The sequence below is a fragment of the Enterobacter sp. WI-ESBL-E8 genome, from assembly GCF_053364895.1.
In genome coordinates this window covers 1,602,275-1,717,617 of the sequence record NZ_JBRWXJ010000001.1, presented here as the reverse complement: position 1 = coordinate 1,717,617, position 115,343 = coordinate 1,602,275, and the positions used below count along the sequence as shown (strand labels likewise).

Genomic DNA, 115,343 nt, shown 5'->3' with positions numbered 1-115,343 from the left:
GCGCTTCGGTGATAACAGATTTGGTCATAACAACTCCTGAATTAATGTTTGGCCGGTTCAACCGGGGCGGTATCTAAAGCCGGAGCAAAGGGTCGTGAAACATCGCGCGTCGACTGGCAGCGCGACAGCGTAAAGGCGGAAATCAGCGTAAATATCAGGGCGCAGCAGCCCATCAGCAGATAGGTATGCTCAAAGCCTATCCTGTCGTACAGGTAGCCGGCTGGCGGAGCGACCACAATTGAGCCAACGTAAATCATCGCCTGGTAGCCCAGCAGGTACATCGTGGCATTAACCCGACGATGGAAATGTTCGGCGATGTATTTGAAGACCGAAATCAGCAGCAGCGCGATCTCGACGCCATAAAACGGTTTGATGATGGAGATAACAATCGGGTCGCTGGTCAGTCCGGAGGCGATCAGCCTTGCCCCTACCACGCAGCCACAGAACAGCAGGCCCCGCTTGGCGCCGTAGTGGTTCACCAGCCACGGGATAAACATCATCATCACGAACTCCATCCCCGACTGGACGGTGCTCAGGTAGCCGTACCAGGCATTCCCCTGCTCTTTGGTGGCGAAGAACGACACGAAGTAGCGCGGGAACTGCTGTTCGGCGATAAACATCATCCACGCCACCCCGGCGACGTAGAGGCTGAACATCCAGAATTTGCGGTTTTTCAGCAGCATCAGCACATCGGCAAAGACGATCTTATTGGCGGAAATAACGCTGTTATTGCGCAGCTGCTCGTCGCCGATTTTGAGGCTCATCAGCACCAGCAGCATCAGCACCGAGGTACCGCTGCTGAGCAGAAAGTTGGCCAGCGGCGTGAAGTTAAACAACAGCCCGGAGACCGAGGCCGCCATCGCCCAGCCCAGCGAACCCCACATTCTGATGCGGCCAAACTCCAGCCCGTACAGGCGGCTAAAGCGGTCGGCGTAGGATTCAGACGCCGCCACGCCGGCGTACCAGCCCAGGCTCAGATACAGCGCGCCGATGATAATCCCCGCCATCGCATGGCTTTGCAGCAGCGGCTGGTACACCAGCGCGAAGAACGGCGCCATCAGCGCAGAAATGGCGCAGACAAAATAGAGCAGCCACTTGCTCATGCCGATTTTGTCCATGATGTAGCCGTACACCGGCTTCAGGACCACCGCGAAGACGCCGTTGATGGCGAACACGCTGCCGATGGTGACGCTGTCGAGCCCCACTTTCTGGCTCAGCCACAGGGCGTACAGGCCAAAGCTGGATGACCAGGTGAAGAAGTAAAGAAAAATAAAGGTACTCATTTTGTACTGCGCGGCGCGTACGGACGATGATGTGCTCATAGGGATGCCTCCGGGGCCAGAACGAGCGTCGTTTCCTGTCGCGCCGTCACGAAGCGTACCGCGTCATCGCTCCTGAAGGCCTGCGGGCAGCATTGCGGATCGAAGTCGGCGGCGTTTCCCGCCCACACCGCGCTTATCAGCAAATGCGTGCCGGGGTCGAGCTCGCCGCGCAACAGCGGCACCGCTGCGCGATCGGCGAACAGCAGATTACTGTTTGGCGGCGTCAACACCGTCTCGCCGCGGCGGGCGTGCGGATGTAAACAGAAGATGGCCGAGACGTCCTGAGCACTGCGTAACCAGCAGGCGCCGTCACTCTCGTGTGCCTGCGGCTGCGGGCGGTTTGCCAGGCTAAAGCCCCCCTCCGCGCAGTCCAGCGCGCGCCGGGTATTGATGCGATGGACGCGCAGCTGCCAGTCGCCCAGCGCCAGCAGCCAGCTATCAATCACCACGTCACGCCACGGCAGCCAGCGGCTGTAAATGGTGCCGTCAGCGGTGACCACGCGCTGGCATTCGCGGCGGCCGCGCCAGTAGTTGTCCTTTTCGGCCAGCAGCAGCATCGAATCGGGCGCAGCATGGTTCAGGCCGTAGCGCCCGCGTTCAATGGTGAAGCCAAAGCGGGTGGAATAGGCAAACTTGCAGTATTTCGCTTCGGTATTCACAAAGTTGTTCAGCTCCAGCTGGCCGGAAGTCAGCATCCACAGGTGATCGGCCTGATGCACCACCACCTGATCCGCGTGGGCTATCGTGTGCTGCGCGGGCAGCGGTGGCAGCGGCAGCTCAGCCGCCTGCCAGAAGGCATCACCCTCATCTAATGCCAGCACCAGCAGGGTCTTCAGGCCCCAGTACGGCGAACCCGGCGCGTTGTAGTCTTCCGCCATCGCCAGATTGGGGTAGCTGTAGCCAACGCTCAGCACGCCGTCGCGGTCGAATATCGGCTGCTTCAGCCACCAGCGCAGATGGCGCAAAACGATGCCCTTGATCACGCCGGGAGAAAAGACCTCCAGCCCGGCGAAGGCCGCCGCGCTCCAGAACGCAGCTTCGGCAAAGCGGTAGGTCAGGCTACGGCCAAACGGGATCGCCGCGCCGTCTTCGGCAAAGAAATGGATGAAGTCAGAGGAGAAACGCGCGGCCCGGTGACGCAGCGTTGCGCAACGCGTTGGATCGACATCGACCATGAGCTTCGCGTAAATCAGGCCATAGAAATGGAAGCCCATCGAGATGTAATAGTCGCGCGGCCGGCCCGGGCCATCGGAATACCAGCCGTCGCCAAGATAGTAGTGCTCCATGGCAGCAAAATGGTCTTCCAGCGCCTGTTGGTTGGTGGGCATGCCGCAATAATGGAAGCCGACCTGAACCAGAATCGGAAAGAAGTGCCAGTTGTTATCGGGGATCTCCTGGGTCTCGCACTGCTTTAGCCAGCGCCATAAATTCGCTTTTTCCGCCTCAGTGAAGTGTGCCAGTACGGTTTCGCCCGCCAGCGCCAGCAGCAGCCCGTAGGCCGCCATCTCGACGATTCGCTGATCGTAGGGCGCGACGTCACCCCAGTAATCGGCGTGCTGCGGATTAGTGCCGTTTTTTATCGCCTGTAAGTAGAAAGTGAAGCGTTGCGGCTCACTGCCGCCGGCCAACAGCGGCGTCACGCCCCACAGCAGGCGGGAAAAGGTTTCCATACTCGCGACCTGCTGGCCGTAGTGAGCGGTAAAGTTCGCTAAATCAATGCGGCTGGCGTCATTTTTAAAATAAGGCGCCACCGCGTTCAGCATGTCGTTGACCAGCCGTTGCACCTCTTCCCGGCTTTTCAGTGGGTTATCAAGCTTAATGTTTTCAGGTTGCACAGGGTCCTCCCGCATTACACGAGGGTAGAGATAAGTTATTGTTATTAGGCTTTTTTAAAGCCACGCGTGCGACGTCTGAATGAAGAGTAACTGCTTTTATTCCCGGCGCTGAGTGAGCAGACTCACAAAATTAAACCGCCATTTCATTTTCTCTGGATTTTGTCGATGGGGAGGGGGATAAATTACAAATGATGGCCTAAAAATTTAAATCTGTTGTCCTGGAGGCAAAATGGGTGAAACGCAGCTGCTGGAACGCATTACGCTCGATCGACAGGCCATTTCTTTTAACCGCATGTATACCACCAGCGCGATTTACTACCACTGGCATCAATGCGTTGAATTGCTCTATATTTCCAGCGGCTACGGCATCGTGGTGGTGGATAATCAGCACTACACCGCCCGTCCGGGGCGATTATTTATCTTCCCGCCCTTCCGTTTGCACAAAGTGCAGGTCGATCATAGCGATAAAAACCCCTATCACCGCACCACCATGCACATTGAGCAATCGGTCGTCGAAAGTGCGCTCAGCGCCTTCCCGCGCCATCAGGCCCGGTTCGCCGCGCTGGCCGCCAGCAATCTGCCGGCGCAAATCTACGATCTCAGCGAGCACGCGGCGTTTATCGAGAGGATCCTTGAACAGTTTCAGCGCCTGGAGGGCAACGAACAGACCGTAGCCTGCGAGGTGGCATTTCTGGTGATGCAGCTCATGACGTTTCTGCCCGAGCAGCCGCAGCCCTACCCGCCGCGCCAGCAGACCGTCGCCTCGCGGATTATGAGCTGGGTCGAAGCCCACTATGCCAGCAAGTTTTCGCTCGACCAGCTAGCCCACGACCTGGGGCTTTCGCGCAGCTATACCTCACGAATTTTCCGCCAGCAGACCGGCGGTAGCATCCACGAATATTTGCTGACCCGGCGGATAAAAAGCAGCTGCGATCTCTTGCGGTACAGCGATGAGAGTATTGACGCCATTGCGCTGGCCGTCGGGTTTAGCGAGGTAACCTATTTCATTACCTGCTTTAAAAAGATGATGCGCCAGACGCCGCTGCAGTATCGGCGAAGTCACCTCAGCGTCAGAACGTCCTTTTCCCGTATTTGAACGTCATTAACAGATCGAAAGGGGTTTTCTGCGCATAAAAAAACCCAGGTCGTATAACGACCTGGGTTTCGAATTTGGCGGAAGCGTAGAGATTCGAACTCTAGAACCCTTTCGGGTCGCCGGTTTTCAAGACCGGTGCCTTCAACCGCTCGGCCACGCTTCCAAAGTGAGGCGCACTATAAACATCTATTAGCGCCTTGTAAAGCAGGAATTTTTCTATTTTAACCCACAGGCGTTTGACTGCGCAAAAAGTCACCCGGTCGCTTCCCCGGCCCGCGCATCTGACTCTTGTACATACCGTAACACAGCAACGCTCATCCTTTTAAATCGCTCTGGTATAGAATGCCCAAAAAAATAAACGGCCATTTGTTGTGTAATTGTTATAAACCTGATTACCCACAGATTGTAGAAATTACTGCCATGTAGTCTTACTGGTTGATGATGAAAATCAAAAATACGCTTTGCTTACATATCCTGATGGCGACCCTGGCCATATTGTTTCTCTGTGTTCATCCGTTAGTGTCGAGCTTCAACCCGCCGCTCACCTTCCAGCCGCTGATTAAATCAATGGCGGGCACGCCTAAAGAACAGGCGGAAAAAATTGCTACCATTTCTCATGCCCTGGAAGGGAATGCTATTTTCTTTATTGGCGCCTCCGAGGTTGCGACCTCAGAAGATGAACATTACGCAGTCTATAATTACTTTAATGAGCAATTGCATAAACCCGTTGTGGCTTATGGCGATGCGTTTGTTGATGACGAAACGCAATTTTTACTGTTCTCACGTTTTAAAAATAGCCTTACCGCAAACAGTAAAGTTGTTTTACTTCTGGCGCCCGACAGTTTTTATTCAAAAGGTCTCCCCCCTGCTATCTATGCAGATAATTTCCCGGGCTCTGTGTTTAATCCTCTAATGAAGGATCCGCAGGCGCGCCCGTTACTGGTTAATTATTTAAAACATATTGATGCGAAAGAGATTAGCCATTTAACCTTTGGTCAAATGCGCGTCTTTGGCTGGCACCCCGGTCTGATGTGGGACGAACTGAGTTTCCAGTTTGCCAACGTCTGCACCCTGATCAAAAACGACTGGCTGGCCCTGCTCCACGTGACGCCCGAGGCGGTACGGCCGTGGCCGCAGCAGCCAACAGCCCACATTGCGCCTGACTGGGATAAAGAGCTGGCGAACGCGCGCGCGTTAAATAAAAAACGCCAGCAGAGCGCGGCCACCCTGTGGATGGACAAAACGATTTACGAAGAGGACGGTAAGCCGCAGCAGTGGGATGACACGCCGGTGGTACCTGCGCAAATCGCCGCGTTCCGGAAAACCGTCCAGCTGCTGAAAGATCGTCACGTACAGGTCATTGCTATCGTCGACCCGGTCAACCCCTGGGCGCTTTACAATACCGATACCTTCCGCCCGGTGGATAAGCAAATTAAAACCATTCTGGAAGAGAGCCAGATCCCTTATTTAGATATGTACGCAATGCCTTATCAGAATGGCTGGAACTGGGATCGTCTGCACCCTTCCGAACTGGCCTGGGTTCCTATGATTCGCTTTATTGCACAGAGCTTTAAATAATGAAAATTGCGATCCGTCTTTTTTTCCTTTATCTCCTGCTGGCGATCACCATCGTCGCGTGGACCTCTGTCGATGTCAGCATGAGCATGCAGCTGCATTTTGAATATCAAAAGTTCTGAGGCCGAATGATGTACAGCTCAGGCATGTTTTTTGTCTATTTATTTTCATCCGCTCTGGCGTTTGCGCTGGTTAATCGCGTATTGCGCCATCGCCTGACCGGACTGTCAGCGCTGTCGGTACTCACGGCGGTCGGCTGGGGCTATATATTTCAGGGGGACTATATTGTCCCCGCGGCCGTTTTTATCACCTTTTATATGCTCGCGACCTTTAAAGAGAAAGGCTGGTTAAAAACCTGGCAGGCAATCATTTTAACGCTGCTGCCCTTATTTTTAGTGAAGCTGCATTTAAATAACCACTGGGGAATGATCGGCCTCTCATTTATGACGTTCCGCGCGGTGGACGTATTGCTCTATCGCAGTAAAAAAGAGGGGCAGAATTTCCTGCACTATTTCTGCTATCTGTTTATGCCCTTTATTATCCTGGCCGGTCCCATGTACCGCTGGCGGACATGGATGAGCGACGTCAGCAAGCCCGTATTTTCTCTTAACCGCGAGCAGTTTTTGGTGGCGCTAGAGCAGATCGTTACCGGCATTATCCAGAAGTTCCTGTTTGCCATGCTTGTCGATACGTTCGTTGTGCAACCGTGGAGCCACAAGCCGTTTACGCTGACCGTCGGCGTGGTGATGTCGATTGCCTATAGCGCCTACCTCTACTTTGATTTTGCGGGTTACAGCAATATGGCCATCGGTGCAGGCCGCTTATTCGGCCTGAACATTCCGGCAAACTTCAATATGCCGCTTCTGGCAAAGAACCCGCAGGATTTCTGGCGCCGCTTCCACATCAGCCTGTCTGAATGGCTGCGCGATGTGGTCTTTATGCCGGTGTACATGAACCTGATGAAGTTCAACTTTTTCCGCCAGAACAAAACGCTGGCGCAAAATATCGGTATTTTTTGCACCCTGTTCTGCATGGGCGCGTGGAATGGCCTGGAGCGCCATTACGTCATCAGCGGCGCGCTGTTCGGCGCGATTTCCGTCGCGCATAACATGCTGCTGTGGTCAGCCAAACGCAGCCCGACGTTACACCGTGGATTGCAGTATCCGGCTGTCGCATTTTTGGGGCGAATTCTGACGCTGGGAAGCGCCGCGGGCTCCCTTTACATCTTCAGTGGAATGTCACCTCTATGAAAAATCACTCCGATCTTCAGGAACTGCAGGATTTCTTGCGTGCGGCATTATGCGACCCGGCCTGCCCGCAGCAGTTGGCCATCAGCGGCAGCGACGACGCCTTAAGCTGGCTACAGCTTTCTGCTGCCGTGACGGACTGGGCGCAGCGCTATCGGCGTTGCCAGCCTGCTGCAGGTACGCCGGTTGTATTGTATGGACACCAGCAGGCCGAGTTCGCCGTGGCGATTTATAGCTGTCTGCTGCACAACATTCCATACATCCCGGTGGACTGCATTTACCCGCAGGAGCGCCTTCGCGAGATCTGCCATCTGGCCAGTGCCCCTTACTATTACGACGTCGCGACCCGGCAGTTCATCGCCACCGGCGAAGCGGGCAAGGTGCTTGAGGAGCAGGATCTGGCCTACATCATGTTTACCTCAGGCAGCACCGGCAAGCCTAAAGGCGTGCAGATTGGGCGTGAAAGCGTTTGGCACTTTATGAAATGGGTCAGCCGGGACTTTTCACTGCCGGAAAAACCGGTGCTGATGAACCACGCGGTGTTCAGTTTTGATCTTTCCCTTATCCCTTTACTGGCGAACCTGGCGATGGGTGGACACATCGTGCTGAACGCCAAAGAGGATATTCATAAAGAGAACTGGCTGGCGCGACTGAAGGCCAACGCGGTCTCCGCCTGGGTTTCTACCCCCTCTTTTGCTTACCAGCAGCTGCTTTCCCCGCAGTTCAACAGTGAGTATTTGCCTGCGCTCAACGTCTTTATCTTCATTGGTGAAGTGCTCAATAAGGCGCTGGTTAAACAGTTACGCCGCCGTTTCCCACAGGCCAAAATCATTAACTCCTATGGCCCAACGGAAGCGACTGTCGCGACAACCGTGGTTGAGATAACGGATGAGATCCTCAACAGCGACAGCGCCGTGCTGCCGGTGGGGGTCATGATGCCCGAAAGCAAAATGGAAATTTCTCCCGAGGGCGAGCTGATTATCTGGGGTAAAAACGTCATGCGCGGCTACCTCGGCCTGCCGCAGGAGAAAGCGGAAAAATTACTCCGTCGGGAAAATGAAGCGTTTCGCGGCTACCGGACCGGCGACCTGGGGTATGACGCAGGGCTCATCTATTGCCAGGGGCGCAACGATAGTCAGGTCAAGCTGAATGGCTACCGTATTGAAATCAACGAGATTGAAAACCGCCTGCTGGCCATGTCCGGCATCAGCGAAGCGGTGGTTCTGCCGCTGATGAAATCCTGCGGCAGCGTGCTGCGCATTGCCGCGTTTTGCGTGACGGAGCTGCCACCGGATGCGATTAAAACCTCGCTGTCGAAGGTGGTTCCGCACTACATGGTGCCTTCACAAATTATCGTAAAAGACGCTTTGCCGCTGAATCCTAACGGCAAAATTGACCGCAAGCTGCTGGACGCTTACGCCCGCACAAATTAATGACCCCAGGAAAAATTATGGAACAAGAAATTCTCGCCCTGTTCGAAAAAGTGTTATCCCGTAAGGTGGGCTTTCACGATGAACTGATTGAATCCGATATTCTCGACTCCATCCTGGCAGTCGATATGGTGCTGGAAGTGCAGGACGTTTATGGCTGTATGATCCCACCAACCGACGTGGCGACGGTGCTGAAAACCCCGGCGGACCTGGCCCGCTATATCGAAGAAAACCGCTAACCCGGCAGGCTCTGGAGGTATGCTCCAGAGCCCGTTTCATATCTATTGCCCAAATTACCTGCAAGCCTCCTGCCGTTGTCCAGCCATAATCCGGGTACAAAAAGTTATCTAAAGCACCATAATTGACAGGTGCTTAACCCTTTTGTCAGGAATTCATTATGCCGCCACGTACCGCCAGCGACCTCTATTCAGAAATGAAAAATATGTCCGTTGAAGAGCGGATCCGCTTCTTCTCCCTTTCGCTGGCGGAAATACACCGCGAACTGCAGGAAAGCATCAGCCAGATAGAGTCGATGAAGCAGGCGCTGGAAGAGAGTGAAGAGTACCATCGCCAGCTGGTTGAGACCGCACAGGACGCGGTGATCACCATCGATCACGCTGGGATCGTCGTGAACTGGAACCAGGCAGCAGAACGCATGTTCGGCTGGTCAGCCGAAGAAGCGACAGGCAACAGTCTTGGCGATATGATCGTGCCCGAGGAATTTCGCGAGCAGCACGCGCGCGGCCTGATGCGCTTTAAGGCCGCCCAGCCGTCGAATATTCTCAACCGCACTATCGAGATCGCTGCGCTACATCGCACCAAGGGCGAGTTCCCTATTGAGCTGTCGATATGGCCGCACCAGCAAGCGGGTAAGCAAATCTTTTCGGCATTCATCCGCGATATTACCGATCGCAAACAGCGTGAACATATCGCCTGGCTGCACGCCAACTTTGATGCCCTGACCGGGTTACCGAACCGGAGATTATTCGTTAACCGTCTTGAGCAGGCCATCACACAGGCTATCGCTAGCGACCGGGAAGTGGCGCTGCTGTTTATCGACCTCGACCGGTTTAAACCGGTGAACGATCTCCACGGCCATGCCGTCGGTGATGAATTGCTGCGGCTCGTCGCATTTCGTCTGCAAAGCGTACTGCGCGAAGGCGACACGGTTGCCCGCCTCGGCGGCGATGAGTTTGTCGCCCTGCTCCCCGATTTAACGACCAGCGATCCATTACCCCTGCAAACGGCGGAAAAGGTCAGCGCTGCACTGGCACAGTCATTTTTGATTAACGAGCTTGTGATTGCCATCTCCGGCAGTATCGGCATCGCACGCTTTCCTCATGACGCTGCCGATGCCGATACGTTGCTCAATAGCGCTGACAAGGCGATGTATACGCGTAAGCGGTCATCGCCGGGGGAACGCTGACGGGGTTGAGGAATGCCTTTAACCAAAATGAAACCAACCGCTTTAACTATTTCACCTACACTTTAGGGGTACTGTCGGTACGGGAAATAGAAAAAAGTCAACTTAATTAAGGCATTAATGATTCGCTGCGCGGTCAGCCGGCGATCGTTTTGTCTTTAACAGAGGAGTCTGCGGTATGGCATTCGTAACAACGAAAGACGGCGTCAACATTTACTACAAAGACTGGGGCCCTAAAGAGGCTCAGCCTATTGTCTTCCACCACGGCTGGCCGCTGAGTGCCGATGACTGGGATAACCAGATGCTCTTCTTCCTTGCGGAAGGCTATCGCGTTATCGCTATCGATCGCCGCGGTCATGGACGTTCGGATCAGGTGAGCGAAGGGCATGATATGGATCACTATGCGTCCGATGCGTCGGCCGTTGTTGAAAGCCTGGACTTACGCAATGCGGTGCACGTCGGCCACTCCACCGGCGGCGGCCAGGTCGCCCGCTACGTAGCCAGGTACGGCCAGCCGCAGGGGCGCGTCGCCAAAGCGGTGCTCGTGAGTTCCGTCCCGCCTCTGATGGTAAAAACGGACGCTAACCCCGGCGGAACGCCCGTCGAGGTTTTCGACGGCTTCCGCAAAGCGCTGGCGGCTAACCGCGCCCAGTTTTACCTCGACGTCGCCAGCGGTCCTTTCTACGGGTTTAATCGGGATGGGGCAGACGTTTCGCAGGGTACGATCCAGAACTGGTGGCGTCAGGGAATGATCGGCAGCGCCAAGGCCCACTATGAGGGGATCAAGGCGTTTTCAGAAACCGACCAGACTGAAGATTTGAAAACCATCACGATTCCCGTTCTGGTGATGCAGGGCGACGACGATCAGGTCGTGCCGTATAAGAACGCCGCCCTTCTGCAGGACAAACTGCTGGCGAACAGCGTACTGAAAATTTATCCGGGCTTCCCACACGGGATGCATACCACCCATGCGGATACCATTAACGCCGACATTCTGGCCTTTATCCGCTCATAGACGTTACGTTCAACGCCACCCTGGGGTGGCGTTGTTTATTACCTCTTAACGCTTCTGCGCAACCAGTTGGATCATGTTGAAATAGGCCCCGGCGCCCGCGTCCATAATGGGCACCATCATCTCCTGGGCTATCTCGCATTGCATAAACTCATCCCACGCCTGCTGGCAGGTGTCCATTTCCCGCACGGTGGTCAGAATCGCACCGGGCTCTTTTTCCCACAGCGCTTTCCACCAGCAGAGCGGATAGAAATACCACTCGGGGGTCCAGAAAGGTTTAACCACCTCCGGGAGATGCGTTTCGCTGTACTCTCCGATAAACCCGGGAACGGCAACCGCAATATGTCCTCCGGGTTTCAGGAAAGGTAGCAGCGTGCCCAGCATGGCGTCATTGTTGCCAAAGTATTGATAAGCATCCACGCTGACGATCAGGTCAAAGTAGTCATGCGCAAAAGGGATCGCTTTTGTGGCATCAACCAGAAGCGGAAAGATTTTCCCGTCCAGACCCCGTTCACTGAAGCGCGCCGCATTTTCACCCGGCGTAATCCACAGATCGGCGGCAAACACCGTGGCGTCATATTTTTCGGCGAGCAGGATAGAAGAGATCCCTTTCCCGCAGCCGAGATCGAGAATGCGCATCCCGGGAGTAATTTGCAGTTGAGCAACCAGCTCCTCGGTAAGCCGCATGGCGTTTGGGCCCATCATGGTGTCGAGCAAAAAAGCGCGGTCATAGCTATCTGTGTAAGGTGTATTCATCACTGCTCCTTAGCGATTATCCAGCTGGGCGCGAACGTTGTTCAGCCCGGTGGTGTTGATGCGGTAAGGCTGCCCGTTCACGGATCGGATCAGCTTTTTAGTACGGAGTTTTTTGAAGACGTTAAGCGTGCAGTCGCTCAGCACCACCCCTTCTCGGGTATAGCACTCAACGGACGTGATGCGGCCAGAACTGTCGCGGACGTGCACAATACGTCCACCTTTGGCGAGAACGTGTAAGGTACGTTGTTCCTGACGGGATAAATTCATACTGGAAAACCTGTGTAATCATCATGCGTAAAAACGAGCCCACACCCAAAGGTGCGTGCGTAAGGTTTAAGCGCAGCGATAACCAGTCCGTCCTGAAGAGGGCGGGAAACTGATTATCTGATGAAAACATTCTCCAGCATCAAAGCCTCGGTAAGAGATAAATAGGTATTTACGAGGTGAATGATAACGCCTGGTTTTTACAGGGGAATAGCGGGAGGTTAAAAGTGTGATCTGGATCGGTCCGTGAAATCGTCATTAGTCCCTTTTACTGCCAGACTGGGGCATCTTACTGAACGCTGACTGGAGCTTGTTAATGCCTGACTATACCGTGATTGAAACCGTCCCCGCTGCGGAGGACTTTTGCCGCCTGCGCGAAATCTCGGGTCTTAGCCCTCGCCCGCTGGAGGCGGCCCGAAAAGCGCTGCCCGGCAGCTGTTATGGCATGCATATTCTGTGTGAGGGTAAACCGGTGGGTATGGGGCGAATCGTGGGGGACGGTGCGTTGAATTTCGATATTGTCGACGTCGCCGTCGATCCCCTTCATCAGGGGAAAGGGCTCGGCAGAGCGATCATGGAAACGCTGGTTGCCTGGCTGGATGACCATGCCTGTAAAGGGGCGTACGTTTGTTTAATGGCAGATGTGCCCGAGCTTTATGCCAAATTTGGTTTTACGCTCGTTCGCCCGGCAAGCGAAGGAATGGCCAGAGTCTGGTGAAGGGGAAATCCGCGGTAGGACAAAAAGAAAAACCCCAGGTTCACGAGTAACCTGGGGTTTATATCTGGCGGAAGCGCAGAGATTCGAACTCTGGAACCCTTTCGGGTCGCCGGTTTTCAAGACCGGTGCCTTCAACCGCTCGGCCACACTTCCTAAGTGAGGCGAACTATAAACACCTCACCGCGCGCTGTAAAGAGTCGCACCATTCGTTCGCTGTAAAAATAGTCAAAACGTGTTTAATCGGTTGAACTGACGACACATCGACGATTTTATCAGCACAGGCTTAGTGCTTTTTAATGTACATGTCCTTCGTGAAATAGTACCCCAGCTTATCCGGCGTAAATCCGCCCACCCACGGTTTCACCAGGTGCGTACGCACGTAGTGATAAACCGGAATGGCCGGCACATCGCGTCCCAGCAGATCTTCCGCCTGCTGGTAGAACTTACCCCGTTCCTCGGCTGTTTTGGCTTTTGCAGCATTCACCAGCGCCCCGTCGTATTCCGGGTTGCTGTACTGGCTGGTATTTTCGCTGTCGCCGGTGCGGAAGTTGTTCAGGAAGGTCGCCGCGTCGTCATAATCGGCAATCCAGGCGTAGCGCACCGCATCGAAGTTGTGGGTATGCATGGTGTCCAGCATGGTTTTCCACTCCTGGTTCTGCAGCTTTGCCTCCACGCCAAGGTTTTTCTTCCACATGGAGCTGGCAGCAATGGCGATACGCTGGTGCGATTCAGAGGTGTTATAGAGCAGGTTGAAGCTCAGAGGATGGCTGGCGTTATACCCGGCCTCGTTCAGCAGCTTTTTCGCCTCAGCGATACGCTTGTCCAGCGGCCAGCTGGCGTAATCCGGGTTCTGTAGCTTAACGCCGCCGATATCCGGCTGGCTGATGAGCCACGCCGGGCGCTGCCCCTGCCCTAAGACTTTCCCGGCAATGATGTCTTTATCCAGCGCCATGTTCAGCGCCTTACGCACGCGCGCGTCGTTGAACGGCGGCCGGGTAGTATTGAATTCGTAGTAATAGGTCGCCAGCTGCGGAGAGACATCCAGCTGGCTGCCCAGGGTTTTCTTCAGCTGAGCAAACTGGTTAATCGGCACCGTATACACAATATCAATCTCGCCCGCTTTGAAGCGGTTCACGTCCGAGGCCTCGGACGTGATGGGCAGATAAGTGACCTTGTTAATCACGGTATGCGCGTTATCCCAGTAGCGCGGGTTACGTTCCGCCACGATGCGTTCGTTAACCACCCACTGCGACAGCTTGTACGCCCCACTGCTGACGAAATGCTCCGGCTTGGTCCACTTATCGCCGAAACGACCAATCAGCACTTTATCCACCGGCACCAGCGACGGGTGCGCCAGCATCGCGAGGAACGCGGCGTTTGGCTGGGTGAGCGTCACTTCCAGCGTGGTGTCGTTAATCGCTTTTACGCCCAGCGTGTCGGGCGCTTTTTTCCCCTGAGCGATATCGGCCGCGTTGACGATATGCATATTGCCCGGATAGCTCGCGTACGGCGAAGCGGTTTTCGGGTCAATCAGGCGCTGCCAGCTCCAGACCACATCTTCTGCGGTAATCGCCGTGCCGTCGCTCCAGGTGATGCCCGGGCGCAAATGGAACGTCCAGACGGTGTTGTCCTTGTTCTCCCATTTTTCTGCCAGCCTCGGCTGGACTTCGCCTGCCGGGGATACGCTCACCAGCCCTTCGAATAAATCACTGATAATATTGAATTCGACATCGCTTTCGACTTTGTGCGGGTCGAGCGAAGCCGGTTCACTGCCGTTATTCCTGACCAGCTCCTGCTTATCGGCCAGCGCGGTTCCTGCCGGCACGTTAGCCGCCCAGGCTGCCGTGCTGGCGCACAGGATCCCGGCGGTAAGTAAAGAGAGCGTAAAGTGCGTGCGTGCTTGTGGTTTCATTTCCTTCGCCTTATTGTCTGTTTTATGACGATCCGGAAATAACTCTTAGCGCCCGAACGGTAATAACGCAATATTTTTCAGTAACCTATAAGAGCTTGATCTGGTAAATACTTTTAAACCGCTGTTCATCCTGGTGAAATGAACTTTCGCAGAAGAAACCACCACCTCCGGCGCTAAGGTGCTGAGTAAAGATGGGTAAAACCACTTTGAGACTGACGCGCCGTTTCCTATTCTTTCCGTTAATTACATCTGTCATAAGAGAGTGACTCATGGATCGTATAATTACTTCTTCGCGCGACCGCACATCGCTACTCAGCACCCACAAGGTGCTGCGCAATACCTATTTCATGCTCAGCCTGACGCTGGCATTTTCAGCGATCACCGCAACCGCCAGCACCGTGCTGATGCTGCCATCCCCGGGGCTGATCCTGACGCTGGTGGGCATGTACGGTCTGATGTTCCTGACCTACAAAACCGCTGACAAACCGGTCGGTATTCTGTCTGCGTTTGCCTTCACCGGCTTCCTGGGCTACATCCTGGGGCCAATGCTGAACGCGTATCTGTCTGCCGGAATGGGCGACCTTATCGGTATGGCGCTGGGCGGTACCGCGCTGGTGTTCTTCTGCTGCTCGGCCTACGTGCTGACCACACGTAAGGACATGTCCTTCCTCGGCGGTATGCTAATGGCGGGTGTCGTGGTGGTGCTGGTGGGTATGGTGGCAAACATCTTCCTGCAGCTGCCGGCCCTGCATCTGGCGATTAGCGCCGTGTTTATTCTGATTTCTTCCGGCGCGATCCTGTTCGAAACCAGCAACATCATTCGCGGCGGTGAGACGAACTATATCCGCGCCACCGTGAGCCTGTACGTGTCGCTGTACAACATCTTCGTCAGCCTGTTGAGCATCCTGGGCTTCGCCAGCCGCGACTAAGCCGACCTGCTGAAACATTAAGGAGAATGCCGCTGGCATTCTCCTTTTTTTATGCCCTACTCACCCCGGCAAATATAGGTCGGGTATCGCCGGTCCTGTATTAGCCACACGGAAGGCGCGAGCTCAGAGATGGTCAGGTAGTAGCGTGCGGTCGGATACGCGAAGCTACCCCACTGTTCATCCGGCGTATTGTCATTGTGCCGCCGCCAGGTTTTGGTGTAGCTCAACACAATGACCTTATCATCGTCCCGCTGCTCCCAGGTAAAGTCCACATCCCGGTCAACGATCAAATTTTGCCCGCCGGCCCTTGCCGCGCCTTTATAGGTGGTCACTCCTGTTCCATCGCGATGAAAATAGAACTGGGCAACGGCATTGACCTTCACTTCACTGGCTTCTCCCTCATTGCGCGTAAAGTTAAATTCCGTGCCGCAGGCCAGCACATCCTTTTTAACCGCACAGCCGGAATAGTAAAACAGCGCCAGGGCACCACCGACCAGCGCACCGCCCAGCCCAAAAAGAAGTTTTATTTTCATTTTTGTGCCCCGCTTTTATAACGTATGGTCTTACACAGGCTGGATTGGCTGACCGGACAGGCGCCAATGAACACCTCATCTGCAGCGGAAAGAGAAAAACGGGCGCTGAAATAATAAATGTCGTACTCCTCGCGTTCGCACGCCACGTTACTGGCCTCCAGCCGCTCCGCTAACGTCGATAACACCAGCGGTCTTCCGTGATCGTTAATAATCCAGATGCTGCAACGCGCGATTTTATCCTTAACCGGCTTGAGTTTCGCCGGAACGAAAATCTCCTGCTGTCGGCTAAAATAGAGGGTCGCCCCCAGCGCAGCGACGATCAATACGGCCACAATCGCCCATTTTTTCATGGACGCGCGTCGAGGCTTTACCTCATGCGGTACGGACGAGGGATGAGGAGCGGTGGATTTATTTTCTCCGGGCTGAAAAATCACATCGGCCTCAAAACGAAACCCGTAACGGGGCACGGTCACGATAAATTCGTGCCCTTCTCCCAGTGACTGGAAGCTTTTACGTAATTCGCTAACCGCTTTATTAAGGTTATTTCCCGATGGCGTAAAGCCAAATTCCTCCCACACCCGAGCGATCAATTCCTCCCGACTCAGGTCGCGTCCTTTGTGTTTAATAAATTCCTGCAAAAGCCGAACGGCTGGCGCCGAAAGCGTTAATACAGTTTCTGGTTGTCCAACAAGACTTATTGCATGTGCTTCAGGATCGAATAACAACGAATTATTGCATATAAAAAACATCTTTTATTCTCGGCTGTTACCGCATGCTTTTTTATCCCTGGTACATCGACATGAAAAACGCCTCCTGAACTGCTTATTTTTTCATCAGAAGGAATTTTCTTCCCATCCCTGGCCGCGGTATTTTCGCTTAACTATACAACCTTAATGCCAGAAAATCAGGATAAAAAACTGTATTTAACGAGTTAATTAATACAAATTTTCACAAACTGCTGTTCTGGTTAAAGTTTCCCTGCCCTGAAGCGATACGAAAGCAGACGGTGACCTGGTGTTAACGCGCCGCCGAAGAACTCAGAGCAGGCAGACTGAATGTGAAACAGAAAAATAGAGTGAACGTGAAAACAGCCTTTTATGTCGCCGCGCTGTCATTGCCATTTTTCTCAGAAATGACACTGGCCAATATGAGCGTGTACCCCATGGAACTTAACGTGGATAAGTCCGGTGCGGCGCAAATTAAGGTGGCTTCGAAAACGGATGATATTCAGTTCATTCGGGTGAGGCAAAAGAAAATTCTTAATCCCGGCACCGCCCAGGAAAAAGAGATTGATGTGGCCTCGTGGAAAGAAGGCGGCGTTGTTGTCACGCCCGAAAAATTTGCCCTTGCGGCAGGCGCAATGCGCGTGGTGCGCCTGGTATCGCTAACGCCACCGGAAAAAGAGACCACCTGGCGCGTCTATTTTGAAGGGGTTAAGCAACCTGACAGCATTATTCCGGGCAAGGCAGAAAACCCTGCAGCGACGGCGACGCTGGGGGTCAATGTCATTTGGGGTGCCTTGATCCACCTTGCGCCAGAAAAAAGCGTGGTTTCACTGTCGATTGACCCTCTCAGGGGAACGATTAAAAACAACGGCTCGCTGCGGGTGCCGCTGAGAGAGATTGGTATTTGTGATGCAAATTCATCGTGTAAATGGATTAAAGAGGACGCGACGATTTATCCGGACACCGAACGGAAATTAAAAACGCTCACGGCGATACACGGCCAGAAATATAAATTCCGCTACTTCAACTGGGTGAATAAAACCGCTGAAGAAGCTGATTTACCCGTCGTGCAATAACACGACGTCACTGTAAAACCCCATGTGGGTTGTTTAAAGAGCCAGGGTGCTCATTTGTAAATATGGAGATATCAATGCGTAAGTATTTTAAACCCCTGATGATTGTTGCCGCGATGACCACGTCCTTTAGCGCGCTGGCAATTCAAAAAGACATTACCGTTAACGCCAGCGTTGATTCACAGCTGGATATGACCCAGGCCGATAACACCCCGCTGCCGGCAAGCATCGATATGCAGTACCTGCCGGGTCGTGGTCTGGAAAGCTACCGCCTGAATACCAAGGTATGGTCTAACTCCGCCACCAGCAACGTGAAAGTCCGTCTGGTTAGCGCAGCGCAGCTGGCGAACGCCGACGGCGCTGAGACCATCCCTATGACGGTGAAGCTGGGCGATAAAACCCTCACCACCGCAGATGTTGAATATACCGGTACTGAACTCTTCCCGGGGAGCATTGAAAACGGCTCAGCGGTACTGCCGCTGACCATTTCTCAGACCACCAAAGGCATTCTGAAAACAGGTCAGTACAGCGGCGTAGTCAGCCTGATGCTGACGCAGGCGACCACCACGGAAGGCGGTGCATAACACCACAGCACCTAAGGAATAACGTCAGAGGGTGCCCACCCTCTGACGTCAGGATGATGTCGAGGCTCGTTCATGGCGTTTCACAGAAATACTCTCCTCTTTGTTGCTTTGTTACCCGCATCCATCCAACTCGCCTGTGCCGGGATGGCCGTCCCGCCAGGTTTTGAAGATCTGGCGAAAACGCAGCGCCTGTGGACAGAGGTGAACCTCTACGGCGAGTCGCTTGGCCTTTTTGAAACGGATATTACGCTTGAAACGGTGAGCTTTGTCGCGCCTGACACCGTGGTTGCGGCCATCAAACGCCGCTTCAATGACGATCCTGCCCTCGTTGCCACCGTGTCGGCCGCGCTGGCCGTTCCGCTTGCCCGTAACGGCAACCTGGCGTGCAGCAGCAACGGCTCCGCAGCGGGATGCGATTACATAGATACCGACCGCGCGGCCATTATCTATGACGAGAATAACGCCCGCATTGGCCTGTTTCTGGACAAGAAATTTCTGCCTAAGCCGACATCGGACAACCAGTGGTATCAGCCCACGCAGGACACCGAAAATGCGCTGATCCATCAGCAGAATATTAATTTTGTTGCCGACAGGGATTATCAGTCAGCCACCGTGCAGGGCAATGGCGCGCTGGCGCTCACGCAGGACGGCTATGTTAACCTCGACTGGACGTGGCTGGGGCAGCGTTCAAGGCACCAGCAGGAACAGGAGATCACCGTCAACAACGCCTGGTTCCGCCAGGATATTCTGCGTCAGTACTACGTCCAGGCCGGCGAGATGGATACCCGCGATCTGTTCAGTAATGCCGGCGGAAATATCAACCTCAGCCAGCTGCCGCTGGGCAAGATTCGCGGTCTGCGCACGGGTTCTACGCGGGCGTGGATCAATCCGGTGCAGCAGTCGAAGGGAACCCCTGTCACCGTGCTGCTGTCCCATGACGCGCGTATTGACGCCCGCCGGGGCAATCAGCTGCTGGCGAGCTTCTACCTGAATGCCGGGGCGCAAACCCTGGACACGCGCTCGTTCCCGGACGGGAGCTACACCGTGACGCTCTCCATCTATGAAAATAACCGGCTGACGCGCACCGAGCAGGTGCCGTTTACCCGAACCGGCATTACGCCATTCGACCGCGTCGAGTGGTTCCTGCAGGCGGGCGAAACCGACAATAGCGATCGGAACGAAGAACGCAGCGCGGTTGCGCAGGCGGGCGTACGTGTGCCCGTCACCCCGACGCTGGCGCTGACCAGCGGCGCAACGTTCAAGAAAAACCAGCATTTTCTGGAGAATGCGCTCGACTGGAGCCGGGGCTTCAACGCGGGCCCGATCGACGGCGTGCTGAGTACCCGGTTTAGCTACCTTTACGGCAGCGAAGGTCAACGCGGCAATATTCAGCAAATCAGCTACAACGACGGTTTTTCACTGAGCCTTTATCGCAACGCGCTCTCAGCGGAAAACTGCAACACCCAAAGCGCGGGCTTTGACGCCGTGAACGGCTGTTATCGCACCCTCTCGGTGATGTTCTCCGTTCCTGTTGGTTCCTGGTATGCGAGCCTGGGGTATTCGGATAACCGCAACGAAGGACGGTACGTTTCGCGTCGGGAGCTGCCGGACAGCGACGATCGCCACGATGCGGGTTTGCCGTGGGAATCGGTCTATATGTCCCGCACGCGCACGCGCGCCTGGCAGGGTGGGCTGAGCAACGCGTTTAGCACCCATGGGCTGAATATTAACAGCAGCATTAACCTGTTCATGCGTAACGATGACTCCCGGGAAGGCAGGGATAAAGGCGGCTACCTGAGCGTGAGCCTGTCCATGGCGCATAACCGTCAGGGCGATGCGTCAAGCTATACCTCTCTGGGCGCAACGTGGCAGCACCAGCAGCGCGAAAAAAATCAGCTGAGCTACAACGTGGCGCATAACTGGTACGCCGATGCGCGCGGGGAAAATGAGTATGGCCTGAGCGCGTCGGGCATTAACAGCGATTCGCTGAACGCTTCAGCCTATACGCGCCAGGGCGGACGATACGGCAACGGCAGCCTGACCGTGAGCGATGCCTGGGATCGGCAGGACAACCGCCACACCCTGAGCAGCAGCGGAAACTACAGCTCGACCCTTGCGCTCTCGCGCTCTGGCCTGTGGCTGGGCCGCTGGAGCGACGGTCGTCCCGCTTCAGCCGTCGCGGTTAACGTTGCCACACCGGAAGATACCCAGGACTCGGGCGTCGCCGTGTCGCTGGATAACAGCGGCAGCGCAGACATTCCGGGCAACAGCCGCGCGCTTTTCGCCGTACCGGGCTATCAGCAGACAACATTGACGATAAACGAATCGCTGGATGTCTCACGGGGAGCCAGCAGTGAAATTACGCAGGGCTCAGGCAGCAGAACGCTGTTTATGGTGCCGGGCAAACTGCTGCGTCGGGACGTACAAACCACCGCCAGCTACACCTGGCTCGGCCAGCTAACCGACGAGCGTCATTTGCCGTTTATCGGCGGCGTGCCGCTGAACGTGAACGGCTGGAGCGACCTTGGCAACGGCGGGTTTAGCGCCCAAAGCGACGCCCTGCTGCATAACCTCTACCTGGTGCGTCAGCAGCAGTTTTATCAGTGCGCGCTGAACGTGAAGAGTATGCGCGACGTCGTGCGCTACGTCGGGTCGATCCCCTGCCGGGAATTAACCTTCTCTGCCCTGCCGGATGCCGTCCAGCAGCAGGCGCAGCTGATGCTGGCCGGACGAACGACCCCAGCCAGCCCGACAGCCATGAACGCCGACAACCTCGTGAAAGGGAAATGATGTGATTAAGTACCTCTTTATTTTACTATTTTTAAGCCTGTGGGCCGGCCAGACGCTGGCGGGCGCCCCCGCGGGACGCAACACCAGCGCAGGGATCAGCTTCGACCGCACGGCACCGCCTGCGCGTTTTGATATCTGGCTTCATGAATCGGGTGGCTATGACGCCGCCGACCCGCAAAAGTGGGGGCGTAATACCCTGACCTGTCAGTCCCGGACCGACACCACGTACGGGGCCTGCATGAACGCCCCGGTCTGGTTCTCGGCGAACCCGGCCGCGCCCTATGCCATCAATTTACGTTTTACGCATTCCCTCACCGGCAAGACGGTGGATATCAAGGTTTATGGCGATCACTACATGTTTATCAACAACAGAGTGTTCACCTTTGCGAGCTTTGTCACGGGAGGGACGGCGGACATTCCGAACTGGAACAGAGAGCCCTACTTCGATTTCTATATCGTGAAAAGCGAGCTGGATAAGCTCGCCCTGCCGGGGATCTGGACCGCAACGCTGAAGCAGGACTTGCGTCAGTGGGGGAGCGCCGACTGCGGCGGGAACTTCAATGACGTGAATGTCGGCTGTCCTGGCTATCTCACCATCGCCAGGTGGCAGGCAAATATTCGCATTGAGGTGGTCGATCCGGGTAATCAGCAGATCTATCTGCCGGCCTTTCCGCACTCAACGCCCGTCGTTAACCTCAACCTGACCAACTTCCCGGGGCGTCCCGGGGGCAGCGAGATCCAGGGGGAAAACTCGCTGGATATGTGTCTGTACGACGGCAAGAACAGTACCAGCACCCGCGCCTATCTTCGGTTTGAGGATGACGGACTCCCCTCAGTGGATCGTGCCGAAGGCGCGTTTTCTATCAGGCGGCGCGGTGGAAGCCAGACCGACGCGCGGGATCGACTCGATTATCGGGTCTCCGTCACTAATCCCATCACAGGCGCAACCGAAACCGTCGCGAACGGTAAAACCCTGGTCTGGCAAGGTACCAACGATCCGCAGTATCTGCGCCAGGTCGTGCTGCCCGGCGGGCGCGAGAGCGTACTGTGCATTCCTGCACCTATTATTCTGAAAACCCCTGCGTTTGCCGCCAGCAGCAAAAACGCGGGTGACTATACCGGCACGCTGCGCGTTATCTATACGCCCAGCACGTTATAACGAGGTCATCGTGAGTTACGCCATTCTCGACAATAATCGATTTTACGCCGAGGGGTTGCGCTATGCGCTGCTGCGTCGGGGCGTTCAGTTAGAGATCCAAAGCGACACCGTAAAATGGCAGCCAGCGCTGCTTACCCGTCGCGTGCTTGTCATCCGCTGCCGCTTTTCCGTAGCGGCAACGCATCAGTCGCTGATCAACATTTTGCTCAGGCTGGAAGCCGCCCGCTGGAAAGGGAGCCTTTATCTGGTGTGCAACGAAAAGGGATGGGCGCTGGCGACGCATTTACGCAAGCGTTTCGGTACGTTAACCCTTTATATCATCGATGACAGGATCGCCGTTGCGGATGCGGCATATCTGCTGGCCAAAGAGCCTCGCCGCGTTCGAAGCCTGGACTGCTGCCTTACCGTGCCTGAATTCAACGTGCTCGATCTCATGCTGACGGGGTTGCCGGTACGCCACATTGCCATCGTGACGCACATGTCAGAGAAACAGGTTTCATCCCATAAGTGCAACGCGCTGAAGAAGCTCAACGCCAACAATCTGCTGCAGCTGCTCCTGTAGGCCACGGTTTATCCTGAGGCCGCTTTTTTGCTACACTGTCGCCGATTTTTTCACACACGACAGAAGACTATGTTCATTTTTGCAGGCCAGGAAATTGAGACCGATAGCGAAGGCTATCTGAAAGATACGACGCTCTGGAGCGAACCGCTGGCGGAGAAAATTGCGGAAAACGAAGGGATTGCCCTTTCGCCCGAACACTGGGAAGTGGTGCGTTTTGTCCGTGAGTTCTATCTTGAATTCAACACATCTCCGGCCATCCGCATGCTGGTCAAAGCGATGGCCAATAAGTTCGGTGAAGAGAAAGGCAACAGCCGCTATCTCTATCGTCTGTTCCCTAAGGGTCCGGCAAAACAGGCCACCAAGATTGCCGGCCTGCCTAAGCCGGTGAAGTGTATTTAATAGCGAATACCGAAGTTCATGTATTCCCGACCGGGTTGATGCGGTTCCGTGAGGACTTTATCAACCCGGGCGCTGCGCGGCCCACCCGCTTTCAGCCACGCCACCAGCTTGTCGACCTGCTCCGCTTCGCCACAGGCGACCACCTCAACGCTGCCGTCATCCATGTTTCGCGCATATCCCGTTAGTCCAAGCTCAATTGCTTCGCGCTGGGTGCTGTAGCGAAATCCGACCCCCTGAACGACGCCGTGAACCCAGGCGATGGTGCAGACTTTAGACATATTTCTTCTCCTTAACGTAGCGCTTTCGGCAAACAGCCATAGTGTTGCCGGAAACGGGCGGTGAAACGAGAGCTGGAAAGATACCCACATTGTAATGCGATTTCGCCAATCGGTAATCGGGTTGACTGCAGCTGCGACAAAGCAACGGCCATTCTCACCTCCTCCACAATCTGGCGAAAACTCTGCGACTCTTCACGTAGCCGTCTACGCAGCGTCGGCACGCTCAGGGCCAGACGGCTGGCGACATCCTGCGCGGTCCAGGCTCTGGCGGGCGACAGCATAATGAACTGCCGCACCTGCTCGGTCAGGTTATTGTTTCGCTCAATAAGCAGCGGGCCTGCCGCGCCGTCATGCAGCAGTGCCAGCAAAAGCCCGAAGGCCTGATGCTTTTGCAGCGCCTCCGGTAAATCCTGACGCACGGCATGCAGCAGGTTATCCCACATAAACGCCAGCCCCTCGCTCAGCGGGGCGCAGAGCGAATGCAGCGTCGTGCGCGGCCAGGATTTCAGGTAATGCGCTTTGAACTCGGCAACAATTTCCGGCGATAACATCAGCAAGTCCGAGTGAAACAGACCGTTTGCAGGCTGGTTGATAATCTCCATCGCCGTATTGGCAGGGATAATGATGAGCTCATCCCGGGTTGCCACCAGGCGGTTGTCGTCCTGCACAATCACCTTACTGCCGTGAGTGATATGACAAATCGCCGGAAAAAAGAGTTTAACCTGGTGCAGGCGATGCATTTTGCTGGCACTCACTTCACCCGCCGTGAGATGTTTATGTCGAAAATGAAACTCCTGCACCCCGCCATCCTTATCTGCTGTAGGTTGCTGTAAACTGAGCCTTTGCCAGAACGTGACTATTGAGCATAAAGCCGACCAGCGCGCCGCTGGCATTTTTATCGACGGGCAGTTTATCCACGTCCAGCGCCCAGACGGTAATCTGATAGCGGTGAGGCTTATCCCCTGCGGGGGGACATGCGCCACCGAATCCAGAATAACCGAAATCATTACGCCCCTGCACAACGCCTGGGGGTAATTTTTCGCCGTTCGGGTTACCCGCATCAGCGGGCAGCGTCTGCGTCTTCGCGGGAATGTTGGCTACGGTCCAGTGCCACCAGCCGCTGCCGGTAGGCGCATCCGGGTCATAGACCGTGACGGCAAAACTTTTCGTACCGGCGGGCGGATTGGTCCATGCCAGCTGCGGTGAGGTATTCCCACCGTGGCAGCCAAATCCCTCAAACACCTGCCGTTGCGCTAACCGCCGTTCGCCGGAAATATCCTGACTGGTCATGCTGAAAGGCGTTGCGGCTAAAACCTGAAAACTCATCGCCGCCAGAGCGGCTATTGCGATTACACTGCGTTTTTTCATGGGGGTTTCCTTTGCTGAACCGGAAGCCCACTGTATATCCCGCCGCAGTACCGTAATGTGCCTAAGCGATTTGATTTTGTGCCGAAACGCTCAACGGCATCCGCAGATGATTGCGCCTTGCTGAATGTGGTAATCTACGCGCCATTTCCTGAAATCGACAGAACAGCAAATTATGAGTGTACGTTTAGTGTTAGCCAAAGGGCGCGAGAAGTCATTACTGCGCCGTCATCCCTGGGTCTTTTCCGGCGCGGTTGCCCGTATGGAAGGCAAAGCCAGCCTCGGTGAAACCATTGATATCGTTGACCATCAGGGGAAATGGTTAGCGCGAGGCGCTTACTCGCCAGCGTCCCAGATCCGTGCCCGCGTCTGGACCTTCGATAAAGATGAAACCATCGATATCGACTTCTTCGTTCGCCGCCTGCAGCAGGCGCAGCAGTGGCGCGAGTGGCTGGCAAAACGCGACGGGCTGGACAGCTACCGCCTGATTGCCGGTGAGTCCGACGGTCTGCCGGGCGTCACCATTGACCGCTTCGGTCACTTCCTGGTGCTGCAGCTTCTGAGCGCCGGGGCGGAGTATCAGCGTGCCGCGCTAATTAGCGCGCTGCAAACCCTGTTCCCGCAGTGCGCCATTTACGACCGCAGCGATGTGGCGGTGCGCAAAAAAGAGGGCATGGAGCTGACGCAAGGCCCTGTGACCGGCGAACTGCCGCCTGCCCTGCTGCCGATTGAAGAGCACGGCATGAAGCTGCTGGTGGATATTCAGGGCGGGCATAAGACGGGTTATTACCTCGACCAGCGCGACAGCCGTCTGGCTACGCGTCAGTACGTTGCCGACAAACGCGTGCTGAACTGCTTCTCCTATACCGGCGGTTTCGCCGTTTCAGCGCTGATGGGCGGCTGTGCCCAGGTTGTCAGCGTGGACACCTCGCAGGAAGCGCTGGACGTGGCAAAACAGAACGTCGAGCTCAACAAGCTGGACTTGAGCAAAGCCGAATTTGTTCGCGATGACGTCTTCAAGCTGCTGCGTAAATATCGCGATGGGGGCGAGAAGTTCGACGTCATTGTGATGGATCCGCCAAAGTTTGTGGAAAACAAAAGCCAGCTGATGGGCGCCTGCCGCGGGTACAAAGACATCAACATGCTGGCCATCCAGCTGCTGAACCCGGGCGGGGTTCTGCTTACCTTCTCCTGCTCCGGCCTGATGACCACAGATTTATTTCAGAAAATCATCGCCGATGCCGCAATAGATGCTGGCCGTGATGTACAATTTATAGAGCAGTTCCGTCAGGCCGCCGATCACCCGGTGATTGCTACCTACCCGGAAGGGCTCTATCTGAAAGGGTTTGCCTGTCGCGTCATGTAACTTGAAAAGAGAAATATTGCCCGCACATAACGTGTAAGTCGTATTTCCCGGGAGGTGACTATGATTGCCAGCAAATTCGGTATCGGCCAGCAGGTCCGCCACACTTTGCTAGGGTATTTGGGTGTGGTCGTGGATATCGACCCGGAGTATTCCCTTGATGAACCGTCAGCAGACGAGCTGGCGGTGAACGCAGAGCTTCGCGCTGCGCCCTGGTACCATGTGGTGATGGAAGGTGATGATGGACAGCCCGTCCACACCTATCTGGCCGAAGCGCAGCTGAGTAGCGAGCTGCAGGAAGAGCATCCGGAGCAACCCACGATGGATGAACTTGCTCAGACTATCCGCAAACAGTTACAGGCCCCGCGCCTGCGCAACTAAGCGTGTAAAAAAAGCCCGATGAACGGGCTTTTTTTTATTACTTCGCCAGCCCCAGACGGGGGATATCGATCGCCGGACAGCGATCCATGACGACGTTCAACCCCGCATCCCGCGCCAGCACGGCGGCCTGTTCGTTAATTACGCCCAGCTGCATCCACAGCGTTTTCGCGCCTACAGCAATCGCGTCCTGCGCCACTTCCCATGCCGCCTCGGAATTGCGGAAGACATCGACCATATCAATTTTTTCCGGCACCTCAGCGAGCGTGGCGTAACCCTGCTGGCCCAGTAAGGTTTTCCCCGCCACTTTTGGCGACACCGGGATAACGTGATAACCCTGATCGAGAAGGTATTTCATCACCCGATAGCTTGGACGATCGGGTTTGTCGCTCGCGCCCACCAGCGCAATGGTGCGCGTGGATGTCAGAATCTCGGCAATATCGTTCTCTTTCATGGTTTTTCTCCTGGCTTTTTTAAAAGTGTACGCCAAACCGCAGATCTCAACCATCCATCCCATACAGATGTATGAGGGCAAAACGGCGAAATATGTCTATATGTTAGTAAACGTGATTATCGAAAAATTTAGATACATTAATGCGGCGACAGGATTTCTGACAGGAGCCTTCTATGAAAACCGGTATTGCCACTGCTCTGATTGCGTTAGTGATGCCGGTCTGCGTTTTTGCTACCACGCTTCGGCTCTCTACCGACATCGATCTCCTTGTATTGGATGGAAAAAAGGTCTCCAGCTCGTTATTGCGCGGTGCAGACAGCATTGAGCTGGATAACGGGCCGCATCAGCTGGTATTCCGGGTAGAAAAATCGATCGGGCTGGCTAATCGTGAGCAAAGGATATATATCTCCCCACCGCTGATTGTCAGCTTTAATACCCGGCAAATCAGTCAGGTGAACATTACCCTGCCTCGCCTTGAAACGGAGAAAGAGTCTGCGGCCTTTGACGCCGCGCCGCGCGTTGAGCTGCTGGATGGCGATGCAATGCCGATACCGGTAAAGCTGGATATTCTGGCGTTGACGACCTCACCGAAAGGCGTGGATTACGAGGCCGCGACACAGTCCTACAACAAAGCGGGTAAACGCGCCTCGCTTCCGCAGTTTGCCACCATGATGGCTGACGACAGTACGCTGCTATCCGGCGTGTCTGAGCTGGACGTCATTCCTCCCCAGTCCCAGACCCTGACGGAACAGCGCCTCAAATTCTGGTTCCAGCAGGCCGATCCCGACACGCGAGCCCGGTTTTTACAGTGGGCAAAACAACAACCTTCATCATAAACCACATTTTTTACGCCTTACTCTTGCAGCGTCAGACGGTTCCCGTCATCGTGTAGTCAGTTAACCTGATGGATATGATTATGGAACTGACAACACGCACGCTGCCGGAGCGCAAACACATTGCTCTGGTTGCGCACGATCATTGTAAACAAATGCTGCTTAACTGGGTTCGCCGCCATCAGTCTTCGCTGGAAAAGCACGCCCTGTCGGCGACAGGCACAACCGGTAACCTGATCCAGCGCGAAACGGGTCTGGAGGTGAATGCGATGCTGAGCGGCCCGATGGGCGGCGATCAGCAGGTAGGCGCGCAGATTTCCGAAGGAAAGATTGATGTGCTGATCTTCTTCTGGGACCCGCTGAACGCGGTGCCGCACGATCCGGATGTCAAAGCGCTGCTGCGCCTGGCGACGGTATGGAATATCCCGGTGGCGACGAACCTGTCGACGGCGGATTTCATCATCGAATCGCCGCAGTTCAACTCACCGGTTGATATTCTGATTCCGGACTATCAGCGCTATCTTTCCGACAGACTGAAGTAGCTTTTTTGCCGGGTGGCGGCTACGCCTTACCCGGCCTACAAAATCTTGCCTGACGTCGTTATGGTTTACGCGCCACCGGCACATCAATACTCTTCAGAATATCGACGAATACGGAAGGCTCCTCTTTATTGAACAGCAGCCACACGCGATGCCGCGCGCGGGTCATTGCTACATACAGCAAACGCCGCTCTTCGGCATCCGGGAAGTCTTCCGGCTCCGGCAGCAGGGCCTGCTCCATGACCGATTCACGGGCCGGAGCCGGGAAACCGTCGCTCCCCTCTTTCAGTCCCAGCACAATGACATAGTCGGCCTGCTGCCCTTTGCTGGCGTGAATGGTCATAAACTCAAGCTGCAGCTTCGGCCAGCGGGTGGCGGCTTTTTCCAGCGCCGCGGGTTTGAGGTGATGATAACGCGCCAGCACCAGGATACGTTCATCAGGCTTCGCATAGCCGCTAAGCTTGTCCAGCAGCGGCTCCAGCTGGTCATCCGCCAGCAGGGTGACGGCTTTTTTATCCCCCGGCCGCAGGCTATTGAGCGGCTTTGCCAGCTGATGCGGGTTCTGCTGGATAAAGCGGTTGGCGATTTCCCCAATCCGTGAGTTGAAGCGGTAGGTGGTATCCAGATCGCTGCGATCCCCTTCGCCAAAATAGTGGTGAAACGCGGTCGTCAGGGAGAGCTGCGCCCCGCTGAAGCGATAGATGGCCTGCCAGTCGTCCCCCACCGCAAACAGCGACGTATGTTTATTTTGCGCCCGCAGCGCCGAGAGCAATGCGGCACGCTGCGGAGAGATATCCTGGAACTCATCCACCAGAATATGTTTCCACGGGCTGACAAAACGCCCCTTCTCAAGAATGATAATGGCCTGATGGATCAAACCGGAGAAATCAACGGCATTTTCCGCTTTCAGCGCGGTTTTCCAGGCCTTCAGCAGCGGTGCCATCAGCTTGACCCGCTTCGAAAACAGATCGCGGATCTCCTCCGGTGCGCCCTCAATCATCTCCGCCTGCGATCCGCCGTGCATTCGCATCAGACTCACCCAGCGGTCAAGCCGCGAGCCCAGCCGACGCGCCAGCTTGTCATCCTGCCAGAAGCTGCCCTCTGGCACCTCCCAGCTAAGCTCCTCCTCCAGCCACTGGCGCCATCCTTTCGCCTGCGCCTTTTTCTCACTGCACTGCTGGCGCCACGTTTTGATAAACAGAGCCTGCCGCGCCTGCGTGTCATTTTCCAGCTTACTGATGGAAGGCACTTTTTTACTGCCCTGCTGAATAATGTGCAGCGCAAGCGCGTGGAAGGTCCTGGCGGTGATATCCCGGGTGTGCAGGCGTTCCTGGATACGTTCGTCCATCTCCTGGGCTGCCTTGCGGCCAAAGGCCAGAAGCAGGATTTGATCGGCGACCGCTTCCCCGGTCGTCAGCAGCCAGCCTGCACGCGCCACCAGCACCGACGTTTTACCGCTACCGGCGCCCGCAAGCACCAGCAGGGATTGCTCGCCGTTAACCACCGCGCGCGCCTGGGCCGGATTAAGCGGTGAAGATTCCACCGTACTGAAAAAATCGGCGTAGCGGGTGAGCATAGCGTCCGTCCACGCCTGGTTATGGGCAAGCCGGCTTTTATCCTTGTCATTCAGCCACGCCTGACACTGCCGCCAGGCGTCGCGACAATTGTCAAACTCATCGAGACGCGTCACCGATATCGGCAGCGCCGCGAGCGCCTGCCTGATTTTTTGCTGTAACCCGGCGGTCTGCTGGCGGGTCAGCCACGCGTGCTGCGCGTTGCTTTGCGCGATATCGTCCAGCACCTGCTGCAGCACCTGGGCGGCAATTACGCTCATGTCCTGGCTCCACTGCTGCCAGAGCGCGTTCAGGTGGTGATGAAAACGCTGGGTTTCCGCCCACTCGGTGCCGTGAAGACGCACGACTTTATCGTCAGGCAGAACGAACTCCAGCTCGCCCCACACCAGCCCGCGTTTGCAGTGGATAGCCAGAAGCTGATTAAACGGAATAAGGTATTCGTGGCGTTCTCCGGAGACTTTCACCCCGGCATTAAGGAGAACAACCCTGTCGTAAGGGTGTTGCGCCAGGCGTTTGCCTAACGAAGTTGCTTTCAGTTCCATGTCCCGCCAAATCCACGAAGAGATAATTTACCTGACAGTTTAACTGCCAGTTTTAAGGTGCTCCAGCCTAAAAAAACGTTACAATCATTGGGCGTTAATTTTATCGAAAGGAAGTGAGGGTTTATGCGTACCGTTCTGAATGTGTTGAATTTTGTGCTGGGCGGTTTTGCCACCACCCTTTCCTGGCTTTTTGCCACGCTGGTGAGCATCGTCCTGATTTTCACGCTTCCCCTGACCCGTTCCTGCTGGGAAATCACAAAACTCTCCTTGATCCCCTACGGGAATGAAGCCATCCACGTTGACGAGCTGAATCCGGAGAGCAAAAACGCCTTGATGAACACGGGCGGGACCCTGCTGAACATTCTTTGGCTGATTTTCTTCGGCTGGTGGCTGTGCATCATGCATATTTTTGCGGGTATTGCGCAGTGCATCACGATTATTGGCATTCCGGTGGGGATCGCGAACTTTAAGATCGCCGCTATCGCTCTTTGGCCCGTCGGGCGCAGGGTTGTTCCGGTAGAAGTGGCTCAGGCGGCGCGTGAAGCAAACGCGCGTCGTCGTTTTCAGTAAATAAGGACTGGCCGCGTTTATGCTAAGCCCACTGCTTCGCCGTTATACCTGGAATAGCACCTGGCTTTATAACGTCAGGATATTTATCGCGCTTTGCGGCACGGTTGCCCTGCCCTGGTGGCTGAATGATGTCAAACTCACCATTCCGCTTACGCTGGGGGTGGTGGCCGGGGCGCTTGCGGACCTGGACGATCGTCTGGCCGGGCGTTTACGTAACCTGGTCATTACGCTCATCTGCTTTTTTATTGCGTCAGCTTCCGTTGAGCTGCTTTTCCCGTGGCCCTGGCTGTTTGCCCTGGGTCTTACGCTCTCAACCAGCGGGTTTATTTTGCTGGGCGGCCTTGGGCAGCGCTATGCCACCATCGCGTTTGGCGCATTGCTGATCGCCATCTACACCATGCTGGGCGTGTCCCTTTACGACCAGTGGTACCAGCAGCCGGTTCTGCTGTTGCTGGGCGCCATCTGGTATAACCTGCTGACGTTAACCGGTCATCTTATCTTCCCGGTTCGCCCCCTGCAGGATAACCTTGCCCGCAGCTTTGAGCAGCTAGCCCACTATCTGGAACTGAAGTCCCGGCTGTTCGACCCGGATATCGAAGAGGAAAGCCAGGCGCCGCTCTACGATCTGGCGCTGGCAAACGGTCAACTGGTCGCCACCCTTAACCAGACAAAAGCCTCTCTGCTTACCCGTCTGCGCGGCGATCGCGGTCAGCGCGGAACGCGACGGACCCTACACTACTATTTTGCCGCGCAGGACATTCATGAACGCGCCAGCTCCTCACACGTTCAGTATGCCGCCCTGCGCGAGAAGTTCCGCTACAGCGACGTGATGTTCCGCTTCCAGCGCCTGCTGTCCATGCAGTCCCAAGCATGCCAGCAGCTCTCGCGCTCCATTCTGCTGCGCACGCCCTATCAGCATGACCCGCGCTTTGAACGCGTATTTAGCCATCTTGATGCGGCACTCGACCGCGTTCAGGCCAGCGGAACGTCGCCGGAGAACATCAAAGCACTTGGGTTTCTGCTCAATAACCTGCGGGCGATTGATGCTCAGCTGGCGACCATTGAGTCCGAGCAGGCAATGGCGCTTCCGGGCAGCGAGGTGGACAATCAGCTTGCTGATGACAGCGTGCACAGCGTTAGCGATATGTGGCTACGGCTGAGCCGCAACTTTACGCCGGAGTCGGCTCTTTTTCGTCACGCGGTGAGAATGTCACTGGTGCTGTGCGTGGGTTATGCCTTTATTCAGATAACCGGGCTGCATCACGGCTACTGGATCCTGTTGACCAGCCTGTTCGTCTGCCAGCCGAACTATAACGCTACGCGGCATCGTCTTGCGCTGCGTATTATCGGCACGCTGGTCGGCGTCGCGATTGGGCTACCTGTGCTCTATTTCGTGCCCTCCATTGAAGGCCAGCTGATTCTGATCGTGATCACCGGCGTGCTGTTCTTCGCGTTTCGCAACGTGCAGTATGCGCATGCCACCATGTTCATCACGCTGCTGGTGCTGCTCTGCTTTAACCTGCTGGGTGAAGGGTTTGAGGTCGCCCTGCCCCGCGTGATCGATACCCTGATTGGCTGCGCTATTGCCTGGGCTGCGGTCAGCTTTATCTGGCCGGACTGGCGTTTTCGTAATTTGCCGCGCGTGGTAGAGAGGGCGATGAACGCCAACTGTCGCTACCTTGACGCCATCCTTGAGCAGTATCATCAGGGCCGCGATAACCGTCTGGCATACCGCATAGCACGTCGCGATGCGCACAACTGCGACGCAGAACTGGCCTCTGTTGTCTCTAATATGTCAACGGAGCCTCGCGCCACGGCAGAGATTCGCGAGACCGCTTTCCGCCTGCTTTGCCTGAACCATACCTTCACCAGCTATATTTCGACGCTGGGTGCCCACCGTGAGAAACTCACCAACCCCGGTATCCTTAACCTGCTGGATGACGCCGTCTGCTATGTCGATGACGCGCTTCATCACCGACCAGCCGATGAACCACGCGTTCAGCAGGCTCTGGATGAACTGGCTCAACGCATTGCGCATCTGGACCCGGGAAACGACAGCAAAGCGCCGCTGGTTCTGCAGCAAATAGGCCTGCTCATCGCTTTGCTGCCTGAAATTTGCCGGCTGCAACAGCAAATCGCTACCTGGAAGAGTGATTATCCTGCGGCTCAGGCAGCCCATTAAACCACTCCGTCAGCTCCCGGCGAATGCCTGCCGGGAGCGCCGCCTCATGCAACCCTTCAATAGCCCCTTCAAGTGCGAAGAGCACTTTAATACTGAGCGCTTTATTTTTAGCCCGCATTTTCAGCCAGCTTGCCCTGGCACCCAGCGTCCGGAGTGTTTCTTCATTGGTAATGCCTGCTTCAAAAAGCAAGACTTCAAGCTGAAACGTCAGGTTCGGCAGATCCTTAAGCCGGTTTCGTTGATGGCGCTGGTAGCGCTCTTTTTTTGCTGCACTGAGCGCGAACGAGGAGAGCTGGAGCAGCCGCTCCCTGTCCTGCCATAATCCGTCATCCACGCGATAGTAATTGAGCAGCACCGGACGGCCTCGCTTCATCAGCGTCAAAAAAGAGGCAGCACTTTTTACACAGTACTTCGCACTCTCCTCGCAGGCGCGAAGATAAAGCTCGCCATCTGACACCATGGCAAAAACCGCATCATCCACCGCCAGGGTGTAGCCGCCAAACAGCGCGCGATGATGAATTTCACCCAGCGGAGAGAGATATTCTTGTGATTTATAAATCCGTTCATAAGATATCTTTTTCATGATATTTCCTTTTAAAATCATTCACTAACAACGAAATTTCTTACTAGCGGATCCGTTAGCAGGAAAATAGGCAACTTATCGCCGTTGAGCAAGATGATTTTTCGACGGGCATCAAGATTGAATGAATTTTGCGAGTCGCTTTCCGAAAATGAGGTTGATCTTTATGCATACAGGGGTTACTGTATATCCATACAGTAACTACAGGGCTGGAATGAATATGCACACTTCAGGCTATGCAAATCGCGCAACCTCTCTCTCTTCTGCCGCAGGCAATGTCGCGCAGAATTCCGTCGAGCGTGTTTCCACAGGGCTTATCAGTGAAGTGGTTTATCGTGAAGACCAGCCCCTGTTGACGCAACTTCTGCTGTTGCCGTTATTACAACAGCTCGGTCAGCAATCGCGCTGGCAGCTTTGGCTCACGCCTCAGCAAAAGCTGAGCCGTGAGTGGGTTCAGTCCGCCGGCTTGCCGCTGACGAAGGTCATGCAAATTAATCAACTCTCGCCTTGCGACACCGTTGAGTCGATGATCCGCGCTTTACGCACCGGAAATTACAGCGTGGTGATTGGATGGTTATCGGAAGAACTGACGGAAGAGGAACATTTCCGTCTGACTGAAGCGGCCGAAGAAGGGAGTGCGATCGGGTTTATTATGCGTCCGGTTCGATCGAATTCTTACGGCAGAGGACAACTTTCTGGGCTAAAAATTCACTCAAATTTGTATCATTGAGTGAAATTAAGATTTTTCCTGGAATTTTTTTTGACCTCAGGATGCGGTTTTAGTTCCCGGCCTTAAAATTGCGGCAAGGCTTGTCTGGTGCGGTTCTCCTTAATTTTATTGCACAAAATTCGTTCACGAAATGTTAAATAATAGGTATACGGAACTTTTTTTTTCATATGCCTGACGGACTTCACACTTGTAAGTTTTCAGCTACGTTGTAGACTTTACATCGCCAGGGGTGCTCGGCCTAAGCCGAAGATATCGGTAGATTTATATTTGACCACGCCCCCCGGTGAAGGATTTAACCGTGATTCTCTCTTGAGACTTTCATGGCGAATTTTGGATGATAACGAGGCGCAAAAAATGAAAAAGACAGCTATCGCGATTGCAGTGGCACTGGCTGGCTTCGCTACCGTAGCGCAGGCCGCTCCGAAAGATAATACCTGGTATGCAGGTGGTAAACTGGGCTGGTCTCAGTTCCACGACACCGGCTGGTACAACAGCAGCCTGAACAATGATGGCCCTACTCACGAGAGCCAGCTTGGTGCAGGTGCGTTCGGTGGCTATCAGGTTAACCCGTATGTTGGTTTTGAAATGGGTTACGACTGGTTAGGTCGTATGCCATACAAAGGCGACACCGTAAACGGCGCTTTTAAAGCACAGGGCGTTCAGCTGACCGCTAAACTGGGTTACCCAGTAACTGACGATCTGGACGTGTACACCCGTCTGGGCGGCATGGTATGGCGCGCTGACTCCAGCAACAGCATCGCTGGCGACGACCATGACACCGGTGTTTCCCCAGTATTCGCTGGTGGCGTTGAGTGGGCTATGACCCGTGACATCGCTACCCGTCTGGAATACCAGTGGGTTAACAACATCGGCGACGGCAACACCGTTGGTGTTCGTCCAGACAACGGCATGCTGAGCGTAGGTGTTTCCTACCGTTTCGGCCAGCAGGAAGATGCAGCACCAGTTGTTGCTCCAGCGCCGGCTCCAGCTCCAGAAGTACAGACCAAGCACTTCACTCTGAAGTCTGACGTTCTGTTCAACTTCAACAAAGCTACTCTGAAACCAGAAGGCCAGCAGGCACTGGATCAGCTGTACACCCAGCTGAGCAACCTGGATCCTAAAGACGGTTCTGTAGTGGTTCTGGGCTTCACCGACCGTATCGGTTCTGACGCTTACAACCAGAAACTGTCTGAGAAACGTGCTCAGTCTGTTGTTGATTACCTGATCTCTAAAGGTATCCCAGCTAACAAGATCTCCCCACGTGGTATGGGCGAATCTAACCCAGTTACTGGCAACACCTGTGACAACGTGAAAGCTCGCGCTGCACTGATCGACTGCCTGGCTCCAGATCGTCGCGTAGAGATCGAAGTTAAAGGCATCAAAGACGTTGTAACTCAGCCAGCGGCATAAGTTATCGTCTTATAAAAAAACCCCGCAATGCGGGGTTTTTTATTGTCTGAAGAAAATAAAAATCTACTTTTTACCCAACAGAGCCTGAAGATCGTTCTTCAGTGTCGACATCTGGTTGGCGTACTTCTCTTTATGTTCGGCGTCCTCAATCAACTGCACGATAGTTTCGGACAGCGTTTTGCCACGGCGTTGCGCCAGTCCCGCCAGGCGTTGCCAGACAACGAACTCCAGATCGATTGATTTTTTGCGCGTGTGCTGATGCTCAGCGTTAAAATGCCGTTTGCGTCGCGCGCGAATAGTTTGCTTCATCCGGTTTAACAGCGCAGGATTAATGTGTTTTTCAATCCAGCCGTTAACCTGTACCGGTTCATTTTCGAGGGTCAGCAAAATATCCACGGCCTCTTGCGCAGCGCTGGCTTCGATGTAGCAGGTGATCAGCTCCCCTTCACGGTGCTTTTTGACCAGGTACTTCCATTTCCAGCCGCTTTCGAGATTTTCCAGTTGTTGATATTTCATTGCGATCTCAGTGTTACCACGTAACTCTGTTCAGAATATCAGTTTTTTAGCAATCTGCTGAAAAGAAATCATATCCTGTGATTGAATGCAGCCAATCCCCCTCTCGAAATCCCCAATCCTGCTTGGGTAGAGCCCCCCGCTTACGGTATACTCCACGCTTTTACATCTGACTAAAAAACATCAACTTTGACCATTACGAAACTTGCATGGCGTGACCTTGTTCCGGATACCGAAAGTTATCAGGAACTGTTTGCACAGCCAGATCTCGCAAAAGAAAAAGAATTCATCCTTAGCGATACGCAGCCACGTTTGCATTATGCGCTGGAGCAGGTGTTAAGCCCGTGGGCAACAGCGCCCTTCATGCTGCTCAAAGCCCCGGAAGAAGCGGAATACCTGACGCTGCTTGGGGATGCCGTGCGCCAGCTGCAGCCGGAATCGAACGCAGTCTTTGGCGGCCAATATCGTATCGCGGGACATGATGTCACTTTCGAACCATCCGCTCAGGCTGATGGCCGTTTTGCCGCTAAGGGCGAGGTGATTACCGCTAACTGGGTCGAGGCTGAACAACTCTTTGGTTGCCTGCGCCAGTTTAACGGCGAACTGTCGCTGCAGCCGGGGCTGGTACATCGTGCAAATGGCGGTGTCCTCATCATTTCATTGCGCACCCTGCTCTCGCAGCCGCTGCTGTGGATGCGTCTGAAAACCATCGTCCACCAGCAGCGCTTCGACTGGGTCGGCTACGATGAGTCACGTCCTCTGCCCGTCTCTGTTCCGTCTATGCCGCTGTCGCTGACCGTCGTGCTGACGGGCGACCGCGAATCTCTGGCGGACTTCCAGGAAATGGAGCCAGAGCTGGCTGAGCAGGCGGTGTATAGCGAATACGAAGACAACATCCAGATTGCCGATGCCGACGATATGGCGCAGTGGTGCCAGTGGGTGATGGCCGTTGCTGAACGTTTTGCATTGCCAACGCCAGCGGCTGACGCGTGGCCGGGCTTGATTCGCGAAGCGGTGCGCTATACCGGTGACCAGGAAACGCTGCCACTCTGCCCGCTCTGGATTGGCAAACAGCTGCGTGAAGTGGGTGTCATCAGCGGTAACGGTGCTTTCAGCGGAGAACAGCTCACCCAGATGCTGGCTCAGCGAGAGTGGCGAGAAGGCTATCTTGCTGACCGTATGCAGGATGAAATTCTGCTGGAACAGATTCTGGTAGAAACCGAAGGCGAACGCATTGGGCAGATCAACGCCCTGTCGGTGATTGAATTTCCTGGCCATCCGCGCGCGTTTGGTGAGCCTTCCCGTATCAGCTGCGTTGTGCATATTGGCGATGGTGAATTCACCGATATCGAACGGAAAGCCGAGCTGGGCGGAAACATTCATGCGAAAGGCATGATGATCATGCAGGCGTTTTTGATGTCAGAGCTGCAGCTCGAGCAACAGATCCCCTTCTCCGCCTCGCTGACGTTTGAGCAGTCCTACAGCGAAGTGGATGGCGATAGCGCCTCTATGGCAGAGCTGTGCGCCTTAATCAGCGCCCTGGCGGAAGTGCCGATCAATCAGAACATCGCCATCACCGGTTCGGTGGATCAATTCGGTCGTGCTCAGCCGGTAGGTGGCCTCAACGAAAAAATTGAAGGTTTCTTCTCCATCTGTCAGCAGCGCGGTTTAAACGGCAAGCAGGGTGTGATCATTCCTGCTCCCAACGCACGCCATTTAAGCCTCAGCCAGGATATTCTGGATGCCGTTGAACAGGAGCAATTCGCTATCTGGGCCATCGAAGGAATTGAGGATGCACTACCCTTACTGACAAACCTGGTATGGGATGGCGAAGGGCAGACCACCCTGATGCAGACTATCCAGGAGCGAATTGCTCAGGCGACGCAGCAGGATGCTCGTCATCGTTATCCATGGCCGTTACGCTGGTTGGGCTGGTTCAGTTCGAACTGATCGGACTTGTTCAGCGTACACGTGTTAGCTATCCTGCGTCCTTCACTAAAATAAGGCTTATTGAGAACATGGTAGATAAACGCGAATCCTATACAAAAGAAGATCTTCTTGCCTCTGGTCGCGGTGAACTGTTTGGCGCTAATGGCCCGCAGTTACCGGCCCCGAACATGCTGATGATGGACCGTGTCGTGAAAATGACCGAAACCGGCGGCAACTTCGATAAGGGTTACGTAGAAGCAGAACTCGATATTAATCCGAACCTGTGGTTCTTCGGTTGCCACTTCATTGGCGATCCGGTAATGCCTGGCTGTCTGGGCCTCGATGCAATGTGGCAGCTGGTTGGCTTCTATCTGGGCTGGCTGGGTGGTGAAGGTAAAGGCCGCGCGCTGGGCGTGGGCGAAGTGAAATTCACCGGCCAGGTTCTGCCTACTGCGAAGAAAGTGACCTATCGTATTCACTTCAAGCGCATCGTTAACCGCCGTCTGATTATGGGCCTGGCGGATGGCGAAGTGCTGGTAGACGGTCGTCTGATCTATAGCGCGAGCGACCTGAAAGTGGGCCTGTTCCAGGACACTTCCGCGTTCTGATATTGCTTTTCGATACCCCGGAAAGGCGAAACCTCCGCATTGCGGAGGTTTCTTTTTTTAAAGAGACGTTATCAGGCTATGAGTGCCCTGTCGCCGATGGCTTCTCGCCAGCCTCCAAGCCATTGTGACCTTTGATTTATCGTCTGATAAGGACACATTTCTTTAGAACGTCCAGCGATGCCGGCCTGATAACCACGTTGATGAGCCCGTTCCAGGCGATCTCGTTTCTGTCTCTTCATGCCTCGTTTCCCTCATTCTTTTGTCTGGTGGAAAGAAAACAGTGTCTGCACTAAATGCACAGGCACAGATAACGAATACCCCGAATTAGTCGCAGCGTCAATGTTCAAAATTCATACGGGTGTCATATTTGTGAGCTAGCTGGAAGATCATTTGTACAAAAATTGTGACGCGGCACAAGTAACGAACTGAAGTGAAAACGAAAAAAAAAACCGCAATCAGCGACAGGCGAATTGCGGTTTTTGATGATGAATTTTACTTATGGCAGCCGGGAAATTTCCCTTGCGATACTGGCCGACTCCTGTGCCCAACCCTGAGCCAGCACTTTCACCATTTCGTCATAGCCATCTTTCTGCTGTTTGAGTTCCAGATGGAAAGGACGCTTAATCAGCTGTCCCTGATGATTCAGCAACCACTCCCCGCTGATCACCACCGCACCGTCATAGCGACCGTGGAAGCCCGTTACCGTGACGTTCAGCGTATCCTGATCGTTGCCCAGCGGCTGCGAAGCGACAACCCATCCCGGAAGCTGGCTGCCCAGATTGGCCACCAGCGTGTTGCGCAGCTGCTGATCCAGCGGGCTGGCCCACAGATTGTTCGTCGCAATCACGTACTTAACGTCGCTGGTCTGATAGACCACACCGTTTCCCGCCAGATAATCCGGCACGGCAACCTGTTCAACCCACAGCTGACGGTTTCCCTGGCTGGCCGTGCTTTGCCCCCCGCTCTGGGTAGCCACGGGCAGCTGATAGTAGCTTTTGTTATCTACACCTGAACTGCACGCCGTTAACAGCAGAGCGCCAGCCATCAATAGCCATTTATTCATTCTTTTGCCCTCTTCGGCTCAGGATCCTTTTTATCTTTCGCTTCGAACACCAGCGCGTTGCTCTTCTCGTTGAGCGTTTTCAGAACTGGCTGCAGTTCACGCAAGACCTGATCGAGACGCTGCATATCCGCCACCATCTTGTTGTATGCCGCTGAGCCTGGCTGGAAGCCCTGCATACTGCGGTTCAGTTCACGCAGCGTTTTCTGCATGTCCTGCGGCAGCTGCTGCATACTCTGGCTCGCCGTGATCTTGTTGATGTTATCCAGCGTGGTTTGCAGACGGCGCATCGTTGCCTGGCTTTCGCTCAGCGAGTTCGTCGCCGCTTCAATCATCGGATTCAGTGGCAGATTGTTAATCTTATCCAGCGTTTCCATCAGACGCTGCTGGATCTGGGCCAGACCACTGCTCACCGTTGGGATGATTTTGTAACCACCAAATTCACGGATACCAGTAATCGGCGGCGCTTTTGGATAGAAGTCCATATCCACATACAGCGCACCGGTCACCAGGTTGCCGGTTTTCAGCGACCCGCGCAGACCGCGTTCCATCAGTTGGGTGATATGGGCGGCAATATCCTGATTTTCGCCAATCTGATTAAGCAGACGCTCCGGCTCAATACGAATCAGTACCGGAATGCGGTAATCATCATCCAGCACCTGCTGAAGCCCCGGAACGAAGAATGGAACTTGTCCAACCGTACCGAGACGAATGCCACGGAACTCAACGGGCGCCCCCGGCTGCAGGCCGCGAACGGAGTCTTTAAAGAACATCAGGAAATCAACGTGATCGGTATAGAGCGCATCCTGAATGCTTCGCTGATCGTCAAACAAGCGGAAAGCGGTGTTCTCAGCAACCGGCTGCCCCAGATCCAGTCCTTCCGGCACGTCAAAGCTCACGCCGCCGCCAAACAGCGTGGTCAGCGAGCCCATTTCAACTCGCATGCCTGCCGAGGTCAGATCCACCGCAATACCGCTATCTTTCCAGAAACGGACGTTGCTGGTGACCAGGCGATCGTTTGGCGCATTAATGAAGAGCTGATAGCTGATCGCACGTTTCTGCGGATCGAACGTGCTTTTCTCAACCGACCCGACGCGGTAGCCGCGGAACAGCACGGGATCCCCCGCCGTGAGCTGACCTGCTTTTTTGCTGTCGAGGATCACGCGGATACCCTTAGCGTCAGGCGGTGCGAGCGGCGGTGAATCCAGAAGCTGGTATTTGGCTGGCTGGTTACCCTTAGCGCCAGGCTGCAGCTCAATGTAAGCGCCCGACAGCAGCGTCCCTAAGCCGCTAATCCCTTCACGCCCCACCTGCGGTTTAACCACCCAGAAAACCGAGTCACCGTGCAGCAGTTTTTCCATGCCGGCATTAAGGCGCGCCTTAATCTCCACATGGGTTAAATCGTCGGTCAGGGTTGCGCTTTCGACCACGCCCACATCCACGCTACGGCTTTTGATGGTCGTTTTACCGCCCTCAATCCCCTCGGCATTGGTGGTGATAAGCGTGACTTCCGGTCCCTGATGGCTGTAGTGATAAAACAGGATCCATGCACCAATCAGCGCCGTCACGATGGGGAAAATCCACACCGGTGACCAGTTCTTGACCTTCTGCACTTTCGCCTCTCCACTCTTATTTTCCATGCTCTTACTCTTCCTCATGGCTTGATTCAGGCTCTCGATCCCACGATAAACGAGGGTCGAAGGTCATGGCCGCAAACATGGTCATAATCACGACCAGCGCAAACATTAAAGCCCCCATCGCGGGATAAATACTCATTAAACCGCCCATCCGCACCAGGGCAGAGAGGACGGCAATAACAAACACGTCAATCATTGACCAGCGTCCGACAAACTCGACAACTTCATAAATCAGGTGCATGCGTTCGCTGTCGCGTTTTCCGTGGCCTTTCGCATCCCAACAGAGCCAGGCGATCGCGATCATTTTTAAGGTTGGCACCATAATACTGGCGATGAAAATCACGCCGGCGACCGGATAGGATCCCTCGCCCCACAGCAGTATCACCCCGGCGAGGATCGTCGAGGGCATTTTGTCGCCGAGCAGATCGGTAATCATGATCGGCAAAATATTGGCCGGCAAATACAGCATGATGGACGTCACCAGCAGCGCCATCGTCCACTGCAGACTATTTTTACGACGCACGTGACCTTTGGTTTCGCAGCGCGGACAAACGTCGAGATCGGCAGGCAGCACGGCGGTACAGCACGGGCAGGAACGCAGTCCCTGACGAATACCCGGTACGCCGACTTTCACCGTTTGCGAAAGCGTGGGAGCCGGGGCGATATCGTCCCACAACCAGCGCCGGTCCACGCACTGGAATGCACGCAGCTGGAGGACACAGTACAAACACCAGGGAATAAAGCTACTGCCGATCCCCACGTCACCGTACGCCATCAGCTTCACGAAGCTGACCAGAATACCCGCCAGGAAGATCTCGGCCATCCCCCAGCTTTTAAGCTGAAAAAGGATACGCGCGAGTTTGATTTTCAGTGACGACGGCATCCTGACGCGGTTCACCAGCATCAGGATAACGACCAGGCAAAAAGCCGGGACTATCTGGACGAAGAGCAGAAAAAAGGTGCCGAGGCTGGCGTAATCTTCAGAGAACATCACGCCCGGGATTTCGAGCAAATCCACCTGGCTGGTCATTCCGCCCACCTTCATATAGATGAACGGGAAGAGGTTCGAGAGCAGCAGCATGAATAATGCTGCCAGAGCGTAAGCAGTGGGACGCTGCCGCGGCGCGTCCCACTCGGTTGTCAACGTTGCGCCGCAACGTGGGCACAGGGCTTTATGTCCGTGACCAAGCTCTGGCAACGCCACGAGCATATCGCATTGCGAGCATAATATATGCCTGTCGGCATGGTGCTGGTCACACATATTTTATCCCTGCTTATGCGCCGTTTTTCAGAGACTCAAGGTACTCCCAGCGCTCAAAGGCTTCCTCCAGGGCTTTTTCAGCCGCGGACATATCAGCCAGTACTTTTTGAGTATAGTCATGCGATTGGGTAAAGAATGACGCATCGGCAACCTGTTTTTGCAGATCCTCAAGCGCCGCCTCCAGCTCTTCAAGACGCTGCGGTAGCCCCTCCAGTTCGCGCTGCAGGTTATAGCTTAGTTTAGCCGATGTTTTCTTGACAGTTTCTGCTTTTGCTACAGCAGGTTCGGAACTTGTTTTGGACTTTGACTGTTTCTGCGCCAGAGACTGCGACTGCTGCCCTTTTGCATCGTGATAACCGCCCACGTATTGTCCAATTCTGCCCTCACCTTCGAAGATCCAGCACTCGGTCACGGTGTTATCAACGAACTGACGATCGTGGCTGACCAGCATCACGGTCCCCTGATAACCGTCAATCAGCTCTTCCAGCAGTTCCAGCGTTTCGACATCCAGGTCGTTCGTTGGTTCATCAAGGATCAGCAGGTTACTTGGCTTCAGGAACAGACGCGCCAGAAGAAGACGATTTCGCTCACCGCCTGACAGCGCGCGCACCGGCGTCATTGCGCGTTTCGGATGGAACAGGAAGTCCTGCAGGTAGCCCAGCACATGGCGAGGCTTACCGTTTACCATGACCTCCTGCTTACCTTCGGCGAGGTTATCCATCACCGTTCTGTCCGGGTCCAGCTCCGCGCGGTGCTGATCGAAGTAGGCCACTTCGAGTTTTGTGCCGCAGTGAATGCGCCCGCTGTCGGCCTGAAGCTGGCCGAGCATCAGTTTCAACAGCGTGGTTTTACCGCAGCCGTTCGGGCCTATCAGGGCGATTTTGTCTCCGCGCTGAACCTGTGCCGAGAAGTCTTTCACCAGCACTTTACCGTCAACCTGATAGTTAACGTTTTCCATTTCAAAGACAATCTTGCCGGAGCGGGAGGCTTCTTCCACCTGCATTTTGGCGCTGCCCATCACTTCGCGGCGTTCGCTACGCTCGCGGCGCATTGCCTTCAGGGCACGCACGCGTCCTTCATTACGGGTGCGACGGGCTTTGATGCCCTGACGGATCCAGACCTCTTCCTGCGCCAGCTTGCGGTCGAATTCCGCATTCTGCAGCTCTTCCACGCGCAGGTTTTCTTCTTTCTCAAGCAGATACGTATCGTAATCGCCAGGATAGGTGACCAGCTTACCGCGGTCGAGATCGACAATACGCGTCGCCATATTGCGAATAAACGAACGGTCGTGAGAGATAAAGATGATGGTGCCGCTGAAGGTTTTCAGGAACCCTTCCAGCCAGTCAATCGCTTCAATATCCAGGTGGTTCGTCGGTTCGTCCAGCAGCAGCACTTTCGGCCCGCTGACCAGCGCGCGGCCCAGGGCCGCTTTACGCAGCCAGCCGCCAGAGAGCGCGGACAGTTCCATATCCGGTTCCAGACCGAGCTGCGCCAGCACTTCATTAATGCGGTTTTCAAGCTGCCACAGACCGTGGTGATCGAGCATCTCCTGCACTTTCGCGAGTTCGTTGAGGTTCTTGTCGCTCGGGTCGGTCATCACCAGATGCGAAATCTCGTGATAGCGTTTCAGGTATTCGGCCTGCTCAGAGATGCCTTCCGCCACGAAATCGTACACGCTGCCGGTCACGTGACGCGGTGGATCCTGCTGCAAACGGGAGACAATCAGATCCTGCTCGTAAACAATACGCCCGTCATCCAGGCCCTGTTCGCGGTTGAGGATCTTCATCAGCGTCGATTTACCCGCGCCATTACGGCCTACCAGACAAACGCGCTCGTTATCTTCGATGTGCAGCTCTGCATTATCGAGAAGCGGTGAGTCGCTGAAAGAGAGCCACGCGCCATGCATACTAATTAAAGACATTTATTTTTCCTTTCAGACCGCGGTAATCAACCAGCAGTTATGAATTTGACGGTTACGGGCAAAGTCCTGAGACAGCGTTTTTTGGCTGATTTCTTGTGCTTTCAGTCCCAGGGCGGCTAAGCCGTCATGATCCATACGGAAACCGCGTTTGTTGTTCGAGAACATAATGGTGCCGCCCTTACGCAGCAGGCGCTTCAGGTCGGTCATCAGGCGCAGGTGATCGCGCTGCACATCAAAGCTATCTTCCATGCGCTTGGAGTTGGAGAAGGTCGGCGGATCGATAAAGATCAGGTCGAACTGCTCGTCGGTATCACGCAGCCAGCCCAGCACGTCGGCCTGCATCAGGCGATGCTGACGCCCGGTTAAGCCGTTAAGGCGCAGGTTGCGCTCCGCCCATTCCAGATAGGTGCGGGACATATCCACCGTGGTGGTGCTCCGCGCGCCGCCCAGACCCGCATGCACGCTGGCGCTACCGGTATAGGAAAACAGGTTGAGGAAATCTTTGCCCTTGCTCATCTGGCCGAGCATGCGGCGAGCAATACGGTGGTCGAGGAACAGGCCGGTATCAAGGTAGTCGGTCAGGTTAACCCACAGGCGGGCGTTGTATTCGCCTACTTCGATAAAGTCACCCTTCTCGCCCATCTTCTGATACTGGTTTTTCCCTTTCTGACGCTCGCGGGTTTTCAATACCAGCTTGTTTGGCGCGATACCCAGCACGGCGATGGTCGCCGCAATGACGTCCAGCATGCGCTGACGCGCTTTTTGCGCATCAATGGTTTTCGGCGGGGCATATTCCTGAATCACCACCCAGTCCGCATAACGGTCAACCGCCACGTTGTATTCCGGCAGGTCAGCATCGTACAGGCGATAGCATTCAATTCCTTCCTGCTTCGCCCATTTTTCATATTTCTTGAGATTCTTGCGAAGACGGTTGGCGTAATCTTCCGCCACGCCCGATGGCTTACTGTCCGCCGCTTTCTCCGCCAGATGGTAGTTTTTCTGCACGCAGTCCAGCGGGCCGTTTTTCGCCTTAAACTGGCGATCGGCACGCAGCTGCAGGCAGCTCAACAGTTCCGGTGAGGCGCTAAACAGAGAAAGATTCCACCCGCCGAAATAGTCTTTCATGTTGCGGCCCAGCAGGCTGTGCAGAGCAATCAGCGCAGGCTCGCTGTCCAGACGCTCGCCGTATGGCGGGTTGCTGATAACGGTACCGTACGGGCCTTTTGGCAGCGGGTTGGTCAGATTCGCCACATCTTTCACCTCGAAGGTGACCAGCTCGCCGATACCCGCACGGCGGGCGTTGCTGCGCGCGCGTTCAATGACGCGAGGGTCGCTATCTGAGCCGTAGAAGTGGGAGGTGTACTCCGCCAGGCCTTTACGCGCGCGAGTCTGCGCATCGTCTTTGACCTCTTTCCAGAGTGCTTCATCGTGCTGCGCCCAGCCTTTGAAGCCCCAGTGACCGCGATGCAGCCCCGGCGCGCGGTCAGTTGCCAGCATGGCTGCTTCTATCAGAAGCGTACCAGAACCACACATCGGGTCGAGCAGCGGCGTGCCCGGCTGCCAGCCGGAGCGCATTACGATGGCGGCGGCCAGGGTTTCTTTGATTGGCGCCATACCGGTGCGATCGCGGTAGCCGCGCAGGTGCAAACCCGCACCGCTCAGATCGAGAGAGATACTCGCCGTGTCGCCGTTCAGCCAGACGTTAATACGCAGATCCGGATTTTCGCGATCGACGTTTGGACGTTCCTTATTTTTACGCGTGAAGCAGTCCACAATGGCGTCTTTTACGCGCAGGGCACCGTACTGGCTGTTGCGGATCTCGTCGTTCACGCCGTTGAAATGCACCGCAAAGGTGGCATTTGGCGTGAAGATCTCTGTCCAGTCGATCATCTGTACGCCGGTATAGAGGTCCAGGTCGCTATAGACCTTGCACTCCTTCATCGGCAGCATGATGCGCGACGCCAGACGGCTCCACATCAGGCTCTGGTAAATAAGCCGCGTGTCGCCCTCAAAATGGACACCACCCTGAACTACCTGGCACTCTTGCGCGCCCAGGGCTTCCAGTTCAGTTTTTAACAGCTCTTCCAGCCCACGGGCCGTACTGGCAAACAGAGAATTCATATCGTCACTTTTACTCTTAGAAAATTGTCGCGCATTATAGCTAATATGGCGTGTATGTCATAAAGTTGAAGGCTTATTTTCATTCGAGGGACTGTGCAGTGGAGACGTTATCCAGGCTTTTTATTCATCCGGTGAAATCCATGCGCGGTATCGGCGTCTCTCACGCCCTGGCCGACATGAGCGGATTTGCCTTCGATCGTATTTTTATGGTCACCGAGCCGGACGGTACGTTCATTACCGCACGCCAGTTCCCGCAGATGGTTCGCTTTACCCCTTCCCCGCTTCATGACGGTTTGCACCTGACCGCACCGGACGGTTCCAGCGCGGTGATCCGCTTTGCTGATTTTGCGCCTGTCGATGCGCCAACGGAAGTGTGGGGCAATCATTTTACCGCGCGCATCGCCCCGGAGGAGATTAACCGCTGGCTCAGCGGCTTCTTCTCCCGCGACGTGCAGCTGCGATGGGTTGGGCCTGAACTGACGCGTCGTGTTAAGCGCCATGACGCGGTTCCGCTCTCGTTTGCCGATGGCTTCCCCTTCCTGCTGACTAACGAAGCCTCTCTGCGTGATTTACAAGGCCGCTGCAAAGCCAGCGTGCAGATGGAACAGTTCCGTCCGAACCTGGTGGTGACGGGTGCCGACGCCTGGGACGAAGACACCTGGAAAGTCATCCGCATCGGCAGCGTCATTTTCGACGTGGTGAAGCCTTGCAGCCGCTGTATCTTTACCACCGTAAGCCCGGAGAAAGGCCTCAAGCACCCTTCCGGCGAGCCGCTGAAAACGCTGCAGTCATTTCGTACCGCACAGGACAACGGCGACGTCGACTTCGGTCAGAACCTGATCCCGCGCTCCAGCGGCGCGATCCGCGTCGGTGATGAGGTTGAAATCCTTGCCCGAGGGCCTGCAAGAGTGTACGGCTCAGGCCAGGAGGAAGAGTTCGTCGACGTTGAGGCGCCGGTCAGCTCGGCGGTCGATATTCACTGGCAGGGTAACGTAATTCGGGGGAATAACCAGCAGGTGTTACTTGAGCAACTGGAACAAGCGGGGATCCGCATACCCTATTCCTGTCGCGCGGGGATCTGTGGCTGCTGTCGAATCAGGCTGGTAGAGGGCGAGGTCAGTGCGCTGAAAAATTCAGCGATTGCAGAAGACGGGACGATTCTGTGCTGCAGCTGTATTCCAAAAACATCGTTACAGCTGGAGGCTTAAACGGCCTGTTCCAGGCTAAAGGCATCCACGCGAAGCTGGGGCTTCAGCCTGTCGTTCATCACCTTAATGGCATCTCCAAGCTGCATCGTCCGCCCGGCAATCGTCACGCCGGGTTGCGCCAGCAAACAGAGCGCAGCATTTTCGCCAGGCTCTACTACTAGCAGGCTCACCTCTTCTGCCGTATCGCTCAGATTGACGCTGGCCGCATCGCCCGTTGCCGGGGTCCAGCTCAGCCCGTGCGCAAGGAAATGCCAGCTTTTGGGCATTTGCGGTTTCAGGAAACGGATAGCCACCAGGGCATTTAATACCAGTTCGGCACGCTGCTCTTTAGAGAGAACCAGATCGCGGCATTTTTCCTCAAAGGAAAAATAAAGCGCAGCGTCATCAACGCAAAAGCCTGACGGGGAAAACGCGTCCGGGGTCAACATTCGGCGAGCAAAACGAGAGCGAAACAACATGCCATTGGCTAAATCGAGCATCATTCGATCATGCTCTTCGCAAAAATACCAGCGCCAGTTATCGTCAGGTTTAATTCGCATGTTTCTCTCCCGTCCCCGAAACGTCCTGTACTAAAAATGTCCTGTTCGCCGCTTCGTTTATAACACCATTAATAAAAGACTATAATGTCTAAATAAGCAACAGTGACGGAATATAAAACAACCAGGGCTGGAAATAAAGCCCTGGTTGTCTGATTAGGAGAAAAGATTAGATATGAGTAACGATTTCTTTAATCAGCTGCGGCCCTTTAAAAATAAAGCCGGAATAGATTTGTACCAGTGACGCACCCGCCGCCATCTTCTCGCGTGCAGCAATCACGGAGTCAATGCCGCCAACGCCAATAATCGGCAGACGCCCTTTTAATTCCGCAGACAGCGCGCGAATAATTTCGGTGCTTTTTAATTGTACCGGACGACCGCTTAACCCACCCGCTTCGTCACAGTTTTTCATTCCCTGAACGAGGGAGCGATCGAGCGTGGTATTGGTTGCAATCACGCCATCAATATTATGGCGAACTAAACTGTCGGCAACCTGGATCAATTCTTCAGCGGAAAGATCCGGCGCGATCTTAACCGCCACCGGAACATATTTATGGTGGATCGCCTGCAGCGCATTTTGTTTATTTTTAATGGCGCTCAGAAGATCGTCCAGCGCTTCGCCATATTGTAAGGAGCGCAGACCTGGGGTATTGGGTGAGGAAATATTCACCGCAATATAACCGGCATAGGCGTAGACTTTTTCCATACAAATCAGATAGTCATCTTTACCCTGCTCTACCGGCGTATCTTTATTTTTGCCAATATTGATGCCTAATATCCCATCGAAATGCGCTTTTTTGACGTTCTCAACAAGATGATCAACACCGTGGTTGTTGAAGCCCATCCGGTTGATCAGCCCTTCGGCTTCGACCAGGCGGAACAGTCGCGGCTTGTCATTTCCCGGCTGCGGGCGCGGGGTGACGGTACCGATTTCGATGGAGCCAAAGCCCATCGCGCCAAGGGCGTCAATGCACTCGCCATTTTTGTCCAGACCGGCCGCCAGACCCAGCGGGTTTTTAAAGGTCAGACCCATGCACTGCACAGGTTTTTCCGGCACATTCTGACGCACCAGCGCGGCCAGCGGCGTTCCGGTAATACGACGTAATTGCTGGAATGTAAATTCATGAGCGCGCTCAGGGTCGAGCTGGAAAAGGGCTTTACGAACGAAGGGGTAGTACATGAACTCTCCTGGATTCCCGGTGTGCAAACCGGGAGGGGATTATGGGCGATCCCGCCGCGAAAGGGAATTGACCTGCGGCAAAAAAAGCAGCGTAAAACGCAAACGTTTACCTGTCGGGATACTTCTTATGCTGTTTTTCGCATTTTAATTGCAGATAAATCATTTAGTGGAATAACCGCGCGGTGTCACACTCCTGAAAATTGTTATGAATGTTAGATAAAAGCAAACAATTGGTTATAAGGAGGAAGTATGCGCGTCATTACCCTGGCCGGAAGTCCACGATTCCCTTCGCGTTCCAGCGCCCTGCTGGAATATGCCCGTGAAAAGCTCAATGCCCTGGATGTGGAAGTGTGCCACTGGAACCTGCATAACTTCGAACCTGAGGATCTGCTCTACGCCCGTTTTGACAGCCCGGCACTTAAAACCCTCATAGAGCAGCTTAAAGGCGCTGACGGCTTAATTGTGGCAACGCCTATTTATAAAGCCTCTTTTTCCGGTGCGCTGAAAACCCTGCTTGACCTGCTTCCCGAACGCGCACTGGATGGCAAAGTGGTGCTGCCCCTTGCCACAGGCGGCACGGTGGCCCATTTACTGGCGGTGGATTATGCCCTGAAGCCGGTCCTGAACGCGCTGAAAGCACAGGAGATACTCCACGGCGTCTTCGCGGATGACTCCCAGGTCATTGACTATCAGCACAAACCTCACTTTACGCCAAATCTGCAAACCCGCCTCGATAACGCCCTGGAAACCTTCTGGCATGCCCTGCACCGCAGGGATATCCAGGCTCCGTCGTTTAGCCAGCCTCAAGGAGTCGCCCATGTTTAAAACGTTAACCCGCATCGGCCTGGCAGGTTTAATGACGCTTACGTCGCTGGCCCATGCCGCAGATACAGCGCCTGAAAGTTTACGCATTGGCTATCAGAAAGGCAGCGTGAGCATGGTGCTGGCGAAAAGCCACCAGCTTCTGGAAAAACGCTTCCCGGACACCAAATTCTCCTGGGTTGAGTTTCCTGCTGGCCCTCAAATGCTGGAGGCCCTGAACGTTGGCAGTATCGATATCGGCAGTACGGGCGATATCCCGCCGATATTCGCCCAGGCCGCCGGAGCGGACCTCGTCTACGTTGGCGTTGAGCCGCCCAAACCGAAGGCTGAAGTGATTCTGGTCCCTGAAAATAGCGACATTAAAAGCGTCGCCGATCTTAAAGGTCATAAAGTCGCGTTCCAGAAAGGTTCCAGCTCGCACAACCTGCTGCTGCGCGCCCTGCAGGAAGCCGGGCTCAAGTTCACTGATATTCAGCCCGTTTATCTGACGCCTGCCGACGCGCGCGCCGCATTCCAGCAGAAGAACGTTGATGCCTGGGCCATCTGGGATCCGTACTACTCCGCCGCACTGCTGCAGGGCGGCGTTCGCGTGCTGAAAGACGGCACCACGCTGAAGCAGACAGGTTCGTTCTACCTTGCCGCAAGACCGTATGCGGAAAAGAACGGCGCATTTATTCAGGGCGTCCTTGATACCTTTACCCTGGCCGATGCGCTGACCCAGAGCCAGCGTCAGGAGAGTATTGCCCTGCTGGCAAAAACCATGGGCTTACCTGAACCGGTGATCGCGAGCTATCTCAGCCACCGTCCACCAACCACCATTACGCCCGTAGACGCGCACGTCGCCGCACTTCAGCAGCAAACCGCTGACCTCTTCTATCAAAATCACCTGGTTCCTAAGCAGGTGGATATTCGTGAACGCATCTGGCAACCCGCAGGCAAAGAAGGAACAAAATCATGAGTCTGAATCTTTTCTGGTTTTTACCCACCCACGGTGATGGACACTATCTTGGTACAGAAGAGGGTTCACGCCCGGTTGACCATGGCTATCTGCAGCAGATTGCGCAGGCGGCGGACCGAATCGGTTTTACCGGGGTGCTGATCCCGACCGGACGGTCGTGTGAAGATGCCTGGCTGGTTGCCGCGTCGATGATCCCGGTCACCCAGCGTCTGAAGTTTCTGGTTGCGCTGCGCCCGAGCGTCGTCTCGCCTACCGTGGCGGCGCGTCAGGCGGCAACCCTGGACAGACTGTCTAACGGCCGCGCCCTGTTTAACCTGGTAACGGGCAGCGATCCGCAGGAGCTGGCGGGCGACGGCGTGTTCCTCGACCACACCGAGCGCTATGAAGCCTCCGCCGAGTTCACCCGCGTCTGGCGACGCCTGCTGGAAGGGGAAACCGTCACCTTCGAAGGCAAGCATATTCACGTTCGCGACGCGAAGCTCTACTTCCCACCGGTGCAGCAGCCGCGCCCGCCCCTCTACTTTGGCGGATCGTCGGATGTGGCGCAGGACCTGGCGGCGGAGCAGGTCGATCTTTATCTGACCTGGGGCGAACCGCCCGAGCTGGTGAAAGAAAAAATTGCTCAGGTACGTGCTAAAGCGGCCGCCCACGGTCGCAAGGTGCGCTTCGGCATTCGCCTGCACGTGATTGTGCGTGAAACCAATGAAGAAGCCTGGCAGGCGGCCGACCGTCTGATCTCCCATCTGGATGATGAGACCATCGCGAAAGCCCAGGCCGCGTTTGCCAAAACCGACTCCGTCGGACAGCACCGGATGGCGTCCCTGCACAACGGCAAGCGCGAGAATCTGGAGATCAGCCCGAACCTGTGGGCGGGTGTTGGCCTGGTGCGCGGCGGTGCGGGCACGGCGCTGGTCGGCGACGGTCCGACCGTGGCAGCGCGCATTAATGAATACGCAGACCTGGGTATCGACAGCTTTATTCTCTCCGGTTATCCGCACCTGGAAGAGGCCTACAAAGTGGGCGAGCTGCTATTCCCGCATCTGGATGTTGCCATTCCGGAAATTCCGCAGCCACAGCCGCTCCAGCTTCAGGGCGAAGCCGTAGCGAACGAATTTATCCCGCGAAAAGCCGCGCAAAGCTAAGGAGTGACCATGTCTGCCACCTCACACAAATGGCTGCTGCGCGCCGCGCCGTGGTTTTTACCCGTCGGCATTGTGGCTATCTGGCAGCTCGCGTCGTCCACCGGCTGGCTGTCGAGCCGTATTCTGCCCTCCCCGGAGGGCGTTGTAGAAGCGTTCTGGTCGCTGAGCGTCAGCGGCGAGCTGTGGCAGCATCTGGCTATCAGCTCCTGGCGCGCGGTAATTGGTTTTTCCATCGGCGGCAGCATCGGGCTGGTGCTGGGTTTGATAAGCGGCCTTTCCCGCTGGGGCGAGCGGCTGCTGGATACGTCCATTCAGATGCTGCGCAACGTGCCACATCTGGCGCTGATCCCGCTGGTGATTTTGTGGTTTGGTATTGATGAAAGCGCCAAGATCTTCCTCGTGGCGCTGGGCACGCTGTTCCCAATTTATATCAACACCTGGCACGGCATCCGCAACATCGATCGCGGCCTGGTCGAGATGGCGCGCAGCTACGGCTTATCAGGCTTCGCGCTTTTTACTCATGTCATTCTCCCCGGCGCCCTGCCCTCCATTATGGTCGGGGTACGTTTTGCGCTCGGCCTGATGTGGCTGACGCTGATTGTCGCGGAGACCATCTCAGCCAACTCCGGCATTGGCTATCTGGCGATGAACGCCCGCGAATTCCTGCAAACGGACGTGGTTGTGGTCGCCATTATCCTTTACGCCCTGCTCGGCAAACTCGCCGACGTCAGCGCCCAGTGGCTGGAGCGCAGCTGGCTGCGCTGGAATCCGGCCTACACCACTCAGGAGGCGAAAGCATGAACACGTCCCGACTGACTCAGGGTACACCGCTGCTGCTCAGCGGCGTGACCAAATGCTACGGTGAAAACACCGTTCTTAACGGGCTGGATCTGCACATTCCAGCCGGGCAATTTGTGGCCGTTGTCGGGCGCAGCGGGGGCGGCAAGAGTACGCTGTTGCGTCTTTTAGCGGGGCTGGAGTCCCCCAACGGCGGCGAAATTCTGGCCGGCACGACGCCGCTTGCCAATATTCAGGACGATACCCGCATGATGTTTCAGGACGCCCGTCTGCTGCCCTGGAAGTCTGTCATCGATAACGTCGGGCTCGGCCTGAAGGGCAGCTGGCGCGATGAGGCCCGTCAGGCGCTTGCGGCCGTCGGGCTGGAACACCGTGCGGGCGAATGGCCTGCGGCGCTGTCGGGTGGACAGAAACAGCGCGTGGCGCTGGCCCGGGCGTTAATCCATCGCCCCGGCCTGCTGTTGCTTGATGAGCCGCTCGGCGCGCTGGATGCCCTGACGCGGATCGAAATGCAGGATTTAATTGGCTCCCTGTGGCAGGAGCATGGTTTTACGGTGTTGCTGGTCACCCATGACGTGAGCGAAGCCGTCGCAATGGCTGACCGGGTGCTGTTAATAGAAGAAGGGAAAATTGGCCTGGACCTGACGGTCGATCTTCCTCGCCCTCGCCGCGTCGGTTCGGCAAGACTGGCGGAGCTGGAGGCAGAAGTGCTGGATCGGGTGATGAAGCGTGGGGTGAATGAGCGCGCGTTGATTAAAGCTAATGCCTGATGCCCTCACCCCGGCCCTCTCCCACAGGGAGAGGGAGGGTTAAGCTTTCTATCAGGCCAGCGCCTTAGCAATCTTCTCGTACAAATCACCAGACAGATTTTCCAGCCCTTTCAGCTGCTCAAGCGCGGCACGCATCTTCGCCTGACGCTTCGCGTCGTAGCGCTTCAGGCGGATCAGCGGCTCAATCAGGCGCGACGCCACCTGTGGGTTACGGCTGTTCAGCTCGGTCAGCATTTCCACCATAAACTGATAGCCGCTGCCATCTTCGGCGTGGAACGCGGCCGGGTTGCTGCTGGCAAACGCACCAATCAGGGAACGGACGCGGTTTGGGTTGCCCATGGTAAAGGAGCGATGCTTCAGCAGGCTGCGGACGGTGCTGAGCGCATCTTCCGCCGGGCTGGTTGCCTGCAAAATGAACCACTTGTCCATCACCAGACCATCCTGATGCCACTTGTCGTCGTACTCCTGCATCAGCGCATCGCGGCAGGACAGTTCGGCGGCGACGCTTGCGCCCAGCGCTGCCAGCGCGTCGGTCATGTTATCCGCTTCGTGATACTGCTTGCTCACCAGCGTGTTCGCCAGTTCGGTTTCACCAAATGCCAGATAGCGCAGGCAGGTGTTACGCAGGGAACGTTTACCGATGTCCGCATGCTCCACGCGATACGCGTCAAGCTTATTGGCGTTGTAGATTGCGAGGAACTCATCGGCCAACTCGGTCGCCAGCGTGCGAGTCAGCGCTTCACGCACCGCCACGATGGCGATCGGGTCGATGATATCAAACAGTTCGGCGATTTCGCTGGCGGACGGCAGCGTCAGGATTTCAGCCGCCAGTGCCGGATCAATCGTCTCATCCAGCAGGATCGCGCGGAACGCGTCAGCCACATGGACAGGCAGCGACAGCGGCTGGCCCTGCTGATGACGGTTCACGTTCAGCTTGATGTAGGTTGCGAGCAGGCTTTGCGCCGCATCCCAGCGGGAGAAGTCGTTGCGCGCATGACGCATCAGGAACGTTAGCTGCTGATCGCTCCACTTATATTCCAGCTTCACTGGCGCAGAGAATTCGCACAGCAGCGCTGGCACCGGCTGGAAGTAGACGTTATCGAAGATAAAGGTCTGCTCGGCCTGGGTCACATTCAGCACGTGGTGTACCGGGTGGCCGCCTTTCTGCAGTGGGATCACTTTGCCTTCGTTATCGTACAGCTCAATGCTGAACGGAATGTGCAGCGGATATTTCTCTTCCTGCTCGGCCGTTGGCGGCGTGCGCTGGCTGATGGTCAGGGTGTACTGCTCGGTTTCCGGATTGTAATCGTCTTTGACGGTCACAACTGGCGTACCGGCCTGGCTGTACCAGCGGCGGAAATGCGAGAGGTCGACATTAGAGGCATCTTCCATCGCCTGAACAAAATCGTCGCAGGTGGCCGCGCTGCCGTCATGACGCTCAAAGTAAAGCTGCATCCCTTTCTGGAAGTTCTCTTCCCCCAGTAGGGTGTGGATCATACGGATAATTTCAGCGCCTTTCTCATACACCGTCAGGGTGTAGAAGTTGTTCATCTCAATGACTTTATCCGGGCGGATCGGGTGCGCCATAGGGCTGGCATCTTCCGCAAACTGCAGGCCGCGCATAGTACGCACGTTGTTGATGCGGTTCACCGCGCGTGAACCCAGATCGGAGCTGAACTCCTGGTCACGAAACACGGTCAGGCCCTCTTTCAGGCTCAGCTGGAACCAGTCGCGACAGGTGACGCGGTTACCGGTCCAGTTATGGAAATACTCGTGTCCGATGACGCGTTCGATATCGAGATAATCTTTATCGGTGGCGGTATCGGTACGCGCCAGCACGTATTTGGAGTTAAAGACGTTAAGGCCTTTGTTCTCCATTGCGCCCATGTTGAAGAAATCGACGGCGACGATCATATAGATGTCGAGGTCATATTCGAGGCCAAAGCGCTCTTCGTCCCACTTCATGGAGTTGATGAGCGAGGTCATCGCCCACGGTGCGCGGTCCAGGTTGCCGCGGTCAACAAACAGCTCCAGCGCCACCTCGCGACCCGAGCGCGTTTTGAATGTGTCGCGCAGCACGTCGAAATCTCCCGCCACCAGCGCAAACAGGTAGCACGGTTTCGGGAACGGATCCTGCCACTGAACCCAGTGACGGCCATTGTCCAGCTCCCCTTCCCCCACTCGGTTACCGTTGGAGAGCAGGAATGGGTAGAGCGCTTTATCGGCGATAATTTTGGTAGTGAAGCGCGCCAGGACGTCCGGGCGGTCCAGATACCAGGTGATGTGGCGGAAACCTTCCGCTTCACACTGGGTGCACAGCGCCACGCCAGACTGGTAAAGCCCTTCCAGCGCCGTGTTGGCGGCAGGGCTGATTTCATTCACGATGCGCAGCGTAAACTGTTCCGGCAGGTTGTCGATGACCAGCTGGTTGTTTTCTTCTTTATAGTCAGACCACGCTTGATCATTAATATGCAGGGAGACCAGCGTCAGGTCTTCCCCATCCAGACGCAGCGGTACGGCAGTCGCGCTGTGGCGCGTCACCTGGCTCACCGCCGTCACAACGGTTTTAGTGGCATCCAGGTCAAAAGTCAGGTCGATATCGCTAATCAGGTAATCCGGCGCACGGTAGTCGTGGCGGTATTTGGCTTGTGGCTGTTGTGTCATAGAAAACCTTATGCATCGTTTGTCGAGTAACGTTTCAATATATTCCTGTTGTGTAAAACGCGCTATGCAGAATGTTCATCTTTTCAGGTACAAAACCCTTTTTTGCTACATTTATATAACACGGGGCACAAAATGCCCTCGACCATAAAACGCGCTTATGTTGTGATCGGGGTTCAATAAATCACTAAACAAGGTATACTCCGGAGTTGTTTATTGTACTAAACGCTCCTGTGAGAGGATGCTACTGCGCACCTATGACTCAATTCGCTTCCCCTGTTCTGCATACGTTGCTGGATACCGACGCGTATAAACTGCATATGCAGCAAGCCGTTTTCCACCACTACTATGACGTGCATGTCGCGGCGGAATTCCGCTGCCGTGGCGACGACTTGCTCGGTATCTACGCAGACTCCATTCGTGAACAGGTCGATGCTATGCAGCATCTGACGCTGCAGGACGACGAATATCAGTTGCTTTCCGGCCTGCCTTTCTTCAAAACCGACTATCTGAACTGGCTGCGCGATTTCCGCTATAAGCCGGAGCAGGTCACCGTGGTTAACGATAATGGCAAGCTGGATATTCGCCTTGAAGGCCCGTGGCGGGAAGTGATCATGTGGGAAGTGCCGCTTCTGGCGGTGATCAGCGAGCTGGCCCACCGCTACCGCTCACCGGAAACGGGCGTAGAGCAGGCGGTTGCCTCGCTGGAAAACAAACTCGCTGCCTTCTCCACGCTGACCGAAGGGCTGGACATGTCCCGCTTCCGCCTGATGGACTTTGGCACCCGTCGCCGTTTCTCTCGCGACGTTCAGGAGGCCATCGTTAAACGTCTGCAGCAGGAGCCGTGGTTCGTGGGCACCAGCAATTACGATCTGGCCCGTCGCCTCAACCTGACGCCAATGGGCACCCAGGCGCACGAGTGGTTCCAGGCGCATCAGCAGATAAGCCCCGATCTGGCTAACAGCCAGCGCGCGGCACTGGCCGCATGGCTTGAGGAGTACCCGAAACAACTCGGGATCGCCCTCACCGACTGTATTACGATGGACGCCTTCCTGCGCGACTTTGGTCCCGAGTTCGCTGAGCGTTACCAGGGGTTACGCCACGATTCCGGGGATCCGGTTGAGTGGGGCGAGAAGGCGATTGCCCATTACCAAAAACTCGGGATTGACCCGATGAGCAAGGTGCTGGTCTTCTCAGACAACCTCGACCTGGCGAAAGCAGTCGAACTCTATCGCCATTTCAGTACCAGAGTGAACCTGAGCTTCGGGATTGGTACCCGTTTGACCTGCGACATTCCTCAGGTAAAACCTCTGAATATCGTTATTAAGCTGGTGGAATGTAACGGCAAGCCGGTGGCAAAACTCTCCGATAGCCCGGGTAAAACCATCTGCCATGACAAAGCGTTTGTCCGCGCGTTGCGCAAAGCGTTCGATCTCCCCCAGATCAAAAAAGCCAGTTAAGCACTTAAGGGAGCCTCGATGGCTCCCTCTCTCCTTATTTTTTCTTAATTCTTCTCTTTTGACTGCGAAATTTGCTTGTCTGATAGCGGATGGCAGGTAACATAGATATCCCCCCATAAGGGTGGACAAGTGTTTATTTTTTCCGACTATTAACAGAGAGAATATTATGAGCGTTGTGCCTGTAGCCGACGTACTCCAGGGCCGTGTCGCCGTTGACTCAGAAGTCACCGTGCGCGGATGGGTGCGTACCCGCCGAGATTCTAAAGCTGGCATCTCCTTCCTTGCCGTCTATGACGGTTCCTGCTTTGATCCTGTACAGGCCGTCATTAATAATTCTCTGCCCAATTACAATGATGACGTTTTGCGCCTGACAACGGGTTGTTCCGTAATTGTGACCGGCGTGGTTGTGGCATCACCGGGCCAGGGCCAGAGTTTCGAAATTCAGGCCTCTGCCGTTGAAGTCACCGGCTGGGTTGACGATCCGGACACCTATCCGATGGCGGCAAAACGTCACAGCATTGAATACCTGCGTGAAGTCGCACACCTTCGTCCGCGCACCAACCTGATTGGTGCGGTGGCGCGCGTGCGCCATACGCTGGCTCAGGCGCTGCATCGTTTCTTTGATGAGCAGGGTTATTTCTGGGTATCTACCCCGCTGATCACCGCTTCTGATACCGAAGGTGCGGGTGAAATGTTCCGCGTCTCAACGCTGGACATGGAAAACCTGCCGCGCACGCCAGAAGGTAAAGTGGACTATGACAAAGACTTCTTCGGTAAAGAAGCCTTCCTGACGGTATCTGGCCAGCTCAACGGCGAAACCTATGCCTGCGCACTGTCCAAAATCTACACCTTTGGCCCAACCTTCCGCGCCGAAAACTCCAACACCAGCCGTCACCTGGCGGAATTCTGGATGCTGGAGCCTGAAGTGGCGTTCGCCAACCTGGACGATGTTGCCGGCCTGGCGGAAGCAATGCTGAAGTATGTCTTCAAAGCGGTTCTGGAAGAGCGTCCGGACGACATGAAATTCTTCGCTGAGCGCGTAGACAGCGATGCGGTGGCCCGTCTGGAGCGTTTCGTCTCTGCTGACTTTGCCCAGGTAGACTATACCGACGCGGTGGCGATCCTCGAGAAATGTGGTGAGAAGTTCGAGAACCCGGTTTACTGGGGCGTTGACCTTGCGTCTGAGCACGAACGCTATCTGGCCGAGAAACACTTCAAAGCGCCGGTTGTCGTTAAAAACTACCCGAAAGATATTAAGGCCTTCTACATGCGCCTTAACGAAGACGGTAAAACCGTGGCAGCGATGGACGTCCTGGCGCCGGGCATTGGTGAAATCATCGGTGGCTCTCAGCGTGAAGAGCGTCTCGACGTGCTGGACGCGCGCATGGAAGAGATGGGGCTCAACCCAGCGGACTACAGCTGGTACCGCGATCTGCGCCGCTACGGCACCGTGCCGCACGCCGGTTTTGGTCTGGGCTTCGAGCGTCTGATCGCCTACGTGACGGGCGTTCAGAACGTGCGTGACGTGATTCCATTCCCGCGTACTCCACGTAACGCCAGCTTCTAAGCAACAAAACAGAAAATGGCCAGCATATGCTGGCCATTATTTTATTCTGCATTGTCAGTTTTCGTCAGCGCAAAGTCAGCATCTTTAAACCTTCACCCCGTCACAACCACTAGCTGTTACGTTTTGTTTCCGTGAAATATCCAGCCACAAAAAATAAACCCCATTCTTATTGCGATTATTGCAGCCTCAAGCAATAGCACAAATTTCAACCACTTTTTCAGCCATCCAGAAGTCTCTTTGGGGGTATAAGAAAAAACGAGTCGTTTAACGTCTGTTTATATGAATTGCCTTTATCCAAATTAATCATAAGGAATTCATATATATAGGAATCGCACTGTCGCTTAATTCGCCAATGAGGTCTGAAGTTTGAGATGGTTCACAAAGTTCCAGAAAATACATATTTGGTTACACACATTTTCTTGTTGTTACTTAATCTTGAGAATTGTAGCACTTTGAGGCTAGCGAAACGCTTCGGTGAATGGAAAGATGCCTGACAGATACATAAAGACACCAAACTCTCATCAATAGTTCCGGAAATATTTATTGACAGAATTTATTGACGGCAGTGGCGAGTGTCATAAAAAAACCAATGAGGGTAATAAATAATGATGAAGCGCAATATTCTGGCAGTGGTTATCCCTGCTCTGCTGGTAGCCGGTGCAGCTAACGCTGCAGAAATCTATAACAAAAACGGCAACAAACTGGATCTGTACGGGAAAGTGGTTGGTGAACACGACTTCGTGACTTCAGGTGACAACACTGACAGCAGCGATGCAACCTATGCTCAGATCGGTTTCAAAGGCGAAACTCAAATCAATGACCAACTGACTGGTTACGGTCAGTGGGAATACCGTGCTCTGGCAAGCCAGGCAGAAAGCAACCAGACTCAGCGTACCCGTCTGGCGTTCGCTGGTCTGAAAGCCGGTGACGCAGGTTCAATCGACTACGGCCGTAACTACGGTATCGTATACGATGTAGAATCCTACACCGATATGGCCCCATCCTTCTCTGGTATGACCTGGGCTAACTACTCTGATAACTTCATGACCGGCCGTAACTCTGGTCTCCTGACCTACCGCAACTCTGACTTCTTCGGTCTGGTTGATGGTCTGAGCCTGGGTCTGCAGTATCAGGGCAAAAACGACCGTACCGACGTTAGAACCGCTAACGGTGACGGCTTCGGTACCTCTCTGGGTTATGATTTCGGCGAAGGTTTCGGTCTGATCGGTGCATACAGCAACTCTGACCGTACTAACTTGCAGACCGCTGACGGTAAAGGTGACAAAGCTGAAGCATGGGCAGTTGGCGCGAAATACGATGCGAACAACATCTACCTGGCAACCACCTACGCTGAAACCCGCAACATGACCCGTGAAGCTGACGGCTCATTCGCGAACAAAACTCAGAACTTCGAAGTGATCGCTCAGTACCAGTTCGACTTCGGTCTGCGCCCTTCCGTGGCCTACGTTCAGTCTAAAGGTAAAAACCTGTCACAGCGTGGCACCTTCTCTGGCGGCGATGCTGACCTGCAGAAATTTGTTGAACTGGGTGCAACTTACTACTTCAACAAAAACTTCAACGTCTATGTTGACTACCAGCTGAACCTGATCGACGACACCGACTACTCTCGTAGCGTGGGTATCGTGAACGGTAAAGACGACCAGGTTGCAATGGCTGTTACCTACCAGTTCTAATCAGAACACCACTTTGTTATATGCTTAATGAACAGGGCTTCGGCCCTGTTTTTTTATGCCCGACAGAAAATAATGGCGACTTTTGAAAAGCCGCACGCTTTTCGTCGCAAACGGTTGGCATTTTGTAAATCTACCGTTAACCTGATAGCGGATTTCACTTCTGTAATCACAATGGAACTTCGTCATGTTTGAGAACATTACCGCCGCTCCTGCCGACCCGATTCTGGGCCTGGCCGATCTGTTTCGTGCCGACGACCGCCCTGGCAAAATCAACCTGGGTATTGGTGTATATAAAGATGAAACCGGCAAAACTCCGGTACTGACCAGCGTTAAGAAAGCTGAGCAGTATCTGCTGGAAAACGAAACCACCAAGAACTACCTCGGTATTGATGGTATCCCTGAATTTGGTCGCTGCACCCAGGAGCTGCTGTTCGGTAAAGGCAGCGCAATTGTGAGTGACAAACGTGCCCGTACTGCGCAGACCCCTGGCGGTACCGGCGCGCTGCGCGTGGCGGCGGATTTCCTTGCGAAAAACACCTCTGTGAAGCGCGTCTGGGTGAGCAACCCAAGCTGGCCGAACCACAAGAGCGTCTTCAATTCCGCGGGTCTGGACGTGCGCGAATACGCCTACTACGACGCGGCAAATCACTCTCTCGACTTTGACGGCCTGCTGGCAAGCCTGAGCGAAGCGCAGGCGGGCGACGTGGTGCTGTTCCACGGATGCTGCCACAACCCAACCGGTATCGATCCGACGCTTGAGCAGTGGGAACATCTGGCGAAGCTGTCCGTAGAAAAAGGCTGGCTGCCGCTGTTTGACTTTGCCTACCAGGGCTTCGCCCGTGGTCTGGAAGAAGATGCTGAAGGCCTGCGCGCGTTCGCCGCCGTGCATCAGGAGCTGATTGTTGCCAGCTCCTACTCCAAGAACTTCGGTCTGTACAATGAGCGTGTGGGTGCCTGTACGCTGGTTGCGGCAAACGAAGAGACCGTTGACCGTGCGTTCAGCCAGATGAAATCGGTTATTCGCGCGAACTACTCTAACCCACCGGCACACGGTGCGTCTGTTGTTGCCACTATCCTGAGCAACGATGCGCTGCGCGCGATCTGGGAACAAGAGCTGAACGATATGCGCCAGCGTATTCAGCGCATGCGCCTGCTGTTTGTGAACACCCTGGCGGAGAAAGGCGCCGATCGCGACTTCAGCTTTATCATCAAACAGAACGGCATGTTCTCTTTCAGCGGACTGACCAAAGAGCAGGTTCTGCGCCTGCGTGAAGAGTTTGGCGTGTACGCCGTAGCGTCTGGCCGCGTGAACGTTGCGGGCATGACGCCTGACAACATGGCGCCACTGTGCGAAGCGATTGTCGCCGTACTGTAATCTGCGCCCATAAAAAAGCCTGCGTTATGCAGGCTTTTTTTATTCGGGTTACCAGACAGGCATCTCATCCTGAAGGAACGGGTTATTAAGCCGTTCATAGCCCAGCGTCGACATCGGACCGTGTCCAGGGATAAACGTCACATCATCACCCAGCGGCAAGAGTTTCTGTTTAATCGACTGAATCAGCTGCCCGTGATCGCCGCGGGGAAAATCGCTTCGTCCTACGCCACCTTTGAAAATCACATCGCCGGAAATCAGCAGACGGGACTGGTCATCAAAGAAGACAATATGGCCTGGCGTATGCCCAGGACAATGCAACACCTGTAAAGTCACATTCCCTACGTTAACGCGCTCTCCTTCGTTCAGCCAGCGATCGGGCGTCAGGGGCTGACACTCATCAAGGCCAAACATGCGGCTTTGGGCGGGTAACCCCTGCAGCCAGAACTCATCTTCTTTTTCCGGACCAATCACCGGCACACCATAATGTTGCGCCAGTTCCGCCGCTGCGCCAACATGGTCAAGGTGACCATGCGTCAGCAAAATTTGCATCAGCGTGACACCGCTGTCAGCGACTTCCTGCTTGATTTTCTCAGCGTCGCCACCGGGATCGACAAGCGCGGCCAGTTTAGTTTGTTCGCACCAGATGAGTGAACAATTCTGGGAGAACGCGGTAACCGGAATAATACGATAGTTCATACTGCTCCTGTGTTTCGTTATTACCAGTGCCGAACCGGACCGGTATCAATATGCACAAAGTTGCTGCTGGGGTAATATCCTACACCACCTGCGCGCATAGATAACGCAGCTTTGCGAATATTGGCTAACGAAACGCCTTCAATATGGAAATCCATTGCCTGTCCCTTCGTGTGATAGCTCTTTTTGGCTACCCCGCGACTGTGGGCGCGTAGCTCATTATTGGTATCAATTGAGCGATAGCCAGAAATAAGCTGCACTGGCTTGCTGGTGCCCAGCAGGCCCTGAAGGCGGAAAAGCTGATCAAACAGTCCTGGATCGATGGCTTTTATTTTATTCGCGCGGAAATCACGGAAAAAATGGTTAAGTCTTGCTAATTCATCCTGAATATAGCCTCTGCCATCGAAGAACTCCGCTTTTAGCGACTCACCGGTATGAAGATTGTTGAGCGTTAAAACTCGCGGACGAGGTGTCGAGAGGGTGGCAAATGCTGGCGTCGGCAAGATGGCCGCTGCGCCAAGCGCAACACCACCTAACGCCAGCAGTTTGCGGCGATTAGCGTCAAATTTGTCCATGATAATCAGGTCTACAGGTAAAAGAAATCGTAATATGCTTAGCGCACGAAGGGCACCTTAACTGGCAAAACCAGGTACGTCAAGGCGCCCAACCCCAGTGAATACGCGGCTTACAGCGATATTGCCCCGTATTCACCCTAACTTACGACAATCTTTTTTCCCGAACTGCTTCATTTACCTGATTAATTGTTCCGCTTTTGGCAAAATTTGTGCGCCGGATCGCGCGGTGAGATCATAATTGTAAATATCTGTACGATACTGAGTCCGCCCGTCTTCGCCCACAAACGCGGTCAGATAGTAAAGATTGACCGGAATATTGTGCCGAATATTCACGTAACGCGTATCCCCTTGTTTCAGGGCATCCGAGATGCGCGTATCGTTCCAGCCCGCATCCTGCAACAGCATATTCGCCAGTTCCGAGGCTTTATTGACGCGCACGCAGCCAGAACTCAGCGCGCGAGTATCCTTCTGGAACAGGTTGTGGTTCGGGGTATCGTGCAGATAGATAGCGTCTGAACTCGGCATATTGAACTTGTAGCGCCCCAGCGAGTTATGCGCCCCGGGAGCCTGCTGGAAACGGAACGGCAGATTTGACGCCGTGATGGTCGACCAGTCGACCATATAAGGATCGATGGCCTCTTTGCTGTTCCATCCACGCATCACCGTATAGCCATGACGTTCCAGATACCCCGGATCGTTCCAGACCTTCGGCAGAATGTCCTTACGCGCCAGGGTCGGCGGTACGTTCCAAGGCGGGTTAACCACCACGTTATTTAACGCACTGCTCATCATCGGTGTTTTACGATCCGGACGTCCGACAATCACGCGCGACGCCAGCACTTCGCTACCGTTCTGGTAATAGACCAGCGAATACGCCGGAATGTTGACCATAATCCCGGTTGAGAGCGTACCCGGCAGCAAGCGCAAACGCTGGATATTCAGCGCCAGCACCCCTGCCCGCTGCGCAGGCGACACGTTTAGCCAGTCACGCGTTGTCTGGCCAATGACGCCATCGGCCCCCAGCCCCTGAACGGCCTGGAACTGCTTAACTGCCGCAACCAGCTCGCGGTCGTATGCTGCGGGTTTATTGCTGACGGCGACCGCTTTTTTCTCTTTCACGGGGGCTGACGGGCTGACCACCGCGTTTTGCGGATCGTCGCCGGGCAAGGCGATATGTGGCCCGCCGTCCAGAATACCGGAACGCGCCAGGATCTCACGCAGGGCAGGAACATCGCTGCTCCACTGCCCCGGACGCAGCGTCGTGGTACCGCGCATTTGCGGCCACGGACGGGAGTCACCCACCAGCGCAAGAAGCGACTGGTGCAGGGTGGTATATTGCGGATGTGCCGGTGCGAGGCTGGCAATAAAGCGCGGCAGCTCGCCATTATCCAGGGCTAACTGCCACTGGTTAATGACCGACAGCGCCGGTGTCGCCAGCTTGTACGGCTTATCGCTGTACAACCAGCGGTTGCCGTTGACCGGAATGCCCGCCACAAACTGCAGGTAGCCCATCATGGCATCGGAAAGCACCACGTCCCGCGCCTGTCCGGTGACGGCAGGATCGGTTAACAGCTCGACCCATTTTGTAAACTGCGGCTGAAACCCGGCAATGGCCAATTCCGCCAGCTGCTGCTGGAAGGCGCGCACGGCATCGCGATTTTCCCACATCGGTTTCATATCACGGGCAGCATAAAGCAGCGTGAGCTGATTGAGATAGGCAGGCGTGTAGCCTGACGGCAGCCCCGACTGCAGCTGCTGACTGAGAGATTCGGCGTCGATGCCTTCCGGCAGCGGCTTAATACCGGCCATGACAGCCGTCGCCGGAGACTGCTCCAGCGGCTCAGACAGCGACGTTGGCTGCGCACCCGTCGTTGCAGAGCTGTCAGTCGGCACAATTTCAGGCTCGTCGGCCTGGGCGGTTAACAGTGGAGCAAATGTCACTGCCAGGCATAAACTGAGCGCAGACAGCTGACGACCACATTTTTTCTTTAGCAACATCCCTTGCCCCCTGTTTTCACGACATGCCCATCACGGTGGGGCTTTCTTTATTATAGGTAGCCGGCAAACCTGTTGCCTTACCTTATGTAAAGAAGTTTAAAGATAACGCAGCCCTAAGCACAAGTTAAGTTTAAAAAAAAAGCGGCGCCAGGGCGCCGCTCTCGTTAAGGAGACGCGTCAGGATGCGTCCGCCGTGGTTTCCTGCAAGGACTCTGGCGGCTGCGGAGCAAAGCCACGCAGGCCGACAACGTGAACGTGTTCGCTGTTCTGGAACACTTTACGCACCAGTTTGTAGGTGGTGCCTTTTTCAGGGCTGATGTTTTCCGGTGCCGCAATGATGAGCTGCATATCAAGACGTTCACACAGCTCAAACAGCGTGGCAATCGAGCGGGCATCAAGACGCGCCGCTTCATCCAGGAACAGCAGGCGACATGGGGAGATATCTTTCCCGCGCAGACGACGCGCTTCATCTTCCCAGCTCTGTACGACCATCACCAGAATCGACATCCCGGTACCGATCGCTTCACCGGTAGAGAGCGCCCCGGATTCTGCACGCAGCCAGCCGTCGGAACCACGGTTTACCTCAACTTCCATTTCCAGGTAGTTACGGTAATCCAGCAGCTCTTCACCGATGGTTTGCGGCGTACGCTGCCCCATATCAATCTGCGGGTTCAGGCGCTGATACAGCTTCGCCAGCGCTTCGGAGAAGGTCAGACGATTGCTGTTGAACAGATCCTGATGTTGTTCGTGCTGCTCAGACAGCACCTCCAGCAGCGTCGCGTGGGCTTCACGCACGTTGACGTTGAGGCGCACGCTATTCACCTGACCAAACGACACGCTCTGCAGGCCCTGGTTCAGCTGGCGGATACGGTTCTGCTCGCGCTGAATGGTTTTGCGAATGATGTTCGCCACGCTGCGGGAGCTGATCGCCAGCTTCTGTTCACGGGAGGTCAGCTCCTCCGTCAGGCGTCCCAGTTCGATTTCCATCTGCTCGATGGCTTCCACCGGATCGTCGGTACGGATGATGTCCTGACGAATACGCTCGCGCAGGTGCTGATAAACCGCCACGAAGAACTGAATTTTGCGTTCCGGACGTTTCGGATCCTCTGACATGCGCAGTACATCGCGCAGGTGTTCGTTGTCTGCCACCGCCAGACGCAGCGCGCCCAGCGCCTTATCCGACATAGAGCGCAGCTCATCGGCAGAGAGGTACGCCAGCTCGCGACGGTGCAGACGACGTTCAACGTTATTGTCTTTCACCATCCGCATCACCGCGCACCAGCCCGCCTTGGCGGTCACGACCTGCTCGCGCATCTCAAAATAGTCGCGCTCAAGCTTACGCAGGCGACGGGTCAGGTTATCCATTTCCGCTTCACAGAACGTCAGCGCTTTTTCCAGCTGGTTGCGGCGTGCGCGGTTATTGCTGAGCTGAGCATGCAGCTCGTCACGACGAATACGCGCCCGCTCCTCGGCCCCGCTGTCGGCACGAACGCCGATGTCCTGGAGCTCTTTCTGCAGGTCGTTTAGCAGCTCTTTCTTGGTGTCGAAGGAGCTTTTCAGCGAGGCCAGCACCTGATTGTACTGGTTCAGCTGAGCCGAGTGGCTGCGCATCGCTTCACGGGCGCGAGTACGCTCTGCTTCGGCCTGCTCAAGGCGCTGACGCAGTTTTTCATTCAGGTCGCTGTTACCGCTCAGCATTTCAGCCGAATCAGAGTAGCCGAAGTGGGCGCGACGCTGCACCACCTCCGTCAGGGCAAACGCCTGCTGACGCGCTTCGCGCTGCACCTGCTGCGACCAGGCATAATCTTCTTTTAGCTGCTCAAACTGTTCCGGGTCGCTCTGAAGCACCGAAACAACCGGCTCCAGCTTCGCCAGCTGGTTGCCGTGCTGCTGTACGAAACGCGCGGCTTCCTGCGCTTCATCCAGACGCTCCTGGATCTCATCCACACGGTCTGCCAGCGTGTCGTCTGCCAGCAGATTCAGGCGCGGCAGGATGCGGTTAAGCGCGGCGACGCCCTCTTTCGCCTGCTCAAACTGGACGCGGCTCTGCTGGTTATCACTTTCATGACTGGCAATCGCACGTTCCAGCTCGCCGCGGCGGGTATTGAGTTTGCGAATTTCCGCTTCCGGGTCGGCATCAAAGGCCACGGCCAGATGGCTACCGATAAAGCGGCTAAACGCCTGGTGCAGACGCTGGGTTTTCTGCACGTCAAACGACAGCGTCGCAAAGCGTTCGGACAGCGTTTCACGCTCGGCATGCAGGCTTTCAATGCGGCTTTCACGCGCGGCGCGGCCAAACAGCGGCAGTTCCGGGAAGCGGGAATAACGCCACTGACGATCGGCGATTTTCACCACCACCGCTTTTTCCAGCTCGTCGACGCTGAATACGCTGTCATCGAACGACTGCGGATCCCCTTCGATCAGGTAGAGATCTTCCGGGCAATCTTCCAGGCCGGCAAGCTGCTCAGAAATCAGCGACAGATCCGGGACCACAATCGCGTTACGCGACGGGCCATACAGCGCGGAGAAGTACGGGGCATCATCCAGGCCGACATCGTCATAAATTTCGGACAGCAGCACGCCGCCAAAACGCTCGGCCAGTGCATTCAGGCGCGGATCTTCTGACCCGCCCGGCTGGCTTAAGCGCTCAATTTCTTCATCGACGTCGCGCTTGCGGGCGCCCACTTCGTCACGCTCAACAATGGCTTCGCGCTCGCGCTCCAGCAGCTGCTGCAGATATTCGGTCACGTCCTGGCTGGATTCGAACTGCTCGCCGCACTGCTCGCTGAGCTGATTCAGGCTGCTTTGAGCCGCCAGCCAGACCGGTGCACGCTGGAGCAGTGCCTGAGACCGAGACTGAAGCTGCTCCAGCTCCTGACGCAGCGTCATACGCTGTTCGCTGGCGTTTGATACGGTATCGGACAGGGCCGCAATACGCGCTTCCAGCTCCTGATGCAGGGCCTCAAGCTCGTCGAAATCGTAGCGTTTACCCTGCCGCTTGCAGAATTCCGCCAGCAGACGCTCGGCTTCCTGCTGCTCGCGCAGGCGCTGCTCAAGCTCGTTCAGACGCATACGCAGCGGCTGGACCTGCTCGGCCAGATGGCGCTGGTTTACGCCGTCGCGCAGAAGCTCACGGGCAACGTCCCACGCTTCGTTACGCGCCAGCGGGCCGTTAATTGCCACCACCAGCTGATAGGCCTGCTCAAACTGGCTGTGCGCCGTTTGCGCGACGCTCATCTTCTGTTCGAGAGACAGCAGTTTCTCGGTGGCTTCCTGCTCTTTGGCCTGGAAGGTGTCCAGCCACTCGTCGGCGCTATCCGGCGTGAGGTCAGGCAGATGGCACAGCTCTTTGGCACGCTGTAACGCCTGCAACGCCTGAGTGTACTGAATCGCTCGCGTCTGCTGCACGTCAAGAGCCTGCTGGTAATCGGCAAGCTGACTTTTCAGCTCATCCACTTCCAGCTCGGCCGCTTCCGCGCGGGCTTCGTTCTCTTCCTGCATATCGGCGGCTTCGGCCACCACTTCATTTTGCTCTTCGAGACGAATTTGCAGCTCGTCGAGATCCGCTTCATAGCGCTCGATTTTTTCCTGCTGACGCAGCGCGGTCTGCACCAGGTTCAGGTGATCGCTGGCAGCCTGATAGTCGGCTTCCAGGTCGCCTTCAGCACCGTTGTGCTCACCCAGCTCGCGCGCCATTTCGACGTGTTTGTACTGCTCGGCCACCAGCTGTTTACGGGAGGTAAACAGTTCGCGACGGTACTCTAATGCCTGATCGAGATGCACGCGGCGCTCGTTGGCGTGGCGCATGTAGTCCGCCGCCACGTAGTTGGTGGCTTCGCTGATCAGGTGTTTAAACAGGTCGCGGTCAGACTGGGTCACGCGAATCGCTTCCAGCGTCATGCGGTTTTCACGCAGTGCCGCTTCCATATCCTGGAACGCCTTACGCACGCCGCTGTTTTCCGGCAGCAGGTAGTCGCGCAGGGAGCGGGTAATGGCGCTGGAGATACCGCCGTACAGAGACGCTTCGATCAGACGGTAGTATTTGCTACGGTCTGAGGCGGTGCGCAGACGACGCGCCACCACGCCCAGATCGAACATCAGGGAGTGGTAGTCGGTGATGGAGTTGAACTGTTTGAACTGTACGCCTTCGATAGCTTCAAGCTTATCTTTCAGCTCCTGCAGCGTCAGCACGCGCGCCTGGCGTTCGTTCAGGGTTTCCGTCAGCAGCGCCGTCGGCTGCATAGAGGTCGGTAGCCCCTGAATGGCGAAGGGCTTAATATCGACCTTACGGTCGCGACCGGCAACCTGCTGCAGGCGCACGCCCACGACCACACGCTGATGGCGGGAGTTGATAACGTCCAGAACCGAATAACAGACCCCGGCCTTCAGTTTACCGTGCAGACCTTTATCACGGGAGCCGCTTGTGGCACCCGCCTCGGTGGTGTTACGGAAGTGAAGCAGCGTCAGGTCAGGGATCAGCGCCGTGACGAAGGCCGCCATGGTGGTTGATTTACCCGCACCGTTACCACCGGAAAGCGTCGTAACCAGCTCGTCCAGATCGAAGGTTCGGGCAAAGAAGCCGTTCCAGTTAATCAGCGTCAGTGAGCGAAATTTACCGCGTTCAATCATTACTCTTCCTCCCCGCTATCCGGCAGATTCTCTTCATGCTCGTCATTGAGCAACAAATGGTTTTCCACCGGCATCGCTTCACCGTCGCGGATCATGCGAAGCTGTGCTTCACGCGCGTCATCGCCCGCACGCACATCGGCGCCGAAGCGGAAGACAGACTCCGTAATGCGGAATTTACTGCTGTCGTGGCCCATAAACCAGACCATCCCCAGACGACGCAAACGGTTCAGGGAAGAACGAACCTTTTCCTGTAATTTCTGACGGTCAAGATCCGACCCCGTGGAGCGGTTGTTCACCAGCTTGAGCAGCTTGCTCTCATCCGCCAGCGTCAACAGCTCATCGTAAAGTTCCTGCTGGGTGAAGATACCTTCATTCGCCAGACGCTCGGGGCTGAGATAGAGATAGCAAAGAATTTTGCCGACCATCATATCCAGCTCGGAGAGCACGGAACGCGGAATCAGCGTTGTAGAGCGCGGGCGCAGGTAGAAAAACCCTTCCGGCGCGCGGATAAGCTCAACGTTGTAACGTGCGTAAAACTCTTCCAGATACTCCTGGAAGTCCATCAAAAAGGCGTGATTATCCAGCTCGTCTAAGCCAATGTGACGACCGGCACGCAGCTGGCTGTCCAGCGCCGGAAATAACGGATTCGCCAGCGCCTGTGCCAGCTTAACCGGCATCACTTGTTCAATATTTGTCAATGACATGCGCCTGTACCTTGGCTCCGTAATCGTTAATTGGCTGCCACTTCGGCGGCAGTCCGGTGAAATCTGCTTGCGCGACGCCCAGGCGCACCGCCTGGTCTACCACGATGCGGGCAATGTCGAAGTGGCGCGCGCGTGGATATTGCGCCAGATAATCGCGCACCACGAGCCCCAGATCCAGCGGCACTTGTCTGGTTTTGTAGACAGCGAGCTGCTCTTCGATCATCGCGGCAAGCTGCTCGCGAATTTCGTTAAATTCTTCATATTCCAGATCCGGCGGCAGTTCACCGGTGACCTCTTCATCGCGCAGGGCCATCTCTTCGTCGCGCATATCCAGCAGACGATCGGCACTGGCGTAGGTCAGCGCCCACGGCGCATCGAAATAGGTCTGCACCGACTGACGCAGACGCTGAGCAAAGACGCGGTTTTTATCCATATCAATCGCGGTACGGATAAATTTATGCACGTGTCGGTCGTAGCCGATCCACAGGTCAATCGACTGCTGGCCCCAGCTGATAATGCGGTCGAGTTTGCTTTGCAGGTCAAAGACCAGACGATCGATAAAATGCAGATCGTCATGCGCCAGGGTCGCGTCCTGAATGCGCAGCAGGTTCGCCTGCAGCTTGTCCCCTGCCGCTTCCAGCGTATCCTGCAGCTCACGCAGCGTGCCGGAAGTTTCTGACAGCAAAAGCTCACAGCTGGAGATGGCGGCACGCCAGTCTTTATTCAGCAGCTGCGCGATATCGTCTTTCACCTGCTGCTGCTGTTCGTCCATCAGACGCTGGGTCAAATCGATGCTGTCGAAGATTTCCGCCACCGAATATTTCAGCGGCGCGTAGACGTTACGGTGCCAGTGGAATTCGTCACCGTTTTCATCCGCGGCATCGGCGGCGCGCTTAAGCTCGCCCGCCACGATCGAGAGCTGCATGGAAAGACGCAGCGTGGAAAATTCACGCTGGCGAATATAGTAATCGGTGATACCGATACCCAGTGGCGTCAGGCGATAGATGGCGTTTCCTTCCGCCTGCTCGCTGGTAAAGCGGTTCAGCAGACGTTGACGCACCATATCGTTAATTGCGTTGTTGGCACGCACGCTAATGGTTTCGCTGGTTTGCTCAAACGCATCACTGACGTGGCGGAACGCATCCACCAGTTCACCCTCGCTCATCTCACCATCCAGTCGTTCGCCGTTCAGCGTGGCAACCGCCAGCAGGAAAGAGAGTCTGTCTACCGGCAGCGAGATGGAGAAATCGTTTTTCCTGGCCCAGGCAACCAGTTCGGGGACTGTCTGGGAAAATTCACTCATAGGTTATCCTTGCATCTGCGGCTTGTGCGCGGTGACGTGAATATAGCGGCCAAGACTGACAAAAGGCTCCTGACGGCAATACCGCGTTTCTAATTCTGTTAAGGTGTCAAAACAGTCACGCTGTTTGTGTTTTTCACGCAGATAATCATGAAACACCCTGACGCCCGTCTTCCCGACGATCTTCCAGCCAATCGCTTCCAGCCAGCCATAAACCTGCTGCGGATCGCGCGGATAGTCCGGGGAAAGCGTGCGCTTTTTCTTTTTAGGCATCCCGACCTGAACATAGTCAAAGTTACCCGCAACCATGTTGTGCATCAGGAAGCCGTTAGCATTGTAGAACATCAGCGACAGCGTGCCGCCCGGGCGCAACATCGACCACAGGGTTTGCAACACGCTTTGCGGATCGGCAACCCACTCCAGCACCGCATGAAACAATATCAGATCAACCTGGGTTTCCAAATGCTGTGCGATGTCCTGAGCGGCGCATTGTATAAAATGCATGTTGTCGCTCACACCTTTCTCTTCTGCAGCACGCGTCGCGCGGGAGACCATTTCAGCAGATAGATCGCAAAGCGTGACGTGATGACCGAGCCCGGCCATTTTTATCGCCGTCTGCCCTTCACCGCCACCTGCGTCCAGCACGCGCAACGTTTGACCGCCGAAGGTCACCAGAATGGTGTCCAGATCCTGCCAGAGGATCGTCTGACGGAGCTGTCCTTTAGTGGTGCCATAAATGTTGCGCGAAAACTTTTCCGCGATGTCATCAAAATTGCGATCCCGCATTGGGAGAGTTCCACTCGCTAACTGCAAAACCGCTATTTTGTCACACCCGCGCGGAGAATGAACCTCTCTGGTGTAATATCACCGGTAATCACCTGCTATATGGTCAAAAAAGGAACCAAAAAGGATGCTTTTTACCCTTAAGAAATACATTGGAGGGATGATGCTTCCCCTTCCGCTACTGCTGCTCACGATCGCGCTGGGGCTGGCGCTGGTCTGGTTCAGTCGCTTTCAGAAAAGTGGCAAAACGCTTATCACGCTCGGCTGGTTTGTCCTGCTGCTGTTAAGCCTGCAACCGGTCGCGGATGGTCTGTTACGCCCTATCGAAAATAAGTACCCGACGTGGCAGGGAAACCAGAAAGTGGCGTACATCGTGGTGCTGGGCGGCGGGTATACCTGGGATCCTGACTGGGCGCCCAGCTCGAACCTGATCAACAACAGCCTGCCACGGCTAAACGAGGGTATTCGCCTGTGGCTGGCGAACCCGGGTTCAAAAATGATCTTCACCGGCGCGGCAGCAAAAACAAACCCGGTGAGTACGGCTGAGGCGGGCGCCCGAGTCGCGGAATCCCTCGGCGTGCCGCGTAGCTCAATCATCACCCTGGACAGTCCAAAAGATACCGAAGAAGAGGCTGCCGCGGTGAAGCAGGCGATTGGCGATGTCCCGTTCCTGCTGGTGACCTCCGCCTCACACCTGCCAAGGGCAATGATTTTCTTTGAAAAACAAGGCCTGCACCCGCTTCCCGCACCGGCAAACCAGATGGCCATCGACGCGCCGCTCAATCCGTGGGAACGGGCAATCCCGTCCCCCGCATGGCTGATGCATAGCGACCGCGTCGGCTATGAGACGCTCGGACGCCTCTGGCAGTGGCTGAAAGGTTCCTCAGGCGAGCCAGGGCAAGAGTGATTTTGTCGCCAGATCGAAGTTCGCGCGATTGAAACGTCCGGTATTGACCAGCTGCGCGACTTCGTCCCAGAGCAGATAGAGCCAGCGCCGCCAGAGGAATGCTTCTGCAACGGGCGCGCGCTGAAGGTAGTGCCACAGTAAACCTTCCGCCGCCCCGCTGTCGCTGAGCCTGAACAACTCATATTCGCGCGGCGCCCAGAGCATGATCCCCGGTCCGACCATCGCCAGGAGCTGATCGCTGCGGGAGTCTTTGAGCATGCTGCGCAGGGTGAAATTACCGTGGACCAGCACGCAGTTGTCATTAAAGCCCTCGAACAGCGCCGGCAGGCACTCGCGGGTACGAAACAGAATGCGTTTGTCCTGCATGGTTAAACCGGTGTTATTGAACTGATTAAGCGTGCCCCACAGCACTTCAACCCGCTGGCGATACCACAGCGGCCACAGGTTTTCCTGCGTACTGTCGACAGGCCCCACGAGTCCACGGCTATCCTGACGATGCCAGGCCAGCAGCGCCTCAACAATCTGGTCTTTCAACTGTTCCCAGCGCTCCGGCGTGCGCGCCGGGGCTTCAACAGACACGCCGCGTAAACGCTCAATCAGCAGCACGTCCGGGCCGGGGTGTTCCTCATGCGTCATCACGCCATATACCGTCGGCATACGGACTGTCCCTTCCCGTGCCAGCATCGACATTTTCCATGCAAGCTGCCTGGCGACGCCCGGCGAGGTAAAACTTCTGGCCATCAGCGGCATTGGGTTGCCCTGACTGTCGTACAGCGACCAGAGCGCGGTATCGGCCTTTTCACTCACGCATTCGACCCGGCTTAACTTCTCACCAAGCAGATGGCTAAGTTCGGCACGCAGCTGTTCCATATGAGATTACCCCCATTAAGACCACTGCTTTTATAATGAGCGTCCTGGATGAAGATGTCACCCGGAAGAGATCAATTATGGAGAAGAAAGGGAAAGGCGTGGCGAAAAGACATCCCCCCAAAAGGGGGGATGCAGGCGATATTAACGCAGTTCGGCGCGGACGCGCTCAAGATCTTCCGGCGTATCTACGCCCGTTCCAGGTACTTCGCTGGCAACGGCAACGTGGATTTTTTCGCCATACCAAAGCACGCGAAGCTGCTCCAGCATTTCGATATGCTCCAGCGGGCTCGGCGCCCAGGTGACATAGCGGCGAATAAAGCCGGCGCGATAGCCGTAGATCCCAATATGACGCAGGAAGGTATCACCAATGGTCTCTCTAGAGAGCGCAAAGCGATCGCGATCCCACGGAATCGTGGCGCGGGAGAAATAGAGCGCATAGCCTTCGGCATCCATAACCACCTTCACCGCATTTGGATTGAATGCCTCTTCAGCGTGGTGAATAGGTACCGCGAGCGTCGCCATACCAACCTGACGCTGAGCCAGGTTTTCTGCCACCTGACGGATAATAACCGCCGGGATCATCGGCTCGTCACCCTGCACGTTCACGATGACCGTATCATCACTGAAACCGCATTTCTCAACCACTTCCGCCAGACGTTCAGTGCCGGACTGGTGATCGGCGCGGGTCATACACACCTCACCGCCTGCGGCCTCAACCGCGCGGGCGACGTCCGGATGATCGGTAGCGACAATCACGCGTTCGGCTCCGGATTCACGCGCCCGCTCAAGGACATGCACAATCATCGGCTTGCCGTTGATATCCACCAGCGGTTTACCTGGCAGACGCGTAGACGCGTAGCGCGCAGGAATAATGACAACAAAACTCATGGTTTGCTCTCTTCTGCCACCAGGGAACGGGCTTCATTTTCCAGCAATACCGGAATACCGTCGCGCAGCGGGAAGGCCAGGCTATCCAGCTTACAAATGAGCTCTTGTTTGTCCTGGCTGTAGTAGAGTTTGCCGTTGCATACCGGGCAGGCAATAATTTCTAGTAAACGGTGATCCATAGTTCCTCCGTATGGGTAATCGCTAAAGCTTAACACATTCCTTTTTCAGGGAGTGCCTGTTTCCCAGCCACTTCGACAGGATGTAAACAGCCCGTCGGGCAACCGCCCCAGCGTCACGTCTTGAGCACCCTGCCAGCGTGCGAATTCGCTAATGGCTAACGTTAACCCTTTCTCCAGGGTTGCTGTCACCCTAACGCCCTCTTCCAGATAAAGGGCAATGATTTCAAGCGTGCCGGTCTTACGGTGCATTTTGGCGTCCATACGCCCAACCAGCTGTCCCTTATGCAGCAGAGGTAACACAAAATACCCATACTGACGCTTTGCCGCAGGGGTATAACACTCCAGCCGGTAGCTGAAATCAAACAGCTGCTCGGCGCGTTTTCTGTCCCAGACCACCGGATCGAAAGGCGACAGCACCGTGCTGTGGGTGGCCTGCAGTTTCCCTTCCAGAGCCAGAGGCAAGAGCGGGAGAAGATCCTCATGCAGCCACATTTCGCCCAGTGTTTCCACCATGACGGGAATGATTCGCCGTTCCTGCTGCCACTTTTCCAGCAGCGGTTTTAGGGCGGGCTGGCGTAGTCGGTAATAATCTGCCAGCCATTGTGAACGGAAAATGCCCAGACTGCGGGCGCTGTTCTCCAGCATGATGGCCTCAGCCGCTTCCTGCGAGAGTAGGTCACGCTCGTCGTTCCAGTGCGGCATCACGCGATGCGTCAGGTCGTATACGCGCTGAAAATTACGCCGTTCTATCACCATCACTTTGCCTGACGTGAACAGCCCTTCAAGATGACGCTTGTGCGGCTTCCACTCCCACCAGCCGCTTGTGCCTTTACGGGGGTGTTCAAAATCGGCGGAGCGTACAGGGCCGTTTTCCTGAATATGCGCGATGAGCTGCTCGATTTCAGCCGAGTGCTCCAGCATCCACGCCTGTCGGTACTTCCAGCCCATCTTATCCGGTGAGAGCATACGGTGACGGACCAGCGCAAAATCGCTGCGGGGCAGGAAGCAAGCTTCGTGCGCCCAATACTCCATTAGCTCTCCCTTGCTGAGCGCCTCATCCAGCCACTGCGATGGATAATTTCCCAGACGGCTAAACAGCACCAGGTAAGGGCTGCGCGCCACAATGTTAATGGTGTCGATTTGCAGTAGCGACATGCGCTGGACGGTAGAGAGAATATCGGCAGGCTTCGCGCGGCGGCGGGGCTTTTTGAGCAGCCCCTGCGCGGCAAGGTGTAAATGACGTGCGGCTGAAAGCGAGAGTTGCGGTAAAGACATGCGTTTTCCTGTCAGTCAAAGCGCCACCAGAACCGCGTAAGCGTTTATTTTACCAACGCAATCAGTTCCTTGAGCAAACGTTCCGGCTGCTCGCCGCTGAGTTCAGCGTCAACCGGCAGATACCACCAGTTTTCTTTCGCGAAGGCACGGCATTTCACCGCATCTTTTTCGGTCATGATCAGGCTCTGACCAGGCACGGTGAGCGCATCGATCTGCTCTTCCATCAGCGCCTGGTGGTCGGCCAACGGAACGCGTTTCTCAAGCCGTGCGCCACACTGCTCCAGCGTAGCGAAGAAACGCGGAGGATGACCAATACCGGCCATCGCCACCAGCGCAGGTAGTTGAGAAACCGGCTGACGTTCACCCGTCACCAGATTGACCGCCATGCCCGGCAGGAGACGCATGGGGATTTCACCCGCTGTTGCCTCACCACCGTTCACAATCACCGCATCAACGGACTTCAGACGCGAAGCGCGTTCCCGCATTGGCCCCGCTGGAAGCCACCAGCCGTTACCGAAACGGCGAACCCCGTCGATCACCACAATTTCTTTATCACGCGCCAGGGCGTAATGTTGCAGACCATCATCTGTAATGATGATTTGCACCGCGTGCTCGGTAACCAGAGCCTGCACGGCGTCGCTGCGCACTGGAGAGACCGCAACCGGCGCGCCGGTACGCTGATATATCAGGACCGGTTCATCGCCCGCTTCAGCGGTTGTCGTTTCCGCCGTCAGCAGCAGAGGATACTGCGCCGCTTTACCGCCATAACCGCGAGAGACAACACCAGGACGAATACCGCATTTTTCCAGTTGTTCCACCAGCCAGATAACCACCGGCGTTTTACCGTTGCCGCCCGCCGTGAGATTACCGACAACCACAACCGGAACTGGCGCACGCCAAGCCCGCTTAAGCCCCAGACGGTAAAGCAGACGGATAATGCCGCTCACCAGACCATATAGCCAGGAGAGCGGCAAAAGCAGCAGCCACAGCGGGGACTCACCGGACCAGATGCGTGCAATCATTGTTGACCGAACTGCATCTTATGCAACTGGGCGTAAACGCCGCGGTGTTCCAGCAGATCGGCATGGCTTCCGCGTTCAACAATGACGCCATCCTCAACCACGACGATTTCATCAGCCTGCTCGATAGTTGACAGACGGTGCGCAATCACCAGTGAGGTACGGTTCTTTTGCAGTTCATCCAGCGCCGACTGGATAGCGCGTTCAGATTCGGTATCCAGCGCGGACGTCGCTTCGTCCAGGATCAGAATTGGGCTATCACGCAGCAGCGCGCGCGCAATCGCAATACGCTGGCGCTGGCCACCGGAGAGGAGCACGCCGTTTTCACCAATGATGGTATCCAGACCGTTATCCATCTTGTTGATAAAGTCCATTGCGTAGGCCATACGCGCGGCGTTCTCAATCTGCTCGCGGCTGTACTCATCAGTGCGTGCATAAGCGATGTTGTTGGCGACCGTATCGTTAAACAGATGCACGTTCTGAGAGACCAGCGCAACCTGGTTACGCAGCGACTGCAGGGTATATTCCCGCAGGTCGTGACCATCTAACAGGATTTCACCTTCGTTAATGTCGTAGAAACGGGTCATCAGGCTGGCAATAGTCGATTTACCCGAACCAGAACGGCCCACCAGCGCAACGGTTTTACCCGCCGGAATAGACAGGTTGATATTACGCAGCGCAGGCACTTCTCGGCCTGGATAGGTAAAGGTAACGTTGCGGAATTCAACGTCGCCGTTTGCACGCTCGATCACGCGCTTACCTTCATCCTTTTCCTGCTCGGAATCCAGAATGCTGAACAGGGTCTGGCAGGCGGCCATCCCGCGCTGGAATTGCGCGTTCACGTTGGTCAGAGATTTCAGCGGGCGCATCAGCGCAATCATAGAGGAGAAAACAACGGTGATAGTCCCGGCTGTCAGGGTCTCCATCACGCTCGGGAAGCTTGCCGCATAGAGAACGAACGCCAGCGCCAGAGAAGCAATGAGCTGAATGACAGGGTCTGAAATTGAAGAGGCCGAAACCATTTTCATTCCCTGCAGACGCATTTTGTTGCTGACTTTATCGAAGCGCTTGGTTTCGACTTCCTGACCGCCGAAAATCAGAACTTCTTTATGGCCTTTCAGCATCTGTTCCGCGCTAGTCGTGACCTGCCCCATCGTGTTCTGCATATTCTTACTGATATTGCGAAAACGCTTAGACACGACGCGGATAGCGATGGAGACAATCGGAGCCAGCACGATAAGGATAATCGACAGCTGCCAGCTGTAATAGAACATCATCGCGAACAGGCCGATGATCGATGCCCCCTCACGCACAACGGTAATCAGCGCGCTTGAGGACGAGGAGGCGACCTGCTCTGAGTCGTAGGTAATGCGAGACAGCAGCGTCCCGGTCGACTGTTTATCAAAGAATGAGACCGGCATGCCCATCATGTGACTGAACAGACGACGGCGCATGGTCATCACCACTTTCCCTGATACCCAGGAAATACAGTAGCTGGAAATATAGCTGGTGATACCGCGTAAGATCATCAGTCCGATAACCACCAGAGGCATCCATAGCAGCACTGAGCGATCCGTTTTACCAAAACCGTCGTCCAGTAACGGTTTGAGAAGCGATAGCATAAAAGTATCGCTGGCTGCGTTGAGGATTAACGCTACACCCGCCACGATCAAGCCTGGTTTAAAGGGCGCAATCATCGGCCAGAGTCGGCGGAACGTTTGCCACGTGGAGAGATCTTTGTCGTTATGCATTCAAAAAACCAGCATTCGTTGAAATAGCCGCATATTCTACCCGTTATCTACGGGCGCGCCAAACCACTGATGATACCAAAAGGGTAAATATTGCTCTCGCAAGCGCCGGATTTGCCAGTGATGTTGCGAGAATGTCACCGATATTTGTCCAGAATGAGGTGTATCGTGCCAGATATACCCCTCTTTTCGATAACGTCGGACAACTTTTGCCGACGGGAATCGCCATGCGTTATAGCGGGCCGCTGAATCCAGGGCGATCTGTCCTGCCACCCGCTGTACCAGCGGCAATGACGAAGACGTATTGCTGCCATGATGAGGTACCTGTATGAGCGTGGAGGTCATATGACGCCAGTAATGGCTAAGCATAGCCTGTTCCGCCTGCGCTTCAATGTCGCCTGTTAGCAGCACACTCTGCTCACCGTCGTCGACTTTTACCACGCAGGAAGCGTTATTCCCCTGGGAGTGGGAATTTTCAGGCGGCCAGTGGACGGTAAAGGTGAGCCCCTGCCATTCCCAGCGCTGTCCTCTAAAACACGGACGGTGTCCTGCCTGACGTAACGCGCTTCTTATCCACGCGTCTGGCCATGCTTTTTTGAGCGATGCCAGTCCCCCCGCGTGGTCGAGATGGTCATGACTCAGAATAACGCCTTCTGGCCGCAGGTGATGCCAGCGTAGCCACGGGATAATTAACCGCTGCGCGCTATCTCCGCCCGGCCATGCGAGGCCGGTATCATAGAGAATGGCTTTTCCCTGCCGTTCAATAACCATTGCCAGTCCCTGCCCCACGTCCAGCATATGTAGCGTCCAGCTATCGTTTTTTGTCGGTTGCCAGAAGGGAAATGTCAGTAAGACACTTCCTGCCAGACAAACGGCAGGAACGGTTTTCCAGGCACGAAAACGCCAGCCAATGACGCTAAGCCAGGGCAGTAATGTCATGTATTGCCAGCGTTGATCCACATTTTGCCAGCCATCAGGCAGGCGCATCAGCAGCCAGAACAGCCCCGCAAGCGATTTATCGGCTGCAAACCAGATGGCACCTTCTACTGCGGCAAGCGGCATTAGATGGAGCAGCATACCGAGCAGAATGAGCGGCACGGAGACAAACGTCACCAGCGGAACGGCAAAGAGATTAGCGACCAGAGAGGAGATGCTGACGCCATGGAAAATAAGAACCTGTAATGGCATGAGCAGCAACAGCATGCCGACCTGCAGATAAATCAGGTTCAGTAGCGGCCTTAACCAGCGTGTCCGATGCCAGTGAGGAAGAGGCAGCCACTGAAACCATAAAATCAGCGCGGCGACGGCAAATGCTGACAGAGCCAGGCTCTGCGAAAGTATCGCTAATGGATCGCTTATCAGGATTGCCGCGATACAGCAAAACCATACCTGCCAGGGAGACCATTGACGGGCAGCGATCCGCAACGTCGCGAGCACGGCAAGCGCGATGACCGTTCGCAACGCTGGAGGCTGCAAACCGGTAAGCCAGGCGTAGAAAGCGGCAAAGAACAACCCGGCCACGAGAGGCATTTGCCAGTGGATACGATGACCAGGTAGTAAAAACTGGAACCCACGTGCCAGTAACCAGACGAGGGAGGCCGCCAGCGCGATATGCAGACCCGAAATCGCCATGAGATGCAGCGTGCCGGTTTCACGCATTAGGTCTTTTATTTCCCGGGGTACATCCAGACGCTCACCCATCCCTAAGCCAAGAATAACCGATCCCCATTGATAAACAGTAAGTCGGTTTTGCAGTGACACCAGGTACTGGGCCCGCAGACTGCAGCGCCCATCGACGAGTTCTGCATGGGTGAATCGCCCACTCAGCGTTTGATGCTGAGCAAAAGCGCTTCGCTGGGCATCATAACCTCCGTCGTTCAGTTCACCATGAGCAGGCCTGAGCCTGAGGCTCATGGCCCAACGCTGGCCGGCACACGCCTTCTGTGGCAGATAATTGCCATACAACGTTATGCCAGTGGATGCCCACCAGCGTTGACCATCAACGCTGAGAATTTTTCCCTGATGCAGGGTTGCGCCATCGGTCGCGGTGATGGCAACCTCAGCCCGTACCGCACCGGAGGTTAAATGCGTCATCGGCCAGACGCTTTCTTGCGCGGCAAGAATACCCCATACACAAAATAGTACCCCGATCCCCACATACTTCAGTCGTACGTTTCGCAGTGCAGCCAGCCCTATCCCAGCCATAATCATCATCCACACGATACGACGCGATGGCAGTTCAGGTAACCAGAGTAAAGGGGTTATCGCCAGAATGGCGCAGATACTCAGCGCGGGTATGCCCATTACTACCTCCCTGTTTCAGAGGGGCAGTATGCAAGCCGACGGATCGCGTTGTCAGGTGAGAAGAATGCGTTTTACAGCAAACGCTGTACTGTTTTTATCGGTTTGCAGAAGCTGAAACGAAAAATGCGGGGCATCTTCAGATGCGATAACGTTAAGTATAAAAAAAGCACCCGCAGGTGCTTTCTTTCAAACCCAGTTTAACCCGATGGTTAAACTCAGTTGCCGTAAATATTGGCGCGATCGCGCAGTTCTTTACCCGGCTTAAAGTGTGGAACGTACTTACCTTCCAGTTCGACTTTATCGCCAGTTTTCGGGTTACGCCCGGTGCGTGGAGCACGATAGTGCAGAGAAAAACTACCGAAACCGCGGATTTCAATGCGCTCGCCCTGGGCAAGAGTGGAAGCCATATGCTCCAGCATCTCTTTTACGGCATCTTCCACTGCCTTGGCAGGGATATGCGGTTGCTGACTGGCAAGTCTTTCAATCAATTCTGACTTGGTCATGATTCCTCCGGTTCCTTTCAAACCAATTAGCTGAACAGCTCATTAAACAAGGGCGGCCGTAGCCGCCCTTTGTTATTGATTACAGGACGAATCCTGCAATCTGTCAAGTTTGCTCCTCATCCTTCGCACTGTAAATATGTTACAGGTCAAACGATGCTGAGAACCTGATATTACTCGCCTTTAGCTGCTTTGAAAGCTTCAGCCATTGCGTTGTTAGAGAAGTTTGCATCTTCCTGTTTGTTAACAGTTGCGATTGCATCTTTCTCATCAGCTTCGTCTTTAGCACGAACAGACAGGCTGATTGCACGGTTCTTACGGTCAACACCGGTGAACTTAGCTTCAACGTCGTCGCCTACGTTCAGAACCAGAGTGGCATCTTCAACGCGGTCACGGGAAGCTTCAGAAGCGCGCAGGTAACCTTCAACGCCGTCAGCCAGTTCTACGGTTGCGCCTTTAGCGTCAACTGCAGTCACTTTACCGTTTACGATTGCGCCTTTCTTGTTCAGTGCAACCCAGTTGTTGAACGGATCTTCTGCGAGCTGTTTAACGCCCAGGGAGATACGCTCACGCTCTGCGTCAACCTGCAGAACAACTGCAGCGATTTCGTCGCCTTTTTTGTATTCACGAACTGCTTCTTCGCCTGCAACGTTCCAGGAGATGTCAGACAGGTGAACCAGGCCATCGATGCCGCCGTCCAGGCCGATGAAGATACCGAAGTCAGTGATAGACTTGATTTTACCTTCAACACGGTCACCCTTGTTGTGGGTTTCCGCGAACTGCTGCCATGGGTTGTTTTTGCACTGTTTCAGGCCCAGGGAGATACGACGACGTTCTTCGTCGATATCCAGAACCATCACTTCCACTACATCACCAACGTTAACAACTTTGGATGGGTGGATGTTTTTGTTGGTCCAGTCCATTTCGGAAACGTGCACCAGACCTTCAACGCCTTCTTCGATTTCAACGAAGCAGCCGTAGTCAGTCAGGTTGGTTACGCGACCAGTCAGTTTAGTACCTTCTGGGTAACGCTTAGCGATAGCTACCCATGGATCTTCGCCCAGCTGTTTCAGGCCGAGGGATACACGAGTACGCTCGCGGTCGAACTTCAGCACTTTAACAGTGATTTCGTCGCCCACGTTCACGATTTCGCTTGGGTGCTTAACGCGTTTCCACGCCATGTCGGTGATGTGCAGCAGGCCATCAACGCCGCCCAGGTCAACGAATGCGCCGTAGTCAGTGAGGTTCTTAACGATACCTTTGACTTCCATGCCTTCCTGCAGGTTTTCCAGCAGCTGATCGCGTTCTGCGCTGTTTTCGGATTCGATAACGGCACGACGGGAAACAACAACGTTGTTACGCTTCTGGTCCAGCTTGATTACTTTGAACTCAAGCTCTTTGCCTTCCAGGTGCAGGGTGTCACGAACTGGACGAACGTCTACCAGAGAACCTGGCAGGAACGCACGAATACCATTCAGCTCAACAGTGAAGCCACCTTTAACTTTGCCGTTGATAACACCGACCACAGTTTCAGCTTCTTCGTAAGCTTTTTCCAGCGTGATCCATGCTTCGTGACGTTTAGCTTTCTCACGAGAAAGCAGGGTTTCACCGAAGCCGTCTTCTACTGCGTCCAGAGCAACGTCAACTTCGTCACCTACCTGGATTTCCAGCTCGCCCTGGGCGTTTTTGAACTGCTCTGCCGGAATGGCGGACTCAGATTTCAGACCGGCGTCAACCAGTACTACGTCTTTGTCGATAGCAACAACAACACCGCGAACGATGGAACCCGGGCGGGTTTCGATTGTTTTTAAGGATTCTTCAAACAGTTGAGCAAAAGATTCAGTCATGTTTAATCTTCAGGTTAATATTAACGTCCACCTGGCTCCGTGCCGGATGGGGTTGTTTCACATACCCGCCGTCAATCCATTGCAGCGGGGGTACTACTAAATCGGTCGCGATTACGCGAGTGCCAGTTTTTGGCGCGCATATTGTAGCGCTTTTTCAATCACTTGCTCAATAGTTAAACTGGTTGAATCCAGAACTAATGCATCTTCTGCAGGAACAAGTGGGGCGACGGCGCGGTTACGATCGCGGTCATCGCGCTCTTTTATCTCGGATAAAAGGCGATCAAAGTTAACACTAAACCCCTTTTCCTGCAACTGAAGCATGCGGCGTTGCGCACGTTCTTCCGAAGAGGCGTCAAGGAAAATTTTCACAGGCGCATCAGGGAATACCACGGTTCCCATATCACGTCCGTCAGCAATCAGACCCGGGGCTTCACGGAAAGCGCGCTGGCGACGTAACAGCGCCTCGCGAACGCGCGGGAATGCCGCCACCTGGGAGGCGGCATTCGCCACTTCCTGCGTACGGATTTCGCCGCTCACGTCTTCCCCTTCAAGGATGACCTCCAGATTGCCATCGGTCGACACGAAACGCACATCCAGATGCGCAGCCAGCGGAACCAGCGCCTCTTCAGACGCCACATCCACGTGATGATGCAGCGCAGCCAGAGCCAGCACGCGATAGATTGCTCCCGAATCTAAAAGATGCCATTGCAATGCTTCCGCCATCGCTTTGCACAGAGTACCTTTCCCTGCACCACTTGGCCCATCAATGGTGATTACCGGGGCAACTGCCGTCATCTTTTTCTCCTTAAATAAGGCATACCGTTTACATGAACGCCGCGCATTATACGCGCCAACGTGCGCAACTGTTACCTTTGCGTGCAAATTACGGAATGATTGAAGCAGAGTGTAGAAGAAATGAGCGGAGGTGTTCGTAATGAAGCGTAAGCAAATGCCGCATCGGGTGATGCGGCAACATGTTATCAGGCCAGCGTGCTAATGCGTGCCAGCTGTTCGAAGTAGTCCGGGAAGGTTTTCGCCGTACATTTCGGATCGAGAATTGTGACAGGCGTGTCGGACAGCGCCACCAGCGAGAAGCACATCGCCATACGGTGATCGTTATAGGTTCCGATTTCCGCAAACTGCAGTTTTGCCGGAGGGGTTACGCGAATATAGTCTTCGCCCTCTTCCACCTCTGCCCCCACTTTACGCAACTCGGTCGCCATCGCGAACAGGCGGTCCGTCTCTTTTACGCGCCAGTTATAGATATTACGCAGCGTGGTGGTGCCTTTGGCGAACAGTGCCGCTGTAGCAATGGTCATCGCCGCATCCGGGATATGGTTCATGTCCATATCGATGGCGTTCAGCTCGCCGTGAGTACATGAGATGAAGTCATCGCCCCAGGTCACAACGGCCCCCATTTTCTCGAGCACATCGGCAAAGCGGATATCACCCTGCACGCTGTTGCGGCCAATACCGGTCACTTTTACCGTGCCGCCTTTAATGGCCCCTGCGGCCAGGAAATAGGAGGCGGATGAGGCATCCCCTTCAACGAGATAGTTGCCCGGAGACTGGTACTGCTGGGCACCGCGCACCACAAAGCGCTGATAGGCCTGGTTTTCAACCTCGACGCCGAAGGTCTTCATCAGGTGCAGTGTGATATCAATGTACGGTTTGGAAACCAGATCGCCCTTAATGGTGATAAGGGTATCCTGCGGTGCCAGCGGTGCGGTCATCAGCAGCGCCGTCAGGAACTGGCTGGACACACTGCCATCCACCTCAACGTTTCCGCCGGTAAAGCCCCCGCGCAGACGCAGTGGCGGATAATTTTCCTGCTCCAGATACTCAATCTGTGCGCCACCCTGGCGAAGGGCGTCCACCAGATGGCCAATCGGACGCTCTTTCATGCGAGGCTCGCCGGTCAGCACAATGTTGTTGCTGCCCAGGCACAGAGCTGCCGCCAGCGGGCGCATCGCGGTTCCCGCGTTACCCAGAAACAGTTCCAGTTCCTCGGCTGAACTTAGCGCACCGCCGTTCCCCGTCACTTCGCAGCGAGTGCGATCGTCAGACAACGTGTAATGAACTCCCAACGCTTTCAGCGCATTGAGCATATGGCGCACGTCATCGCTGTCCAGCAGGTTTGTAAGGACGGTGGTGCCGTTTGCCAGAGCTGCCAGCAGCAGAGCGCGGTTCGAGACACTTTTTGAACCAGGCAGATTAATGGTGCCATCTACCCGCGCGATAGGTTGTAACGTCAGGGATTCCATGAAACTTAACTCTCAACTCAACATAATAAAAACCCCGCAGCAGCGCTGCGGGGGTGAAAACAGCGCAATTAACCGTGGCGACGTTCGAAATCGATCATGAAATCAGTCAGGGCTTTAACGCCTTCCAGCGGCATCGCGTTATAGATAGAGGCACGCATGCCGCCGACAACGCGGTGGCCTTTCAGCGCATGCAGGCCTGCCGCGAAGGACTCCTCCAGGAACACTTTGTCCAGGCTGCTGTCCGCCAGCTGGAACGGCACGTTCATGCGGGAACGGTTAGCCTTCGCCACATCGTTGCGGTAGAAATCGCTCTTGTCGATCACGCCGTACAGCAGTTCGGCTTTCTGCTGATTCACTTTGTCCATCTGCGCCACGCCGCCGTTTTGCTTCAGCCATTTGAAGACCAGGCCGGAAAGGTACCAGGCGAACGTTGGTGGGGTGTTGAACATAGAGTCGTTATCGTTCAACACGGTGTAATCGAGAATCGACGGACAGGATTTATGCGCTTTACCCAGCAGGTCTTCACGCACGACGACGATAGTCAAACCGGCCGGGCCGATATTTTTCTGTGCGCCCGCATAAATAACACCGTAGCGGCTGACATCGATTGGCGCAGACAGAATGGTGGAGGAAAAGTCGGCGGCAACCACGACATCGCTGCCGAAGTTTGGCGTCTCGTCGATGGCAATCCCGTCAATGGTTTCGTTCGGGCAGTAGTGCAGATACGCTGCGTTATCTGAAAGCTGCCACTCGCTCATTGGCTTCACGGCGCGCAGACCGTCAACGGTTACTTTGGCGTCAATAACATTCGGCGTGCAGTATTTATGCGCTTCTTTAACGGCGCTTGCCGCCCAGTAACCCGCATCAACGTAGTCGGCCGTCGTTTTGTCTCCAAGGATATTCAGCGGTACGCCAGCAAACTGACCGCGCCCACCGCCGTGACAGAACAATACTTTGTAGTTCGAGGGGATATTCAGCAGATCGCGAAAATCCTTTTCTGCCTCTTCCGCCACCTGAATAAACTCTTTACCCCGGTGGCTGATCTCCATCACCGACGTCCCCAGACCATTCCAGTCACAAAGTTCCTGTTGAGCCTGTTTAAGTACGTCTGCCGGTAACATCGCCGGACCTGAACTGAAATTAAAGACTTGAGCCATTTCCCCTCACCACGCTAAAAGCCATAAGTTATAACTGTGGATATCGGTTTTATCATTCAGTGACACGCGCCGCAATGTCTAAAACTTATGACCCGTGAAATGTGCCCTACGTCACACAAAACAATCTGCCGCCTCGCTATGACAAAACCGACAAAATGGCTGTCAGGTGATGCGTTTAGCACGGCTAACCTTCGTCCATTCCGGATTTGCACAGCGAGGGCATAATTGACGATCCCCCGGCTGCATTGCAATCACGTGGCTACATCTCACGCAGGCATACTCGCCCGATTCGGGTACGGTTCTGAAACGCTCGATAAGCATATCCGGCAGGATACACAGTCCCGGCTTCACCTCGTCGTCAGAATAGTAATAGACGCTGATTTGACCGTTAGTTTCCATTATTGCCAGACGCACCTGCCCGAGCTGTTCAACGCTCTTCAGACGAAGCTCCATAAAGAACTCAAACTCGGTCATATTGGCGCTCTGTACATTTTCCCAGGCCAGCTGTCCGTTCTCGACGATAACGACCGGCTTCCCTTCAAGCAGATCTTCCAGCTTTTCGCTTTTCGACATCAGCCACATGACAAGGCGGTAAAGCAGCGCCAGTGAGACAAAGACGATAAACACCGGCACCATCGGTACATCATCATAAAAGGCGACGTCCCCCGCTGCTGAACCCAGCGTCAGGATGATCAACACCTCAAAGAGCGACATCTGCCTTACGCCGCGACGGCCCGTAATCTTGAGAAACAGAAAGACCAGAACGAAGGTATACAGACTGCGCAGAGCGACTTCGCCTAAAAACTCAGGAGGGACTTTATCAAACGCCATCCGCTGGAGATCAAACGCTTTCATTTTTCTATGCCTTAACAGTAGGTTACTGAATGTAAGCATAGCTCAGGCTTTTATTTTCGCCGAAGATAGCACCCGTCACGCAAAACCCGTATCATTGCGCGCTTTACGTACGATAAAAGTGAACGCCATGACTCAAACGTTTATCCCCGGCAAAGACGCCGCTCTGGAAGATTCCATCGCTCGCTTCCAGCAAAAACTGACCGACCTGGGTTTTAACATCGAAGAAGCCTCCTGGCTCAATCCGGTGCCTCATGTCTGGTCCGTGCATATTCGCGATAAAGAGTGTGCCCTGTGCTTTACCAACGGTAAAGGCGCGACCAAAAAAGCGGCACTGGCCTCTGCGCTGGGTGAGTATTTTGAGCGTCTGTCCACCAACTATTTCTTCGCTGACTTCTGGCTGGGCGAAACCATCGCTAACGGCCCGTTCGTTCACTATCCAAATGAAAAATGGTTCCCGCTGACCGAAGATGACGAACTGCCGGAAGGTATTCTCGACGCTCGCCTGCGTGCCTTCTACGATCCAGACAGCGAACTGACGGCCAGCATGCTGATCGATCTGCAGTCCGGTAACGAAGATCGCGGTATTTGCGCCCTGCCGTTTACCCGTCAGTCTGATGAGCAGACCGTCTATATCCCGATGAACATCGTCGGCAACCTGTATGTGTCCAACGGTATGTCCGCCGGTAACACCCGCAATGAAGCACGCGTACAGGGTCTGTCTGAAGTCTTCGAACGCCATATTAAAAACCGCATCATTGCCGAATCTATCAGCCTGCCTGAAATTCCGGCCGACGTGCTGGCGCGTTATCCGGGCGTGGTGGAATCCATCGCCAAACTGGAAGCAGAAGGTTTCCCTATTTTTGCGTATGACGGCTCGCTGGGCGGTAAGTACCCGGTTATCTGCGTTGTGCTGTTTAACCCCACGAACGGCACCTGCTTCGCCTCCTTCGGCGCGCATCCTGACTTCGGCGTGGCGCTGGAACGTACCGTTACCGAGTTGCTGCAGGGCCGTAGCCTGAAAGATCTAGACGTGTTCACCCCGCCAACGTTTGACGACGAAGAAGTGGCCGAGCATACCAACCTCGAAACCCACTTCATCGACTCCAGCGGTTTGATCTCCTGGGATATGTTCAAGCAGGACGCAGACTATCCGTTCGTGGACTGGAGCTTTGCCGGTACAACCGAAGAAGAGTTCGCCACGCTGATGGCTATCTTCAAAGCCGAAGACCAGGACGTCTATATCGCCGACTACGAGCACCTCGGCGTTTACGCGTGCCGCATTATTGTTCCCGGCATGTCCGACATCTACCCTGCCGAAGATCTGTGGCTGGCGAATAACAGCATGGGCGCGCATCTGCGCGAAACGCTGCTGGCTCTGCCGGGCAGCGAATGGGCGAAAGAAGATTATCTGAACCTGATCGCCCAGCTGGACGAGGAAGGCCACGATGACTTCACGCGCGTACGTGAACTGCTGGGCCTGGCGACCGGTAAAGATAACGGCTGGTACACCCTGCGTATCGGTGAGCTGAAAGCGATGCTGGCCCTGGCGGGTGGCGACCTGGATCAGGCCCTGGCCTGGACCGAGTGGACCATGGAGTTCAACCAGTCGGTCTTCTCTGCCGAGCGCACCAATTATTATCGCTGTCTGCAAACGCTGTTGCTGCTCGCACAGGAAGAGGATCGCGAGCCGCTGCAATATCTGAATGCTTTCGTGCGTATGTACGGCGCTGAGGCCGTAGAAGCAGCCAGCGCGGCCCTGAGTGGCGAAGAGCCATTCTATGGTCTGCAGGCTATTGATAGCGATCTGAAAGCCTTCCCTGCGCATCAGTCGCTGCTGAAGGCCTACGAAAAGCTGCAGAAAGCAAAAGCCGCTTACTGGTCAAAATAAGCGCACATAACATTACCGGCAGTAGGCGTATTCAATCGTCTGGGCTATATTACGGGGCAATTTCATTGCCCCGTTTTTTTATTTTCTTCGGCAATGATTGTTGAATGTAATAATAAAGTTAAACGTGGGTAAATATAATAATATTTACCTGAGCTTTACTGTTACTTTTTATGGTAAATACTCCATATTAATTAACTGTTTCAGAGGTGGCTGGACGAAAAAATTCAACTCTTTTCATAACTTTTAAAATTTATTTTTATACGGATAATCAAATACTTACTCCGCATTTGCTGTAAAACCATACACAGTGCGGGCCTATAAGCCAGGCGAGATATGATCTATATCAATTTCTCTTCTATAATGCTTTGTTAGTATCTCGTCGCCGACTTAATAAAGAGAGAGTTAGTGTGAAAGCTGACAACCCTTTTGATCTTTTACTCCCTGCTGCGATGGCGAAAGTTGCCGAAGAAGCGGGTGTCTATAAAGCAACGAAACACCCGATGAAGACGTTCTATCTGGCGATTACGGCTGGTGTGTTCATCTCTATCGCTTTCGTCTTCTACATCACCGCCACCACCGGTACTGCCGCAATGCCTTTCGGCATGGCCAAACTGATTGGCGGCATTTGCTTCTCACTGGGTCTGATTCTTTGCGTCATCTGCGGCGCCGACCTCTTCACCTCAACGGTGCTGATTGTCGTGGCTAAGGCCAGCGGAAGAATTACCTGGGGTCAGCTGGCACGTAACTGGCTTAACGTCTACGTGGGTAACCTGGTTGGCTGTCTGCTCTTTGTTTTGTTGATGTGGCTTTCTGGCGAGTACATGACCGCCAACGGTGGCTGGGGCCTCAACGTCCTGCAAACCGCCGACCACAAAATGCACCACACATTTATCGAAGCCGTTGCTCTCGGCATCCTCGCTAACCTCATGGTCTGCCTGGCTGTATGGATGAGCTACTCTGGTCGTAGCCTGATGGACAAAGCCTTAATTATGGTTCTGCCGGTTGCGATGTTTGTTGCCAGCGGCTTTGAGCACAGTATCGCGAATATGTTCATGATTCCGATGGGCATTGTCATCCGCGACTTTGCGAGCCCGGAGTTCTGGACCGCAGTTGGTTCATCCCCGGAAAGTTTCTCTCACCTGACTATTATGAATTTCATTACTGATAACCTGATCCCTGTCACTATCGGGAACATTATCGGTGGGGGTCTGTTAGTTGGGTTGACATACTGGGTCATTTACCTGCGTGGCGACGATCATCATTGATGGTTTTCTCAGGCAGTAAATAAAAAATCCACTTAAGAAGGTAGGTGTTACATGTCCGAGCTTAATGAAAAGTTAGCCACAGCCTGGGAAGGTTTTGCGAAAGGTGACTGGCAGAATGAAGTAAACGTACGTGACTTCATTCAGAAAAACTATACCCCGTATGAAGGTGACGAATCCTTCCTGGCTGGCGCAACTGAAGCGACCACCAAGCTGTGGGACAGCGTAATGGAAGGCGTTAAACTGGAAAACCGCACTCACGCGCCAGTTGATTTTGACACCTCCGTTGCTTCCACCATCACTTCTCACGATGCTGGCTACATCAACAAAGCCCTTGAGAAAATCGTTGGTCTGCAGACTGAAGCACCACTGAAACGCGCAATCATCCCGTTCGGTGGTATCAAAATGGTTGAAGGTTCCTGCAAAGCGTATAACCGCGAGCTGGACCCAATGCTGAAAAAAATCTTCACCGAATATCGCAAAACCCACAACCAGGGCGTATTCGATGTTTACACCAAAGACATTCTGAACTGCCGTAAATCTGGCGTTCTGACTGGCCTGCCAGATGCGTATGGCCGTGGCCGTATCATCGGTGACTACCGTCGCGTTGCGCTGTACGGTATCGACTTCCTGATGAAAGACAAATACGCGCAGTTCGTTTCCCTGCAGTCTGACCTGGAAAACGGCGTAAACCTGGAAGCGACTATCCGTCTGCGTGAAGAAATCGCTGAACAGCACCGCGCGCTGGGTCAGATCAAAGAAATGGCGGCTAAATATGGCTGCGATATCTCTGGTCCTGCAACCAACGCTCAGGAAGCTATCCAGTGGACCTACTTCGGCTACCTGGCCGCGGTTAAGTCTCAGAATGGTGCAGCAATGTCCTTCGGTCGTGTATCCACCTTCCTGGATGCTTACATCGAACGTGACATCAAAGCAGGTAAAATCACTGAGCAAGACGCTCAGGAAATGATTGACCACCTGGTCATGAAACTGCGTATGGTTCGCTTCCTGCGTACCCCTGAATACGATGAGCTGTTCTCCGGTGACCCAATCTGGGCAACTGAATCCATCGGTGGTATGGGCGTTGACGGCCGTACGCTGGTGACCAAAAACAGCTTCCGCTTCCTGAACACCCTGTACACCATGGGTCCATCTCCGGAGCCGAACATCACCGTTCTGTGGTCTGAAAAACTGCCTCTGAACTTCAAGAAATTCGCCGCTAAAGTGTCTATCGACACCTCTTCTCTGCAGTACGAGAACGATGACCTGATGCGTCCGGACTTCAACAACGACGATTACGCTATCGCTTGCTGCGTAAGCCCAATGGTTGTTGGTAAACAAATGCAGTTCTTCGGTGCGCGTGCAAACCTGGCGAAAACCATGCTGTACGCAATCAACGGCGGCGTTGATGAAAAACTGAAAATGCAGGTTGGTCCTAAGTCTGAACCAATCAAAGGCGACGTTCTGAACTTCGACGAAGTGATGGAGCGTATGGATCACTTCATGGACTGGCTGGCTAAACAGTACGTCACTGCACTGAACGTTATCCATTACATGCACGACAAGTACAGCTACGAAGCCTCTCTGATGGCGCTGCACGACCGTGACGTTATCCGCACCATGGCGTGTGGTATCGCTGGTCTGTCCGTTGCTGCTGACTCCCTGTCTGCAATCAAATATGCGAAAGTTAAACCAATTCGTGACGAAGACGGCCTGGCTGTAGACTTCGAAATCGAAGGTGAATACCCGCAGTTTGGTAACAACGACTCTCGCGTAGATGACATGGCGGTTGACCTGGTAGAACGTTTCATGAAGAAAATTCAGAAACTGACTACTTACCGTAACGCTATCCCGACTCAGTCTGTTCTGACCATCACCTCTAACGTTGTGTATGGTAAGAAAACCGGTAACACCCCAGACGGTCGTCGTGCTGGCGCGCCATTCGGCCCAGGAGCTAACCCAATGCACGGTCGTGACCAGAAAGGTGCGGTTGCCTCTCTGACTTCCGTTGCTAAACTGCCGTTTGCTTACGCGAAAGATGGTATCTCTTACACCTTCTCTATCGTGCCAAACGCGCTGGGTAAAGACGACGAAGTGCGTAAAACTAACCTCGCGGGTCTGATGGATGGTTACTTCCACCACGAAGCGTCCATCGAAGGTGGTCAGCACCTGAACGTGAACGTAATGAACCGTGAAATGCTGCTCGACGCGATGGAACATCCTGAGAAATATCCTCAGCTGACCATCCGTGTATCTGGCTACGCAGTACGTTTTAACTCCCTGACTAAAGAACAGCAGCAGGACGTTATCACCCGTACTTTCACTCAGTCCATGTAACTGGAATTGACTGAAATCACGCGTTAAAAAGCGTACAATAAAGGCTCCACGTCAGTGGGGCCTTTTTAGCACCCTCTCCACCTCAGTCTCTTTTGTCCGCTATCTATACTCTATGGATATCAGCCAAAACAGACTTAAACACAGCCGGCTTTGAGCTGTGCATACACAGGCCCCGGACGGGCCGATGCTGGAGATATCACCGCAATGTCAATTATTGGTCGCATTCACTCCTTTGAATCCTGTGGCACCGTCGATGGCCCGGGTATCCGCTTTATTACCTTTTTCCAGGGCTGCCTGATGCGCTGCCTGTACTGCCACAACCGTGACACATGGGACACCCACGGCGGGAAAGAAGTGACCGTCGAAGATTTGATGAAAGAGGTGGTGACCTACCGCCACTTTATGAACGCGTCCGGTGGTGGCGTGACGGCGTCCGGTGGCGAGGCCATTCTTCAGGCCGAGTTTGTCCGCGACTGGTTCCGCGCCTGCCACAAAGAAGGTATCCATACCTGTCTGGACACCAATGGCTTTGTACGCCGCTACGATCCCGTTATCGATGAATTGCTCGAAGTGACCGATCTGGTCATGCTCGATCTCAAACAGATGAACGATGAGATCCACCAGAACCTGGTTGGCGTCTCCAACCACCGCACGCTGGAATTTGCCAAATACATTGCCGATAAAGGCATTAAAACCTGGATCCGCTACGTGGTTGTACCTGGCTGGTCAGATGATGACGACTCCGCGCACCGCCTGGGGGAATTTACCCGCGACATGGGCAACGTCGAGAAAATCGAACTTCTGCCCTATCACGAGCTGGGAAAACATAAATGGGTGGCAATGGGCGAAGAGTACAAACTCGATGGCGTGAAGCCGCCGAAGAAAGAGACGATGGAACGCGTCAAAGGTATTCTTGAACAGTACGGCCATAAGGTTATGTATTAAAGAAAAGCCCGGTGAAAACCGGGCTTTTTTAGATTCTATTTAAAGACGCCGTTAATAACGGACGTCACAATGGCTGTACTCAGCGCAATTAAGACCAGATCGTCACCCACGACCCGCCATTCATAGCCAGGATAGGAAGGAAGCTGGCCCAGCATAGAAGCCGGCACGGTTTTCTTCGCAATGCCCGGAGGCAGTGGTTTGCCGCGTGCAAGGTTTTTCGCAATGCCTGGAGGCAGTGATTCATACCCCGTTAACCCATAGTTCAGGGCCAGATGGCGTGCGTGATCGAAGCTCACGCGAGCGTTAACATCATCACTGACGCTTTTATTCGATTTACCCGGATTTTCTTGTCCATTATTTTGCTTATTGCCATGGGTACCGGAATTTCCGTTACCATGATTCCCGGAATTGCCATGATTACCACCATTACCTTGCCCGCCACCGTTTCCGTGACCATTGCCATTCCCGTTTCCGGGATTAGCCATGACCGGAGCCGTTGCAAACGTTAAAGACAACACTACGGCAAGTGCGGTAGTGGAAAAACGACGAATAGACATGATTGCTGCCTTATAGTGGTAGGACTCACCTGAATTATCGCCTGGCGCAATAAACAAACAATAAGTAAAACTCTCAGTTGTGACAGTGACAAAAAAGCCAGTCGATGACTGGCTTTTAGTTAATCAGGCATGTGCCACAGGCGTTGGGTGTTCACCCGCTTTGCGCAGCAGCATCAGGAGATAAATAAAGGACACGCTGGCGATCATAATAAACAGCAAATTGTCGGAATAATTCTGCATCAGCATCGCGGTAAACGTCGGCCCTAATAAACTGCCGATGGTATAGCTCAGTAATAGCGCCTGGTTCATCGCCACCAGCTGGTGATGTTCAACTTTCTCACAGGCCCAGGCCATCGCGACCGGATAGAGCGTAAAACCGGCAGCCCCAAGAATAAACAGCGCAGGCGCCATTGCGGCGTTGCTGAGCATGGCAAGGCAGCCCATGATCACCACGAAGACCTGAACGCGCAGCACCAGCAGGCGACCGAAGCGGTCCGCCAGACGGCCAATCGGCCACTGCCCGACGATCCCCGCACTCACCATGACCGCCATCCAGAAGCCAATTCCGGAATCGCTAACGCCCTGATGATTCAGATAGAGCGGCATCAGGCCATAGAGCGAGCCCAGCACAATACCCGAGATAATGCAGCCGTTAACGCCCAGACGCGCCTGACGGAGCCTCAGCATCGGCCAGACGTGAGTCGCTTCCTGATGCTCGCTGTTCTGGTTCACAATGCGCGTGAAGAGCAGCGGCAGGATTGCGGCCAGCACCATGCCCGTCACCCACGGCAGAACGCTCATCAGGTCAGTTGGCAGCTTGCTGACCATCAGTTGCCCCAGCACGGTACCCACGTAGTAAACCATCATATAGGCTGCCAGCAGGCGCCCGCGGTTACGCGAGGTACCGCTACACATCAGCGCACTTTCAACGACCACCCATATCATCGCGCAGCCTACGCCAGCGATAAAGCGCCATGCCATCCAGCTCCAGAAGCCAACCATCAGGCCCAGCCCAGCACAGCCAGCGGCGAAAATCAGCGAAGCCAGATAATAACTGCGGTTAAAGCCAAAGCGCTTGATCAGGCTACCGGTTAATAACGTGCCCAGCAGGTTCCCGGTAAAAAAGGACGAGCTGACCATACCCACCTGCCAGGTCGGTAAGTTTTCATGGGCAAGCCACAGCGGGACGAGCGTATTTAACACTGCGATCGCCAGGGTCAACAGAAGCAGGCCACAGAGCAACAGAAGCACTGGCCGGGTATAGGTGGTCATGGATTAAAAACCGTGAGGAAGTTCAGATTTCGTGCGCATCATGCCACTGGCAAAAACAAAGTCAATCCACTGATTTAGCCGCCTCGCACAATATGTTCCCTGTCGATTTAAAAAACTTATCCTGCTAATGCCACGCCTGCTAAAGATATTAATTATGTATCTGTTTTTGTTTATTAATGACCAAAATTAAAACAAAACGACAGTCGAAAAATTTCATGATCGAAAAAAGAAAAAGCCGGGCGCTGAGGCCCGGCTTTTTATACTCAAATACAACGTTAACTGGCGATAGCCATACCCACAGTCATATGCAGGCCATAAAACACGCCGCGGCCAATCAGTTCACCCGCCAGCACCAGCACAAAGGCCAGCGACAGTAGAGGCAGCGCAGGTTGATAACCTTTAAGCTGAGGGGCAATCCAGAATACCAACGCCGCAACCAGCAGAACGATACGCCAGGCCATCAGAGAACCGTAATCCGGTACCAGGGCAGACGCCTGCTGAATCGAGCTGTGAATAGTTGCCAGTTCGGCCCCCTGCATCAGGGCAACTATCGCACTTACCACCAGCGCCAGCAGCGAAACGGCGGGCAGCAAACGCATTGCCCACCCGTCGACACCCGCTACGCGCAGCAGCAGGAAGCCCAGCAGCGGCCCGCCGATAAACATTGTCAGGAAGAAGCTCATTGGCGTCCAGACGCTGTACCAGGTGGGCACCGTGTCGATGGTGTTATAAACGCGCACCATCATCCATACGAACACCACGCCCAGCACCATGGTCACGATTAGCCACAGGCTGCGCAGACCCGCAGGCAATTTCTTCAGCGCGGCCAGCAGCCACCCGAGCCCACCGACGGCAAAGAAAATTGCCCCGCTGGCAATCTCATTACTGAGAGACGAGGCGCCTACGCGGTTCAGGGAGTTAAACGCGCGCATCGGTGAGCCCAGGTGCAGCGTAGAGGCGATAAAGCCAATCCCCATGAGAACCCACAGGCCAAACATGCTCATCACTAAACGCTGCTGCTGTTCGGCATTCAGATTGCCTTTCAACAATGCCAGCGCGAGCACAATGAAGCCACCTGCCACGCACTGACCAAAGACCGTGAAGATCATCAGCGGCCATTCATGCCATCCACTTCCCATCTCACACCTCCTTCGGATTTGCCAGGTAGCCGGTGGTATCACCTGTAGGACGGCTGTTGGCGTTAGGTTTAATGACAATACTCGGCTTCGTGAAGTGTGCAGATGGCAGCGGTGCCACTGCGGCAAGCTGACCGTGTTTTTGACGCAGCTCTTCAATCGGGCCAAAGTCCAGCGCGCGCAGCGGACAGGACTCGACGCAAATCGGCTTTTTGCCATCCGCTACGCGGGTGTGGCAGCCGTCGCATTTGGTCATATGACCCTTCGCGGCGTTGTACTGCGGCGCACCGTACGGACAGGCCATATGGCAGTAGCGACAGCCGATGCAGACATCTTCATCGACCACCACAAAACCGTCTTCACGCTTGTGCATCGCTCCGCTCGGACAAACCTTCGTACAGGCAGGATCTTCACAGTGGTTACAGGCAATCGACAGGTAATAAGCAAATACGTTCTGATGCCAGACGCCGTTATCTTCCTGCCAGTCGCCCCCGGCGTATTCGTAGATGCGGCGGAAGCTCACGTCCGGAGTCAGGTCTTTGTAATCTTTACAGGCCAGCTCGCAGGTTTTGCACCCGGTGCAACGGCTGGAATCAATAAAAAATCCATACTGGGTTGTCATCGGTTACTCCTTAAACCTTTTCAACCTGAACAAGGTTGGTGTGGGATGGGTTGCCTTTCGCCAGCGGCGATGGACGCTGCGTGGTCAGTACGTTAATACTGCCAGCCTGATCGATGCGGTTGGCATCCGGGCTGTACCATGCGCCTTCCCCCAGCGCTACAACGCCGGGCATCATGCGCGGTGTCACTTTGGCTTCAATATGAACCTCGCCGCGGCCGTTAAAGATCCGTACGCGGTCGCCATTGCTGATGCCGCGCGCTTTGGCATCCATCGGGTTGATCCACATCTCCTGTCGGCAGGCGGCTTTCAGTACGTCGACATTACCGTAGGTTGAGTGAACGCGCGCTTTGTAGTGGAAACCGGTCAACTGTAGCGGGAATTTCGCCGTCAGCGGATCGTTATAGTTTTCAAAGCCCGGCGTATAGATAGGCAGCGGATCGATAACGTCCCCTTCCGGCAGCTCCCAGGTGGAGGCAATTTTAGCCAGTGCTTCAGAGTAGATTTCGATTTTGCCCGACGGCGTGGTCAGCGGATTCGCCTGTGGGTCTTCGCGGAAGGCTTTGTACGCCACGTGGTGCCCTTCCGGGTCGCGCTGTTTGTATATTCCCTGCTGGCGGAAGGTATCGAAGTCCGGCAGATCGGGGATCGCTTTACGGGAGAGCTCGTGGAGATGGCGCATCCACCCTTCCTGAGTACGACCCTCGGTAAACTGTTGCTCCACGCCAAGGCGCTTTGCCAGCTCGGAGGTCATCTCATAAATGGTTTTGCACTCGAAGCGTGGCTTGATGGCCCTATCGGTGAAAATCACGTAGGACATATTGCCGCAGGAGGCATCCAGCGCGAAATCCATCTGCTCAGAGGCGGTGCAGTCTGGCAGCAGAATATCGGCATATTTTGCCGAGGAGGTCATGTGGCAGTCGATCACCACAATCATCTCGCACTTCTTGTCGTCCTGCAGGATTTCATGGGTACGGTTGATTTCGGAGTGCTGATTGATAAGGCAGTTACCGGCGTAATTCCAGATCATCTTGATCGGCACGTCCAGCTTGTCCTTGCCGCGCACGCCGTCGCGCAGCGCCGTCATTTCCGGGCCACGTTCAATCGCATCGGTCCACATGAACATGGAGATACTGGTCTGCACCGGATTTTCAAGGGTCAGCATGCGTTCAAACGGCAGCGAATACGAGCCTTCACGCGCGCCGGTATTACCGCCGTGAACACCGACGTTGCCGGTCAGAATAGAGAGCATGGAGATGGCACGGGTCGCGATTTCACCGTTTGCATGGCGCTGCGGCCCCCAGCCCTGGCTGATGTAGGCCGGTTTGGCAGCACCTATTTCACGCGCCAGCTGAACAATGCGCTCGACCGGAATACCGGTGATGGTGGATGCCCACTCCGGCGTTTTCGCCACGCCGTCGCTGCCCTGACCGAGAATATAGGCTTTGTAATGCCCGTTAGCCGGCGCGCTGGCTGGCAGGGTTTTCTCGTCATAACCAACGCAGTATTTATCCAGGAAAGGCTGATCGACAAGATTTTCGGTGATCATCACCCACGCCAGTGCTGAGACCAGTGCCGCGTCAGTACCTGGACGAATAGGGATCCACTCATCTTCACGCCCTGCACCGGTATCGGTATAGCGCGGATCGATGATGATCATCCGGGCATTAGATTTAGCGCGGGCCTGTTCCAGGTAATAAGTCACCCCGCCGCCGCTCATACGCGTTTCACCCGGGTTATTACCGAACAGGACGACCAGCTTACTGTTTTCGATATCGGACGGGCTGTTGCCATCTGCCCAGCCACCGTAGGTGTAGTTCAGACCTTCGGCAATCTGTGCGGAAGAATAGTCACCGTAGTGGTTGAGATAACCACCGCAGCAGTTCATCAGGCGTGCCACCAGCGTTTTACCCGGCGGCCAGGAGCGGGTCAGCGTGCCGCCGAGCGTCCCGGTACCGTAGTTCAGGTAGATGGATTCGTTGCCGTACTCTTTGATCAAACGCTGCATGTTGGTGGCGATGATATCGTAGGCTTCATCCCAGCTAATCCGCTCGAACTTACCTTCCCCACGCTTGCCCACGCGCTTCATCGGGTATTTCAGGCGGTCCGGGTTATATACGCGACGGCGCATGGAGCGGCCGCGCAGACAAGCACGAACCTGATGTAACCCTTCATAGTTATCGTCCCCGGTGTTATCGGTTTCGACATATTTGATTTCGCCATCCACCACATGCATACGCAGCGGACAACGACTACCGCAGTTTACGGTACAGGCACTCCACACCACTTTTTCCGGCGAAGAGGCCGTGGACAGTGCATCTGCCGCCGACGCCAGTCGGGTGAAGGGAAGCGTGAAGGCGCTGCTGGCTACGGCCAGGCCGCCTATTGCCGTGGTTTTCATCAACCCACGGCGAGTGACCTCAGCAGCCATTAATGCTTCAGGCGCGTTGATTTTCATAGAGACTCACTTTGGTTGCTCACAAAGAAAAGAAAGGCGGCGCAAACCGCTATAAAGTTTTATATATATCGAATTTCTTGGTTATCAGCTGCTTATGCTGACTTTCATTCGCAGCAGTATTACTACTTTAGTGGGAGGGGGTATTGCGTCGTATCAATTCAGAGGCATAAAAAAAGCGCCCGAAGGCGCTTTTTTGTTTTGAGGCAAGTAATTAGCCGATGTACTGCTGGCCTTTCATGTATGGACGCAGCACTTCAGGGATCTCGATGCGGCCATCTGCCTGCTGGTAGTTTTCCAGCACGGCAACCAGCGTACGGCCAACAGCCAGACCAGAACCGTTCAGGGTATGCACCAGACGGGTTTTCTTGTCAGATTTACTGCGGCAGCGTGCCTGCATGCGGCGCGCCTGGAAATCCCAGACGTTAGAGCAGGAGGAGATTTCACGGTAGGTGTTCTGCGCAGGTACCCACACTTCCAGATCGAAGGTTTTGCAGGCGCCAAAGCCCATATCACCCGTGCACAGAGCCATACGACGGTACGGCAGACCCAGCAGCTCCAGCACTTTTTCAGCGTGGCCGGTCATCTCTTCCAGCGCATCCATGGATTCTTCAGGACGGACGATCTGCACCATCTCAACTTTGTCGAACTGGTGCATACGGATCAGACCGCGCGTGTCGCGACCGTAAGAACCTGCTTCAGAACGGAAGCACGGTGAATGTGCCGTCAGCTTAATTGGCAGGTCGTCTTCGTCGATGATCTCATCACGCACGAGGTTGGTCAGCGGCACTTCCGCCGTTGGGATCAGCGCGTAGTTGCTGCTGTCCGCTTCCTCGTCCAGTGGACGGGTGTGGAACAGATCGCCGGCAAATTTCGGCAGCTGACCCGTACCGTACAGCGTATCGTGGTTGACCAGATACGGAACATAGGTTTCGCTGTAGCCGTGCTGTTCGGTGTGAAGATCCAGCATGAACTGCGCCAGCGCGCGGTGCAGATGAGCAATCTGGCCTTTCATCACCACGAAGCGAGAACCGGTCAGCTTAACCGCAGCCGCAAAGTCCAGGCCCGCGTGCATTTCGCCCAGCGTCACGTGATCGCGCACTTCAAAGTCAAACTCACGAGGCGTACCCCAGCGTTTCACTTCAACGTTGTCGTTTTCATCTTTGCCGACAGGCACGCTGTCGTCAGGAATATTCGGGATAGCCAGGGCAATATCACGAATTTCGGCCTGAAGAACATCCAGTTCAGCTTTCGCCTGATCCAGTTCTTCACCCAGTTTGTTCACTTCCAGGCGTAATGGCTCAATATCTTCCCCGCGCGCTTTCGCCTGGCCGATGGATTTCGATCGAGAATTACGCTCTGCCTGCAGATTTTCAGTTTGTACCTGCAGAACTTTACGACGCTCTTCAAGAGCGCGCAGCTTATCTACATCCAGCTTAAAGCCCCGGCGTGCCAGTTTTTCAGCGACTGCGTCTGGCTCATTACGCAGCAGATTGGGATCGAGCATGCTTATCCTGTGCTTATCGAATTAAATAGGAAAATGTGACCACAGCCTGCGGCCACAATATAACGGGTATACATTGCCAACATTACCGCAACGACTGAGCTAACGGTAGCGTTTTATAGGGCTATTTTGATCCTGTCCGGCAAGCCAGGTGAGCTTTTCACCAATCTTGCCTTCAAGACCTCTGCTTGTGGGGTGATAATAGCGCGTTTGTGCCATCTCCTGCGGGAAATACTCCTCACCGGCAGCATAGGCATTGGGTTCGTCGTGGGCGTAACGGTACTCCTGCCCATATCCCATCTCTTTCATCAGTTTGGTCGGCGCGTTACGCAGGTGAACCGGCACATCGTAGTCCGGACGTTCACGCGCGTCAGACATCGCCGCTTTAAACGCGGTGTAGACGGCATTGCTTTTCGGCGCACAGGCCAGATAAACAATCGCCTGCGCAATCGCGCGTTCGCCTTCCGCCGGGCCTACGCGGGTGAAACAGTCCCAGGCCGACAGCGCGACCTGCATTGCGCGAGGGTCAGCATTGCCGACATCTTCTGAGGCAATCGCCAGGCAGCGGCGCGCAACGTACAGCGGGTCGCCACCGGCAGTGATAATGCGAGCGTACCAGTACAGAGCCGCATCCGGCGCGCTGCCGCGCACGGACTTGTGCAGCGCCGAGATCAGGTCGTAAAAACGGTCGCCTTTATTATCGAAACGCGCGCTGCGTTCACCGGCAATTTCGGTGAGCAATTCCGGCTGCAGCACCCGCTTGCCGGCATCGTCGACTTCGGCCATATCGGCCATCATCTCCAGCGTGTTCAGCGCCCGACGCGCATCACCGTTGACCAGCTCCGCAATCGCACGCCGCGTGTCGTCAGGCAGAACAATATCCTGCCCACCGTAGCCGCGCGCTTTGTCATCCATCGCCTGCGTGAGAACTTTTTCGATGTCCTCAGCAGTCAGCGATTTGAGCAGGTAAACACGAGCACGGGAAAGCAGCGCCGAATTCAGCTCAAACGACGGGTTTTCGGTGGTCGCGCCGATGAAGAAGATCGTGCCATCTTCAATGTGCGGCAGGAAGGCATCCTGCTGGCTTTTATTGAAGCGGTGGACTTCGTCCACGAAGAGGATAGTCCGACGTCCGGCATTGCGGTTTTGCCGCGCACGTTCGATCGCTTCGCGGATCTCCTTCACGCCGGACGTAACTGCCGAGATGCGTTCAACATCCGCGTTTGCATAGCGGGCGATCACTTCGGCGAGCGTGGTTTTGCCGGTACCAGGGGGCCCCCAGAGGATCATCGAGTGGAGATGCCCGGCCTCAATGGCGCGTGGCAATGGCTTACCGGCAGCCAGCAGGTGTTGCTGGCCGATGTACTGCGCTAAATTTTCTGGCCGCATACGGGCGGCCAGAGGTTGAAACGCGTTATCTGAAAAATCGAGCGACAGATTGCTCACTCACGCCTCTTACTTACGTTGGTCGTCCACCGTTACGCCCTGCGGCGGGGTAAAGGTGAATTTCGATGCATCAACGGCGCCGTTCTGTTGAGATTTGAGCTGGTAGCTGCTGCGCTGATCGTCCTGCTCAACCGCGCCAAACTGATTAATGGTACCGTTGGTGCTTACGTTAATGGTGAACTGCTTAAGGTTGCCGTTGCTGCCTTTCGGCGTCAGAACGAACTCGTCACCGGTCTGTTTAATATTGTACTGCTGCCAGTCGCTGGACTGGTTGCGAGCAATCAGCATAAACGGCGTATTGCTGGTGGCATCTTTCAGCCAGGTCGCGGTTGCCTGCTCAACGAACGGGTTGAAGAACCACAGCGTTTTACCGTCAGACACCAGGATGCTTTCATCCGGCTGGGTCATGTGCCAGTTAAACAGATTTGGGCGTTTAACCCACAAATCTCCCTGGCCTTCCTGCACCGCATTGCCGCTGCCGTCAGTCACTTTTTGCGTGAAGCTAGCGTGGAAGCTGCTTACTTTATCCAGTCGGCTTTTAAGGTCGCTGGCTGCATCAGCCCAGACGCTGCTGGCGACAAAACTGGTGAGTAATGCACAGGCGATGGCGATTTTTTTCATTGTTATTCCTTAAAATACGTCTTCCCGATATGGGGTTTCCGTCTTCTATTCTGGACCTGCCCGAAGGCAGGCGACAGAAGAAAATGCTTAATTTTGGCTGATTTACCCTTCTTTGCAATCGCTGAAGGTTAATCAAAAGGCGGCGGAGCCAGCACCTCACGGTTACCGTTATGCCCCTGCTCGCTCACAATGCCCTGCGCTTCCATCTGTTCGATGATACGCGCCGCGCGGTTATAGCCAATGCGGAACTGGCGCTGCACGCCAGAAATGGACGCTTTGCGTTTTTCGGTAACGAAGTTAACCGCCTGGTCGAATAACGGATCCAGCTCTTCGCCGCCGTCGAAGCCACCGCCGCCGCCTTCGCTTTCCGTATCGCTGGTAATACCGTCAACGTATTGCGGGCGACCGCGCGCTTTCCAGTCCTGCACGACGGCGTGAACTTCCTCATCGCGGACGAACGCACCGTGAACACGCACCGGAGAGGTGGAGTTCGGGCCAGAATAGAGCATGTCCCCCATCCCCAGCAGCGACTCTGCGCCGCCCTGATCGAGGATGGTACGCGAGTCAATTTTACTTGATACGGTAAAAGCAATACGCGTCGGGATGTTCGCTTTGATAAGACCAGTGATAACGTCCACGGAAGGACGCTGGGTCGCCAGCACAAGGTGAATACCGGCCGCACGCGCTTTCTGCGCCAGACGGGCAATCAGCTCTTCCACTTTCTTACCGACGGTCATCATCAGGTCGGCGAATTCATCGACCAGCACGACAATGTAAGGCAGTTTTTCCAGCACCGGATGCTGGGCATCCATGCTATCACCCGGCTTCCAGTAAGGATCCGGAATCGGACGTCCCATGCGCACCGCCTGGGCGATTTTCTCGTTATAACCGGCCAGGTTACGCACGCCCAACGCAGACATCAGCTTGTATCGGCGCTCCATCTCATTCACGCTCCAGCGCAGGGCGTTGGCGGCGTCTTTCATGTCGGTGACGACTTCAGTCAGCAGGTGCGGAATACCTTCGTAGACCGACAGTTCGAGCATTTTCGGGTCGATCATGATGAAACGCACATCTTCCGGCTGCGCTTTATAGAGCATGCTGAGGATCATGGCGTTCACCCCGACGGACTTACCGGAACCGGTCGTACCGGCTACCAGCAGGTGAGGCATTTTCGCGAGGTCTGCCACAACAGGATCGCCGGCAATGTCTTTCCCCAGCACCACGGTCAGCGGAGAGGGGTTATCGCGGAACTTGGTGTTATCCAGCACTTCACGCAGGTAGACGGTCTGACGTTTCTTATTCGGCAACTCCAGCCCAACATAGGGCTTACCCGGTATAACTTCCACCACGCGCACCGCAACGGTCGACAGGGAACGCGCCAGGTCACGGGACAGGTTAGAAATACGCGCGGCTTTTACGCCAGGCGCCAGGTTCAGTTCAAAACGGGTGATTACAGGACCCGGTGAATAGTTCACTACATCCGCCTTGATACGGAAATCAGCCAGACGCGCTTCCACCAGTCGCGCCATCTGCTCCAGCGCGAATGTGTCGACCGGTTCTACCTCTGACGGCGGCGGTGTTAACAGATCCAGAGACGGCAGCGGCGTGCTTGGACGCTGCAGCGGGCGGCTATCACCGTTACGCATCAGCAGCGGGTGAATCAGACTTTCCTGCGGCTGCGGAGCAGGCTGCTGGAACTGCGGCGGTTGCTGCGGCTGTGCGTAAGCCTGCGGAGCCGGCTGCTGAGGCTGCGGGGCATAGGACTGCTGCACAGGAGCGGGTTGCTGGCGCACAGGTTCAACTTCAGGCATCACGCTCGGGGTAAATAACGGCTCGCTCGGGCCATCATCCACCAGATCTTTCATCGGTGAGAATTCAAAATCCGACAGCGAGAACGGATTTGCGCCAGCAGGTTGTTCACCGGAATAGCGCTGCTGCTGGGTAGCGGCAAACTGGCGCGCTAATTCGGCTTCTGCCGCGTCATCTTCGTCTTCGAGCACAGGCTCATCGTGCTGATATTGCTCACCGTAGCGTTGATTCTGCTGCGCAGCAAACTGGCGAGCCAACTCGTCCTGCTGCATTTCATCAACGTCATCTTCGTACTCAGACTCGCGCGCTTTTTCTTCGGCCATGCGCTGGGAAGGCAGCTTGATCCCATAAGAGGCAAGCTCACGACGGGTCGGAACGCGAACGCGGTTAGGACGAGGCAGTTGCGGACCAATCCCCTCCTTCACCTGAGGACGCGGCGCACCACCGGTTGCCAGACTAAAGACAGGAGCAGCCACGGCCGCCGCCGCGGTAGCCTGCTTAACGCTTTCCGCTACGGGTGCAACAACAGGCGTCGGGTCGATCGGCGGAACAGAAACAGAAGGCGCTTTCGAAACGGGTTCCTTCACCGGTTCAGGCACCGGCTGGTACCAGGCCGCCAGCAGCTCGCGTTCACGCGCTCGTCGTTCTTCGACTTCTTCGAAATAGTACAGCGGTGGGCGCGCGGGCTTCACCTCTTCCACAATTTCGGGCTCAGGCTCAGGCTGCGGTGCGACATAAGGCTGCACAGGTTCAACCGGTTCAGGCACATACTCCTGATAGGGTTGAGCCACAGGCTGCTCGTATTGTGGATAGCTTTGTGGTTCATACGCAGGCTGCGGCGGCTGATAAGGTTGCTGCCACTGCTCCTGCTGCACAGGAATATAGCTTTCTGGTTCAGGCGCAATGACCGGTTCCGGGGTGTGAACACCCGGGGCAGTCTGCCAGTCAACCTGCGGCTGCTGAATAACGGATTCCGGCGGTGAAACCGGCGCAGACGGCATCACGGCTTCAACAGGCGCGGCATAGGCCTGAGCAGCGGTCGTCGCGGCTGCGGCTGCGGCAACCGGCTCGGTGACCGAGTGGCCGTTTAACAGCGGATCGTATTCGTCAAAGTCACCAGGCGTGGCACGATTGCCGGAGAAGAGCACATCGTCAGGATCGACGGCAGCGCCCGCAGCGCGGTACGCTACCTGCTCGTCTTCATCCATGCGTTTACCAGAGAAGAGCGCCGCATCGGTTTTACGGCCTAGCGGGTTAGCAAATTTCTCCGCAACACGCTGACGACGCGCCAGCGCGCCACGCAGAATTCGAGCACGACGAGATTCGCGACGCTGCACAGGGGCATCGTCTTCCTCTTCATCTTCGTATTCATCTTCATCAACCCACGTATCGTCACGGCGGGTACGGTTGCTGGCGAAGGTCAGAATAGTGAGGATAAAACTGCCAATCTTTTCGGCAATGCTCACCCAAGACCAGCCGGTGAATAACGTCAGCCCCGCCGCCCAGATGCACAGCAGCGCCAGCGTGCCGCCGCTGCTGTGCAGCATTGGCTGCAGCGCAGAACTCAACAGGCTGCCAATCACCCCGCCCGAGGCGAAGTACCAGATATCATCCGCATTGATCGCCGCCAGACCACATGAGGTGAGGATCAGCGCCAGCGCGCCAATCAGGCGCAGCGACACGGCGAAATAGTCGATGTAATCATCGTTCTGACGATGACGCCACGCAAACCAGCATCCGCCAATGATAATGACCGGAAGGGTGTAGGCCATCACACCGAAAATGAAAAATAGCGTGTCCGCAAGCCAGGCACCGGGTACGCCGCCTAAATTATGGATAGGCTCATGCCATGCAGTTTGTGACCAGCTGGGATCTGAGGGGTTGAAACTGAGTAAGGCTGCCATCAGCCAGACGGCAAAAAGGGCAATAACAATCAGCAAAGCCTCGAGGAGACGACGTCCGCTGCTTAGCTTCGATAGTGTGACTTCTTTGTCTTCAGTGTATTCCTGGCTCAAGAAAGGCTCTCCAGGTATCAGGCATATCCTGCCTGTTTGCTAAAACGGACAACAGCGCCGGGACTCCCCGGCACTGTTGCTGTATGGATTAACAGGAGTGTAATCAAACTACGCTGATTTTGCACCTGTTCCGTGTTAGCGCGTCTTAATAACCAGACGATTGCTCTGTTTGACCTCTTCCATCACCACATACGTACGGGTGTCGTTCACGCCTGGCAGACGCAGCAGGGTTTCCCCCAGCAGCTTACGGTAGGCGGACATATCAGGCACACGGGTTTTCAACAGGTAGTCGAAATCACCGGAAACCAGGTGACACTCTTGAATTTCTTCAAGTTTTTGTACAGCGGCGTTAAATTGCTCAAACACATCCGGTGCACCACGATTCAGAGTAATCTCAACAAATACCAGAAGTGAGGCATCCAGATAATGCGGGTTCAGCAGAGCCGTATAGCCCTGAATAAAACCCTGTCTTTCCAGTCGGCGCACACGCTCAAGGCACGGCGTCGGGGAAAGTCCCACACGTTTTGAAAGCTCGACGTTGGAAATACGCCCATCCTTTTGCAATTCATTAAGAATGTTACGATCGATACGGTCGAGATCTTTGCCAGGGCGCTTCTTGCTATCTACCATTATTATTGTCTCTCTGTATTCCTTCCCTACTCCTGCCTGGACCCTGTGCACATCACTGTTCAGAGCCTGTACCCGTTAGTCATCACATCGCCTGGTTTTGTATTAGACGCGATGCGGATTCGGGTTCTGTTGGTAAGAAGACCGTTGCCCGAAGGCAGTCACCGACATCACGTATGGCGTCTGTCCACGCCATGCGTAGATTTCACTGACCCGGTAAAAATGGCATTTACGTGCATGCCTATGCGGCATACGGTTAACGCGGTTTTTTTTCTTCCTTGAATGTTTTCGCAAAAGCGCAGGGGATTGTCAAAGCAAAACATCGTTTTTTAGTACAACATGCCGGATATTCATTACGGCAGGGTATTAATCCTCATTTTATTGCCTTACAAACGACCGATTTTCAGGAGAAAGCCTGATGTTATCGCGCGTCATTCATCGTCCGTAGCTATTACATGGATTGATAACAAAATTGCTGCGCTCTTTTTTTACGACAACAAATTCCCTACAATCCTGCCAAATGTCTGCCAACAACAATGGGGATCTCATGGGCACGGCCAAACACAGTAAGCTGCTAATCCTTGGTTCTGGACCTGCGGGATATACCGCAGCGGTCTATGCTGCACGCGCTAACCTGCAACCGGTATTAATCACCGGCATGGAAAAAGGCGGTCAGCTGACCACCACCACCGAAGTGGAAAACTGGCCAGGCGATCCGAACGACCTGACCGGGCCGCTGCTGATGGAACGTATGCACGAGCATGCCGCTAAATTCGAAACCGAAATTCTGTTCGACCACATTAACAAGGTCGATCTGCAGAACCGTCCGTTCCGCCTGACGGGTGACAGCGGCGAATACACCTGTGATGCGCTGATCGTCGCAACCGGTGCCTCTGCCCGTTACCTCGGTCTGCCATCCGAAGAAGCGTTCAAAGGCCGCGGCGTCTCTGCCTGCGCAACCTGTGACGGTTTCTTCTACCGCAATCAGAAGGTCGCGGTCATCGGCGGCGGCAACACCGCAGTCGAAGAAGCGCTTTACCTGGCGAACATTGCCTCAGAAGTGCACCTGATCCACCGTCGCGACACCTTCCGCGCGGAGAAGATCCTGATCAAACGTCTGATGGATAAAGTGGCAAGCGGCAACATCGTGCTGCACACCAACCGTACCCTCGAAGAAGTCACGGGCGACCAGATGGGCGTTGCCGGTCTGCGTATCCGTGATACCCAGAACACCGACAACGTCGAAACGCTGGAAGTGGCTGGCCTGTTTGTGGCAATCGGTCACAGCCCGAACACCGCCATCTTCGACGGTCAGCTGGAGCTGGAAAACGGCTACATTAAAGTGCAGTCTGGCATTCACGGTAACGCGACCCAAACCAGTATCCCGGGCGTGTTCGCGGCCGGCGACGTGATGGACCACATTTACCGCCAGGCGATTACTTCTGCGGGCACCGGCTGTATGGCCGCGCTGGACGCCGAACGCTACCTCGACGGACTGGCTGAACAAGGTAAATAATCTTTACAAGTCAGTAACAAACGTAAATAAAGGCGGCGATAAGTCGCCTTTATTGTCTCCCCGTTGTAACATTGCGCTGCCCAACTTCTAATAACGTCACCTGCAAAGTACGCAATGGAAAAAACCCGTCAACAAGAGTTAACACGCTGGCTGAAACAGCAAAGCGTTATTTCCCGCCGCTGGCTTACGATTTCTCGTCTCCTGGGATTCGTTAGCGGTCTGTTGATTGTTGCCCAGGCATGGCTGCTGGCCCGCATTCTTAATCACATGATCATGGAGAATATTCCGCGCGAAGCGCTCCTGCTGCCCTTTATTGTCCTGATCCTGATTTTTGTCCTGCGCGCCTGGGTGGTGTGGCTGCGTGAGCGCGTCGGTTTCCACGCCGGACAGCATATCCGCTACGAGATCCGCCGTCAGGTGCTGGATCGTCTTCAGGAAGCCGGGCCCGCGTGGATCCAGGGAAAACCGGCCGGAAGCTGGGCGACGCTGATCCTTGAGCAGATTGACGATATGCACGACTACTACGCACGCTATCTGCCGCAAATGGCCCTTGCCGTCTTCGTTCCGCTGCTGATTGTGATTGCCATCTTCCCGGTAAACTGGATGGCCGCGCTGATTCTGATGGGCACCGCCCCGCTGATCCCGCTGTTTATGGCGCTGGTCGGAATGGGGGCAGCGGATGCCAACCGCCGTAACTTCCTGGCATTGGGTCGCTTAAGCGGCCATTTCCTTGACCGTCTGCGCGGTATGGAGACGTTACGCATTTTTGGCCGCGGTGAAGCGGAAACCGAAAACATTCGCCAGGCATCGCAGGACTTCCGCCAGCGCACCATGGAAGTGTTGCGCCTCGCCTTCTTGTCCTCAGGCGTACTGGAATTCTTTACCTCGCTGTCGATTGCCCTTGTGGCGGTCTACTTCGGCTTCTCCTATCTCGGCGCGCTCGATTTCGGCCATTACGGCACCGCGGTAACCCTTTCCGCCGGGTTTCTGGCGCTGATCCTGGCCCCCGAGTTTTTCCAGCCGCTTCGCGATCTGGGGACCTTCTATCACGCCAAAGCGCAGGCGGTTGGCGCGGCCGACAGTCTGAAAACGTTCCTGGAAACGCCGCTGGCGCACCCTGAGCGGGGTGATGTGACCCTGAATGCCAAAGAGCCCGTGACTCTTGAGGCGAGTGATTTTTGCATCCTCTCGCCTGAAGGTAAGGTGCTGGCAGGCCCGCTGAACTTTACCCTGCCAGCCGGAAAGCGCGTGGTGCTTGTCGGCATCAGCGGTTCAGGGAAAAGTTCGCTGCTGAATGCGCTGTCCGGTTTTATGGCCTATACCGGTTCACTGCGGATAAACAAAACCGAACTGCGCAACCTCGATCCTGACGCCTGGCGTAAACAGCTCAGCTGGGTAGGACAAAACCCGCAGCTTCCGGCCTCTACGCTGCGCGAGAACGTGCTTCTGGCGCGCCCGGATGCGCGAGAAGATGAACTGCAATCGGTTCTCGACCGCGCCTGGGTCAGCGAGTTTCTGCCGCTGCTCCCGCATGGGGTGGATACCGTTGTCGGCGACCAGTCCGCCGGGCTTTCGGTTGGACAGGCGCAGCGTGTGGCCGTTGCCCGCGCGCTGCTGAACCCATGCCAGCTGATGCTGCTGGATGAGCCCGCAGCCAGCCTGGACGCTCACAGCGAACAGCGCGTCATGCACGCCCTGAACGCCGCCTCCCTGCAGCAAACGACGCTGATGGTCACCCACCAGCTTGAAGGCATTGCCGACTGGGACCAGATCTGGGTCATGGAAAATGGCCGTATCGTTGAGCAAGGCGATTACGCCTCTCTTGTTGCCGCGCAGGGGCCGTTTGCCATCCTGCTGGCGAACCGTCAGGAGGACATCTGATGCGCGCTCTGCTGCCCTATCTTGCGCTCTATAAACGCCACAAGTGGATGCTGACGCTTGGGATTGTGCTGGCGATTGTGACCCTGCTCGCCAGCATTGGTCTGCTCACGCTTTCCGGCTGGTTCTTGTCGGCCTCGGCCGTCGCGGGCGTTGCCGGGTTGTACAGCTTCAACTATATGCTCCCGGCTGCGGGTGTTCGCGGTACTGCCATCACCCGTACTGCCGGGCGCTATTTCGAGCGGCTGGTCAGCCACGACGCCACTTTCCGCGTGCTACAGCACCTGCGCATCTACACCTTCAGCAAACTGCTGCCCCTCTCCCCTGCCGGGCTGGCGCGTTTTCGTCAGGGTGAGTTACTTAACCGCGTCGTTGCAGATGTCGACACGCTGGATCACCTTTACCTGCGCGTGATCTCCCCGATAGTGGGCGCGTTTGTGGTGATTGTGGTGGTCACGCTGGGGCTGTCCGTGCTGGACGTTTCCGTTGCGCTCACGCTGGGCGGGATCATGCTGTTGACGCTCATCATTCTTCCGCCGCTGTTTTACCGCGCCGGCAAATCCACCGGCGAAAACCTGACGCGTCTGCGTGGAGATTATCGCCAGCAGCTGACTTCCTGGCTACAGGGGCAGGCCGAGCTGACCATTTTTGGTGCCAGCAAGCGCTACCGCGCGCGCATGGAAAGTACGGAGCTGAACTGGCATGAGGCCCAGCGACGCCAGTCGGAGCTGACTGCATTTTCCCAGGCGCTGATGATGCTCATCGGCGGCGTGGCCGTCATTGCCATGCTGTGGCTGGCTTCCGGCAATGTCGGGGGTAATACGCAGCCTGGCCCCCTGATTGCCCTCTTCGTTTTTTGTGCACTCGCCGCGTTTGAAGCGCTGGCACCGGTGACGGGCGCCTTCCAGCATCTGGGGCAAGTGATCGCCTCTGCCCTGCGCATCACGCAGATTGCCGAGCAGGAACCTGAAGTCACGTTCAGCGCCAGTCAGACTGAGGTGCCAGAGCAGGTTGCACTCGCGCTTGATGATGTCACCTTTGCCTACGACAGGCAGGCTCAGAATGCGCTGGACGGCATTACTCTCTCTGTAAGCGCAGGAGAGCGGATTGCGATCCTCGGGCGTACCGGCTGCGGTAAATCGACGCTGCTACAGCTGCTGACGCGCGCCTGGGATCCGCAGCGCGGCCAGATTCGTTTTAATAATACGTTGCTGACAGATTTCAGCGAGCAGGCCCTGCGCAAGACCGTCAGCGTCGTTCCCCAGCGCGTGCATCTGTTTAGCGCTACCCTGCGCGATAACCTGCTGCTGGCGGCGCCGGACGCCTCTGATGATGCGCTTCGCGCCATGCTGGAACAGGTCGGCCTGCATAAGCTGCTGGAGGACGAAGGGTTAAACAGCTGGCTGGGCGAAGGGGGCCGTCAGCTCTCCGGCGGTGAACTGCGCCGTCTGGCTATTGCGCGGGCGCTGCTGCACGATGCCCCGCTGATGCTGCTCGATGAACCTACTGAAGGACTGGACGCCACCACCGAGAGCCAAATCCTTGATTTGCTGGCAAAGGTGATGAGCGGAAAAACCGTGCTGATGGTCACGCACCGC

General features: G+C 55.2%; 97 protein-coding genes and 2 tRNA genes (2 of these 99 running past the window's edge). 43 read left to right on the top strand and 56 right to left on the bottom strand.

Annotated features, from left to right (window positions below; translation table 11 throughout):
- The 3 genes in view from ACWHWP_RS08110 to ACWHWP_RS08100 are tightly spaced (at most 13 nt apart) and all read right to left on the bottom strand, a layout consistent with a single transcriptional unit that may run on beyond the window.
- Positions 1–28: the 5' portion of a glycoside hydrolase family 88 protein gene (locus tag ACWHWP_RS08110; protein ID WP_059311109.1), read on the bottom strand. 1,163 nt of this gene lie to the left of the window's left edge; only the first 28 of its 1,191 coding nucleotides appear in the window; its start codon is at positions 26–28; its stop codon lies off the left edge, out of view.
- Positions 29–41: 13 nt separating this feature from the next.
- Positions 42–1,322, bottom strand: a complete 1,281-nt coding sequence (locus ACWHWP_RS08105; protein WP_059311110.1) for an oligosaccharide MFS transporter — start codon at positions 1,320–1,322, stop codon at positions 42–44.
- A complete protein-coding gene (locus ACWHWP_RS08100; protein WP_059311111.1) occupies positions 1,319–3,157 on the bottom strand; it encodes a DUF2264 domain-containing protein in 1,839 nt (612 codons plus the stop codon). Before ACWHWP_RS08100 ends, ACWHWP_RS08105 begins: the two co-directional genes overlap by 4 nt.
- A gap of 229 nt (positions 3,158–3,386) precedes the next feature.
- Between ACWHWP_RS08100 and ACWHWP_RS08095 the strand changes: the two genes are divergently transcribed.
- Positions 3,387–4,253: an AraC family transcriptional regulator gene (locus ACWHWP_RS08095; protein WP_063431248.1), complete on the top strand. Its 867-nt coding sequence runs from the start codon at positions 3,387–3,389 to the stop codon at positions 4,251–4,253.
- Positions 4,254–4,328: 75 nt separating this feature from the next.
- Here ACWHWP_RS08095 and ACWHWP_RS08090 read toward each other — a convergent pair.
- Positions 4,329–4,416 (bottom strand) — tRNA-Ser (locus ACWHWP_RS08090).
- Positions 4,417–4,694: 278 nt separating this feature from the next.
- On the opposite strand from ACWHWP_RS08090, the gene ACWHWP_RS08085 reads away from it, so the two are divergent.
- From ACWHWP_RS08085 to ACWHWP_RS08060, 6 genes are all read left to right on the top strand, one after another.
- Complete coding sequence (locus ACWHWP_RS08085) at positions 4,695–5,831, top strand: D-alanyl-lipoteichoic acid biosynthesis protein DltD (RefSeq protein ID WP_447856644.1); 1,137 nt, start codon at positions 4,695–4,697, stop codon at positions 5,829–5,831.
- Positions 5,832–5,959: 128 nt separating this feature from the next.
- Complete coding sequence (locus ACWHWP_RS08080; protein WP_447856642.1) at positions 5,960–7,078, top strand: MBOAT family O-acyltransferase; 1,119 nt, start codon at positions 5,960–5,962, stop codon at positions 7,076–7,078.
- Positions 7,075–8,508, top strand: coding sequence for an AMP-binding protein (locus ACWHWP_RS08075; protein WP_447855372.1), 1,434 nt, complete (start codon positions 7,075–7,077; stop codon positions 8,506–8,508). Before ACWHWP_RS08080 ends, ACWHWP_RS08075 begins: the two co-directional genes overlap by 4 nt.
- Before the next feature lie 17 nt (positions 8,509–8,525).
- Positions 8,526–8,744 (top strand): acyl carrier protein, encoded by a 219-nt coding sequence (locus ACWHWP_RS08070; protein ID WP_008499867.1) that lies wholly within the window; start codon positions 8,526–8,528, stop codon positions 8,742–8,744.
- 158 nt (positions 8,745–8,902) lie between these two features.
- Complete coding sequence (locus ACWHWP_RS08065) at positions 8,903–9,931, top strand: diguanylate cyclase domain-containing protein (RefSeq protein WP_059311116.1); 1,029 nt, start codon at positions 8,903–8,905, stop codon at positions 9,929–9,931.
- Positions 9,932–10,106: 175 nt separating this feature from the next.
- Positions 10,107–10,943 (top strand): alpha/beta fold hydrolase, encoded by an 837-nt coding sequence (locus ACWHWP_RS08060; protein WP_059311117.1) that lies wholly within the window; start codon positions 10,107–10,109, stop codon positions 10,941–10,943.
- A 45-nt stretch (positions 10,944–10,988) separates the two neighbouring features.
- On the opposite strand, the gene ACWHWP_RS08055 is transcribed toward ACWHWP_RS08060, so the two are convergent.
- Positions 10,989–11,696: an SAM-dependent methyltransferase gene (locus ACWHWP_RS08055; protein WP_059311118.1), complete on the bottom strand. Its 708-nt coding sequence runs from the start codon at positions 11,694–11,696 to the stop codon at positions 10,989–10,991.
- A gap of 9 nt (positions 11,697–11,705) precedes the next feature.
- The gene (locus ACWHWP_RS08050; protein WP_447855371.1) at positions 11,706–11,963 is read right to left on the bottom strand and encodes a YjhX family toxin; all 258 of its coding nucleotides are present in this window, start codon (positions 11,961–11,963) and stop codon (positions 11,706–11,708) included.
- Between the two features lie 313 nt (positions 11,964–12,276).
- Here ACWHWP_RS08050 and ACWHWP_RS08045 point away from each other — a divergent pair, with 313 nt between their 5' ends.
- Entirely contained in the window at positions 12,277–12,678 is a 402-nt protein-coding gene (locus ACWHWP_RS08045; protein WP_447855370.1) for a GNAT family N-acetyltransferase, read from the top strand.
- A gap of 65 nt (positions 12,679–12,743) precedes the next feature.
- Here ACWHWP_RS08045 and ACWHWP_RS08040 read toward each other — a convergent pair.
- A tRNA-Ser gene (locus tag ACWHWP_RS08040) sits at positions 12,744–12,831 on the bottom strand.
- Between the two features lie 130 nt (positions 12,832–12,961).
- Positions 12,962–14,590 (bottom strand): ABC transporter substrate-binding protein, encoded by a 1,629-nt coding sequence (locus tag ACWHWP_RS08035; protein WP_447855369.1) that lies wholly within the window; start codon positions 14,588–14,590, stop codon positions 12,962–12,964.
- A 269-nt stretch (positions 14,591–14,859) separates the two neighbouring features.
- Between ACWHWP_RS08035 and yccA the strand changes: the two genes are divergently transcribed.
- A complete protein-coding gene (yccA, locus tag ACWHWP_RS08030; protein WP_023335168.1) occupies positions 14,860–15,519 on the top strand; it encodes an FtsH protease modulator YccA in 660 nt (219 codons plus the stop codon).
- 56 nt (positions 15,520–15,575) lie between these two features.
- Here the strand turns inward: yccA and ACWHWP_RS08025 are convergent, their stop codons facing one another.
- Positions 15,576–16,052 carry a hypothetical protein gene (locus tag ACWHWP_RS08025; RefSeq protein WP_059311122.1) on the bottom strand — a complete coding sequence of 159 codons (477 nt, stop codon included), beginning with the start codon at positions 16,050–16,052 and terminating at the stop codon, positions 15,576–15,578.
- Positions 16,049–16,801, bottom strand: a complete 753-nt coding sequence (locus ACWHWP_RS08020) for a winged helix-turn-helix domain-containing protein (protein ID WP_059311123.1) — start codon at positions 16,799–16,801, stop codon at positions 16,049–16,051. Before ACWHWP_RS08020 ends, ACWHWP_RS08025 begins: the two co-directional genes overlap by 4 nt.
- Before the next feature lie 308 nt (positions 16,802–17,109).
- Between ACWHWP_RS08020 and ACWHWP_RS08015 the strand changes: the two genes are divergently transcribed.
- The 6 genes from ACWHWP_RS08015 to tusE all read left to right on the top strand — a co-directional run bounded on the left by ACWHWP_RS08015 (position 17,110) and on the right by tusE (position 23,344).
- The gene (locus ACWHWP_RS08015; protein WP_447855368.1) at positions 17,110–17,853 is read left to right on the top strand and encodes a fimbria/pilus periplasmic chaperone; all 744 of its coding nucleotides are present in this window, start codon (positions 17,110–17,112) and stop codon (positions 17,851–17,853) included.
- A 74-nt stretch (positions 17,854–17,927) separates the two neighbouring features.
- Positions 17,928–18,434: a CS1 type fimbrial major subunit gene (locus tag ACWHWP_RS08010; protein WP_047346867.1), complete on the top strand. Its 507-nt coding sequence runs from the start codon at positions 17,928–17,930 to the stop codon at positions 18,432–18,434.
- 72 nt (positions 18,435–18,506) lie between these two features.
- A complete protein-coding gene (locus ACWHWP_RS08005) occupies positions 18,507–21,224 on the top strand; it encodes a TcfC E-set like domain-containing protein (RefSeq protein ID WP_447855367.1) in 2,718 nt (905 codons plus the stop codon).
- Between the two features lies 1 nt (position 21,225).
- On the top strand, positions 21,226–22,383 hold the full coding sequence (locus tag ACWHWP_RS08000; protein WP_059310382.1) for a CfaE/CblD family pilus tip adhesin: 1,158 nt from the start codon (positions 21,226–21,228) through the stop codon (positions 22,381–22,383).
- Positions 22,384–22,393: 10 nt separating this feature from the next.
- Positions 22,394–22,945, top strand: coding sequence for a LuxR C-terminal-related transcriptional regulator (locus ACWHWP_RS07995; RefSeq protein ID WP_059310383.1), 552 nt, complete (start codon positions 22,394–22,396; stop codon positions 22,943–22,945).
- Positions 22,946–23,014: 69 nt separating this feature from the next.
- Positions 23,015–23,344: a sulfurtransferase TusE gene (gene tusE / locus ACWHWP_RS07990; RefSeq protein WP_028012611.1), complete on the top strand. Its 330-nt coding sequence runs from the start codon at positions 23,015–23,017 to the stop codon at positions 23,342–23,344.
- Here tusE and yccX read toward each other — a convergent pair.
- Genes yccX through ACWHWP_RS07975 form a run of 3 tightly spaced genes read right to left on the bottom strand, consistent with a single transcriptional unit; the run spans position 23,341 to position 24,990 of the window.
- Positions 23,341–23,622, bottom strand: a complete 282-nt coding sequence (gene yccX / locus ACWHWP_RS07985; RefSeq protein WP_059310384.1) for an acylphosphatase — start codon at positions 23,620–23,622, stop codon at positions 23,341–23,343. The two genes, tusE and yccX, sit on opposite strands and share 4 nt — an antisense overlap.
- An 11-nt stretch (positions 23,623–23,633) precedes the next feature.
- Entirely contained in the window at positions 23,634–24,422 is a 789-nt protein-coding gene (locus tag ACWHWP_RS07980; RefSeq protein ID WP_059310385.1) for an AraC family transcriptional regulator, read from the bottom strand.
- 10 nt (positions 24,423–24,432) lie between these two features.
- A complete protein-coding gene (locus ACWHWP_RS07975) occupies positions 24,433–24,990 on the bottom strand; it encodes a kinase inhibitor (RefSeq protein WP_447855364.1) in 558 nt (185 codons plus the stop codon).
- A gap of 172 nt (positions 24,991–25,162) precedes the next feature.
- Between ACWHWP_RS07975 and rlmI the strand changes: the two genes are divergently transcribed.
- Together rlmI and hspQ are read left to right on the top strand one after the other, a co-directional pair.
- On the top strand, positions 25,163–26,353 hold the full coding sequence (gene rlmI, locus ACWHWP_RS07970; RefSeq protein WP_059310387.1) for a 23S rRNA (cytosine(1962)-C(5))-methyltransferase RlmI: 1,191 nt from the start codon (positions 25,163–25,165) through the stop codon (positions 26,351–26,353).
- A 60-nt stretch (positions 26,354–26,413) separates the two neighbouring features.
- A complete protein-coding gene (hspQ, locus tag ACWHWP_RS07965) occupies positions 26,414–26,731 on the top strand; it encodes a heat shock protein HspQ (protein ID WP_008499919.1) in 318 nt (105 codons plus the stop codon).
- Positions 26,732–26,768: 37 nt separating this feature from the next.
- Here hspQ and ACWHWP_RS07960 read toward each other — a convergent pair whose 3' ends face one another.
- Positions 26,769–27,182, bottom strand: a complete 414-nt coding sequence (locus ACWHWP_RS07960) for a CoA-binding protein (RefSeq protein ID WP_047346875.1) — start codon at positions 27,180–27,182, stop codon at positions 26,769–26,771.
- A gap of 173 nt (positions 27,183–27,355) precedes the next feature.
- On the opposite strand from ACWHWP_RS07960, the gene csgI reads away from it, so the two are divergent.
- Both csgI and mgsA read left to right on the top strand, forming a co-directional pair.
- Positions 27,356–28,018, top strand: a complete 663-nt coding sequence (gene csgI, locus ACWHWP_RS07955) for a curli synthesis inhibitor (RefSeq protein WP_063431272.1) — start codon at positions 27,356–27,358, stop codon at positions 28,016–28,018.
- 80 nt (positions 28,019–28,098) lie between these two features.
- On the top strand, positions 28,099–28,557 hold the full coding sequence (gene mgsA, locus ACWHWP_RS07950) for a methylglyoxal synthase (protein ID WP_047346877.1): 459 nt from the start codon (positions 28,099–28,101) through the stop codon (positions 28,555–28,557).
- Between the two features lie 58 nt (positions 28,558–28,615).
- On the opposite strand, the gene helD is transcribed toward mgsA, so the two are convergent.
- On the bottom strand, positions 28,616–30,670 hold the full coding sequence (helD, locus tag ACWHWP_RS07945) for a DNA helicase IV (protein WP_059310389.1): 2,055 nt from the start codon (positions 30,668–30,670) through the stop codon (positions 28,616–28,618).
- Between the two features lie 123 nt (positions 30,671–30,793).
- On the opposite strand from helD, the gene ACWHWP_RS07940 reads away from it, so the two are divergent.
- Together ACWHWP_RS07940 and yccS are read left to right on the top strand one after the other, a co-directional pair.
- A complete protein-coding gene (locus ACWHWP_RS07940; RefSeq protein ID WP_023311032.1) occupies positions 30,794–31,240 on the top strand; it encodes a YccF domain-containing protein in 447 nt (148 codons plus the stop codon).
- A gap of 19 nt (positions 31,241–31,259) precedes the next feature.
- A complete protein-coding gene (gene yccS, locus ACWHWP_RS07935) occupies positions 31,260–33,422 on the top strand; it encodes a YccS family putative transporter (RefSeq protein WP_447855363.1) in 2,163 nt (720 codons plus the stop codon).
- Here yccS and ACWHWP_RS07930 read toward each other — a convergent pair.
- Positions 33,379–34,005, bottom strand: coding sequence for a TfoX/Sxy family DNA transformation protein (locus tag ACWHWP_RS07930; protein ID WP_059310391.1), 627 nt, complete (start codon positions 34,003–34,005; stop codon positions 33,379–33,381). The genes yccS and ACWHWP_RS07930 overlap by 44 nt on opposite strands.
- Positions 34,006–34,222: 217 nt before the next feature.
- Here ACWHWP_RS07930 and sulA point away from each other — a divergent pair, with 217 nt between their 5' ends.
- Both sulA and ompA read left to right on the top strand, forming a co-directional pair.
- Positions 34,223–34,732: an SOS-induced cell division inhibitor SulA gene (gene sulA / locus ACWHWP_RS07925; RefSeq protein ID WP_063430712.1), complete on the top strand. Its 510-nt coding sequence runs from the start codon at positions 34,223–34,225 to the stop codon at positions 34,730–34,732.
- A 354-nt stretch (positions 34,733–35,086) separates the two neighbouring features.
- The gene (ompA, locus tag ACWHWP_RS07920; RefSeq protein WP_447855362.1) at positions 35,087–36,142 is read left to right on the top strand and encodes a porin OmpA; all 1,056 of its coding nucleotides are present in this window, start codon (positions 35,087–35,089) and stop codon (positions 36,140–36,142) included.
- A 63-nt stretch (positions 36,143–36,205) separates the two neighbouring features.
- Here the strand turns inward: ompA and matP are convergent, their stop codons facing one another.
- Complete coding sequence (matP, locus tag ACWHWP_RS07915; protein WP_008499929.1) at positions 36,206–36,658, bottom strand: macrodomain Ter protein MatP; 453 nt, start codon at positions 36,656–36,658, stop codon at positions 36,206–36,208.
- A 186-nt stretch (positions 36,659–36,844) separates the two neighbouring features.
- On the opposite strand from matP, the gene ACWHWP_RS07910 reads away from it, so the two are divergent.
- Positions 36,845–38,605 (top strand): AAA family ATPase, encoded by a 1,761-nt coding sequence (locus ACWHWP_RS07910; protein WP_063955699.1) that lies wholly within the window; start codon positions 36,845–36,847, stop codon positions 38,603–38,605.
- Between the two features lie 68 nt (positions 38,606–38,673).
- The gene (fabA, locus tag ACWHWP_RS07905) at positions 38,674–39,192 is read left to right on the top strand and encodes a bifunctional 3-hydroxydecanoyl-ACP dehydratase/trans-2-decenoyl-ACP isomerase (protein ID WP_447855361.1); all 519 of its coding nucleotides are present in this window, start codon (positions 38,674–38,676) and stop codon (positions 39,190–39,192) included.
- Between the two features lie 71 nt (positions 39,193–39,263).
- On the opposite strand, the gene rmf is transcribed toward fabA, so the two are convergent.
- The 6 genes from rmf to rlmKL form a co-directional block, all read right to left on the bottom strand.
- The gene (gene rmf / locus ACWHWP_RS07900) at positions 39,264–39,431 is read right to left on the bottom strand and encodes a ribosome modulation factor (protein ID WP_013097261.1); all 168 of its coding nucleotides are present in this window, start codon (positions 39,429–39,431) and stop codon (positions 39,264–39,266) included.
- A gap of 257 nt (positions 39,432–39,688) precedes the next feature.
- Positions 39,689–40,255, bottom strand: a complete 567-nt coding sequence (pqiC, locus tag ACWHWP_RS07895; protein WP_047346883.1) for a membrane integrity-associated transporter subunit PqiC — start codon at positions 40,253–40,255, stop codon at positions 39,689–39,691.
- On the bottom strand, positions 40,252–41,892 hold the full coding sequence (pqiB, locus tag ACWHWP_RS07890; protein WP_063430716.1) for an intermembrane transport protein PqiB: 1,641 nt from the start codon (positions 41,890–41,892) through the stop codon (positions 40,252–40,254). Before pqiB ends, pqiC begins: the two co-directional genes overlap by 4 nt.
- Positions 41,893–41,896: 4 nt before the next feature.
- Positions 41,897–43,150 carry a membrane integrity-associated transporter subunit PqiA gene (gene pqiA / locus ACWHWP_RS07885; protein ID WP_047346885.1) on the bottom strand — a complete coding sequence of 418 codons (1,254 nt, stop codon included), beginning with the start codon at positions 43,148–43,150 and terminating at the stop codon, positions 41,897–41,899.
- 13 nt (positions 43,151–43,163) lie between these two features.
- Positions 43,164–45,071, bottom strand: coding sequence for an ABC transporter ATP-binding protein (locus tag ACWHWP_RS07880; RefSeq protein ID WP_047346886.1), 1,908 nt, complete (start codon positions 45,069–45,071; stop codon positions 43,164–43,166).
- A 12-nt stretch (positions 45,072–45,083) separates the two neighbouring features.
- A complete protein-coding gene (rlmKL, locus tag ACWHWP_RS07875) occupies positions 45,084–47,192 on the bottom strand; it encodes a bifunctional 23S rRNA (guanine(2069)-N(7))-methyltransferase RlmK/23S rRNA (guanine(2445)-N(2))-methyltransferase RlmL (protein WP_059310398.1) in 2,109 nt (702 codons plus the stop codon).
- Positions 47,193–47,290: 98 nt separating this feature from the next.
- Here rlmKL and ACWHWP_RS07870 point away from each other — a divergent pair, with 98 nt between their 5' ends.
- Entirely contained in the window at positions 47,291–48,400 is a 1,110-nt protein-coding gene (locus tag ACWHWP_RS07870; protein ID WP_059310399.1) for a YcbX family protein, read from the top strand.
- On the opposite strand, the gene zapC is transcribed toward ACWHWP_RS07870, so the two are convergent.
- Both zapC and pyrD read right to left on the bottom strand, forming a co-directional pair.
- Entirely contained in the window at positions 48,397–48,939 is a 543-nt protein-coding gene (gene zapC, locus ACWHWP_RS07865; RefSeq protein WP_047346889.1) for a cell division protein ZapC, read from the bottom strand. The genes ACWHWP_RS07870 and zapC overlap by 4 nt on opposite strands.
- A 166-nt stretch (positions 48,940–49,105) precedes the next feature.
- Positions 49,106–50,116 (bottom strand): quinone-dependent dihydroorotate dehydrogenase, encoded by a 1,011-nt coding sequence (gene pyrD, locus ACWHWP_RS07860; RefSeq protein WP_063430720.1) that lies wholly within the window; start codon positions 50,114–50,116, stop codon positions 49,106–49,108.
- Between the two features lie 249 nt (positions 50,117–50,365).
- On the opposite strand from pyrD, the gene ssuE reads away from it, so the two are divergent.
- The 5 genes from ssuE to ssuB are packed head-to-tail and all read left to right on the top strand — an operon-like array spanning position 50,366 to position 54,606.
- The gene (gene ssuE, locus ACWHWP_RS07855; RefSeq protein WP_059310401.1) at positions 50,366–50,941 is read left to right on the top strand and encodes an NADPH-dependent FMN reductase; all 576 of its coding nucleotides are present in this window, start codon (positions 50,366–50,368) and stop codon (positions 50,939–50,941) included.
- On the top strand, positions 50,934–51,896 hold the full coding sequence (locus ACWHWP_RS07850; protein WP_447855360.1) for an aliphatic sulfonate ABC transporter substrate-binding protein: 963 nt from the start codon (positions 50,934–50,936) through the stop codon (positions 51,894–51,896). Before ssuE ends, ACWHWP_RS07850 begins: the two co-directional genes overlap by 8 nt.
- Entirely contained in the window at positions 51,893–53,038 is a 1,146-nt protein-coding gene (gene ssuD / locus ACWHWP_RS07845) for an FMNH2-dependent alkanesulfonate monooxygenase (protein WP_063955689.1), read from the top strand. Before ACWHWP_RS07850 ends, ssuD begins: the two co-directional genes overlap by 4 nt.
- A 9-nt stretch (positions 53,039–53,047) precedes the next feature.
- A complete protein-coding gene (gene ssuC / locus ACWHWP_RS07840; RefSeq protein WP_063430724.1) occupies positions 53,048–53,839 on the top strand; it encodes an aliphatic sulfonate ABC transporter permease SsuC in 792 nt (263 codons plus the stop codon).
- Positions 53,836–54,606, top strand: coding sequence for an aliphatic sulfonates ABC transporter ATP-binding protein (gene ssuB / locus ACWHWP_RS07835; protein ID WP_447855359.1), 771 nt, complete (start codon positions 53,836–53,838; stop codon positions 54,604–54,606). Before ssuC ends, ssuB begins: the two co-directional genes overlap by 4 nt.
- Positions 54,607–54,657: 51 nt before the next feature.
- Here ssuB and pepN read toward each other — a convergent pair whose 3' ends face one another.
- On the bottom strand, positions 54,658–57,270 hold the full coding sequence (pepN, locus tag ACWHWP_RS07830) for an aminopeptidase N (RefSeq protein ID WP_447855358.1): 2,613 nt from the start codon (positions 57,268–57,270) through the stop codon (positions 54,658–54,660).
- A gap of 254 nt (positions 57,271–57,524) precedes the next feature.
- On the opposite strand from pepN, the gene pncB reads away from it, so the two are divergent.
- The 4 genes from pncB (at position 57,525) to ACWHWP_RS07810 (ending at position 63,363) form a co-directional block, all read left to right on the top strand.
- On the top strand, positions 57,525–58,727 hold the full coding sequence (pncB, locus tag ACWHWP_RS07825) for a nicotinate phosphoribosyltransferase (protein ID WP_447855357.1): 1,203 nt from the start codon (positions 57,525–57,527) through the stop codon (positions 58,725–58,727).
- Between the two features lie 166 nt (positions 58,728–58,893).
- Positions 58,894–60,294 (top strand): asparagine--tRNA ligase, encoded by a 1,401-nt coding sequence (gene asnS / locus ACWHWP_RS07820; protein WP_047346898.1) that lies wholly within the window; start codon positions 58,894–58,896, stop codon positions 60,292–60,294.
- A 605-nt stretch (positions 60,295–60,899) separates the two neighbouring features.
- Complete coding sequence (locus tag ACWHWP_RS07815; RefSeq protein WP_447855356.1) at positions 60,900–61,988, top strand: porin; 1,089 nt, start codon at positions 60,900–60,902, stop codon at positions 61,986–61,988.
- Positions 61,989–62,172: 184 nt separating this feature from the next.
- Positions 62,173–63,363, top strand: coding sequence for an amino acid aminotransferase (locus tag ACWHWP_RS07810; RefSeq protein WP_264439073.1), 1,191 nt, complete (start codon positions 62,173–62,175; stop codon positions 63,361–63,363).
- 48 nt (positions 63,364–63,411) lie between these two features.
- Here the strand turns inward: ACWHWP_RS07810 and ACWHWP_RS07805 are convergent, their stop codons facing one another.
- The 7 genes from ACWHWP_RS07805 to cmoM all read right to left on the bottom strand — a co-directional run bounded on the left by ACWHWP_RS07805 (position 63,412) and on the right by cmoM (position 74,048).
- The gene (locus ACWHWP_RS07805; protein WP_059310409.1) at positions 63,412–64,059 is read right to left on the bottom strand and encodes an MBL fold metallo-hydrolase; all 648 of its coding nucleotides are present in this window, start codon (positions 64,057–64,059) and stop codon (positions 63,412–63,414) included.
- 20 nt (positions 64,060–64,079) lie between these two features.
- Positions 64,080–64,631 (bottom strand): YcbK family protein, encoded by a 552-nt coding sequence (locus ACWHWP_RS07800; RefSeq protein ID WP_032639289.1) that lies wholly within the window; start codon positions 64,629–64,631, stop codon positions 64,080–64,082.
- 174 nt (positions 64,632–64,805) lie between these two features.
- A complete protein-coding gene (gene ldtD, locus ACWHWP_RS07795) occupies positions 64,806–66,629 on the bottom strand; it encodes a L,D-transpeptidase (RefSeq protein ID WP_447855355.1) in 1,824 nt (607 codons plus the stop codon).
- A gap of 177 nt (positions 66,630–66,806) precedes the next feature.
- Complete coding sequence (mukB, locus tag ACWHWP_RS07790) at positions 66,807–71,258, bottom strand: chromosome partition protein MukB (protein ID WP_059310411.1); 4,452 nt, start codon at positions 71,256–71,258, stop codon at positions 66,807–66,809.
- Positions 71,258–71,962 carry a chromosome partition protein MukE gene (gene mukE, locus ACWHWP_RS07785; RefSeq protein WP_047346903.1) on the bottom strand — a complete coding sequence of 235 codons (705 nt, stop codon included), beginning with the start codon at positions 71,960–71,962 and terminating at the stop codon, positions 71,258–71,260. Before mukE ends, mukB begins: the two co-directional genes overlap by 1 nt.
- Positions 71,943–73,265 carry a chromosome partition protein MukF gene (gene mukF / locus ACWHWP_RS07780; protein WP_023335133.1) on the bottom strand — a complete coding sequence of 441 codons (1,323 nt, stop codon included), beginning with the start codon at positions 73,263–73,265 and terminating at the stop codon, positions 71,943–71,945. The genes mukE and mukF overlap by 20 nt, the downstream gene beginning before the upstream one ends.
- Before the next feature lie 3 nt (positions 73,266–73,268).
- Positions 73,269–74,048, bottom strand: a complete 780-nt coding sequence (cmoM, locus tag ACWHWP_RS07775) for a tRNA uridine 5-oxyacetic acid(34) methyltransferase CmoM (RefSeq protein WP_447855354.1) — start codon at positions 74,046–74,048, stop codon at positions 73,269–73,271.
- A 124-nt stretch (positions 74,049–74,172) separates the two neighbouring features.
- Here cmoM and elyC point away from each other — a divergent pair, with 124 nt between their 5' ends.
- Positions 74,173–74,952: an envelope biogenesis factor ElyC gene (gene elyC, locus ACWHWP_RS07770; protein WP_063430743.1), complete on the top strand. Its 780-nt coding sequence runs from the start codon at positions 74,173–74,175 to the stop codon at positions 74,950–74,952.
- On the opposite strand, the gene ACWHWP_RS07765 is transcribed toward elyC, so the two are convergent.
- From ACWHWP_RS07765 to ACWHWP_RS07705, 13 genes are all read right to left on the bottom strand, one after another.
- Positions 74,929–75,822, bottom strand: a complete 894-nt coding sequence (locus ACWHWP_RS07765; protein WP_063955677.1) for a YcbJ family phosphotransferase — start codon at positions 75,820–75,822, stop codon at positions 74,929–74,931. The genes elyC and ACWHWP_RS07765 overlap by 24 nt on opposite strands.
- 141 nt (positions 75,823–75,963) lie before the next feature.
- A complete protein-coding gene (gene kdsB / locus ACWHWP_RS07760; RefSeq protein WP_447855353.1) occupies positions 75,964–76,710 on the bottom strand; it encodes a 3-deoxy-manno-octulosonate cytidylyltransferase in 747 nt (248 codons plus the stop codon).
- On the bottom strand, positions 76,707–76,889 hold the full coding sequence (gene ycaR, locus ACWHWP_RS07755) for a protein YcaR (RefSeq protein ID WP_006174474.1): 183 nt from the start codon (positions 76,887–76,889) through the stop codon (positions 76,707–76,709). The genes kdsB and ycaR overlap by 4 nt, the downstream gene beginning before the upstream one ends.
- A gap of 45 nt (positions 76,890–76,934) precedes the next feature.
- Positions 76,935–78,164 (bottom strand): winged helix-turn-helix domain-containing protein, encoded by a 1,230-nt coding sequence (locus ACWHWP_RS07750; protein ID WP_447855352.1) that lies wholly within the window; start codon positions 78,162–78,164, stop codon positions 76,935–76,937.
- A 44-nt stretch (positions 78,165–78,208) separates the two neighbouring features.
- Positions 78,209–79,186, bottom strand: a complete 978-nt coding sequence (gene lpxK, locus ACWHWP_RS07745) for a tetraacyldisaccharide 4'-kinase (protein ID WP_447855351.1) — start codon at positions 79,184–79,186, stop codon at positions 78,209–78,211.
- The gene (gene msbA / locus ACWHWP_RS07740; RefSeq protein WP_047346910.1) at positions 79,183–80,934 is read right to left on the bottom strand and encodes a lipid A ABC transporter ATP-binding protein/permease MsbA; all 1,752 of its coding nucleotides are present in this window, start codon (positions 80,932–80,934) and stop codon (positions 79,183–79,185) included. Before msbA ends, lpxK begins: the two co-directional genes overlap by 4 nt.
- Before the next feature lie 36 nt (positions 80,935–80,970).
- On the bottom strand, positions 80,971–83,235 hold the full coding sequence (locus ACWHWP_RS07735) for a ComEC family protein (RefSeq protein ID WP_447855350.1): 2,265 nt from the start codon (positions 83,233–83,235) through the stop codon (positions 80,971–80,973).
- Positions 83,236–83,450: 215 nt separating this feature from the next.
- Positions 83,451–83,738: an integration host factor subunit beta gene (gene ihfB / locus ACWHWP_RS07730; RefSeq protein WP_008499965.1), complete on the bottom strand. Its 288-nt coding sequence runs from the start codon at positions 83,736–83,738 to the stop codon at positions 83,451–83,453.
- Between the two features lie 170 nt (positions 83,739–83,908).
- Complete coding sequence (rpsA, locus tag ACWHWP_RS07725; RefSeq protein WP_014169387.1) at positions 83,909–85,582, bottom strand: 30S ribosomal protein S1; 1,674 nt, start codon at positions 85,580–85,582, stop codon at positions 83,909–83,911.
- A 111-nt stretch (positions 85,583–85,693) separates the two neighbouring features.
- Positions 85,694–86,377 carry a (d)CMP kinase gene (gene cmk, locus ACWHWP_RS07720; protein ID WP_013097305.1) on the bottom strand — a complete coding sequence of 228 codons (684 nt, stop codon included), beginning with the start codon at positions 86,375–86,377 and terminating at the stop codon, positions 85,694–85,696.
- Positions 86,378–86,562: 185 nt separating this feature from the next.
- Positions 86,563–87,846, bottom strand: coding sequence for a 3-phosphoshikimate 1-carboxyvinyltransferase (gene aroA / locus ACWHWP_RS07715; protein WP_063955667.1), 1,284 nt, complete (start codon positions 87,844–87,846; stop codon positions 86,563–86,565).
- Positions 87,847–87,914: 68 nt separating this feature from the next.
- Positions 87,915–89,003, bottom strand: a complete 1,089-nt coding sequence (gene serC / locus ACWHWP_RS07710) for a 3-phosphoserine/phosphohydroxythreonine transaminase (RefSeq protein WP_029739497.1) — start codon at positions 89,001–89,003, stop codon at positions 87,915–87,917.
- A 162-nt stretch (positions 89,004–89,165) separates the two neighbouring features.
- Positions 89,166–89,858, bottom strand: a complete 693-nt coding sequence (locus ACWHWP_RS07705) for a DUF421 domain-containing protein (protein ID WP_447855349.1) — start codon at positions 89,856–89,858, stop codon at positions 89,166–89,168.
- Positions 89,859–89,985: 127 nt separating this feature from the next.
- On the opposite strand from ACWHWP_RS07705, the gene ycaO reads away from it, so the two are divergent.
- The 4 genes from ycaO (at position 89,986) to pflA (ending at position 96,290) form a co-directional block, all read left to right on the top strand.
- Entirely contained in the window at positions 89,986–91,746 is a 1,761-nt protein-coding gene (gene ycaO / locus ACWHWP_RS07700; protein ID WP_447855348.1) for a 30S ribosomal protein S12 methylthiotransferase accessory factor YcaO, read from the top strand.
- Between the two features lie 407 nt (positions 91,747–92,153).
- A complete protein-coding gene (gene focA / locus ACWHWP_RS07695; protein ID WP_047346916.1) occupies positions 92,154–93,011 on the top strand; it encodes a formate transporter FocA in 858 nt (285 codons plus the stop codon).
- A 51-nt stretch (positions 93,012–93,062) separates the two neighbouring features.
- Positions 93,063–95,345, top strand: coding sequence for a formate C-acetyltransferase (gene pflB / locus ACWHWP_RS07690; RefSeq protein WP_023335122.1), 2,283 nt, complete (start codon positions 93,063–93,065; stop codon positions 95,343–95,345).
- A 204-nt stretch (positions 95,346–95,549) separates the two neighbouring features.
- Positions 95,550–96,290 carry a pyruvate formate lyase 1-activating protein gene (gene pflA, locus ACWHWP_RS07685; protein WP_023310991.1) on the top strand — a complete coding sequence of 247 codons (741 nt, stop codon included), beginning with the start codon at positions 95,550–95,552 and terminating at the stop codon, positions 96,288–96,290.
- 35 nt (positions 96,291–96,325) lie between these two features.
- On the opposite strand, the gene ACWHWP_RS07680 is transcribed toward pflA, so the two are convergent.
- The 10 genes from ACWHWP_RS07680 to lrp form a co-directional block, all read right to left on the bottom strand.
- Positions 96,326–96,847, bottom strand: coding sequence for an anti-virulence regulator CigR family protein (locus ACWHWP_RS07680; RefSeq protein WP_059310423.1), 522 nt, complete (start codon positions 96,845–96,847; stop codon positions 96,326–96,328).
- A 123-nt stretch (positions 96,848–96,970) separates the two neighbouring features.
- A complete protein-coding gene (locus ACWHWP_RS07675) occupies positions 96,971–98,119 on the bottom strand; it encodes an MFS transporter (RefSeq protein WP_045261768.1) in 1,149 nt (382 codons plus the stop codon).
- A gap of 275 nt (positions 98,120–98,394) precedes the next feature.
- Complete coding sequence (locus ACWHWP_RS07670; RefSeq protein WP_063431052.1) at positions 98,395–99,258, bottom strand: dimethyl sulfoxide reductase anchor subunit family protein; 864 nt, start codon at positions 99,256–99,258, stop codon at positions 98,395–98,397.
- 1 nt (position 99,259) lies between these two features.
- Positions 99,260–99,877: a DMSO/selenate family reductase complex B subunit gene (locus ACWHWP_RS07665; RefSeq protein WP_021240882.1), complete on the bottom strand. Its 618-nt coding sequence runs from the start codon at positions 99,875–99,877 to the stop codon at positions 99,260–99,262.
- 10 nt (positions 99,878–99,887) lie between these two features.
- On the bottom strand, positions 99,888–102,332 hold the full coding sequence (dmsA, locus tag ACWHWP_RS07660) for a dimethylsulfoxide reductase subunit A (protein ID WP_447855346.1): 2,445 nt from the start codon (positions 102,330–102,332) through the stop codon (positions 99,888–99,890).
- Between the two features lie 211 nt (positions 102,333–102,543).
- A complete protein-coding gene (gene serS, locus ACWHWP_RS07655; protein WP_008499983.1) occupies positions 102,544–103,836 on the bottom strand; it encodes a serine--tRNA ligase in 1,293 nt (430 codons plus the stop codon).
- Positions 103,837–103,935: 99 nt separating this feature from the next.
- Positions 103,936–105,279: a replication-associated recombination protein RarA gene (gene rarA, locus ACWHWP_RS07650; protein ID WP_063431056.1), complete on the bottom strand. Its 1,344-nt coding sequence runs from the start codon at positions 105,277–105,279 to the stop codon at positions 103,936–103,938.
- A 9-nt stretch (positions 105,280–105,288) separates the two neighbouring features.
- Positions 105,289–105,900 (bottom strand): outer membrane lipoprotein chaperone LolA, encoded by a 612-nt coding sequence (lolA, locus tag ACWHWP_RS07645; protein WP_047346922.1) that lies wholly within the window; start codon positions 105,898–105,900, stop codon positions 105,289–105,291.
- Positions 105,901–106,028: 128 nt separating this feature from the next.
- On the bottom strand, positions 106,029–109,724 hold the full coding sequence (locus ACWHWP_RS07640; RefSeq protein ID WP_063431058.1) for a DNA translocase FtsK 4TM domain-containing protein: 3,696 nt from the start codon (positions 109,722–109,724) through the stop codon (positions 106,029–106,031).
- Between the two features lie 135 nt (positions 109,725–109,859).
- Complete coding sequence (gene lrp / locus ACWHWP_RS07635; protein ID WP_000228469.1) at positions 109,860–110,354, bottom strand: leucine-responsive transcriptional regulator Lrp; 495 nt, start codon at positions 110,352–110,354, stop codon at positions 109,860–109,862.
- A gap of 544 nt (positions 110,355–110,898) precedes the next feature.
- Here lrp and trxB point away from each other — a divergent pair.
- The 3 genes from trxB to cydC all read left to right on the top strand — a co-directional run.
- On the top strand, positions 110,899–111,867 hold the full coding sequence (trxB, locus tag ACWHWP_RS07630) for a thioredoxin-disulfide reductase (protein ID WP_047346924.1): 969 nt from the start codon (positions 110,899–110,901) through the stop codon (positions 111,865–111,867).
- A gap of 114 nt (positions 111,868–111,981) precedes the next feature.
- Positions 111,982–113,748, top strand: a complete 1,767-nt coding sequence (gene cydD / locus ACWHWP_RS07625; protein WP_063431059.1) for a heme ABC transporter permease/ATP-binding protein CydD — start codon at positions 111,982–111,984, stop codon at positions 113,746–113,748.
- Positions 113,748–115,343, top strand: the 5' portion of a protein-coding gene (cydC, locus tag ACWHWP_RS07620) for a heme ABC transporter ATP-binding protein/permease CydC (RefSeq protein WP_447855345.1). It continues 126 nt past the right edge of the window; only the first 1,596 of its 1,722 coding nucleotides appear in the window; the start codon lies at positions 113,748–113,750; the stop codon falls past the right edge of the window. The genes cydD and cydC overlap by 1 nt, the downstream gene beginning before the upstream one ends.

Coding starts and splice junctions, on each gene's coding strand:
- ACWHWP_RS08105 (WP_059311110.1), bottom strand. CDS start 1,322: ATGAGCACATCATCGTCCGTACGCGCCGCGCAGTACAAAATGAGTACC.
- ACWHWP_RS08095 (WP_063431248.1), top strand. CDS start 3,387: ATGGGTGAAACGCAGCTGCTGGAACGCATTACGCTCGATCGACAGGCC.
- ACWHWP_RS08085 (WP_447856644.1), top strand. CDS start 4,695: ATGAAAATCAAAAATACGCTTTGCTTACATATCCTGATGGCGACCCTG.
- ACWHWP_RS08080 (WP_447856642.1), top strand. CDS start 5,960: ATGTACAGCTCAGGCATGTTTTTTGTCTATTTATTTTCATCCGCTCTG.
- ACWHWP_RS08075 (WP_447855372.1), top strand. CDS start 7,075: ATGAAAAATCACTCCGATCTTCAGGAACTGCAGGATTTCTTGCGTGCG.
- ACWHWP_RS08070 (WP_008499867.1), top strand. CDS start 8,526: ATGGAACAAGAAATTCTCGCCCTGTTCGAAAAAGTGTTATCCCGTAAG.
- ACWHWP_RS08065 (WP_059311116.1), top strand. CDS start 8,903: ATGCCGCCACGTACCGCCAGCGACCTCTATTCAGAAATGAAAAATATG.
- ACWHWP_RS08060 (WP_059311117.1), top strand. CDS start 10,107: ATGGCATTCGTAACAACGAAAGACGGCGTCAACATTTACTACAAAGAC.
- ACWHWP_RS08055 (WP_059311118.1), bottom strand. CDS start 11,696: ATGAATACACCTTACACAGATAGCTATGACCGCGCTTTTTTGCTCGAC.
- ACWHWP_RS08050 (WP_447855371.1), bottom strand. CDS start 11,963: ATGAATTTATCCCGTCAGGAACAACGTACCTTACACGTTCTCGCCAAA.
- ACWHWP_RS08045 (WP_447855370.1), top strand. CDS start 12,277: ATGCCTGACTATACCGTGATTGAAACCGTCCCCGCTGCGGAGGACTTT.
- ACWHWP_RS08035 (WP_447855369.1), bottom strand. CDS start 14,590: ATGAAACCACAAGCACGCACGCACTTTACGCTCTCTTTACTTACCGCC.
- yccA (WP_023335168.1), top strand. CDS start 14,860: ATGGATCGTATAATTACTTCTTCGCGCGACCGCACATCGCTACTCAGC.
- ACWHWP_RS08025 (WP_059311122.1), bottom strand. CDS start 16,052: ATGAAAATAAAACTTCTTTTTGGGCTGGGCGGTGCGCTGGTCGGTGGT.
- ACWHWP_RS08020 (WP_059311123.1), bottom strand. CDS start 16,801: ATGTTTTTTATATGCAATAATTCGTTGTTATTCGATCCTGAAGCACAT.
- ACWHWP_RS08010 (WP_047346867.1), top strand. CDS start 17,928: ATGCGTAAGTATTTTAAACCCCTGATGATTGTTGCCGCGATGACCACG.
- ACWHWP_RS08005 (WP_447855367.1), top strand. CDS start 18,507: ATGGCGTTTCACAGAAATACTCTCCTCTTTGTTGCTTTGTTACCCGCA.
- tusE (WP_028012611.1), top strand. CDS start 23,015: ATGTTCATTTTTGCAGGCCAGGAAATTGAGACCGATAGCGAAGGCTAT.
- yccX (WP_059310384.1), bottom strand. CDS start 23,622: ATGTCTAAAGTCTGCACCATCGCCTGGGTTCACGGCGTCGTTCAGGGG.
- ACWHWP_RS07975 (WP_447855364.1), bottom strand. CDS start 24,990: ATGAAAAAACGCAGTGTAATCGCAATAGCCGCTCTGGCGGCGATGAGT.
- rlmI (WP_059310387.1), top strand. CDS start 25,163: ATGAGTGTACGTTTAGTGTTAGCCAAAGGGCGCGAGAAGTCATTACTG.
- hspQ (WP_008499919.1), top strand. CDS start 26,414: ATGATTGCCAGCAAATTCGGTATCGGCCAGCAGGTCCGCCACACTTTG.
- ACWHWP_RS07960 (WP_047346875.1), bottom strand. CDS start 27,182: ATGAAAGAGAACGATATTGCCGAGATTCTGACATCCACGCGCACCATT.
- csgI (WP_063431272.1), top strand. CDS start 27,356: ATGAAAACCGGTATTGCCACTGCTCTGATTGCGTTAGTGATGCCGGTC.
- mgsA (WP_047346877.1), top strand. CDS start 28,099: ATGGAACTGACAACACGCACGCTGCCGGAGCGCAAACACATTGCTCTG.
- helD (WP_059310389.1), bottom strand. CDS start 30,670: ATGGAACTGAAAGCAACTTCGTTAGGCAAACGCCTGGCGCAACACCCT.
- ACWHWP_RS07940 (WP_023311032.1), top strand. CDS start 30,794: ATGCGTACCGTTCTGAATGTGTTGAATTTTGTGCTGGGCGGTTTTGCC.
- yccS (WP_447855363.1), top strand. CDS start 31,260: ATGCTAAGCCCACTGCTTCGCCGTTATACCTGGAATAGCACCTGGCTT.
- ACWHWP_RS07930 (WP_059310391.1), bottom strand. CDS start 34,005: ATGAAAAAGATATCTTATGAACGGATTTATAAATCACAAGAATATCTC.
- sulA (WP_063430712.1), top strand. CDS start 34,223: ATGCACACTTCAGGCTATGCAAATCGCGCAACCTCTCTCTCTTCTGCC.
- ompA (WP_447855362.1), top strand. CDS start 35,087: ATGAAAAAGACAGCTATCGCGATTGCAGTGGCACTGGCTGGCTTCGCT.
- matP (WP_008499929.1), bottom strand. CDS start 36,658: ATGAAATATCAACAACTGGAAAATCTCGAAAGCGGCTGGAAATGGAAG.
- fabA (WP_447855361.1), top strand. CDS start 38,674: ATGGTAGATAAACGCGAATCCTATACAAAAGAAGATCTTCTTGCCTCT.
- rmf (WP_013097261.1), bottom strand. CDS start 39,431: ATGAAGAGACAGAAACGAGATCGCCTGGAACGGGCTCATCAACGTGGT.
- pqiC (WP_047346883.1), bottom strand. CDS start 40,255: ATGAATAAATGGCTATTGATGGCTGGCGCTCTGCTGTTAACGGCGTGC.
- pqiB (WP_063430716.1), bottom strand. CDS start 41,892: ATGGAAAATAAGAGTGGAGAGGCGAAAGTGCAGAAGGTCAAGAACTGG.
- pqiA (WP_047346885.1), bottom strand. CDS start 43,150: ATGTGTGACCAGCACCATGCCGACAGGCATATATTATGCTCGCAATGC.
- ACWHWP_RS07880 (WP_047346886.1), bottom strand. CDS start 45,071: ATGTCTTTAATTAGTATGCATGGCGCGTGGCTCTCTTTCAGCGACTCA.
- rlmKL (WP_059310398.1), bottom strand. CDS start 47,192: ATGAATTCTCTGTTTGCCAGTACGGCCCGTGGGCTGGAAGAGCTGTTA.
- zapC (WP_047346889.1), bottom strand. CDS start 48,939: ATGCGAATTAAACCTGACGATAACTGGCGCTGGTATTTTTGCGAAGAG.
- pyrD (WP_063430720.1), bottom strand. CDS start 50,116: ATGTACTACCCCTTCGTTCGTAAAGCCCTTTTCCAGCTCGACCCTGAG.
- ssuE (WP_059310401.1), top strand. CDS start 50,366: ATGCGCGTCATTACCCTGGCCGGAAGTCCACGATTCCCTTCGCGTTCC.
- ACWHWP_RS07850 (WP_447855360.1), top strand. CDS start 50,934: ATGTTTAAAACGTTAACCCGCATCGGCCTGGCAGGTTTAATGACGCTT.
- ssuD (WP_063955689.1), top strand. CDS start 51,893: ATGAGTCTGAATCTTTTCTGGTTTTTACCCACCCACGGTGATGGACAC.
- ssuC (WP_063430724.1), top strand. CDS start 53,048: ATGTCTGCCACCTCACACAAATGGCTGCTGCGCGCCGCGCCGTGGTTT.
- ssuB (WP_447855359.1), top strand. CDS start 53,836: ATGAACACGTCCCGACTGACTCAGGGTACACCGCTGCTGCTCAGCGGC.
- pepN (WP_447855358.1), bottom strand. CDS start 57,270: ATGACACAACAGCCACAAGCCAAATACCGCCACGACTACCGTGCGCCG.
- pncB (WP_447855357.1), top strand. CDS start 57,525: ATGACTCAATTCGCTTCCCCTGTTCTGCATACGTTGCTGGATACCGAC.
- asnS (WP_047346898.1), top strand. CDS start 58,894: ATGAGCGTTGTGCCTGTAGCCGACGTACTCCAGGGCCGTGTCGCCGTT.
- ACWHWP_RS07815 (WP_447855356.1), top strand. CDS start 60,900: ATGATGAAGCGCAATATTCTGGCAGTGGTTATCCCTGCTCTGCTGGTA.
- ACWHWP_RS07810 (WP_264439073.1), top strand. CDS start 62,173: ATGTTTGAGAACATTACCGCCGCTCCTGCCGACCCGATTCTGGGCCTG.
- ACWHWP_RS07805 (WP_059310409.1), bottom strand. CDS start 64,059: ATGAACTATCGTATTATTCCGGTTACCGCGTTCTCCCAGAATTGTTCA.
- ACWHWP_RS07800 (WP_032639289.1), bottom strand. CDS start 64,631: ATGGACAAATTTGACGCTAATCGCCGCAAACTGCTGGCGTTAGGTGGT.
- ldtD (WP_447855355.1), bottom strand. CDS start 66,629: ATGTTGCTAAAGAAAAAATGTGGTCGTCAGCTGTCTGCGCTCAGTTTA.
- mukB (WP_059310411.1), bottom strand. CDS start 71,258: ATGATTGAACGCGGTAAATTTCGCTCACTGACGCTGATTAACTGGAAC.
- mukE (WP_047346903.1), bottom strand. CDS start 71,962: ATGTCATTGACAAATATTGAACAAGTGATGCCGGTTAAGCTGGCACAG.
- mukF (WP_023335133.1), bottom strand. CDS start 73,265: ATGAGTGAATTTTCCCAGACAGTCCCCGAACTGGTTGCCTGGGCCAGG.
- cmoM (WP_447855354.1), bottom strand. CDS start 74,048: ATGCGGGATCGCAATTTTGATGACATCGCGGAAAAGTTTTCGCGCAAC.
- elyC (WP_063430743.1), top strand. CDS start 74,173: ATGCTTTTTACCCTTAAGAAATACATTGGAGGGATGATGCTTCCCCTT.
- ACWHWP_RS07765 (WP_063955677.1), bottom strand. CDS start 75,822: ATGGAACAGCTGCGTGCCGAACTTAGCCATCTGCTTGGTGAGAAGTTA.
- kdsB (WP_447855353.1), bottom strand. CDS start 76,710: ATGAGTTTTGTTGTCATTATTCCTGCGCGCTACGCGTCTACGCGTCTG.
- ycaR (WP_006174474.1), bottom strand. CDS start 76,889: ATGGATCACCGTTTACTAGAAATTATTGCCTGCCCGGTATGCAACGGC.
- ACWHWP_RS07750 (WP_447855352.1), bottom strand. CDS start 78,164: ATGTCTTTACCGCAACTCTCGCTTTCAGCCGCACGTCATTTACACCTT.
- lpxK (WP_447855351.1), bottom strand. CDS start 79,186: ATGATTGCACGCATCTGGTCCGGTGAGTCCCCGCTGTGGCTGCTGCTT.
- msbA (WP_047346910.1), bottom strand. CDS start 80,934: ATGCATAACGACAAAGATCTCTCCACGTGGCAAACGTTCCGCCGACTC.
- ACWHWP_RS07735 (WP_447855350.1), bottom strand. CDS start 83,235: ATGGGCATACCCGCGCTGAGTATCTGCGCCATTCTGGCGATAACCCCT.
- ihfB (WP_008499965.1), bottom strand. CDS start 83,738: ATGACCAAGTCAGAATTGATTGAAAGACTTGCCAGTCAGCAACCGCAT.
- rpsA (WP_014169387.1), bottom strand. CDS start 85,582: ATGACTGAATCTTTTGCTCAACTGTTTGAAGAATCCTTAAAAACAATC.
- cmk (WP_013097305.1), bottom strand. CDS start 86,377: ATGACGGCAGTTGCCCCGGTAATCACCATTGATGGGCCAAGTGGTGCA.
- aroA (WP_063955667.1), bottom strand. CDS start 87,846: ATGGAATCCCTGACGTTACAACCTATCGCGCGGGTAGATGGCACCATT.
- serC (WP_029739497.1), bottom strand. CDS start 89,003: ATGGCTCAAGTCTTTAATTTCAGTTCAGGTCCGGCGATGTTACCGGCA.
- ACWHWP_RS07705 (WP_447855349.1), bottom strand. CDS start 89,858: ATGAAAGCGTTTGATCTCCAGCGGATGGCGTTTGATAAAGTCCCTCCT.
- ycaO (WP_447855348.1), top strand. CDS start 89,986: ATGACTCAAACGTTTATCCCCGGCAAAGACGCCGCTCTGGAAGATTCC.
- pflB (WP_023335122.1), top strand. CDS start 93,063: ATGTCCGAGCTTAATGAAAAGTTAGCCACAGCCTGGGAAGGTTTTGCG.
- pflA (WP_023310991.1), top strand. CDS start 95,550: ATGTCAATTATTGGTCGCATTCACTCCTTTGAATCCTGTGGCACCGTC.
- ACWHWP_RS07680 (WP_059310423.1), bottom strand. CDS start 96,847: ATGTCTATTCGTCGTTTTTCCACTACCGCACTTGCCGTAGTGTTGTCT.
- ACWHWP_RS07675 (WP_045261768.1), bottom strand. CDS start 98,119: ATGACCACCTATACCCGGCCAGTGCTTCTGTTGCTCTGTGGCCTGCTT.
- ACWHWP_RS07670 (WP_063431052.1), bottom strand. CDS start 99,258: ATGGGAAGTGGATGGCATGAATGGCCGCTGATGATCTTCACGGTCTTT.
- ACWHWP_RS07665 (WP_021240882.1), bottom strand. CDS start 99,877: ATGACAACCCAGTATGGATTTTTTATTGATTCCAGCCGTTGCACCGGG.
- dmsA (WP_447855346.1), bottom strand. CDS start 102,332: ATGAAAATCAACGCGCCTGAAGCATTAATGGCTGCTGAGGTCACTCGC.
- serS (WP_008499983.1), bottom strand. CDS start 103,836: ATGCTCGATCCCAATCTGCTGCGTAATGAGCCAGACGCAGTCGCTGAA.
- lolA (WP_047346922.1), bottom strand. CDS start 105,900: ATGAAAAAAATCGCCATCGCCTGTGCATTACTCACCAGTTTTGTCGCC.
- lrp (WP_000228469.1), bottom strand. CDS start 110,354: ATGGTAGATAGCAAGAAGCGCCCTGGCAAAGATCTCGACCGTATCGAT.
- trxB (WP_047346924.1), top strand. CDS start 110,899: ATGGGCACGGCCAAACACAGTAAGCTGCTAATCCTTGGTTCTGGACCT.
- cydD (WP_063431059.1), top strand. CDS start 111,982: ATGGAAAAAACCCGTCAACAAGAGTTAACACGCTGGCTGAAACAGCAA.